90 protein-coding genes and 2 pseudogenes are annotated in these 107,718 nt (G+C 64.1%); 34 read left to right on the top strand and 58 right to left on the bottom strand.

The annotated features are described in order from the left end of the window. From NKI88_RS13725 to NKI88_RS13735, 3 genes are all read right to left on the bottom strand, one after another. The coding region (locus NKI88_RS13725) for an aminotransferase class III-fold pyridoxal phosphate-dependent enzyme (protein WP_352655626.1) at window positions 1-1,055 on the bottom strand (1,055 nt) is incomplete at its 3' end. 30 nt (window positions 1,056-1,085) lie between these two features. Then, entirely contained in the window at window positions 1,086-2,579 is a 1,494-nt protein-coding gene (locus tag NKI88_RS13730; protein ID WP_352655628.1) for an NAD-dependent succinate-semialdehyde dehydrogenase, read from the bottom strand. Window positions 2,580-2,708: 129 nt separating this feature from the next. After that, complete coding sequence (locus NKI88_RS13735) at window positions 2,709-3,200, bottom strand: Lrp/AsnC family transcriptional regulator (RefSeq protein ID WP_352655630.1); 492 nt, start codon at window positions 3,198-3,200, stop codon at window positions 2,709-2,711. 83 nt (window positions 3,201-3,283) lie between these two features. On the opposite strand from NKI88_RS13735, the gene ehuR reads away from it, so the two are divergent. The 10 genes from ehuR (at window position 3,284) to doeB (ending at window position 13,298) form a co-directional block, all read left to right on the top strand. Further along, on the top strand, window positions 3,284-4,669 hold the full coding sequence (gene ehuR, locus NKI88_RS13740; protein WP_023804419.1) for a MocR-like ectoine utilization transcription factor EhuR: 1,386 nt from the start codon (window positions 3,284-3,286) through the stop codon (window positions 4,667-4,669). Between the two features lie 123 nt (window positions 4,670-4,792). Beyond that, window positions 4,793-5,578, top strand: a complete 786-nt coding sequence (gene ehuA / locus NKI88_RS13745) for an ectoine/hydroxyectoine ABC transporter ATP-binding protein EhuA (RefSeq protein WP_023682675.1) — start codon at window positions 4,793-4,795, stop codon at window positions 5,576-5,578. A gap of 63 nt (window positions 5,579-5,641) precedes the next feature. Beyond that, window positions 5,642-6,493, top strand: a complete 852-nt coding sequence (gene ehuB, locus NKI88_RS13750; protein WP_352655632.1) for an ectoine/hydroxyectoine ABC transporter substrate-binding protein EhuB — start codon at window positions 5,642-5,644, stop codon at window positions 6,491-6,493. Between the two features lie 163 nt (window positions 6,494-6,656). Then, window positions 6,657-7,316, top strand: a complete 660-nt coding sequence (gene ehuC, locus NKI88_RS13755; RefSeq protein WP_352655634.1) for an ectoine/hydroxyectoine ABC transporter permease subunit EhuC — start codon at window positions 6,657-6,659, stop codon at window positions 7,314-7,316. Further along, complete coding sequence (gene ehuD, locus NKI88_RS13760; protein WP_023692236.1) at window positions 7,316-7,975, top strand: ectoine/hydroxyectoine ABC transporter permease subunit EhuD; 660 nt, start codon at window positions 7,316-7,318, stop codon at window positions 7,973-7,975. Before ehuC ends, ehuD begins: the two co-directional genes overlap by 1 nt. 8 nt (window positions 7,976-7,983) lie before the next feature. Further along, window positions 7,984-8,763, top strand: a complete 780-nt coding sequence (gene eutA, locus NKI88_RS13765) for an ectoine utilization protein EutA (protein WP_352655637.1) — start codon at window positions 7,984-7,986, stop codon at window positions 8,761-8,763. Between the two features lie 5 nt (window positions 8,764-8,768). Then, complete coding sequence (gene eutB / locus NKI88_RS13770) at window positions 8,769-9,755, top strand: hydroxyectoine utilization dehydratase EutB (RefSeq protein WP_352655639.1); 987 nt, start codon at window positions 8,769-8,771, stop codon at window positions 9,753-9,755. Window positions 9,756-9,987: 232 nt separating this feature from the next. Then, the gene (locus tag NKI88_RS13775; protein WP_352655641.1) at window positions 9,988-10,980 is read left to right on the top strand and encodes a cyclodeaminase; all 993 of its coding nucleotides are present in this window, start codon (window positions 9,988-9,990) and stop codon (window positions 10,978-10,980) included. Between the two features lie 129 nt (window positions 10,981-11,109). Next, the gene (doeA, locus tag NKI88_RS13780) at window positions 11,110-12,288 is read left to right on the top strand and encodes an ectoine hydrolase DoeA (protein WP_352655643.1); all 1,179 of its coding nucleotides are present in this window, start codon (window positions 11,110-11,112) and stop codon (window positions 12,286-12,288) included. A gap of 5 nt (window positions 12,289-12,293) precedes the next feature. Next, window positions 12,294-13,298, top strand: a complete 1,005-nt coding sequence (gene doeB / locus NKI88_RS13785; protein WP_352655645.1) for a N(2)-acetyl-L-2,4-diaminobutanoate deacetylase DoeB — start codon at window positions 12,294-12,296, stop codon at window positions 13,296-13,298. 24 nt (window positions 13,299-13,322) lie between these two features. Here the strand turns inward: doeB and NKI88_RS13790 are convergent, their stop codons facing one another. Together NKI88_RS13790 and NKI88_RS13795 are read right to left on the bottom strand one after the other, a co-directional pair. Then, window positions 13,323-14,819 carry an aldehyde dehydrogenase family protein gene (locus tag NKI88_RS13790; RefSeq protein ID WP_352655647.1) on the bottom strand — a complete coding sequence of 499 codons (1,497 nt, stop codon included), beginning with the start codon at window positions 14,817-14,819 and terminating at the stop codon, window positions 13,323-13,325. Window positions 14,820-15,372: 553 nt separating this feature from the next. Further along, window positions 15,373-16,890 carry a winged helix-turn-helix domain-containing tetratricopeptide repeat protein gene (locus tag NKI88_RS13795; RefSeq protein ID WP_031201119.1) on the bottom strand — a complete coding sequence of 506 codons (1,518 nt, stop codon included), beginning with the start codon at window positions 16,888-16,890 and terminating at the stop codon, window positions 15,373-15,375. Between the two features lie 255 nt (window positions 16,891-17,145). On the opposite strand from NKI88_RS13795, the gene NKI88_RS13800 reads away from it, so the two are divergent. Beyond that, window positions 17,146-17,373: a DUF1127 domain-containing protein gene (locus NKI88_RS13800; RefSeq protein ID WP_352655649.1), complete on the top strand. Its 228-nt coding sequence runs from the start codon at window positions 17,146-17,148 to the stop codon at window positions 17,371-17,373. 102 nt (window positions 17,374-17,475) lie between these two features. Then, the gene (locus NKI88_RS13805; RefSeq protein WP_352655651.1) at window positions 17,476-18,657 is read left to right on the top strand and encodes an MFS transporter; all 1,182 of its coding nucleotides are present in this window, start codon (window positions 17,476-17,478) and stop codon (window positions 18,655-18,657) included. On the opposite strand, the gene NKI88_RS13810 is transcribed toward NKI88_RS13805, so the two are convergent. The 4 genes from NKI88_RS13810 to NKI88_RS13825 form a co-directional block, all read right to left on the bottom strand. After that, the gene (locus NKI88_RS13810) at window positions 18,648-18,782 is read right to left on the bottom strand and encodes a hypothetical protein (RefSeq protein WP_023686979.1); all 135 of its coding nucleotides are present in this window, start codon (window positions 18,780-18,782) and stop codon (window positions 18,648-18,650) included. The genes NKI88_RS13805 and NKI88_RS13810 overlap by 10 nt on opposite strands. A 207-nt stretch (window positions 18,783-18,989) precedes the next feature. After that, window positions 18,990-19,154: a DUF3309 family protein gene (locus tag NKI88_RS13815; protein WP_023667887.1), complete on the bottom strand. Its 165-nt coding sequence runs from the start codon at window positions 19,152-19,154 to the stop codon at window positions 18,990-18,992. A 366-nt stretch (window positions 19,155-19,520) separates the two neighbouring features. Then, the gene (locus tag NKI88_RS13820; protein WP_352655653.1) at window positions 19,521-21,407 is read right to left on the bottom strand and encodes an ABC transporter ATP-binding protein; all 1,887 of its coding nucleotides are present in this window, start codon (window positions 21,405-21,407) and stop codon (window positions 19,521-19,523) included. Further along, window positions 21,407-23,263: an ABC transporter ATP-binding protein gene (locus NKI88_RS13825; protein WP_352655738.1), complete on the bottom strand. Its 1,857-nt coding sequence runs from the start codon at window positions 23,261-23,263 to the stop codon at window positions 21,407-21,409. The genes NKI88_RS13820 and NKI88_RS13825 overlap by 1 nt, the downstream gene beginning before the upstream one ends. A gap of 471 nt (window positions 23,264-23,734) precedes the next feature. On the opposite strand from NKI88_RS13825, the gene NKI88_RS13830 reads away from it, so the two are divergent. Both NKI88_RS13830 and NKI88_RS13835 read left to right on the top strand, forming a co-directional pair. Then, window positions 23,735-23,998 (top strand): toll/interleukin-1 receptor domain-containing protein, encoded by a 264-nt coding sequence (locus NKI88_RS13830; RefSeq protein WP_352655740.1) that lies wholly within the window; start codon window positions 23,735-23,737, stop codon window positions 23,996-23,998. Window positions 23,999-24,778: 780 nt separating this feature from the next. Continuing rightward, complete coding sequence (locus tag NKI88_RS13835) at window positions 24,779-26,380, top strand: trypsin-like peptidase domain-containing protein (RefSeq protein ID WP_352655655.1); 1,602 nt, start codon at window positions 24,779-24,781, stop codon at window positions 26,378-26,380. Window positions 26,381-26,548: 168 nt separating this feature from the next. Here NKI88_RS13835 and NKI88_RS13840 read toward each other — a convergent pair whose 3' ends face one another. Then, window positions 26,549-27,457 (bottom strand): dihydrodipicolinate synthase family protein, encoded by a 909-nt coding sequence (locus NKI88_RS13840; protein WP_352655657.1) that lies wholly within the window; start codon window positions 27,455-27,457, stop codon window positions 26,549-26,551. A 264-nt stretch (window positions 27,458-27,721) separates the two neighbouring features. On the opposite strand from NKI88_RS13840, the gene NKI88_RS13845 reads away from it, so the two are divergent. Continuing rightward, window positions 27,722-28,618 (top strand): LysR family transcriptional regulator, encoded by an 897-nt coding sequence (locus NKI88_RS13845; RefSeq protein WP_352655659.1) that lies wholly within the window; start codon window positions 27,722-27,724, stop codon window positions 28,616-28,618. Here NKI88_RS13845 and NKI88_RS13850 read toward each other — a convergent pair. From NKI88_RS13850 to NKI88_RS13860, 3 genes and pseudogenes are all read right to left on the bottom strand, one after another. Then, the gene (locus NKI88_RS13850; RefSeq protein ID WP_352655661.1) at window positions 28,603-29,328 is read right to left on the bottom strand and encodes an SDR family oxidoreductase; all 726 of its coding nucleotides are present in this window, start codon (window positions 29,326-29,328) and stop codon (window positions 28,603-28,605) included. The genes NKI88_RS13845 and NKI88_RS13850 overlap by 16 nt on opposite strands. Before the next feature lie 165 nt (window positions 29,329-29,493). Continuing rightward, window positions 29,494-29,921, bottom strand: a pseudogene (locus NKI88_RS13855) (NAD(P)-dependent oxidoreductase). Window positions 29,922-29,973: 52 nt separating this feature from the next. Continuing rightward, window positions 29,974-30,612 (bottom strand): DsbA family protein, encoded by a 639-nt coding sequence (locus NKI88_RS13860; protein ID WP_352655663.1) that lies wholly within the window; start codon window positions 30,610-30,612, stop codon window positions 29,974-29,976. Window positions 30,613-30,714: 102 nt separating this feature from the next. Here NKI88_RS13860 and NKI88_RS13865 point away from each other — a divergent pair, with 102 nt between their 5' ends. From NKI88_RS13865 to frp, 3 genes are all read left to right on the top strand, one after another. Then, window positions 30,715-31,626 (top strand): LysR substrate-binding domain-containing protein, encoded by a 912-nt coding sequence (locus tag NKI88_RS13865; protein WP_023699792.1) that lies wholly within the window; start codon window positions 30,715-30,717, stop codon window positions 31,624-31,626. A gap of 96 nt (window positions 31,627-31,722) precedes the next feature. Then, window positions 31,723-31,998: a hypothetical protein gene (locus NKI88_RS13870; protein WP_023729215.1), complete on the top strand. Its 276-nt coding sequence runs from the start codon at window positions 31,723-31,725 to the stop codon at window positions 31,996-31,998. Between the two features lie 166 nt (window positions 31,999-32,164). Further along, window positions 32,165-32,410: a fluorescence recovery protein gene (frp, locus tag NKI88_RS13875; RefSeq protein ID WP_352655665.1), complete on the top strand. Its 246-nt coding sequence runs from the start codon at window positions 32,165-32,167 to the stop codon at window positions 32,408-32,410. Window positions 32,411-32,487: 77 nt separating this feature from the next. On the opposite strand, the gene NKI88_RS13880 is transcribed toward frp, so the two are convergent. From NKI88_RS13880 to NKI88_RS13920, 9 genes are all read right to left on the bottom strand, one after another. Continuing rightward, window positions 32,488-33,516, bottom strand: a complete 1,029-nt coding sequence (locus NKI88_RS13880; protein ID WP_352655667.1) for an ROK family protein — start codon at window positions 33,514-33,516, stop codon at window positions 32,488-32,490. Beyond that, entirely contained in the window at window positions 33,516-34,241 is a 726-nt protein-coding gene (locus tag NKI88_RS13885) for a ribulose-phosphate 3-epimerase (protein WP_031196728.1), read from the bottom strand. Before NKI88_RS13885 ends, NKI88_RS13880 begins: the two co-directional genes overlap by 1 nt. A gap of 4 nt (window positions 34,242-34,245) precedes the next feature. Further along, a complete protein-coding gene (locus NKI88_RS13890; protein WP_352655669.1) occupies window positions 34,246-35,067 on the bottom strand; it encodes a sugar phosphate isomerase/epimerase family protein in 822 nt (273 codons plus the stop codon). A gap of 38 nt (window positions 35,068-35,105) precedes the next feature. Next, entirely contained in the window at window positions 35,106-35,948 is an 843-nt protein-coding gene (locus tag NKI88_RS13895) for a carbohydrate ABC transporter permease (protein ID WP_352655671.1), read from the bottom strand. A 4-nt stretch (window positions 35,949-35,952) separates the two neighbouring features. Beyond that, complete coding sequence (locus NKI88_RS13900) at window positions 35,953-36,849, bottom strand: carbohydrate ABC transporter permease (RefSeq protein WP_352655673.1); 897 nt, start codon at window positions 36,847-36,849, stop codon at window positions 35,953-35,955. A 139-nt stretch (window positions 36,850-36,988) separates the two neighbouring features. After that, window positions 36,989-38,236 carry an ABC transporter substrate-binding protein gene (locus tag NKI88_RS13905; protein ID WP_352655675.1) on the bottom strand — a complete coding sequence of 416 codons (1,248 nt, stop codon included), beginning with the start codon at window positions 38,234-38,236 and terminating at the stop codon, window positions 36,989-36,991. A gap of 115 nt (window positions 38,237-38,351) precedes the next feature. Beyond that, window positions 38,352-39,497 carry an ABC transporter ATP-binding protein gene (locus NKI88_RS13910; RefSeq protein WP_352655677.1) on the bottom strand — a complete coding sequence of 382 codons (1,146 nt, stop codon included), beginning with the start codon at window positions 39,495-39,497 and terminating at the stop codon, window positions 38,352-38,354. 89 nt (window positions 39,498-39,586) lie between these two features. Beyond that, on the bottom strand, window positions 39,587-40,537 hold the full coding sequence (locus tag NKI88_RS13915) for a PfkB family carbohydrate kinase (RefSeq protein ID WP_352655679.1): 951 nt from the start codon (window positions 40,535-40,537) through the stop codon (window positions 39,587-39,589). Between the two features lie 3 nt (window positions 40,538-40,540). Further along, window positions 40,541-41,341, bottom strand: coding sequence for a beta/alpha barrel domain-containing protein (locus NKI88_RS13920; protein WP_023667906.1), 801 nt, complete (start codon window positions 41,339-41,341; stop codon window positions 40,541-40,543). A 162-nt stretch (window positions 41,342-41,503) separates the two neighbouring features. Between NKI88_RS13920 and NKI88_RS13925 the strand changes: the two genes are divergently transcribed. From NKI88_RS13925 to NKI88_RS13935, 3 genes are all read left to right on the top strand, one after another. Then, complete coding sequence (locus NKI88_RS13925; protein ID WP_352655742.1) at window positions 41,504-42,265, top strand: DeoR/GlpR family DNA-binding transcription regulator; 762 nt, start codon at window positions 41,504-41,506, stop codon at window positions 42,263-42,265. A 256-nt stretch (window positions 42,266-42,521) separates the two neighbouring features. Further along, entirely contained in the window at window positions 42,522-43,670 is a 1,149-nt protein-coding gene (locus tag NKI88_RS13930) for a Gfo/Idh/MocA family protein (protein ID WP_352655682.1), read from the top strand. A gap of 64 nt (window positions 43,671-43,734) precedes the next feature. Continuing rightward, window positions 43,735-44,667 (top strand): alpha/beta hydrolase, encoded by a 933-nt coding sequence (locus tag NKI88_RS13935; protein WP_352655684.1) that lies wholly within the window; start codon window positions 43,735-43,737, stop codon window positions 44,665-44,667. On the opposite strand, the gene NKI88_RS13940 is transcribed toward NKI88_RS13935, so the two are convergent. Continuing rightward, window positions 44,655-45,719 (bottom strand): LacI family DNA-binding transcriptional regulator, encoded by a 1,065-nt coding sequence (locus NKI88_RS13940; RefSeq protein ID WP_352655686.1) that lies wholly within the window; start codon window positions 45,717-45,719, stop codon window positions 44,655-44,657. The two genes, NKI88_RS13935 and NKI88_RS13940, sit on opposite strands and share 13 nt — an antisense overlap. A gap of 226 nt (window positions 45,720-45,945) precedes the next feature. Here NKI88_RS13940 and NKI88_RS13945 point away from each other — a divergent pair. Further along, a pseudogene (locus tag NKI88_RS13945) lies at window positions 45,946-47,330 on the top strand (FAD-binding oxidoreductase). 13 nt (window positions 47,331-47,343) lie between these two features. Here NKI88_RS13945 and NKI88_RS13950 read toward each other — a convergent pair. Further along, window positions 47,344-47,988 (bottom strand): YjbE family putative metal transport protein, encoded by a 645-nt coding sequence (locus NKI88_RS13950; protein ID WP_352655688.1) that lies wholly within the window; start codon window positions 47,986-47,988, stop codon window positions 47,344-47,346. Between the two features lie 256 nt (window positions 47,989-48,244). Here NKI88_RS13950 and NKI88_RS13955 point away from each other — a divergent pair, with 256 nt between their 5' ends. The 3 genes from NKI88_RS13955 (at window position 48,245) to NKI88_RS13965 (ending at window position 51,433) form a co-directional block, all read left to right on the top strand. Further along, window positions 48,245-48,886 (top strand): ThuA domain-containing protein, encoded by a 642-nt coding sequence (locus NKI88_RS13955; protein WP_352655690.1) that lies wholly within the window; start codon window positions 48,245-48,247, stop codon window positions 48,884-48,886. 139 nt (window positions 48,887-49,025) lie between these two features. Next, window positions 49,026-50,132, top strand: a complete 1,107-nt coding sequence (locus tag NKI88_RS13960; protein WP_352655692.1) for an OmpA family protein — start codon at window positions 49,026-49,028, stop codon at window positions 50,130-50,132. Between the two features lie 56 nt (window positions 50,133-50,188). Next, window positions 50,189-51,433, top strand: coding sequence for a caspase family protein (locus NKI88_RS13965; RefSeq protein ID WP_352655694.1), 1,245 nt, complete (start codon window positions 50,189-50,191; stop codon window positions 51,431-51,433). A gap of 58 nt (window positions 51,434-51,491) precedes the next feature. Here NKI88_RS13965 and NKI88_RS13970 read toward each other — a convergent pair whose 3' ends face one another. Further along, entirely contained in the window at window positions 51,492-52,055 is a 564-nt protein-coding gene (locus NKI88_RS13970) for a DUF6931 family protein (protein WP_023687008.1), read from the bottom strand. Between the two features lie 229 nt (window positions 52,056-52,284). Between NKI88_RS13970 and NKI88_RS13975 the strand changes: the two genes are divergently transcribed. Beyond that, on the top strand, window positions 52,285-52,821 hold the full coding sequence (locus NKI88_RS13975; protein WP_023732205.1) for an OmpA family protein: 537 nt from the start codon (window positions 52,285-52,287) through the stop codon (window positions 52,819-52,821). An 86-nt stretch (window positions 52,822-52,907) separates the two neighbouring features. On the opposite strand, the gene NKI88_RS13980 is transcribed toward NKI88_RS13975, so the two are convergent. The 8 genes from NKI88_RS13980 to tagH (NKI88_RS14015) form a co-directional block, all read right to left on the bottom strand. Continuing rightward, entirely contained in the window at window positions 52,908-54,521 is a 1,614-nt protein-coding gene (locus NKI88_RS13980) for a caspase family protein (RefSeq protein ID WP_352655696.1), read from the bottom strand. Window positions 54,522-54,786: 265 nt separating this feature from the next. After that, on the bottom strand, window positions 54,787-57,183 hold the full coding sequence (locus tag NKI88_RS13985) for a M23 family metallopeptidase (protein WP_352655698.1): 2,397 nt from the start codon (window positions 57,181-57,183) through the stop codon (window positions 54,787-54,789). Next, window positions 57,180-57,641: a DUF1036 domain-containing protein gene (locus NKI88_RS13990; protein WP_023667922.1), complete on the bottom strand. Its 462-nt coding sequence runs from the start codon at window positions 57,639-57,641 to the stop codon at window positions 57,180-57,182. The genes NKI88_RS13985 and NKI88_RS13990 overlap by 4 nt, the downstream gene beginning before the upstream one ends. A gap of 11 nt (window positions 57,642-57,652) precedes the next feature. Continuing rightward, a complete protein-coding gene (locus tag NKI88_RS13995) occupies window positions 57,653-60,070 on the bottom strand; it encodes a serine/threonine-protein kinase (protein ID WP_352655699.1) in 2,418 nt (805 codons plus the stop codon). Beyond that, a complete protein-coding gene (locus NKI88_RS14000; protein ID WP_352655700.1) occupies window positions 60,067-60,825 on the bottom strand; it encodes a PP2C family protein-serine/threonine phosphatase in 759 nt (252 codons plus the stop codon). The genes NKI88_RS13995 and NKI88_RS14000 overlap by 4 nt, the downstream gene beginning before the upstream one ends. A gap of 157 nt (window positions 60,826-60,982) precedes the next feature. Then, a complete protein-coding gene (gene tssM, locus NKI88_RS14005) occupies window positions 60,983-64,504 on the bottom strand; it encodes a type VI secretion system membrane subunit TssM (protein ID WP_352655702.1) in 3,522 nt (1,173 codons plus the stop codon). After that, window positions 64,501-66,027, bottom strand: a complete 1,527-nt coding sequence (gene tssL / locus NKI88_RS14010) for a type VI secretion system protein TssL, long form (RefSeq protein WP_352655704.1) — start codon at window positions 66,025-66,027, stop codon at window positions 64,501-64,503. Before tssL ends, tssM (NKI88_RS14005) begins: the two co-directional genes overlap by 4 nt. A 250-nt stretch (window positions 66,028-66,277) precedes the next feature. Further along, window positions 66,278-67,300 (bottom strand): type VI secretion system-associated FHA domain protein TagH, encoded by a 1,023-nt coding sequence (tagH, locus tag NKI88_RS14015; protein WP_352655706.1) that lies wholly within the window; start codon window positions 67,298-67,300, stop codon window positions 66,278-66,280. Between the two features lie 271 nt (window positions 67,301-67,571). Here tagH (NKI88_RS14015) and NKI88_RS14020 point away from each other — a divergent pair, with 271 nt between their 5' ends. From NKI88_RS14020 to NKI88_RS14030, 3 genes are read left to right on the top strand one after another with little or no spacing between them, the layout of a single operon-like run. Continuing rightward, on the top strand, window positions 67,572-69,905 hold the full coding sequence (locus NKI88_RS14020) for a type VI secretion system Vgr family protein (RefSeq protein WP_352655708.1): 2,334 nt from the start codon (window positions 67,572-67,574) through the stop codon (window positions 69,903-69,905). Between the two features lie 7 nt (window positions 69,906-69,912). Continuing rightward, entirely contained in the window at window positions 69,913-70,338 is a 426-nt protein-coding gene (locus NKI88_RS14025) for a DUF6484 domain-containing protein (protein ID WP_023682625.1), read from the top strand. 10 nt (window positions 70,339-70,348) lie between these two features. Further along, window positions 70,349-71,512 carry a hypothetical protein gene (locus NKI88_RS14030; RefSeq protein WP_352655710.1) on the top strand — a complete coding sequence of 388 codons (1,164 nt, stop codon included), beginning with the start codon at window positions 70,349-70,351 and terminating at the stop codon, window positions 71,510-71,512. A 33-nt stretch (window positions 71,513-71,545) separates the two neighbouring features. Here NKI88_RS14030 and NKI88_RS14035 read toward each other — a convergent pair whose 3' ends face one another. The 18 genes from NKI88_RS14035 to tssA all read right to left on the bottom strand — a co-directional run bounded on the left by NKI88_RS14035 (window position 71,546) and on the right by tssA (window position 91,669). Then, window positions 71,546-72,592: a hypothetical protein gene (locus NKI88_RS14035; protein ID WP_023682623.1), complete on the bottom strand. Its 1,047-nt coding sequence runs from the start codon at window positions 72,590-72,592 to the stop codon at window positions 71,546-71,548. Further along, on the bottom strand, window positions 72,580-73,671 hold the full coding sequence (locus tag NKI88_RS14040) for a DUF2169 family type VI secretion system accessory protein (protein WP_023682622.1): 1,092 nt from the start codon (window positions 73,669-73,671) through the stop codon (window positions 72,580-72,582). The genes NKI88_RS14035 and NKI88_RS14040 overlap by 13 nt, the downstream gene beginning before the upstream one ends. 3 nt (window positions 73,672-73,674) lie before the next feature. Beyond that, entirely contained in the window at window positions 73,675-74,154 is a 480-nt protein-coding gene (locus tag NKI88_RS14045) for a hypothetical protein (protein ID WP_023682621.1), read from the bottom strand. Between the two features lie 18 nt (window positions 74,155-74,172). Further along, window positions 74,173-74,622, bottom strand: a complete 450-nt coding sequence (locus NKI88_RS14050; protein ID WP_023682620.1) for a hypothetical protein — start codon at window positions 74,620-74,622, stop codon at window positions 74,173-74,175. A gap of 3 nt (window positions 74,623-74,625) precedes the next feature. Next, window positions 74,626-75,465: a DUF4150 domain-containing protein gene (locus tag NKI88_RS14055; protein ID WP_023708137.1), complete on the bottom strand. Its 840-nt coding sequence runs from the start codon at window positions 75,463-75,465 to the stop codon at window positions 74,626-74,628. A 32-nt stretch (window positions 75,466-75,497) separates the two neighbouring features. Further along, window positions 75,498-76,034, bottom strand: coding sequence for a type VI secretion system-associated protein TagF (gene tagF, locus NKI88_RS14060; RefSeq protein ID WP_023682618.1), 537 nt, complete (start codon window positions 76,032-76,034; stop codon window positions 75,498-75,500). After that, window positions 76,016-79,555 carry a type VI secretion system membrane subunit TssM gene (tssM, locus tag NKI88_RS14065; protein ID WP_352655712.1) on the bottom strand — a complete coding sequence of 1,180 codons (3,540 nt, stop codon included), beginning with the start codon at window positions 79,553-79,555 and terminating at the stop codon, window positions 76,016-76,018. Before tssM (NKI88_RS14065) ends, tagF begins: the two co-directional genes overlap by 19 nt. A gap of 1 nt (window position 79,556) precedes the next feature. Beyond that, complete coding sequence (gene icmH, locus NKI88_RS14070; RefSeq protein WP_352655714.1) at window positions 79,557-80,882, bottom strand: type IVB secretion system protein IcmH/DotU; 1,326 nt, start codon at window positions 80,880-80,882, stop codon at window positions 79,557-79,559. Window positions 80,883-80,886: 4 nt separating this feature from the next. Beyond that, window positions 80,887-82,221, bottom strand: a complete 1,335-nt coding sequence (gene tssK / locus NKI88_RS14075) for a type VI secretion system baseplate subunit TssK (protein ID WP_023709959.1) — start codon at window positions 82,219-82,221, stop codon at window positions 80,887-80,889. Between the two features lie 160 nt (window positions 82,222-82,381). Then, the gene (tssJ, locus tag NKI88_RS14080; RefSeq protein ID WP_352655716.1) at window positions 82,382-82,834 is read right to left on the bottom strand and encodes a type VI secretion system lipoprotein TssJ; all 453 of its coding nucleotides are present in this window, start codon (window positions 82,832-82,834) and stop codon (window positions 82,382-82,384) included. A gap of 3 nt (window positions 82,835-82,837) precedes the next feature. Further along, window positions 82,838-84,313 carry a type VI secretion system-associated FHA domain protein TagH gene (gene tagH / locus NKI88_RS14085; RefSeq protein ID WP_352655718.1) on the bottom strand — a complete coding sequence of 492 codons (1,476 nt, stop codon included), beginning with the start codon at window positions 84,311-84,313 and terminating at the stop codon, window positions 82,838-82,840. Next, window positions 84,313-85,353, bottom strand: coding sequence for a type VI secretion system baseplate subunit TssG (gene tssG / locus NKI88_RS14090; RefSeq protein ID WP_023815188.1), 1,041 nt, complete (start codon window positions 85,351-85,353; stop codon window positions 84,313-84,315). Before tssG ends, tagH (NKI88_RS14085) begins: the two co-directional genes overlap by 1 nt. Next, a complete protein-coding gene (tssF, locus tag NKI88_RS14095; protein WP_352655720.1) occupies window positions 85,317-87,191 on the bottom strand; it encodes a type VI secretion system baseplate subunit TssF in 1,875 nt (624 codons plus the stop codon). The genes tssG and tssF overlap by 37 nt, the downstream gene beginning before the upstream one ends. A gap of 3 nt (window positions 87,192-87,194) precedes the next feature. After that, on the bottom strand, window positions 87,195-87,950 hold the full coding sequence (tssE, locus tag NKI88_RS14100; protein WP_023673715.1) for a type VI secretion system baseplate subunit TssE: 756 nt from the start codon (window positions 87,948-87,950) through the stop codon (window positions 87,195-87,197). Further along, the gene (locus NKI88_RS14105) at window positions 87,937-88,386 is read right to left on the bottom strand and encodes an Hcp family type VI secretion system effector (protein WP_023673716.1); all 450 of its coding nucleotides are present in this window, start codon (window positions 88,384-88,386) and stop codon (window positions 87,937-87,939) included. The genes tssE and NKI88_RS14105 overlap by 14 nt, the downstream gene beginning before the upstream one ends. 52 nt (window positions 88,387-88,438) lie before the next feature. After that, window positions 88,439-89,944: a type VI secretion system contractile sheath large subunit gene (tssC, locus tag NKI88_RS14110; protein WP_023682611.1), complete on the bottom strand. Its 1,506-nt coding sequence runs from the start codon at window positions 89,942-89,944 to the stop codon at window positions 88,439-88,441. Between the two features lie 3 nt (window positions 89,945-89,947). Beyond that, the gene (tssB, locus tag NKI88_RS14115; protein ID WP_023673718.1) at window positions 89,948-90,484 is read right to left on the bottom strand and encodes a type VI secretion system contractile sheath small subunit; all 537 of its coding nucleotides are present in this window, start codon (window positions 90,482-90,484) and stop codon (window positions 89,948-89,950) included. 6 nt (window positions 90,485-90,490) lie between these two features. Further along, the gene (gene tssA, locus NKI88_RS14120) at window positions 90,491-91,669 is read right to left on the bottom strand and encodes a type VI secretion system protein TssA (protein WP_023687034.1); all 1,179 of its coding nucleotides are present in this window, start codon (window positions 91,667-91,669) and stop codon (window positions 90,491-90,493) included. Window positions 91,670-91,992: 323 nt separating this feature from the next. On the opposite strand from tssA, the gene tssH reads away from it, so the two are divergent. Further along, a complete protein-coding gene (gene tssH, locus NKI88_RS14125) occupies window positions 91,993-94,767 on the top strand; it encodes a type VI secretion system ATPase TssH (protein WP_352655723.1) in 2,775 nt (924 codons plus the stop codon). On the opposite strand, the gene NKI88_RS14130 is transcribed toward tssH, so the two are convergent. From NKI88_RS14130 to NKI88_RS14155, 6 genes are all read right to left on the bottom strand, one after another. Continuing rightward, on the bottom strand, window positions 94,768-96,003 hold the full coding sequence (locus tag NKI88_RS14130) for a VWA domain-containing protein (RefSeq protein WP_352655725.1): 1,236 nt from the start codon (window positions 96,001-96,003) through the stop codon (window positions 94,768-94,770). A 2-nt stretch (window positions 96,004-96,005) separates the two neighbouring features. Continuing rightward, entirely contained in the window at window positions 96,006-98,258 is a 2,253-nt protein-coding gene (locus tag NKI88_RS14135) for a DUF5682 family protein (protein WP_352655727.1), read from the bottom strand. A 4-nt stretch (window positions 98,259-98,262) separates the two neighbouring features. Next, window positions 98,263-99,342: an ATP-binding protein gene (locus NKI88_RS14140; RefSeq protein WP_023687038.1), complete on the bottom strand. Its 1,080-nt coding sequence runs from the start codon at window positions 99,340-99,342 to the stop codon at window positions 98,263-98,265. A 19-nt stretch (window positions 99,343-99,361) separates the two neighbouring features. Continuing rightward, the gene (locus NKI88_RS14145; protein WP_502909465.1) at window positions 99,362-100,795 is read right to left on the bottom strand and encodes a DUF5691 domain-containing protein; all 1,434 of its coding nucleotides are present in this window, start codon (window positions 100,793-100,795) and stop codon (window positions 99,362-99,364) included. Further along, window positions 100,792-102,195, bottom strand: coding sequence for an SWIM zinc finger family protein (locus tag NKI88_RS14150; protein WP_352655731.1), 1,404 nt, complete (start codon window positions 102,193-102,195; stop codon window positions 100,792-100,794). Before NKI88_RS14150 ends, NKI88_RS14145 begins: the two co-directional genes overlap by 4 nt. A gap of 97 nt (window positions 102,196-102,292) precedes the next feature. Beyond that, the gene (locus tag NKI88_RS14155; protein WP_023687041.1) at window positions 102,293-102,832 is read right to left on the bottom strand and encodes an Lrp/AsnC family transcriptional regulator; all 540 of its coding nucleotides are present in this window, start codon (window positions 102,830-102,832) and stop codon (window positions 102,293-102,295) included. Window positions 102,833-102,880: 48 nt separating this feature from the next. Between NKI88_RS14155 and NKI88_RS14160 the strand changes: the two genes are divergently transcribed. Both NKI88_RS14160 and NKI88_RS14165 read left to right on the top strand, forming a co-directional pair. Continuing rightward, complete coding sequence (locus NKI88_RS14160; protein WP_352655733.1) at window positions 102,881-104,059, top strand: MFS transporter; 1,179 nt, start codon at window positions 102,881-102,883, stop codon at window positions 104,057-104,059. A gap of 60 nt (window positions 104,060-104,119) precedes the next feature. Further along, window positions 104,120-104,539: a GNAT family N-acetyltransferase gene (locus tag NKI88_RS14165; protein ID WP_023684459.1), complete on the top strand. Its 420-nt coding sequence runs from the start codon at window positions 104,120-104,122 to the stop codon at window positions 104,537-104,539. Here NKI88_RS14165 and NKI88_RS14170 read toward each other — a convergent pair. Continuing rightward, window positions 104,536-105,651 (bottom strand): anhydro-N-acetylmuramic acid kinase, encoded by a 1,116-nt coding sequence (locus NKI88_RS14170; protein ID WP_352655736.1) that lies wholly within the window; start codon window positions 105,649-105,651, stop codon window positions 104,536-104,538. The genes NKI88_RS14165 and NKI88_RS14170 overlap by 4 nt on opposite strands. A gap of 213 nt (window positions 105,652-105,864) precedes the next feature. On the opposite strand from NKI88_RS14170, the gene NKI88_RS14175 reads away from it, so the two are divergent. Both NKI88_RS14175 and NKI88_RS14180 read left to right on the top strand, forming a co-directional pair. Then, the gene (locus NKI88_RS14175) at window positions 105,865-106,548 is read left to right on the top strand and encodes an SDR family NAD(P)-dependent oxidoreductase (RefSeq protein ID WP_023668581.1); all 684 of its coding nucleotides are present in this window, start codon (window positions 105,865-105,867) and stop codon (window positions 106,546-106,548) included. Window positions 106,549-106,720: 172 nt separating this feature from the next. Beyond that, complete coding sequence (locus NKI88_RS14180; RefSeq protein WP_023668580.1) at window positions 106,721-107,575, top strand: MetQ/NlpA family lipoprotein; 855 nt, start codon at window positions 106,721-106,723, stop codon at window positions 107,573-107,575. Window positions 107,576-107,718: the final 143 nt, after the last annotated feature.

Raw genomic sequence — 107,718 nt, forward strand, 5'->3', positions numbered from 1 at the left:
TTTGTCACCAGGTCCATCTCGTCGATCAGTTCGAGATTGGCGACGCCGGCGGCAACGCAGATCGGGTGCGCCGCATAGGTCCAGCCATGGCCGAGCGAGCCAAGCTTGTCGGAGCCCTGCACCAGCACCTGCCACATCTTGTCGGCAACGATGACGCCCGACAGCGGTGCATAGGCCGAGGTCAGGCCCTTGGCGATGGTGATCAGGTCCGGCTTGATGCCGTAATGGTCGGAGCCGAACATGGTGCCCAGACGGCCAAAGCCCGTCACCACCTCGTCGGCGACCAGCAGCACGTCATATTTCTTCAGCACCGCCTGGATTTTCTCCCAGTAGCCGGCCGGCGGCGGCACGATGCCGCCAGTGCCGAGAATCGGCTCGCCGATGAAAGCGGCGACGGTTTCGGGACCTTCAGCCAGGATCATCTCCTCAAGCTTGTCGGCGCAATGCTGCGAGAACTGCTCCTCGCTCATCGAGCGGTCGGCGCGGCGGAAGTAATAGGGCGCCTCGGTGTGCAGGACCGGTGCGCGCGGCAGGTCGAAGGCATTGTGGAACAGGTCGAGCCCGGTCAGTGATCCCGTCATCACGCCCGAGCCGTGATAGCCGCGCCAGCGCGAGATGATCTTCTTCTTCTCCGGCCGGCCCAGCACATTGTTGTAGTACCAGATCAGCTTGATGTTGGTTTCGTTAGCGTCGGAACCGGAGAGGCCGAAATAGACCCTCGACATGCCCTTCGGCGCGCGGTCGATGATCATCTTGGCCAGCGTGATCGACGCCTCGGTGCCGTGGCCGACATAGGCGTGGTAGTAGGCGAGGTTCTTCGCCTGGGTGGCGATGGCGTCAGCGATCTTCTGGCGGCCATAGCCGACATTGACGCAATAGAGCCCGGCAAAGGCATCGATACTCTTCTTGCCATTGTTGTCCCAGACGGTGACGCCTTCACCGCCGGCCATGATGCGCGTGGGCGATTCTCCGCGTGCGTGTGTGCCCATATGGGTCGAGGGATGGAAGAAATGGTCGCGATCCCAAGCGTTGAGTTCGTTGGATTGGTCGAGCATTTTTGACTCCTTGAGAAATCCGGGTGAGGCCTAAGCCACATCTAAACAGAGATATTTGAGATCGGTGAAAGCTTCGAGCCCGTGGCGCGAGCCTTCGCGCCCGATGCCGGATTGCTTGACGCCGCCGAAGGGGATCGGCGCTCCGGTGATCTTGACGCGGTTGATGGCGACCATGCCGTAGTCGAGCGCGCGGCCCAGGCGCTGCTGGCGGGCGCCGTTCTCCGTAACGACATAGGCGACCAGGCCATATTCTGTGGCGTTGGCACGGGCGATCACTTCGTCCTCACTGTCGAACGGCGTGACGGCGGCGACCGGCCCAAAGGTCTCCTCGCGCATGATCAGCGCTTCGTCGGGCACGTCGGCCAGCAGCGTCGGCTGGTAGAACAGCGGCCCGGCCTGATGCCGCTTGCCGCCGGTGAGACAGCGCGCGCCACGAGCGATGGCATCGGCGACCTGCTCTTCGACCTTTGCGACGGCACGCTCATGCATCAGCGGCCCGATGTCGATCTTGTCGGTAAGGCCGTTGCCGGTGCGCAGCGCCTCGGTACGCCTGGCAAAAGCGGCGCAGAAGCGATCGTAGATGGGGCGCTGGACGTAGATGCGGTTGGCGGCGAGGCAGTCCTGGCCGGAGGTGGCGAATTTGGCATCGATGGCGATGCTCACCGCCTTGTCCAGATCGGTATCGGCAAAGACGATCAGCGGCGCATGGCCGCCAAGCTCCATCACCAGCCGCTTCATCGTCGGAGCACTCTGTGCCGCGATCAACCGGCCGATCTCCGTCGAGCCGGTAAAGCTCATGGCGCGGACGCGCGGGTCTTCGCACATGCGGCCGACGATGATTGCAGCCTTTCCGGTGATGACGTTGAAGACACCGGCGGGGATGCCGGCGCGCTCGCCGAGTTCGGCCAGTGCCAGCGCCGACAGCGGCGTCTCGGATGAAGGATGCGCGACGATGGTGCAGCCGGCGGCAAGGGCGGCCGCCGCCTTGCGGGTCAGCATGGCCGCCGGAAAATTCCAGGGCGTGACGACGCCGACGACACCGAGCGGCTCGCGCCGCACCATCATCTCGGCATTCGGCAGATGGCTGGTGACGCTCTCGGCGTTGAGGCGCTTTGCCTCTTCGGCATACCATTCGACGAAAGAGGCGGCATAGTCGATTTCGCCGAGCGATTCCTGCAGCGGCTTGCCCTGTTCCAAAGTCATCAGCAGAGCGAGATCGTCTTTCGCACCTATAATCAGCTCGAACCATTTTCGCAGAATTCTGGACCGCTCCTGCGGCAGCAGTGACCGCCAAGTCGGGAAGGCACGCGCGGCGGCACCGATTGCCCTTGTCGTTTGCTGCGCATCGAGCGCGGCGACAAACGCGACCGTCGCGCCTGTGGCCAGATCGGTGACTTCAAAGCTTTCGGCCGCTTCGCTCGCGGTCCAATGCCCATCGACATAGGCAAGCTCGCGCAGCAGCCGGCGGTCGGAGAGGCGGTCGAGCGCCTCATGGCGATGCGAGCGGGCAAAATGCGCGGACATGGTCGAGGCCTCCCGGTTCGGACGATGCGGGAAGACTATCGGTCACATGCAGACAGAGAGACTGTTTCGACGCCCTGAAGGAGAGAGAGTCTCTCTATTGTGCCGTCCCGACAGACATTCTCTCCGGGCTTATGCCGACGCCGGCAACAGGTCGGCTATCGGTAGCACGATTTCGTCCTTCACCGTCTTGGTGACGATGTAGGTGAAGTAGCGGTCGATGCCGATCTCGCGCTCCAGCAAGCCGTCGACCAGCCGCTGATAGGCGTCGATGTCGCGCGCCATCACCTTCACCACATAGTCGACGCCGCCGCCAACCGACCAGCAGGCGACGATCTCGGGGATGTCGCGGATGACGCGTTCGAAGCGGTCGAAATCGGCCTGGCGATGGCTGGCCAGCGTCACCTCCATCAGCACCGTTGCGACCGGCGCCACGACGCGCATGGCGATCCTTGCGTGATAGCCCGAGACGATGCCGGCCTTCTCCAGCTTGCGCAACCGCATCCAGCACGGCGTCGGCGACAGCCCGACCTGTTCGGCCAGCGCCAGCTTGGTGATGCGCCCGTCGCGCTGGATGACGTCGAGTATCCTGAGGTCGATCGCGTCGAGTTTCGCTGATGTCATCGGCGTCCGCTTTTTTATCGGCATCACCATGACGGCGCATTATTTCGATTGTCAATTGCACTGATTTCGATCTCTAATAAGTCATGACATTATGGCAACCCGACCCCGCGCTCCTCCGCCGGCCAGCCTATCAATCGCTGGCCGACCAGTTCGCGCGCGCCATTCATGACGGGCGGCTGGCCAATGGCGCGCGGCTGCCGACGCATCGCCGGCTGGCCGACGATCTGAAACTGTCGGTGCAGACCGTCAGCCGCGCCTATGAGGAACTGATCCGGCGCGGCCTCATCTCGGGCGAGATCGGCCGCGGCAGCTTTGTCCAGACGCAGCGCCGTGAACCGGAGCCGCCCTATCTGCCGGAGCGCCTCGGCGAGGTCATCGACCTATCGATCCTGAAGCCGGTCTGCGAGCCGATGCATCTGGAGCGGCTGAAGCAGGCGCTGGGCTGGCTGGCCGAAAACCTGCCATCGAGTTCGGCGCTGTCGTTTCGGCCCAACATGGTGTTTCCGCGCCACCGCGCGGTGGCGGTCGAATGGCTGAAACTGTGCGGGCTTAACGTCTCCGCGCAGAACATCAGCCTGACCAACGGCGCCACTGCTGGGATGACCGTAGCGCTGATGAGCGTGGCGCCGCCGGGCTCGACCGTCGCCACTGAGGCCATCGGCCACCACACGCTTGTGCCGCTGGCGCGCTATCTCGGCTTCAACCTGGAAGGCCTGCCGATCGACGGCAATGGCCTGATCCCGGAGGCGTTGGACGAGGTCTGCCGGCTCACCGACATTCGCGCGGTATTCGTGCAACCGTCGGTGATCAACCCGACGGCGACGCTGATGGACGCCAGACGGCGCGAAGAGATCGCCGCGGTCGCGCGCAAGCACGACATCGCCATCATCGAGAACGATGTGCTGGGTCCGCTGGTCGAGGACCGGCCGCCGCCGGTCGCCGCCTTTGCACCGGAGCGCACGCTCTACGTCACTTCCTTCACCAAGATCACCGTACCTGGCCTGCGCATCGGCTATCTCGCGGCGCCCGACCGCTACGTCGCGGCGGTGGCCAACCGGCATCTAGTGTCGAACTGGATGGCGACGCCGCTGGTGGCCGAGATCGCCACCAAATGGGTGACCGACGGCACGGCGATGGAACTCGTTCGCTGGCAGCGCGCGGCATTGCGCCGCCGCCAGGACATCGCAGCCGAGGTGCTGGGCGGGGTTGGTTATCGCGCCAGGCGCGACGGGCTGCATGTCTGGTTGCAACTGCCCGCGGACCGTGCCGAGGAAAGCTTCGTCGCCCAGGCCCGCCTGCAAGGCGTGGCGATCGCGCCCGGCACCTCCTTCCGCATCTCGGATGCGCCCTGGCATCCGGCGGTGCGCATCTCGCTAGGCTCGACCACCGAGGGGGAACTGCGCGCCGGCTTAGGCGTTGTCACCAAGCTGCTGCTTGGCGATCCGGAGCATCTGCTGCTCGCTATCTGAGCGGAAATTGCCCTGGAATCATGCACGCCGGAAATATTGTCATGATTTTATTTTCCCAATTGACATGATTTGGCGCGTTCCGCATCGTTAAGGGCACAGGCTTCTCCAGCAGGGGAAATTCATTTGTCCTCACCCATCATCAAGGTCGACGCCATTTCGAAGAGCTTCGGCTCGTTCAAGGTGCTGGACGGCCTGTCGATGCAGGTCATGCCCGGCGAGAAGCTGGCGCTGATCGGCCCGTCCGGCTCGGGCAAGACGACGATCCTGCGCATCCTGATGACGCTGGAGAAGATCGACGGCGGCCATATCCAGATCGATGGCGAGCAGCTCTACCACATGGAGCGCAACGGCCAGCTGCTGCCCGCCGACGAGCGGCACCTGACCAAGATGCGGCAGAAGATCGGCATGGTCTTCCAGCTGTTCAATCTGTTTCCGCACAAATGCGTCATGGATAACGTCACGCTGGCGCCGATGCTGACCAAGGGCACGCCTCGCGCCGCCGCTGAAAAGCGGGCCATGGAACTGCTCGACATGGTCGGCATGGCTGACAAGGCGAAGTCGATGCCGGCGCAGCTGTCCGGCGGCCAGAAGCAGCGCGTGGCGATTGCCCGTGCGCTGGCATTGTCGCCGAAGATCATGCTGTTCGACGAGGTGACGTCGGCCCTCGATCCGGAGCTGGTCGAGGAGGTGATGAATGTCATGCGCAAGCTCGCCGCAGAGACCGACATGACCATGCTGCTGGTCACCCACGAGATGGGCTTTGCCCACGACTTCGCCGACCGCGTGCTGTTCTTCGACCGCGGCAAGATCGTCGAAGAGGGCAAACCAGACGAGATTTTCCGCCATCCAAAGCAGGAGCGCACGCAAGGCTTCCTGAAGAAGATCATCGCGGCCGGACATCGTGTCTGACCGCTTTGCGGGGCGGAAGACCGCCCCAGACAAAACCAAGAAGACAACAAGGAGTTGGGAACAATGAAGAAACTTGGCATTCTGGCCGGCGTCGCCGGTCTCGCACTGACGGCGGTGCTCGCCGCGTCGAGCACCGGTGCGGCCGATGACAGCAAGCTCGAGCAATTGAAGGCGCAGGGCTTTGCCCGCGTCGCGATCGCCAACGAGCCGCCCTATACGGCGGTCGCCGCCGACGGCAAAGTTTCGGGTGCGGCGCCCGACGTGGCGCGCGAGGTCTTCAAGCGTCTCGGTGTTGCCGACATCGTCGCTTCGATCTCCGAATATGGCGCGATGATCCCCGGCCTGCAGGCCGGCCGCTTCGACGTCGTCACCGCCGGCCTGTTCATGAAGCCGGAGCGTTGCGCGGCGGTCGTCTATTCCGAGCCGGTGCTGTGCGACGCCGAGGCGATGTTGGTGAAGAAGGGCAATCCGAAGGGCTTCAAAAGCTACGAGGACGTCGCCAAGGACACGTCAGCCACCATCGGCGCGCCCGGTGGCGGCACCGAGGAGAAGCTGGCGCTCAACGCCGGCGTGCCGCGCGAGCGCGTCATCGTCGTGCCGGACGGCCAGAGCGGCCTGAAGATGCTGCAGGACGGCCGCATCGACGCCTATTCGCTGCCCGTCTTGTCGATCAACGACCTCGTCAAGAAAGCCAACGATCCGAACCTCGAAGTCATCGCCCCGGTGGTCGGCGCGCCAGTCTATTGTGACGGCGCCGCTTTCAAGAAGGGCGATGAGGCGCTGCGCGATGCCTTCGATGGCGAACTCGCCAAACTGAAGAAATCCGGCGAGTTCGCCAAGATCATCGAGCCCTACGGCTTCTCGGCGGCAGCAGCGATGTCGACCACGCGCGACAAACTCTGCGCGGCGAAATAGGGCCGTTTTGCCTTCTCCCCGTTCACGGGGAGAAGGTGGCCCGAAGGGCCGGATGATGGGCGGCGCCAGGTTCTGAGAATTTAGCGCTGCCCCTCATCTGTCTGCCGGCTCCTTCTCCCCGTGTACGGGGAGAAGGAGCTAGAACCCAACCGTTGGAACCCGAATGACCCAGTGGTCCGGCTACCTCGGCCTGATATTGCAGGGAGCGCTTGTCACCATCGAGCTGACGCTGATGGGGTCGGTGCTCGCCCTGATCATGGCCTTCCTCGCCGGCATGGGCCGCGTGTCGCGCTTCTTTGCGCTGCGCTGGCTGGCCACCGCCTATATAGAATTCTTCCGCGGCACCTCGATCTTCGTGCAGCTGTTCTTTGCCTATTTCGTGTTGCCGTTGATCGGCCTCGAACTGACCCCCCTGCAGGCGGGTGTGCTGGCGCTGGGCCTCAATGTCGGCGCCTATGCGGCCGAGGTGGTACGCGGCGCCATCCAGTCGGTCGGCCGCGAACAATATGAGGCCTGCATCGCGCTCAACCTCGGCCGCTGGCAAGGCATGCGCCATGTCATCCTGCCGCAGGCGCTGCTGGTCATGCTGCCGACCTTCGGCAACAATGCCATCGAACTGCTCAAGGCGACCTCCGTGGTGTCGCTGATCTCGCTCGCCGATCTCACCTTTCAGGCGCAGGTCGTGCGCTCGCAGACCGGTAACACGCTGGCGCCGTTCACCACCATCCTGATCATCTATTTCGCCCTGGCGCTGATCATCTCCTGGGGCGTGCGTTCTCTGGAACGCCGCATGGCGCGCGGCCTCGACCGGGTGCGCGTCTGATGGATTGGGACTGGAACTTCGTCTGGGAGATCCTGCCGACGCTGATCCAGGGCGTGAAGATCACCATCCTGGCAACGCTGCTCGGCTCCGTGCTGGCCGCTGTCGTGGGTCTGGGCATCGCGCTGGCGCGACGCTCGCCCAACAAGGTCCTGTCACGCAGCATCGGCTGGGCGGCCGAATTCATCCGCGGCACGCCACTTCTGGTGCAACTTTATTTCATCTTCTATGTCCTGCCGGATTTCGGCATCCTTTTGCCGCCCTTGGTCGCCGGCGTCATCGGGCTCGGCCTGCACTACGGCACCTACACGGCGGAAGTTTATCGCGCCGGCATCGACAACGTGCCGCGCGGCCAGTGGGAGGCGGCCAAGGCCTGCAATCTGAGCGCCACGCAGACCTGGACCAACATCATCATTCCGCAAGCGATCCCACCGATGATCCCGGCTTTGGCCAACTATTTCATCGCCATGTTCAAGGAGACGCCGCTGCTATCGGCGATCACCGTGCTGGAGCTGATGAACCAGGCCAAGAGCGTCGCCAACACCTACTACCGCTACATTGAGCCGATCACGCTGGTCGGCGCTTTCTTCCTCGTCATCAGCCTCTTCTCGGTCGTGCTGCTGCGCTGGCTTGAACATCGCTACGGCAAGATCGAAAGGTAATTCTCAAGATGAAACCGCTGCCCGAAATCAGGCTGATGCCGACAAGGCCGGCGCTCGATGCGCGCCCGCTGGAAAAGCGCGTCGGCCTGATCATCCTTGCCACCGACCACACCAGCGAACCGGATTTCCGCCGCATGGTGGCGAGCGAGCGGGTCGGCGTCTATGTCGCGCGCATTCCCTACAAGAATCCGACGACGCCGGAAAACCTTCGCAAGATGCAGCCCGAGCTGGCGGCGGGTGCGGCGTTGATCCTGCCCGACGAAAACCTCGACGCGATCTGCTACTCCTGCACCTCGGCCTCGGTAGTGATTGGCGACGCTGAAATCGAGGCCGCGATCCAGTCTGCCAAGCCGGGTGTTCCCGTCGTCACGCCGCCGATGGCCGGCGTGCGCGGGCTGCAGGCGCTGGGCGCGAAAAAGATCAGCATCCTCACCCCTTACACCGTCGAAACCTCCAGGCCGATGGCGACGTATTTCGGCGAGCGCGGCTTTGAGATCGTCAGCTTCACCTGCCTCGGCTTCGAGGACGATCGCGAGATGGCGCGCATTGCGCCGGCAGCGATCGTCGACCTAGCTCGTGAGGCGACGCATGCGCAGGCCGATGCACTGTTCGTGTCCTGCACCGCATTGCGCGGAGCGCTCGCGGTTCCCGGCATGGAACAGGCGATCGACCGCCCGGTCGTCACCAGCAATCAGGCCAGCGCCTGGAATTGTTTGCGGTTGTGTGGCGACGGGACGTCGCATCCCGAATTTGGCCGTCTGATGACGCTGCCTTTGCCGCGCGATTGACGATCATGACGACAGTCACCCTTAACGATATTCGTGCCGCCCGGGAGCGAATTGCCGGCAAAATCGAACGCACGCCGACAGGGTTATCTCACAGCCTTTCCGAACGACTGGGCATCCCCGTCCACCTCAAGCTTGAACACCGCCAGACCACCGGCAGCTTCAAGCTGCGCGGCGCCTCGAATGCCGTTGCTTCGCTGAGCGCCGAGGAGAAGGCGCGCGGCGTGGTCGCGGCGTCGACCGGCAATCATGGCCGTGCGCTGGCCCATGCTGCGAAGCTCGAAGGCATGCGTGCGGTGATCTGCATGTCGCGACTGGTGCCGGGCAACAAGCTCGACGAAATCCGTCGGCTTGGCGCGGATGTCCGCATCATCGGCAACAGTCAGGACGAGGCGCAGCAGGAGGTCGAACGGCTGGTGGCGCAGGAGGGACTGGTGATGCTGCCGCCCTTCGACCACCCGGCCATCATCGCCGGGCAAGGCACGCTCGGACTGGAGATGATCGAGCAGGTCCCGGATGCCGCTCTCGTCCTGGTGCAACTCTCCGGTGGTGGACTCGCCTCGGGCATCGCCGCCGCCGTCAAGGGCGTCAGCCCCGGGACAAAAATCATCGGCGTTTCGATGGCGCGTGGTGCTGCGATGAAGGCGAGCCTGGATGCCGGTCGCCCGGTCGAGGTGGAAGAACTGCCGACGCTGGCGGATTCGCTCGGCGGCGGCGTCGGTCTCGGCAACCGGCTGACCTTCGCCATGTGCCGCGATCTGCTCGACGACGTCATCCTGCTCAGCGAGGACGAGATCGCCGCCGGCATCCGCCATGCCTATGAACAGGAGCGCGAGATCGTCGAAGGCGCCGGAGCGGTCGGCATCGCTGCGCTACTCGTCGGCAAGGTCAGGGCGACCGGGCCGGTGGTCGTTCTTCTCTCGGGCCGCAATATCGACATGAACACGCATCGCAAGATCGTCTGCGGTGACGCAATCGCGGAGCGCGCGGCATGAAAACTCTCCCACGCCGAATTCCCGCCCACCCCCCTCTGTCCTGCCGGACATCTCCCCCGCAAGGGGGGAGATCGGCAGCTTCGATGCGGTCGCTATTCTTGCTGCGCTGGAGATTGGCGAAGGCAGGAGTGCAGTCCAATCTCCCCCCTTGCGGGGGAGATGGCCGGCAGGCCAGAGGGGGGTGTGACGGAACACTATCCTTCGTGGTGCGCGCTAGTACGGAGCGCGACACATGAGTCCGATGACCATCCTCACCGAGAAGGAACTGCGCACAATCGTGCCGCTCGATCTCGACGCGGTCGCCTGCGTCGAAAACGCTTTCCGCGCGCTCGCCACATTGCCGGTGGCGATGCCGCCGATTCTGCGGTTGGACATTCACGAGCAGCGCGGCGAGGTGGATGTGAAGTCCGCCTATGTGCCAGGAATAGAAGGTTTCGCCGTCAAAATTAGCTCGGGCTTCTTCGACAATCCGAAGCTCGGTCTGCCCAGCGGGGGCGGCATGATGGTGTTGCTCTCGGCAAGAACCGGTGTGGTCGAGGCGCTGCTGCTCGACAATGGCTATCTCACAGATGTCCGCACCGCTGCTGCCGGCGCCGTCGCGGCGAAGCATCTGTCGCGGCCGGATTCGTCCGTCGCCGCAATCTTCGGCGCCGGCGTGCAAGCCGGGCTGCAACTCGAAGCACTCATGTTGGTGCGGCCGATCGCCGAGGCACGTATCTGGGCGCGCGATGCGGTCAAGGCGGAGACGGCCGCAGGCGCGCTGCGCGAAAAACTAGGTATTCTCGTGCGCGCCGAGCCGGATTCAGCCAAAGCAACCATCGGCGCCGACATCATCGTCACCACCACGCCGTCGACCGAGCCGCTGATCAAGGCCGGCTTTGTCGTTGCCGGGCAGCACATCACCGCCATGGGCTCGGATGCCGAACACAAGAACGAGATCGCGCCGGCGATCCTGCGCATGGCCGATCTCTATGTCGCCGACAGCGCCAAGCAGACACGGCGTCTGGGAGAACTGCATCACGCCATCGCATCGGGCGTGATGGGAGCCGATGCCGCGGTCACCGAACTCGGCCAGATCATCGCCGGCGAACGGCACGGAAGGCGCTCACCCAGCGACATCACCATCGCCGACCTCACCGGCACCGGCGTGCAGGATACGGCGATCGCCACGCTCGCTCGCAACCGGGCGCGGGCGGCCAATGCCGGAACCATTTTTGAAAGCTGATGCTGGCCAAAGCGTGATCCGGAAGTGCAACCCGGTTTTTCCCAGAGATCACGTTCAAACAAGAACGACGAGCCTGTTTCCAACAAAGTTGAAACAGGCTCCAGGCCCAACAAACGAGGACCAAGAACAATGCAGCCGAACCTAAAATTCTCGCGTGGCGAATTTGCGGATCGCCTCGCCAAGACGCGAAAAGCCATGGAGGGGAAAGGCGTCGATCTGCTTGTTATCAGCGACCCATCCAACATGGCCTGGCTGACCGGCTATGATGGCTGGTCGTTCTATGTGCATCAGGCGGTGATCGTGCCACCATCGGGCGAGCCGGTCTGGTACGGTCGCGGCCAGGATGCCAATGGCGCCAAGCGCACCGCCTATCTCGCGCATGACAACATCGTCGGCTATGCCGACCACTACGTGCAGTCGACCGAGCGCCACCCGATGGATTTTTTGGCAAGCGTCCTCAGTGATCGCGGCTGGGGAAAGCTGACCATCGGCGTCGAGATGGACAATTACTGGTTCTCGGCGGCCGCCTTCGCCGCGTTGCAGAAGCACCTGCCCAACGCCCGCTTCGTCGACGCGACAGCGCTGGTCAACTGGCAGCGCGCCGTGAAGAGTTCAACCGAGATCGACTATATGCGCAAGGCGGCTCGGATCGTCGAAGCCATGCACCAGCGCATCGTCGACAAGATCCAGGTCGGCATGCGCAAATGCGATCTGGTCGCCGAGATCTACGATGCCGGCACGCGCGGTGTCGATGGCGTCGGCGGCGACTATCCGGCGATCGTGCCGCTGCTGCCGTCGGGCGCCGACGCCTCGGCGCCGCATCTCACCTGGGACGACCAGCCGATGAAGTCGGGCGAGGGCACCTTCTTCGAGATCGCGGGCTGCTACAACCGCTACCATTGCCCGCTGTCGCGCACCGTCTTTCTCGGCAAGCCGACACAGGAATTCCTCGATGCCGAGAAGGCGACACTGGAAGGCATGGAGGCGGGGCTGGCGGCGGCAAAGCCCGGCAATGCCTGTGAGGACATCGCCAACGCCTTTTTCGCCGTGTTGAAGAAATATGGCATCGTCAAGGACAACCGCACCGGCTATTCCATCGGTCTCTCCTATCCGCCGGATTGGGGCGAACGCACCATGAGCCTGCGCCCTGGAGACCGCACCGAACTCAAGCCTGGCATGACCTTCCATTTCATGACCGGTCTCTGGCTGGAGACCATGGGACTGGAAATCACCGAATCCATCCTGATCACCGAAACCGGTGTAGAGTGCCTCGCCAATGTACCGCGCAAACTGGTGGTGAAGAATTGAGCCCGATGCCTAGCCTCCGCCCATCCCCGATCGCCCCGACCGTCGATTTCGACAAGGACGGCGTGCAACATGGTTTCCTGCGCCTGCCCTACAGCCGCGACGACTCGGCGTGGGGCTCGGTGATGATCCCGATCTGCGTCATCCGCAACGGCAAGGGGCCGACTGCCCTGCTCACCGGCGGCAATCATGGCGACGAGTATGAGGGGCCGCTGGCGCTTTACGACCTCGCCCGCACGCTCGATCCGAAGCAAGTCGGCGGCACGGTGATCATCGTGCCGGCGATGAACTATCCGGCCTTCCGCGCCGGCACGCGGACGTCGCCGATCGACAAGGGCAATATGAACCGCAGCTTTCCCGGCCGTCCCGACGGCACGGTGACGGAAAAGATCGCCGACTATTTCCAGCGCGAATTGCTGCCCCGCGCCGACCTCGTCTTCGACTTCCACTCCGGTGGCAAGACACTGGATTTCGTGCCCTTCTGTGCCGCCCACACGGTGCCCGACAAGGCGCTGGAGCAGAAAGCCTTCGATGCGGTCGCGGCGTTCTCTGCCCCGTTCTCGATGCGCATGATCGAGATCGACTCCGTCGGCATGTACGACACGGCGGCGGAGGAAATGGGCAAGGTCTTCGTCAGCACCGAGCTTGGCGGCGGCGGCACTTCGCGCGCACAGACGGTGCGGATTGCGCGGCGCGGCATCAGCAATGTGCTGCGTCATGCCGGCATTGTCGCCGGTGCAGTAGAGAAGAGCCCGACGCAGTGGCTCGACATGCCGTCGGGCGATTGCTTCTCCTTCGCCGAGGACGACGGCATGATCGAAACCATGGTCGATCTCGGCGAGCCTGTGAAAGAAGGCTCGGTGCTGGGGCGCATCCATTCCACCGGCCGCACCGGCATCGCTCCGCAGGAAATCCGGGCAAAAATGTCCGGCATTCTGGCGGCGCGGCATTTCCCCGGCGTGGTCAAAGCCGGTGACTGCGCCGCCGTCCTGGCCGTTTTGGTTTCATCGTGATTCGCAGAGTACGCCGCGCGAATATCAGTCGGTCTGGATCCAGACCGACTTGGTCTCCAGATACTCGTGCAGATGCTCGATGCCGCCCTCGCGGCCATAACCCGACATCTTCATGCCGCCGAACGGCACCGCCGGGTCGATGGCATGGTACATGTTGACCCAGACCGAGCCGGCCTTGACACGGCGCGCAAGCTTGTGCGCGGTGCCCAGATGCGTGGTGAAGATGCCGGCGGCCAGGCCATAGGGCGTCGCATTGGCACGCGCCACCGCTTCGTCGAGCGTGTCGAAGGGCATCGCCGAAATGACCGGGCCGAAAATCTCCTCGCGCGCGATGGTCATCTGGTCCGACACGGCGCCGAAGACCGTCGGCGCAATGAAGTTGCCGCCATCGTAGAGCTCGCCGGTCAGCCGCGAGCCACCGGCGACCAGTTCGGCGCCTTCGTCGCTGCCGGCCCTGATATAGCCCTCCACCTTGCCTGCCTGCCTGGCATTGATGAGCGGTCCGATTTCCGTCTCTGCCTCGATGCCATGGCCGATCCGCAGTCTGCCCGCGAAATCGGCGAGCCGGCGGACGAACTCGTCATGGATTTCGCGCGCCACGAACAGCCGCGAGCCGGCAATGCAGATCTGGCCCGAATGCACGAACACCGCCATCGCCGCGATCGGAACAGCCTTGTCGATGTCGGCGTCGCGGCAGACGATGATCGGCGACTTGCCGCCGAGCTCCAGTGAAACGCGTTTGAGGTTGGCCACGGCTGCCCGCGCGATGGCCTGGCCGGTCAGCGTCGATCCGGTGAAAACGATCTTGTTGACGTCTGGATGTTCGGCGAGCCGCGCACCGGCGTCGGCCCCGGTGCCGGTGACGACGTTGACGACGCCGTCCGGCACGCCGGCTTCCTGCATCAGTTGCGCGATCAGCAGCGGCGTCAGCGACGCATCCTCGGACGGTTTCAGCACGATGGTGCAGCCTGTCGCCAGCGCCGGCGCGATCTTCCAGATCGAGGCGGCGGTCGGCGCGTTCCAGGGAATGATCGCACCAACGACGCCCACCGGCTCGCGCCGGGTGAAGGTGACGATCTCGCCGGGAATCGAATTGTCGATAGCCTCGCCATGCAGCGCCGTCGCCATGCCGGCATAGAAGCGCAGCATGCCGATGACGCGGCGCCGGTTGGCGAGCGTGCGCGTGATCGGCAGTCCCATATCGAGCGTGTCGGAAACGCTGAGCTCTTCCCAATGCGTCTCGAACAGATCGGCGATCCTGAGCAGCACGCACTGCCGCTCGTAGGGCGAGAATTTGGACCATGGGCCTTCGAAGGCCGCGCGCGCGGCGGCCACCGCCGAGTCGATATCGGCAGCCCCGCCGCGCGGCACTGTCGCCAGCACCTCGCCTGTTGCCGGATTGAGTGCCTGCATGCCCTGGCCGGACTGCGCCGCGACCCACTTGCCGCCAATGAACATCGGTCGGAATTCGCCATGGTACAACGCCGTGGCCTTCGCCTTCGGGTCGAAGTTCAGCGTCATCTTTTCCTCCTCGCAATTCCGTGGCGACTATTACTCCCGCCGCCGGCCTTAAACAAACAAGGAAAGCTAAAGGGCGCTCAGATAATCAGGTTGTGCGCGTGACTTCCGATCACGCGAGCAACAAGAAACAGACAGCCGCTAGAGCATGATCCCGAAAAGTGGGAACCGGCTTTCGGAAAAGATCGTGCTTCGACAAACGGCATCTAGAAAAATCATCCGGCATCTAGAAAAATCATCGCGAGTTGTCGGAGCGCGTCGCTGAAAGCTCGACGAGGCAAGCCGATCATTGCCCACGGCGACAGCGATGCCGGCATTGCAGACGAGAGCGCAACAGGTAGTCGCCCGCCGCCACCCAGCGCTCACCCGCGGCCGGATCGATCGTTGGCCGTTCCAGCCGGCTTCACCGTGACAGAGGTTTGGCGCGCCGCTTCGCTGCAATCGCTGTCGGATGACTGCTCGCGGAAGCAAGATCGGTCAGCGGCCTCGCGACTTGCAAACATTGGCAGTTGAGCCGCAACCGACGGTGCCTGCATCGATCGAGCACGCCGGTCCGTCACTCCGGAAGTCCGGCCTTTCGGAAGCCATCGACGAAATGGTCGAGCGTGGCAGTGTCGCGGAACGGCTCCGTCTCGACCCAGTGGCGGGTGGTGAAATGTGGGTTCGCGACAAGGAACAGGTCGACCTCGGCGCGCGCCTCGTCGATCCGGCCGAGTTGCGCAAGGCTTGCCGCAAGGAAACGGCGCGAGCTTGTCCGATACGTCTCGTCCCGGCGCGTCGTCTCGACGGCGGCTTCATAGTCGCGCGCCGCATATTGCGCCTGGCCGAGCGTCAGATAGTACCAGCTTGCCGGAAACGGGTTCAGCCGGAACGCCTTGCCGATATAGTCGAGGCCCTCCTCGACGCGCCCGGCCAGGACCGCGATGTCGGACAATGTCGCCCAGGCATCGGCCTCGTTCGGGTCGAGCTCGAACGCCTTGGCAAATCCCACATCCGCTTCGTCGAATCTGCGCTCATAGGCAAGCAGGTTAGCAAGCACCCAGTGGCAGCCGGCATCGTTGGGATCGATCGCCACAGCCTTGCGCGCCAGTTCCAGGGCAAGGCCGCGGGCAGGCTCAATGGGCTCTCCCCAATGCACCCATCCCATCCAGTGGTTCATGGCAAGCCAGCGATAGGCTTCGGCATAGTCCGGATCGAGCGCAAGCGCGCGCGTCAGCAACAGATGCGCTTCGCGCGCCGTCTCCGGCGAGACGTCGATCAGGTTGCGGGCTCGCACGCACAGATCGTAGGCCTCGAGATTTCGGGGCCGGTTGCGCGGCAGCGGCGCGCGCAGCCGGCCAAGCAGCGCCTCGACGATCTTGGCCGTCACCTCGTCCTGAACGGCAAAGATATCTTCCAGGCCGCGATCGAAGCGGTCTGCCCATAAATGCTCGCCGCTCAGCGCGTCGACCAGCTGGGCGTTGATGCGCACGCGCCCGGCGGCGCGTCTGGCGCTGCCCTCCAAGAGATAGCGCACGCCAAGTTCTCTGGCGACCTCGCGCACATCCACCGCCTTGCCCTTGTAGGCAAAGGTCGAGTTGCGCGCGATGACGAACAGGCCGCCGATCCTCGACAGGTCGGTGATCAGGTCTTCGGTCAACCCGTCGGCGAAGGCTTCCTGCTCGGGGTCGTTGCTGAAATTGGCAAAGGGCAGCACGGCTATCGACGGTTTGGCGGGCAGCGGCAAAGCCTGTCGCTTCTCGTCGCCGAGCTGTTCGATGGCGCCGGCGAAGCGATAGCCGACGCGCGGAACGGTCGATATCCATTCTCCGCCGTTCGTGGCCGGACCCAGCAGCTTGCGCAATTGCGCAATCTGGACGGTGAGGTTGCCTTCCTCAACGGCGGTGCCTGGCCATGCCGCATCCATCAACTCGGCCTTGGCCACGATCTCGCCGGGCCGGGCGACGAGCGCCGCCAGCAGCTGCAGTCCGCGGTGGCCGGCGGCGACGGGAACTTGGTCCCGAAGGAGCGTTCCCGCACCCGGATCAAGCACGAACGGACCAAAGGCAAAGCGCGATCCCTGCATAACGCGCATCTATAGAGCAATTCCAGGAAAGGTGTGAAGGCGGTTTTCCCACGGGAAAGCGCGGCGGAGCGCTTCACGGACGTATGGCGTCAAAACAAAGAGTTGAGCACCTCGCCGTTTCCATGAAACGGCGAGGTGCTCTAGCCGGTTTGGAACTTTTGAGAACTATTTGGCCGGGCTTAATTACGGCGCCGTCCGCATGCGGCAGAGTTCAACCTCTTGCAAGCCGAGGGCTGTCGCCCGTTAAACCGAATGGAGGTTGCCATGAACGATACCCTTGCTTCTGCTCGTGCAGCCTGGCCGGAAAAGGCGGTGTCGCCTCGCCCGCATCTGGCGAGCCCGCGGGGCATGATCGCGGCCTGGCGCGAGCGGATACGCTTTCGCTGGGACCTCAAGCAGATGGCGGAGGCCAATCCGCACCTGATCGACGATATCGGTCTGACCAGACGCCAGGTCGAGGCCGAAATCGTAAAACGCTTCTGGCAAGTGTGAGCTGATGTCGCGGATAAGACCCGACCGCCTGTTTGGGCGTGCCGCGGCACTTTGCCGGCATTTGCCCTTGCCGGAAGGTGCCGATCCTGCTTCGAAGCCGGCATGAGCGCCGAAGACGCGACGTCACCGCCGGAGAACCACATCGCATGGGCCGCGATGGCCGGCATCATCGCGACAGTTACGGTGTTCGCCATAGCACAGGGGCTGACGTATCCGCTGCTCAGCTTCATCCTGGAACGGCAAGGGACGACACCGGGCCTTATCGGCCTCTCGGCCGCGATGACGCCTCTGGGTTTCATTATATCGTCGCTCTTCACGCCGGCGCTGGTCCGGCGGGTGGGCGCGGCGCGCTTTGCGGTTGTGTGTTCGATCCTGGCAGCAACCGTCCTGATCGCGATTGCCTGGACGCAGGATGTATGGGCCTGGATGCCGTTGCGCTTCCTGCTCGGCTTCTTTGCCAATCCGCTTTACGTGATCAGTGAAACCTGGCTGGTCTCGATCACACCCGCCGCACGCCGAGGCCGCATCATGGGCCTATACTCCTCCATCGTTTCCGCCGGCTTTGGCCTCGGCCCGCTGTCGCTAGGCTTGGTCGGCACGCAAGGATGGCCACCCTTCATCATCGGCAGCGCGGCCTTCCTTGTCTGCGGCCTGATCGTGCTTGCCGTCGCGCCACGCCTGCCCGACATGCCGCGTGAGGGCGAAGCGGTGTCGGTCGGCGGCTTCTTCGCGCTGGCGCCGCTGCTCTTGTTCGCAGTCTTCACGGCTGCCGCCTTCGAGCAAGTCCTGCTTTCGCTGTTCGCGGTCTATGGTGCCGCGCTCGGCAGCACTGAGCAGCGCATCGCTTCGCTCATCACCTGTTTCATCGCCGGCAATGCCGTGCTGCAGGTCGTGCTTGGGCGCGCCGCCGAACGGTTTGGTTCGAAGCCGATGATGCTGTTCTGTGTCCTGGCTTGCCTGGCCGGTTGTTTGCTGTTGCCGTTGCTCTTCGCTACATGGCTTGTCTGGCCGCTCTTCTTCGTCTGGGGCGGGGTCTCGTTCGGGATCTACACGCTGTCGCTGATCCAGCTCGGCGAGCGTTTCACCGGTCAAGCCTTGATCGCCGGCAATGCCGCCTTCGCGTTCGTATGGGGGGTAGGCGGCATCGTCGGCTCACCCGTGGCCGGGCTGGCGATGCAACTGACCGGACATCAGGGACTGCCATTGTCGCTTGGCCTGCTGTGCTGCGTGCTGGTGGTGTTTCTGCTGGCGGAGTTACGGCGGGTTCACCGCGTTCAGGCGTAAGGCGTGCCTGCCATTGCGGCCTTCAGGCCGATGCTGCCCTTGTCGACAAGAGCGAGAAAGGCCGAACCCGCCTCGTCGCCGTCCTGGGTTTCTCGAAGCGTCCGATCCGCCTCGATGAACGCCACGGCCGCCAGGCGGGTGTCGGGGTCTGCAGCTTACGCCCGCCGCCTTAGGATAGTGCCACCATTAGGATATCCCAGCTCGTCGCGTTCGCTCGCGCCGACGCCGGCCCAGTGTTTCCGGACCAGCAATGTCTTCAGCTGCCATGTCTTCAACCTCGATGTCAGGCGAAAACGCGGCCGCCGTAGAACTCGGCGGCCGCCAATGGCGACCTATATTCGCCCGAGAACAACCAGAATGATCACGATGATCAGCACCAGCCCGAGGCCACCGCCGCCATAGTAACCAGTGCCGTAAAACGGGCCGCCGCCGAGGCCGCTGAAGCCGCCGAGCAACGCGATGATCAGGATGATAATAAGAATGGTACCCAGGCCCATATGCCGTCTCCTTCGCTGCCGCGCCGTTCACGGCGCGGCTCGAAGAACTAAACTCCCAGCAAGCCTTCCTGTTCCCCGGCGATTTTCATCCGACGGCTAAGGAACGAAAGCCATCATGACGGCGTTTGCTGAGGTTCAGGCGCAAGCTGCGCGTGCATCGCGCGCCGGGCGGCGCGTAGAATTCAGAATTTAGGGAGGATCGCCCTCAAGGCGGCCGGCGGCTCGTCCACCTGAACGCGCCGGCAGGCGTGACGCGGGGCTTGCGCTGGAAGGCGCGGCGAAAGGTGTCGACATCTGAAAAGCCGAATTGGTCGGCGGCGAGTTTTGGCCCCGCACCATTTCCAGTCGAGCTGAACCGGCAGCAGCTCACGTCGCCTTGCCGGCCAGCGCGCCTATGTCTTCCTCGGCAATATCGTCGAACGATGCGTAGTTCATGCTGTAGAGCCTGGCATAGAGGCCCTTGGCCGCCATCAGTTGCTCGTGATTTCCGCTCTCGACGATCTCGCCGTTCTGTAAGACGATGATGCGGTCGGCGCCGCGTATGGTCGCCAGTCGGTGCGCGATGACCAGCCCGGTGCGGCCTTCCAGCAGCGTGACCAGCGCTTTCTGGATCAGCATCTCGGTGTAGGAATCGATGCTCGCCGTGGCCTCGTCGAGCACCAGGATTTTTGCGTCGGCGACCAGCGCCCGGGCGAAACTGATCAGCTGGCGCTGGCCGAGGGACAGATTGCCGCCGCGCTGTTCGAGCTCGGTGTCGTAGCCATCGGGCAAATGCTCGATGAAGTCGTGCGCGCCGACGGCCTGCGCGGCGCGCACAACCTCTTCGCGGGTAGCCGATGTCTTGTGGTAGCGGATATTTTCCAGCACCGTGCCTGAAAACAGGAACGGCTCCTGCAGCACCATGGCGACCTGGTCGCCGAGCGAATCCTGCGTGACGGCACGGACATCGTGGCCGCCGACCCGCACCTCGCCCGACCAGACGTCGTAGAAGCGGTGCACCAGCGCCATGCAGCTCGACTTGCCCGAACCGGTCGGGCCGACAAGCGCAACCGTCTCGCCCGGATTGACGCGGAAGGAGATGTTTTTCAGCACCGGCTGGTTCTGCCGGTAGCCGAAGGTGACGTTCCTGAACTCGACCGAACCGTCCATGTCGCGCGTCAGCGCCACCGCGCCTTGTTTGTCGCTAACGTCGACCGGCACGTCCAGCACTTCGGAGATGCGTTGGCCCGACGCCATGGCGCGCTGCATGACACTGTACTGCATGGTGAGCGAGCGGATCGGGTCGAAGAAGCGCTGGATGTAGAACAGGAACGCCACCATGACGCCGATGTCGAGGCTGTGCGACAGCACCATCGAACCGCCGACGACGATGACCGTCGCCATCGCAATGCCGGTCAGCGTGTCGACGATCGGCACCATCACCTGCGCATATTTGGCCGAGGTCAGGTGAGCCCTGAGATTGGCCAGCACCTTCTCGTCATAGAGGTCGAAATTGACGTGCTGGCGTTCGAGACTCTGCACAGTGCGCACGCCATGGATGCCTTCCGCCAGCGCCCCATTGGCAATCGAATTGGTTTCGTGCGCGGCCATGAAGGCGACCTTGGCGCGCGGCAGCCAGAACAGGCGCACGATGAACAGCGCCGGCATGGTCGACAGCGTCAACAGGCCGAGACGAAAATCGAGCCACAAAAGCACGCTGACAATGCCGAAAAGAAGCACGATGTCGCCCACCGACATGACCGACGTCTCGAGGAATTCCTGCATCGAATTGACGTCGCCCTGCAGGCGCGACATCAGCCGGCCCACCTCGGTCTTGTCCATGAAGCTCAGCGAGACGCGCTGCAGATGGCTGAACATGGCGCGGCGCAAATCCGACAGCACATTCTCGGCCACCTTGCCGACGACGCTTTCCTGGATATAGCTGGCGGCATAGTTGATCAGGATGATCAGGGCGAAGGCACCGATCGCCCAGTTCATGACGGAGCTGTCGGCCTTGCCCGCCGCCATGCCGTGGTCGATGGCGTAACGGATGACCAGCGGGATCGCCAATTGCGTCAGAGTGAACACCAAAACGGCGGCGACCGAGATGAAGATCCGGCCCTGATACGGTCTCACGAAGCTCCAGATGCGGCGCACGATGCGCGGATCGTAGACCTTGCCGAAGACCTCTTCCTCGTCGCGGTGCGAACCGACGACGGCCCTTGTGGGCCGCCGGCTGGTGTCTTCCTTCTGGTCGTCGTTCTGTGTCGACATCATGCGGCTCCCACCGCCACCGGCAAATCGTCGTCCGGCCGCAGCTGCAGGTCGTAAAGCGCGCGGTAGCGTCCACCCAGCGCCAACAATTCCTGGTGCGTGCCGCGCTCGGAGATGCGGCCATTCTCGACGAACAGGATCTGGTCGGCATGCATCAGCGAGCTCAGCCGGTGCGAGATGATCAGCGTCACGCGGTCCTTGGCGAAACGCTTCATCGCGGTGCGGATTCGCTGCTCGGTGCCGGCGTCGACAGCCGCGGTGGAATCGTCGAAGACCAGAACCGAAGGCCGCAGGATCAGCGTGCGGGCGATGGTCAGGCGCTGCCGCTGGCCGCCGGAAAGCGATGAGCCGCGCTCGCCCACGACCGTGGTGTAGCCGGCCGGAAGCCCGATGATGTAATTGTGCAGCTGGGCGTATTCAGCCGCCTGCCCGATGCGGGTCTCGCGCGCCCAGGGATTGCCATAGGCGATGTTGTTTTCGATCGAGGTGGTGAACAGGAAGGCGTCCTGCTGCACGACGCCGACCGCCTTGCGCAGCGATTGCAGCGTCACCTCGCGGATATCCTGTCCGTCGATGGTGATCGCGCCCGACGTGACGTCGTAGAAGCGCGGGATCAGATGCGCGATGGTCGACTTGCCGCCGCCAGGCGGGCCGACAATGCCGACGGTCTCGCTGGACCTGGCCTCGAAGGAAATGCCCGACAGCGCCGGCCGGCCGCCGGCGCCCGCGTAGCGGAAGCCGACATTGTCGAAGCGCAGCACGCCTTCGGTGACCACGAGATCCTTGGCATCAGGCGCATCCTCGATGTCAAGTTCGGCGTCAAGCAGTTCGAACAGCCTTGTGCCGCAGGTCGAGGCGCGGGCGAACGAGTTGACCATCAGCCCGAGCTGGCGCACCGGCATCTGCAGGATGGTCATGAAGGTGAGGAACTGCGCCAGCGTGCCGACGCTGATCTGGCCCGCGATCACCTTCTGGCCACCGAACCACAGCACCATGCCCATGGCAGCCAGGAAGGAAAAATTCATGGCGCTGGTGTTGGAGACGCGGATGTCGACGCGCTGGTCGGCAAGCTCCAGCGCCGACTTCTTGGCGCGGTCGAATTTTTCCAGCTCATGCCCCTGCGCCGCAAAGGCGCGCACGACGCGGATGCCGCCGAGGTTCTCGTCCATCACCCGGCTCAGCACTGACAGCCGCTCCTGCAGCGTCAGCCAGGTGCTGCGCAGCCTGAGCTGTGTGACCGAGGAGCGCCAGGCGACGAACGGCACGAAACTCAGACTGAGCAGCCCGAGCTCGAGATCGGTGCTGATCAGGAGATAGGAGCCGACGCCGATCAGCACGCCGAGCAGCACCACGCGCAATATGCCGGTGGAAAAGAACATGCGTACGCCGTCGAGGTCGAGCAGGCCAAGCGTAATCAGGTCACCGGTATGCACCCGGTCATGGAAGGAGAAGCTCAGCCGCTGGATCTTCTCGTAGAAGGCCAGGCGCAGCTCATAGCCGGTGCGGTGGCCGACGGCCTCGCCATAATAATTCTGCGCCATCGTGAAGAGGCCGCGCAGGATGCTGACGACGAGCAAGGTGATCGCCGTCGTCCACAGCGCCTGCTCCGCCGCTGCGCCGCCACCGGCTTCCATCACCCCTTGCGCCTGGTCGATGGCGTGGCCCAGCAGGCGCGGGATGAACAGCTGCAGCGTCGCGGCGATGAAGGTCGAGGCGATGGTGACCGCGACCTGCCAGGGATGGCGCAACGTCATGCGCACGATGCGCAGCAGCGTGCTGAGGCCCTTGCCCCAGGACGCCTCCGCCACATGGGCAAACGATTTGCCGCGCTTCCCCGCGCCCCTGGTTGCGTCCATTGCCAAGGAAAATATCCAATCCGGTCCAGACATTAGCCCAGACGAATGAAGAAGACTCAGTTTCAGATGCCGCGATGGTACGCCTCCATTTTGACCGTTCAAGGGCCAATGGCGGTATCGCACTGTGCCTGGAAGCAAGTGAACATTCTGCTCGGGCCCAGCCGGATTGCCTGTGGGACGGCCATGCGGTCACCATCTGATCGCGCGTTGGCTCCTGCATGCTTTACGAGGCCAATCTCTGTCGGTTGCTGGCTACACGTCTACTTGTTTCTGTTTCTTTCCTATTTCTTCTCTATAAACTTTCCCCGCATGACGATGTGTGTCAGAATTTATTGTCGCTGAGGGGCGATAACGTGTCACGCATTTTTTCAGCCATTCGAGCCGCAACAATGCCGAGGCGCGTGCCATACGCGACTGGCTGATTTCAAATGGCTGGGACGGCTATTTTCTCGATCTGGACCCGAGCGCGGCATTGTCGCCGGCCAGCGCTGGCAGCGCGCACTGCACGAGGCGGCCAATCGCTGCCAGGCGGTGCTGTTCCTGGTCAGCGCGGCATGGTTGGAGTCTGAATGGTGCGAGAAGGAGTTGATGCTCGCCCACAAGCTCGACAAGCCGATGTTCGGCGTCATTATCGATGACAAGGTGTCGATCGCCTCGCTGCCGCCCAAGCTGAAGGATTTTTGGCAGGCAATGAGAATTGGTATAAAGTTGCCTCCGACCGATCTCGGTCGGTAGTAATCCGGCGTGCCAACGGAGGTGTTCGGGAGGTTGGAACGGGTTTTATAATGAAAGGCTCTGATGTCATTGAGGGCTATGGTTCGGGGATTGTTATTGTAACATGCGCTCACGTTGTTAAGGGAGTTGAATTAGTTGATGCATACTTTCCAAGCGCAGATGAAAGTAATGATGTAAAATCGGGAGTATAGTTTTTCAGTTTCCGGCAAGTGAGCTAGATATATCTATTTCACCTATAGAGCATGGTTTGCTGTTTGGAGCCGTAGCCATAGTTGATGTAACGCCAGACAGAGAAGCTTCAGTTTCATTCGCGCCGGCAATGGACACTGATGGAAATTCGTCAAAAACGTCTCTGGCCATGGTCGGATATTGTGGGTGTTGAGCCTTCCATCGGATTCCAGCTTTCCATTATGCAGCCGCTAAAAGTACTGCGATAGAAAGAAAATTGGAAGTCGACTTTAATTCACTATAGGTAGCCGACTTTGGTACACCTATGCTTCGGGCCCTGGCGCAAGTGGATCTCCCGTATGTAGCGACTACCCACCAGATGGAGGCAAGGATATGGTCCATGACATACCCCTCAACTTAACCCGGGACGATTTCTCCGGAAGCCGTGTTGCCGCGAACCAGCTGCGAGCAAGCGCAGTGCCGGCAGGAGACGTACTGCGCTGCTTCAGATCGAGGGATATCTCGCAGCCCCTATGATTTCATTGCGGCTGACCGGCCGGCGGCGGACCGAATCACACAGGCAAGAGAGCCGTAGGGACGGGGAACAAGACAATGGACGACTACAAGGAACTCATCGAACAGGCAATTTCGGCCAATCGCAGGTATGATCTGAGGGAACTGCGAGAACTCTGCGAGCGGCTGGGGATGGCCCTGCCGGAGCCTTCGGACAGCGCGGGGGCGCTTGGCGCGGCGCTGATGAAAGAACTTCGGCGCAACCGCAGGTACGACCAGATACAGATGCTGGGTGAGACGTTCATCAAGGCCGGTTACTGCACGCCGCGTATCTGGACCATCTATGCGCAAGCCCTGGTCGACCGCGGCAATCAGGTGGCCGCAATCGGCATTCTGGGAAATCTTGCTTTGGAGGCCTCGGCCGAGGAGTTCGCCAAGGAAGCGTCGGAGATTCACGGCATACGCGGGAGGGCATGGAAGGACATTGCCTATGAGGCGATAGGACAAAAGCGCCTCAATGTAGCAAAGAGAGCATTAAAGAGCTCCTACGAGTGCTACTCGAAAGGATTGGAAACCAATCCCGACGATGTCGGAATGCTGGCATGGCACGGGACGCAGATCGTTGCCGTGGCACATCTCGCTGAAAGCCACGAGCTGCGCCATGATTTCGGCTCGAAGACCGAGCTTGCCAAAGATATTCTGAAACGCATGGCAGCTGACTATCGCGGCGACGGCAACGATGACCCGTGGATCCCCACAGCGGCAGGCGAGATGTGCGTAGCGCTTCAGGACTATGCAGGGGCGCGTGATTGGTATCAAAAGGCGATCGGGTCCGAGCGCACCGACAATTTTACCCTTGCCAGCGCGCATCGGCAGCTTTCGCAAATATGGCGCATTGGCGAGATCGAGGAAGGCGCCATAATCGGAGGCCTCGTTCTGGACGCTCTCGTGGAGATGGGGGGAGGCTTCCATTTGACGAAAGGCAATGCCGACCAGCTTCAGGCCCTAATCGGCACAACGCCCCCGGTCTCACTCGTGGCGCTACGATTTGCGATGAAGTCGGCTGAATCGATCGCGATGATTCGTTCCGGCTTTGCCCCCCTTGGCACGGGCTTCCTCGTCTCCGCGGCCGACATTGGGCTCGACCCCGCAATCGGGCAGGTCGTGATAACCAACGCTCACGTGGTCAGCGATCCATCGCAGAGCGGGGCCGCATTGCCGGGAGATGTTCAGGTCACGTTCCAGCTTCAGCCCGGCAACAAGGTTTACACGGTGGCGAAGATTGTGAAGTGTCTTTCCGTAGGAACTCACGATTGCAGCGTGTTGAAGCTCAACAAAGATGTATCCGACATCGATCCTTTGGAAATGGTGGATTTGCCGTTGGTGATGCCGCCCGATCCAACCGCGGTCGTTATTGGCCATCCGTTGGGGCAGGAAATTTCTTTTTCGTTCCTCGACGGCCGGCTTGTGGCGTTCGAGCCTCTGGCGGAAGCAAAGCCGCAGCGCATGCACTATCGATCGCCGACCGACAATGGCAGCTCAGGCAGCCCGGTGTTCAATCGCAATTGGAAAGTCGTGGGCATCCATCACAAATATGTCGAGAACGCATCGCCGCTAGACGGCAAGGCGGGGGTTTATTCTGCCAATGAAGGCATCTCCATGGGATCGATCTGCCGGGCTTTCAAAGCTGGCCTGGGATAAGCGATCCGGTTGTCATGCCGTTGCGCGAATCCTGCCTCGGTTTGTGTAGAACAAAGCGGCTCCATTGTGAGGAGACAATCCGGCCTTCACACAGCACGTTACTTCACGAAATCGGGACGGACGTTGGCTGTCGTGGCGCTCGGTGGCGGTTCGACGCTGTGCTGAGCCTCAACCGCTGCCAATATGGTCAGCTGCGGGACCGAGCGCCGTGAGCAGCGCCTTGCCGCGTTCCAGCGTCGCATTCTCATGCGGGGCGCGCAGGTTCAGCCAGCGTTTGTCGCCGGAGCGCACCGCCAGCACTGCCTTCATCGCCGGGATCAGGCCGGCATCCTGGATCACCTTGCGGAACGCCCTGATCGCGGCGTCCGCTTCCGTGACGTCTTGGCCAGCGATCGTCGCGTCGTAGAGGGCGCGGATGGCCGCAGCGTTGAGATTGACGGTCGCGGAGATACAGCCCGCAGCACCACTGGCGAGCCCCTTGGTCAGTTGCGCCTCCGAGCTGGGGAACACCGCGACGTCGGGTGCGGCGGCAATCACCGCCGCCGTGTTGTTCCAGTCGCCGGCGCTATCCTTGTAGGCGACGACCGTCTCTGGAAACGCCGCGCTCAACCGGGCGGTCAGGGCAGGGCTTACCGGCACGCCGGAGTTCTGCGGGATGTGGTAGAGAATCATCTTCAGCGCCGGGTTGGCCACCCGTTCGATCAGCTCGCTGTAGTAGCGCGCCTGGCCTTCATCCCCGGCGGCCGTGTAGAAGAATGATGGCAGCACCATCACGCCGGCGCAGCCGAGGCCGACCGCGTGCTTCGAAAGTTCGACGGTTTCGGGCAGTGCGGTGACGCCGGTGCCGGGCATCATGCGCCCCGGCGAAATGCCTGATGCAACCAGCCATTCCAGCGCCTGCATGCGCTCGTCGAGCGAGAGCGACAGTGCCTCGCCCGTGGTGCCGAACGGCGACAGCAAATGGGCGCCCTGGCCCAGCACCCATTTGGCATGTGAGATCCACAGGTCACGGGCAATGCGGCCATCGTTCTCGAACGGCGTCAGGATCGGGGCGATGGTTCCTTGCGGGCGGGGCATGTCGGTCCTTCCATCGGTGCTGGAAATCAGCTTGGCATAGAGCATACGTGCGATGCGATCTGCCAGAGGCGATCTCTTGGGCCACCGCGCCGGCCGTGGGAAAACTTGCGGGTCATTGCCGCGAAATTCTGGCCCTTCGGTCTGCCGCAACCAGATGACGCCGGCGTCGATGGGTTGCAAATGGACCGGGGTTGCAAATGGACCAGGGTTGCAAATGGACCAGCCAAGCCCGAAATGTCGAACAGAGACAGATCCGGAAACGGCATGCACCCACGATTGCTCAAGACCTTCCTCGCCGTGGCGCGGCACCGCAACATCACCCGCGCAGCGCGGGAGGTTCATCTGGCGCAGTCGAGCGTCAGCGACCAGATCCAGTCGCTGGAAACCGAACTTGGTGTCGTCCTCTTCATCCGCTCGCGCCACGGCCTCGACCTGACGACGGCCGGCGACGCGCTGAAACCCTATGCGGAAGAGATTCTGCAACTGGCGGAGGAGGCGCGTATTGCCGTCGAGGCAACGACGGGAATGACCGCCGGAACGGTTACGGTCGGCGCGCTGGAGACGATTGCCTCCGTCAGACTTCCGCAATGGCTGGCGGCCTTTCGAGGCGACCACCCGGAGATCGGTCTGCGGCTGAAAATCGCCGGCAGCGATGCCCTGCTGCGGCAGCTCGAAGACAGCGAGATCGACGTCGCCTTCTGTTTCGACAAGGGCGGTCTGGACGAACGTCTGGCCCGGCGCACGATATTGGCCGAGCCGCTGGTCCTTGTCGCATCAGCTGAGCATGCGGCCGCATCGCGACAGAACGACCTGGCCGCGCTCGCCGCGATGCGTTTCGTGGTGACGGAAACCGGATGCGTCTACCGGCATCTGTTCGACACTGCCTTCGCCGAGATTGCAGCGCCAGAACTTGCCGCCGAAGTCGGCAGCATCGGCGCCATTGGGGGCCTGGTGGCGACTGGTGTCGGCGTGGGCCTGGTGCCGCGGCTGGCCGTTGCCGACGCGCTCGATCGCGGCGAGATCGTCGAATTGCCATGGCCGGGTCCGGCCCGCACGGCGTCGCTGGTCATGATCTGGCGCCGCCGGCGCGTCCAGCCGCCGGCGCTGAAACTGCTGCTGGGCCGCGGCCAGGAATTTCGCTGCGCTCAGATCAGCCGGTGACCGCCCTCGACATGCAGAACCGTCCCTGTCGTAAAACCATTGCCCATCAAAAAGGCGATGGCATCGGCGATGTCGTCCGGTTGCCCGACGCGGCCGACCGGCAGGCGCCTGGCCATTGCATCGAGCGTCTCGTCCTTCTTGTCGCCGGCCACAAAACTCCAAATCGGCGTGTCGACCCAGCCCGGCGAGACGGCGTTGACACGGACCGGCGCCAACTCGACCGCCAGCGCCCGCACCAACCCTTCCAGCGCAGCGTTGACAGCGGCGACGACCGAGCCGCGCGGCCGGCCGATAGGCGGCGATGCCCGAGGTGAAGGTGATGGAACCGTTGGCCGAAAGCTGCGGCGCGCCATGCTTGGCGAGCAGCAGCCCGTAGAATTTGCTTTCGACGACCGCTGCGCCGCCTTCAGGTCGACTGAAGGCAATAACTCATAGGCGCCTTCGATATCGGCGGCGGTGCTGACGATATGGTCGAGCCGGCCAATCCGCTTGAACAGGTCAGCGACCTGATCCTCCCTGGCGATATCGGCCGCGACGGCGCTCAAACCGGAAGGGTTCTGCAGCGCCTCGCCAGCACGCTTGAGCCTGGCTTCACTGCGGCCGACGATGATGACTTCGGCGCCTGAGACCAGGCACCGCCTTGCCAACGCCAGCCCCATTCCGGAGCTGCCGCCAACGATAATGATTTTCGATTTTGCGATGTCTGCCATGTTCCGTTCCTGTCCTGAACCGCTCCGGGCGAGAGTTCGCAGAGCGGCGGCAGGAGTGGAAACGGAAGAAAGCGATAGTGCCATCGGAGGCTCCGATGGCACTATCGTCTATAGGAACCGGCGCCGGCCACTCCGTCGAGCGGCCCGCCTGTCAATGAAGTGCGCTCAGTAGCCGACGGTAAAGCGCTGCTTGATATGCGCCGGCTTTTCGATCTCGTCGGCCATGACGATGGCATAGTCCTCGAAGGAAATGCTGCTGCCTTTGTCTGACGCTTGCCGGGCGCAACCTCAAGGCTGCCGGCGCCGCCGACGACGAGGTAGCGTTTGACGCCGGAAGCACGCACGGCTGCGATGAGCGTATCGGGATCGCTGTCGAGGAAATGCACCGAGGAGATCACCGCGTCATGACCCTTGATCAGGGCGGCAAGGCCATCCTTGTCGAAGACGTCGCCCTTCTTGGCAGTCACGCCCGGAAGTGCCGCGATCTTGTCTGGATGCCGGGCAATGGCGGTGATGCTGTGACCGCGATCGGAGAGTTCCTTAAGCAGGCGCGAGCCGACCTGGCCGGACGCGCCGATAAGTGCGATTTTCATGGGGATTTTCCTTTCGTCTGGGGAGAATTTCGTCTGGGGAGAATTTCTGGGACTACGCCGCCTCGATGTGAGCGACCAGATTGTCGTAGCTGCCGAACAGCGCGTTGGCGCCGATCAGGCGCGGCGCCGTTTGGCCGATCACCGCCAGCGCGGGAACGCCATTGGCATGCAGCCGTTGGAACAACATCCGCCCGCGGCTGACCAGGTCGTGATGCTTCGCCAGAAACGGCTGCGTCGGCGCTTTCAAGAGCTTTGCCGCGTCGCTCATGCCGGCGTCGGTCAGTACCGCGGCGACGCCGTCAACCGTCACAATATCGCGGCCGTCGACATAGCGCGCATGCTGGATCGCCTTCAGTGCCGCAAGTTCCTTGCGCCAGTCGTCCAGCCCGGCGGCGTTGATGCCCATGGTGGCAGCGGAAGAATCGAGCAAGGTGCCGCTGACATTGAGCACATTGTCGAGATAGGCCTGGCTGAAGCGCTGTCCGCTCAGCCGCGCGATGCGCTGGTCATTGTCCCAGGCGTGGGCGGCAAAACCAGCATCCAGCGGCCGCGCGCCGGCACCGGAGAAAAGCCCTACCGGCAGCAGTTGGAGCGCGGTCCCGCCGGCGGCCAGTCGATCCAGCATCGGCGTGGCGCCATAGCACCAACCGCAGAGCGGGTCGAAAAGATAGGTTAGGGTTGCATTGGTCATGGCGGCCTCACTCTGTTGCCCGATAGATGACAGCTGGACCGCTTGCGAAAAATAGCGATCAATCATACAAACTGTATGATAAAATCAGACAATGAGCGGCCTGTGACCGAACTCCTCAATCTCAACCGGCTCGTCTACTTCGCCACCGTGGTGGAGACCGGCTCGTTCACGGCCGCTGCCGACCGTCTCGATGTTGCCAAGGCTGTGGTCAGCCATCAGGTCGGCAAGCTCGAAGAAGAGCTTGGCGCTACGCTGTTGCGGCGCACGACCCGGCGCGTGACGGCGACCGAAGAGGGTCGTCTGTTCTATGACCGGACCGCGATCATCCTGCGCGAGGCGGAGGCAGCCTATGGCGACATTTCGCAGCGAGCGGCGCAGCCGACGGGGACGCTGCGGCTGACGGCGCCGCTCGATTATGGCGAGAAGGTCGTGGCGCCGACCATCGCCGCCTACATCAGAAAATACCCGAAAATGCGGGTCGAGACGATCTTCGACGATGCGGTCAGCAACCTGGTCGACGAGCAGATCGATCTTGGCATCCGCGTCGGCTGGCTTGCCGATTCCAGCAATCTGGCGCGGCGGCTGGGCAGCCTGCAGCAATTCGTCGTCGCCAGCCCGGAACTGGCCGCCAGGCTGCCTGGGGAAGCCAGCCCCAGGCAGGCGAAGTCGCTGCCCTGGGTCGGCAACGCCCAGTTGCGCGGGGTCGGCCAATGGCTGTTCTCGAGGGGCACGGAAACGGTGCTGGCCGAACTCAACCCCGTCGTCAGCTGCGACAAGACACCAGGCGTGCTGTCCTGCGTGCTGGCCGGCATCGGCCTCGGCATCTTTCCGGATTACAGTGTCGCCGACGACATTGCGCGCGGCCGGCTGGTGCGGGTGTTCGCGGACTGGACCTTGCCGTCCGGTGGCATCCATGCCGTCTTCCCGCCGGCGCGCTTCAGGCCGGCCAAGGTGCGCGCTTTCGTCGACCTCCTGGTTGCAGCCGAACGGCGGCGCGCGCGCAGTGCGGGCTGATTTCGGCACCGGCCGGCAATGCCGGCGAGGGAACCTTTGTTCGGCAGGCGCTTTTGGATATGCTGCGATTCCGAACCGTCAGAAGGGGTACTGCCGATGACCACCAAGATCTTTGCGACCTGCATGCTCGCTCTCGCTGTCGGCTGCAGCCTGTCCACAGCGGCTGTCGCCAAAGACAAGCATCGCCATCGTCAGCCAGAACCCGAACGCTACGTCCCCGCCCATCGCGACCTCATCTACGCCCTGTTCGGCGGCCCGCGCTACTATGACAAAATGCTGATCACCACGGCGGCCGGCCCGTGCTCTTACGACCGGGTCGGGCCGGACGCGAATGCGCTGAACAAGGTCAACGATCACCATTGCGGAAAGTAGATTGGTCCCAAAGGCGGGGTCCTGCGTCCCAGGGTTACCGGATGACGGCCGCCGCGAACACGATAGAGACAGTCGATGACCGCTGGTGAGAAATGGTCTCCGTCCGAAAAGAAAGTCGCCCGCACTGCCTATGACGCAGCGCTGAAGGTGGCGCTCGACAAAGACGTTGGCTGAACTCAAGAGCAGGGCCCACGTTGCGGCAACGCCTTCCGAAATATGGGATGTCGAAGACTTTCTGCGGCAGCAGCGACGGAAGATCAACCAGATGTTCGACTATCGCTATTCACAGCTAATACAGGTCTTCGCCAATCTCATCCGGCAAGGCTATCTCGAGGAGAATCTCCTTGTTGGCTTGTCGGAAGACAAGCGGCAAACGATCCGAAAATACGCCAGCTGGAATCGCGAAGGGTAGGGGTCCTCTTCGGGGACCTTGGCGCTGCATTCAAACTGGACCATTCACCATCTTCGCGCGCGCCGCGCAGCTCGAGTTCAGCCATGGCGTGCCTCCGTGGCATCGGCTGTCGCGCCTCTGTCCTTGTCGTCCTGCGCCATCGCCAGCGGCGCACCCGGTTCGCCTTCCCACAGGATCAGGCTGGCGGCGCCGATCAGCCCGGCCCGGTCGCCGAGTTCAGCCTGCACGATCGGCACGTCGCGATAGGCCGGCATCGCCCGCTGCTGGATGACCGCTCTGATCGACGGTGCCAGAAGGTCGAACCCGTTGGAAAGGCCGCCTCCCATGACAATCAGATCGGGCGAATAGAGATGAAGCAGGTTGGTGAAGCCGATGCCCAGCCATTGTGCTTCCGCCTCGATCAGGTCGAGAGCGTTGGCGTCGCCGGCCTTGGCAGCCTCTACGACATGCCTGGCCGAGACGTCGCCGTCATTTGACAGCCGTCGTAAGAGCGAGCCGTCGCCCGGCGCGGTCAGTCGCGTGGCGCCGCGGCCGAGCGCGGTTCCGGAGGCAACGGCCTCGAAGCAGCCGATGGCGCCGCAAAAGCAGCGGTCGCCTTCACCGGTGATGGTCATGTGGCCGATCTCGGCCGCCAGTCCGCGCCTGCCGTGATAGATGTGGCCATCGGCGACGACGCCGCCGCCAATGCCGGTCGATACGGTCACGAACACCAGCGATCCGCTGCCACGTCCGGCGCCAAAACGCCATTCGCCGAGCGCCGCCGCATTGGCGTCATTCTCCAGCCGCACCGGCAAGCCGAAATGCTGCCCCAGAATGTCGATCAGCGGCACGTCGTGCCAGCCGGCCAGCGTCGGCGGCGCAATCACGATCCCCGCCTTGGGGTCGAGCGGTCCCGGTGCTCCGACGCCGATGCCGGCGACCTTTGCCTGCGGGTGTTCCCTAAGCAGCGTGCCTGCCAGAGCGACGATCTGGCCGATCACCGCCTCCGATCCCGCACCGGCAAGCGTCGGCGCTGAAGCATGGGCGACGATATTGCCATCGCTTTCGACCAGCGCACCGCGCAGCGCCGTGCCGCCGAGATCGAAGGCGAGCGCAAGCTTGGTCATCAGGCGGCGACCTCCAGCCCGTGCAGCCAGGCCATGCGCCGGGCAAGGTCGGGATCGCCGAAGGCCAGCGAGCCCAGCACCACGGTCTGCGCACCTGCGGCGCGCAGTAAGGGCACGGTCTCGTGGCGGATGCCGCCATCGGCGGCGAGCACGATGTCGGCCTCGCGGCCGGCTTTGCGCATCAGCGCGCGCGCCTCGATCAGGCGCGGACACGCCTGCTCCGACAGGCTCTGGCCCTTGACGCCGATGGAAGTTCCGAGCAGCGTCACGAACGCCACTTCCGGCAGGAAGGGCGTGACGGCCGCGACCGGTGTTTCCAGCCGCAGCACCACGCCGGCCTCGGCCCCGAGTTCACGCGCCAGTTTCACGGCGCGCAGACCGGTCTCGCCGTTTTCGGCGTGCACGCTGATCAGGTCGGCGCCGGCCTCGACGAACTGGCGCGTCTGTTCCTCGACGATTTCGGCTTCGACCATCAAATGGACATGGATAGGCTTTCCGGTGAGCTTGGCGATGTGCGCCACCAGGTCCGGGAAGAACAGGAAGCCAGGGGTGAAGCGGGCATCGGCGACGTCGATATGATGGACATCGGCATGGGTCTCGATGCGCTTCAAATCGTGCTCCATATTGGCGAGGTCGGCCGACCACAGCGAAAACTCGCCGATAAGCCGGTTGCGCGGCAGAGCGGCAATTGCGGCGGGGCCGGACAGGGGCTTGTTCGTCGTCATCGTCTCAGGCTCCGTAGCCGCGCATTGTCTGGCGGTTGGTTTTGACGGCGCCGGCAGGGTCGGCGGCGGCCGTTTCGGACTCTTCCTCCAGCACCAGCCAGCCGTTGAAATTGGGTGCAGCACCAGCGATCTCGATCACTTTGGCCGTGTCGCAGACACCCTTGCCGAGCATCGCCCATGTGCCGCTGTTGTCGACATCCTTCAGATGCACATAGCGGATGCGATCGCGATAGGTGGTGAGCGTATCCGCCATGCCCTGGCCGCCGCGCAAGATGTGGCCGGTGTCCGGCACCCAGCCGACCAGCGAGGCGTCGACCAGCCCGAAGATGCGATCATAGTCGGCGCGGTCGAACAGCAGCGTGTTGTGATGCGAGCTTGGATGCACCGCGACCTGGACGCCGGCCTCGCGCCCGAGCTCGCCGGCTTTGTTGTAGACCTCGGCGGCGATGGCAAACTTGTCGTCGCGCGGCCCGTCGGAAACCATCGTGGCCGAGCCCATCGACACCAGCGCGCCGGGAAAGGCGGCGGCGAAGTCGATCCAGCGTTTGGCGGTCTCCAGGTCGGCGCCGATCTCATCCCTAAGCGTGAAACCGCTCTTGGAGCCGAAGGCGAAGGAGACGAGCGTCAGCCCGGATGACTTCAGCGCGGCGGCGAACTCCGTTGGCTTGCCGGCATAGCGGCCGATCATCGTGTCGGTGATCTCGATGCCGGCATAGCCGCCATCGGCGATCGCCTTGAGCAGATCGTCCGGGCTGCCGGCGAAGCGGTCGCCCAGCATTTCCCAGGTAAAGGTCTGGCAGCCGACTTTCAGGTCTTTCACGGTCATCCTTTCATTCCTTGATTCCACCTCGTTGGAGGGACATCCTACTTGACTGAGCCTGCGGCCATGCCGGCGAGGAAGAATCTCTGGGCAACCAGGTAGATGACCAGGAGCGGCAGCGAGCCGAGCACGCTCATCGCCATCATCTGGTTCCATTCGAAGGCGTGTTGCCCCATCAACAACTGGATGCCGATCGGGACGGTGCGCATGGACGTCGACTTCGTCAGTGTCAGCGCAAAGAGAAATTCGTTCCAGCACAACAGGAAGGTGTAGACCGACGTCGCCACGATACCAGGCAGTGAAATCGGGACGATCACCCGCCACAGTGCGGTCCAACTGGTGCCGCCGTCGACAGCCACCGCTTCATCGAGGTCGCGGGGCAAGGTGTTCAGATATCCCGTCATCAGCAGGATCGCATAGGGCAGCGTAAACACCAGATAGGTCAGGATCAGCGCGACATAGGTGTCGAAGATGCCATACGAGACGACAAGCCCGAAGAAGGGGATCAAAAGCGTGATCGGCGGGATCGTCTGCGTGCTGATGATGAGAGTGTTGAGGCTGCCCTTGCCGCGGAAATTGAAACGGCTGAACCCATAGGCCGCCAGCAAGGCGATCAGCACCGTCAGCACGGTCACTGCTCCGGCCACGAAGTAGCTGTTGAAGAAGAAGCGCAGCTTTACCGGGTCGCTCAGGATGGCCGCATACGCTTCCAGCGTGAAGGCCTTCGGCAGGACGGTTGGTGGCAGGGCAAAGATTTCGGTGTTCGACTTGAACGAGCTGCTCAGCATCCAGTAGATCGGGAAGGCCGCGAAAAAGAGCCCTGCGGCAAGCGCGACATGGAGCGCGGCGGTGATCAGCCTGTCTTTGGGCGTGTGCATTTTCCTCATGTGACTACCGAGCCTTTTGATAGCGGATGTAGAACAGCGTCAGGCCGAGAGAGATCAGCAGGATGACCACGGCGCTCGCCGAGGCCTGCGACAGGTTGTAGCTCGAAAACGCCAGCTTGTACGTGTAGGTGCTGAGGACCTCGGTCGAGTAGATCGGACCGCCACCCGTCGTTATCCAGATCAATGGAAAGACCTGCATGGTCCAGATGAAGTCGAGCAGCGAGATGCTGATGATGATCGGCATCAGCTGCGGAATGGTGATGAAGATCAGCTTCTGGTAGGCCATCGCGCCGTCGATATCGGCGGCCTCGTAGAAATCCTTGGGAATGCCCTGCAAGCCTGCGAGCAGGCTGACCATGAAAAGCGGGTAGCCCGCCCAGATATTGGCGAAGGTGACGGCGTGCAGCGCGGTCGCGGGCGAGGAAAACCACTCGACCTTGGAACCGATGATGCCCATCTGCATGAGAACACTGTTCACGACACCATTCGGCTCAAGCAGAAGGCGCCAGATCACCGCGATAATCACCGCGGTGAACAGCCAGGGCAGTATGTACAGCACGCGCAGGATGTTGCGCAGCGTCGGATTGATGCGGTCGCTGTTCAGCATGAGTGCGAAGAGCATGCCGATGGTCATATGGAAGACGACACTCATGCAGGTGAAGTAGAGCGTGTGCCACAGCGAGGCCCAGAACACCGGATCGGCAAAGATCGCCTGGTAGTGTTTCAGTCCGGCAAAGGACGGGTCGCGACGCAGCACCGCGCTGTTCTGGAACGAATAGCCAATCACCGTCACCATCGGCAGCAGCATCAGAAGGCCGATTATGAGGAGCGATGGTGACAGATAGAGATAGGGTGCGACCGCTCGTTTCAGTCGATGGTGGGAGCGCTTCTGCCCGGTCATGTGCGACCCCTGGGATGTGCCTTCAAGAGGAAGGTGCGCTTCAAAAACAGGTCCATCTCAAATTGCCGATCCGTTGTTGACTAGTGGCCTGGCCGAGGCCGGGCCACCCGGTGGAAGATAGCAAACGGGCAATGGCCGCTCAGAATTTCGCCGTCCAGCCCTTTTGAGCGTTGGTTGCGGCTTGTTCCGGAGACTGCTCGCCGGCAAGCATCTTCTGAGCCTCCACGTCGAACTGGGTCATCAGGTCTTCAGCCACCGGCAGGCCCGTGAACTCGTTGGCGAGATAGCCGGTCTTGAAGATTTCGAAAGCCTTGGCGAAAGCCTTGTCCGAGGTCACGAAATCGGGCTTGGCGTTGACGTTCCCCGGGAAGGCGTTTGCAAGCGACACGAGCTTGGCATTCACCTTTTCACTCATCAGATATTGGACGAGCTTCCAGGCTTCATCCTGATGTTTCGAGGCGGCAGAGATGCCGATGCCCCAGGAGGCATAGGGAAGGCCGCGCTTGCCGTTGTAGTCCGCCACGACCGGGACCGGGATGAGGTCGAAGTTCAGCTTGGGATTGCGTTTGCGGATGAGATTCACATGCGCGAGCGAGTCGATCATCATTCCGACCCGATCGTTGACGAATTCCTCGACCTTTTCCTGCTCGGTCTTGGTGGCAATGCCGGGCGAGATGACGCCGGCGTCGTTCAGCGATTTGACGAAAGTGAGCATATCGACGACCGGCTTGCCCTCGAGAGCCGGCTTGCCTTCAACCATCATCGATTGACCCGAGGCCCAGACCCACGACATCAGGTCGTTCTGGACACCGGACGGCGTTTGCAGCGACAGGGGCAGCACCCAGCCATACTGGTTCTTGTCGGCATGGGTCATCTTCTTGGCGGCTTCGAGAAACTCCGCGCGGGTCGACGGCAGCTTGGTGACGCCTGCCTGGGCGGCGAGGTCCAGATTGACGAAGACCGGATAGACGAACGAAGCCACGGGAAACATCACCGCCTTGCCGTCCACCTTGATGATATCCGCGACCTGGGTCTTGTCGAACCCGCTCGCATCCATCATCGGGTTCATGTCGGCCAGCGCACCCTGCGCGTTCAGATTGTTCACCCAGGCGCCGTCGAGACCGACGACGTCGCTGAGCGTTCCGGTTGCGGCGCCGACCGAGATCTGGTCTCGCGTGGTCGCATAGGGACCGCTGACCAGCGTCACCTTGATGCCGGGGTTTGCAGCCTCGAAGTCGTTCATGATTGCCCTGAGCGATCCCGCCGGCAATTCGGGCTCCCACCATTGGGTGAATTCCAGCGTCGTGTCCGCCATGGCGCCGGTTGCACCAAGCAACCATGCGACCGCGGCTATTTTCAGCATCGCGGGTCGTATCCGAAACATCATTTTCTCCTCCTTCTTCAAGGTCGGCCGCACAATGCGGACGATCGTCTGTTCATTCAGAAGCCTTCTTGTATCTTCCGCAGGCACCTCGCTCCCGCCCGCGGTCTTTCGCAGATCTTCAGATCGCCAGATGCGTTTCGGGATCGAAGAAATGGAACTTGGCATCATCCACGGCCAACTGGATTTCCGAGCCGGAGCGGACGGCGCTGATCGGCTCGAACCTCGCCACCGCGTTCGACGCCAGGCCGAAATCGTCCACCGCATCCGGATCGCCGGAGTCCACCCGGACCGCGTCGATGTTCATGTGGACGATCTGTTCGGAGCCGAGTTCCTCGATCGAGGTCACCCTGGCCGGTATCGTCTGATACTTGCGACCGGATTCAAGGCTGCTGTCATAAAGATCCTCCGGTCTGATCCCGAACACGACCTTGCGCCCCGCATACGACCTCAAGGCCGGCCTGCGCACGAAGGCTGCATCCTGCAGCCGGACGGCGAAGTCGCGAAAAGCGAGCTCGCCGCCCTTCAGGGTCGCCTCGAAAAGGTTCATCGAAGGAGAGCCGATGAAGCCGGCAACGAAGGCGTTAACCGGCGATTCATAGAGCCTCTTGGGTGTGTCGACCTGCTGCAGCACACCGCCTTTCAACACCGCGACTCTGTCGCCCATCGTCATCGCTTCGATCTGATCGTGGGTCACGTAAATGGTCGTGACGCCGAGCTGCTTTTGCAGGCTGGTGATTTCGGCGCGCATTTGCACACGCAGTTTCGCATCCAGATTGGAAAGCGGCTCGTCCATGAGAAAGGCGGCCGGCTCGCGCACCATGGCGCGGCCCATGGCAACCCGTTGACGCTGCCCGCCTGACAGGTTCGCGGGTTTGCTGTCCAGCAAAGACGTCAGCTGAAGAGTTTTGGCGATCTCGTCCACGCGCTTCTTGCGCTCGGCCTTCGGCTTGCCTGCCAGCCGCATCGAAAAGGCGATGTTTTCGGATACCGTCATATGCGGGTAGAGCGCGTAGCTCTGGAACACCATCGCGATGTCGCGGTCCTTGGGCGGCATGTCGACGACGTCGACCCCGCCGATCCGAAGGCTGCCGCTGGTGATGTCTTCCAACCCCGCGATCATTCGCAACGCCGTGGATTTGCCGCAGCCGGAAGGCCCGACGAGGATCAAGAACTCGCCGTCCTTGACCGACAGGTTCAACTGGTCGATTGCGCGAAAACTGTTCCCGTAGGTTTTGCAGATCTTCTCAAGAATGACTTCTGCCATATTCCTCCCTCCACAAGTATAAGCCCTGATTTTTATGATTCTCCTGGGCTTGTGTTCGCCTGCGAAATGTTTCGTCGGATCGTTTCAGGTCATGCTCCAGCATCCACATGCGTATTTTTCAGGTCGACTGCTGACGGCGCGTTCGCCGATGCCAGGAGTTGCGTGACCTGGTCCTCGGTCGGAAGCGCCTCGCGCCCGCCACGCCCCGTTATCGAAACGGCCGCCGCCGCGGCCGCGAATGCGATCCGGCCCGCGGTGTCGGCTCCGCGCGTCAACGCATGGGCATAGGCGCCATGAAAGCAGTCACCCGCGCCCGTGGAGTCGACGACCGCAACCCGGTGCGGGGGCAGGTGCCAGAGACCTGTCTCTTCACGGCCGCGATAGTACACACCCCTGCCTCCATCGGTCAGAACCACGGCGGATCGCGATGGCAACCACAAGGCATCGAGCATCTCGGCAGGCGATCGGCGCCCCGTGGCAGTCCGTGCAAAGCTAAGTGGAAGAATGAGATGGTCGCAGAGCGCGATCAGCCGTTCCGTGGCGGGACCGCTGCTCCATTCGATGTCGCCCAGGATCGCAAGGCCGAGATCGCGAGCCCGAGCCACGACATCCAGCGACCCGGTCGCATAGCTATCGACGATCAGGACGGTCGCGCGGCTGAGGATATCGTCCGGAAAGTCCGGAGCGGTGCCCAGCATCGCATCGTCGTCATACGCGATGAACCGTTCCCCATCCGAGCCGACGGTGATCCGCGAGTGCACCGGGCGCGCGTCGGGATGGCGCGGCGCGAATGCGGTTTCGATACCGCTCGCCACGAGATCGAGCAGAACGGCGTCGTCCGCGGCACTGGCCAGCCATCCGACGAACCCGGCGGTTCCGCCGAGCCGCGCGACGGCGGCAAGCGCCGTCGCGACATTTCCCCCGAAAGCGCGGGTACTTTGCAGAACCTTACCCTTGCCCGCCGACAATGGCTGATCGACGTAGACGATGTCGTCTATCGCAATAGCGCCGAAGCCGAGGGTGGCGGGGACGGTGGGCATCGTTCAGGCGCCCGCCTTCGCCAAGGCGTCTTGCGCCGAAAGGCCGTCATGGATGACGCCGCGAAAGGCAAGCGCTGCCTTCTCCGGATCGCCGTGCCCCCAGAGATTGCGGCCTACCACGGCGCCGCGCGCGCCGGCACGGATGGCGTCCGCCGTCTGCTGAAGCGCGCCGAGCAGCGTATCGGTCTTTGGCCCCCCCGCGATGACAACCGGCACCGGGCAGGTCCGGACGGTCTCTTTGAATGACTCGAAATCCCCGGTGTAGCCGATCTTGATCACGTCGACGCCGGACTCGTAGCCGATGCGCGCCGCGTAGGCGATCTCGTCGGGGGTGAAGACGATTTTTGCCCCATCGGTGAAGTCGCGAGGGTAGATATGCGCCACCACGGGCATGCCGTAGCGGGCTGCTGCATTCACCGAATCGGTCAGCCAGCGTATGTATTTGCCCTCCGTCGCGCCGCGCACCGGAATGGCCACGGCCAACGCATCGGCGCCCGCCCGCACCGCATCCTCGGGCGTCGCGATCAACTCGCTGATGCGATCGTCCGCAGTGAAGCAGCCCGCCTGAATCACCAGGGAAGCTTTGCCCGCATATTGCGGCCACAGATGGCGCGCGGTGCCAGGCTGGATGCTGACGTAGTCGGGTTTGCCCGCCATGACGCGTGCGAGCGCACCCGGCAGGTCGGCAAGGCCGCCTTTGCGCACGTCGCCATAGCCGACGAAGTGGTCGACCGCGCCGCCAAAAAGGTTCCCCGATGGATGCGAGAAGAGGCGCGCGAGGCGCACCTTGGTTCCTAGGCTCATGAGTCCAAAATTCCCTGATCGGTTGATTTAAAAATGCTCGATCCAGTGTTTCCGAAAGAAAAAAGAAAAACAATCTTTCGAAAGCTTTCGAATCTGCATATTTCCGGTAAGGTGAGCCGAGGCCGGCGCGATTGCTCGGCGCAGGCAGGCAAGGGCAGGGCAATGTTGTCGGAGCAGAGACGCCAATCGATCCTGGGCGAGGTGCAACGCAGCGGACAGGTTCGCATCAAGGACCTGTCGGACGTGTTTGGCGTGTCGGAGGTCACGGTGCGCTCCGACCTCGAAATACTGGACCGCAAGGGACTGCTGACCAAGACCCGTGGAGGGGCGGTGACCCGGACCACCGATTCGACGACGGCCGCGTTCGCGCGGCGGATGCAAACGAACCTCGACGCAAAGAAGCGCATCGCCCGGGCGGCGCTCGACCTTTTCGAGCACAACCAGTCGGTCATCTTCGACGGTGGCTCGACCTTGATGCAGCTTGCCATGCAGTTACCGCCGCTCAGCAATGTCGTGGTCGCGGCCACGGCCATGAATATCGTGCAGCATCTTATGCATCGTCCCGGGCTCGACGTTCATATGATCGGCGGCCGGGTCTATCCCGACACGGTGAGCACGCTGATCACCGATGCCGATACGGCTCTCGGCGGCCTGGTAGCGCATCAGGTCTTTGTTGGAGCGCATGCGATAGACTCGTCACTGGATGTGGTCGACGTGAACGAAGACATGGCGCGAACGAAGCGAAACCTCGTTCGCATGGCCCGGCGCGTTGTCCTGCTCGCCGATTCGAGCAAATGGGGCGTCAGCGGGACGTCCAAGGCATTTTCGCTGTCGGCCGTCGACGTGGTGATCACCGACGATGGCCTGCCCGGTCCAATACGCAGCGAGCTTGATAGGATCGGGGCCAAGGTGATCTATGCCTGAACCCATCCCGGTCTCTGATGCGCGACGGAAAGCACGCATGACCCACAGGCTTCGCAGCGGCCGTCGGCCGTTTTTCATGCCGGTCATGTTCTCCTCCTCACGCTGGCCGCCTCCCAGTGCGAGCCAGAATTCTCATAAGCTCTATAAAAATTTTACGCGCGTCAACATTTAAAATCCTGTATAGCGGATTGCGGGGGGATCGTGGGAACTGCAACGGTTCGCGAAGCATGCCCTTGGCTTCGGAGGAAAGCTGGAAATGCACGGAAAATCAGAGACAAAGCTCGGCATCGGTGTCGTCGGCTGCGGCAACATCTCGATGACCTATCTGCGCAATGCAGCGCTCTTCGGTGGTGTCGAGCTACGCGCCTGCGCCGACATTTCCGCTGACATGGCCGAGCTGCGCGCCAGGGAATACGGCATCCGCGCCCTCGGCGTTGACGCGCTGCTGGCCGACCCCGATATCGACCTCGTGCTGAACCTGACAGTCCCGGCGGCGCATTTCGATATTTCGTTATCGGCGCTCTCGGCGGGCAAGCACGTCTTCACCGAAAAGCCGCTGGCAACGTCGGCCGCGGACGGCCACCGCCTTGTCGCCGAGGCCGCGAAGCGCGGCCTGCTGATCGGCTCGGCGCCGGACACATTCCTGGGTGCAGCCGGCCGCCGCGCGCGCCGGCTGATGGATGACGGCGCCATCGGCAAGCCGGTGACCGGCACCGCTTTCATGATGGGGCGCGGCATGGAGCATTGGCATCCCAGTCCGCAATTCTATTATCAACCCGGCGGCGGTCCGGTCTTCGATATGGGTCCCTATTACCTGACCGTGCTGGTCAATCTGCTCGGGCCGGTCGAGCGCGTCATGGCGATGGCGACGCGCGGCCAGGAGGAGAGGCTGATCACGGCCGACGGGCCGTTCAAGAACACGACATTCAAGGTCGGCACGCCGACCAACATAATGTCGCTGCTCGAATTCCGTTCCGGCGCCACCGTCACCTTCGGCGCCTCCTGGGACGTGTTCAAACACTCCAACCATCCGATCGAACTGCACGGCACCGAAGGCTCGCTCAGGCTACCCGATCCCGACACGTTCGGCGGCACGGTCTCGCTGTCGGAACGTGGCGCCGATTGGGCCGATTTCGCCAGCGAGAACGAACTCTACGGCGCCCGCAACTGGCCCTATGTGGCGCCCGACCGTGCCAATTACCGCATGCTCGGCGTCGCCGATCTGGTGCGCGCGCTGGATGCGGGCAGAAAACCGCGCGCCTCCGGTGAGCTGGCGCTGCATGTGCTTGAGATCATGGAGGCGATCTTGGCTTCGGGCGAAAGCCGTGGCTCGGTTGCCGTCAATGGCACGGTCGACCAGCCGCCGCTGCTTGGCGAAGACGAAGCCGCAACCCTGCTTGCCTGACGGAGGTTCGCCCGTGACGCCATCGCCACCGTCCCCGTCGCCCCTAGATCCGGAGGCCCGGCATGTGCTCGAGGTCGGCAGCCAGGCCGGCGCGCCGCCGTTCGAAACGGGAACGCCTGAGCAGGCGCGCCGTGCCTACAATGAAGGCTTCCCGACCCTGCAAGGCGAGCGCGAGCTGGTCGCGTCGATCAGCGAGCGCATCATTGCAGGACCCGGCGGTCCGCTGAGGCTCAGGATCTATCGCGGGCAGGGCGCGCCTTCGGCAGGCGCTCCGGCGCTGCTTTATCTCCATGGCGGCGGCTGGGTAATCGGCAATCTCGACTCGCATGACGAGATCTGCCGCTGGTTCGCCAACGAGGCGGGCGCAGTCGTCGTTTCCGTCGACTACCGGCTGGCGCCGGAGCACAAATTCCCGGCGGCAATAGAGGATTGCCGCGCAACGCTCAACTTCATGCAAAGCGCGGCGGACGAACTCGGCATCGACGCTGCCCGCATCGCGGTTGCCGGCGACAGCGCGGGCGGCAATCTCGCCACGGTGCTCGGCCTGCTCACGCGGGGGGACAAAAATCCGCCGGCAGCGCAGCTGCTGTTTTATCCCAACACCGATGCCGGGCAGACGACGGACAGCTATCGCCGCTTCGCCATAGGCTTTGGCCTGACCGCCTCGACCATGGCCTGGTTCCGCGACCATTATGTCCGCAATGCCGCCGACATCGGCGACTGGCGTACCTCACCGCTGAAGGCGGAAAGCCTCGCCGGTGCGCCGCCGACCTTCATCGCCATCGCCGGTCACGACATCCTCGCCGACGAAGGCGAGGCCTATGCCAGGCGTCTGCAGCAGGCCGGCGTGCCGGTCGTGCTGGAACACTGGCCCGGTCAGATCCACGGCTTCGTCTCGATGGGCCGTCACGGCCCGGCAGCGAGACAGGCGGTTGCCGCCGCCATTGCCGCGTGGCGCAGCTTCGATCCTGCCTTTGGAAAGGCTCAAGCGGACTGACGCATCACCAGGGCGGCGTCGAGGCTGACCTTCGGCGCGACGTTTGCCGTATCCTCGTTGAGCAAAGCGAGCAGTGTCTCGACGCTGCGCCCCGCCATGGCGGCAAAATCCTGCGCGATGGTGGTCAGTGCGGGGCAGGTGTAGCGGCTCAGCGGATGGTCGTCATGGGCGGCGATACGCAGGTCGCAATCGGCCTTGCGGCCGATCTTCAGCCCTTTCGCGAAGGCTGCCGCCATCACGCCGAAAGCCAGGCGGTCATTCGCACACAGTATGGTCTTGCCGGGCAGACCTCCGGTCTTGCCGGGCAGACCTCTGGTCTTGCCCGGCAGGCCGCTGGCCCCGAGCATCTGTTCCATCTGCTCGTAGCCGATGCGCTCGAAATCCCATGTGTAGTCTCCGGTGTTGCCGATAACCACCGGCTCCTGGCCAAGCTGATGCATGGCGGCGACGTAACTGTTCAGGCGCTCCGGCGAATTGTGATTGACATGCGGGATATCGAAATAGACCGGGGCGTCGCCGGAGCGGCAGAGATAGTCGACGATGGTCGAGACGCTCTGGGCATTGTTGTTGCCGACAAAGGGCGTGCCGCCTTCAAGATAGGTGTCGAAATAGACGACCGGCATTGTCTGGGTCAGCTTCTCCAGCGTGCGCCGGTCCGAGCGCAAGCCGAGCGGCGCGATCAGCGCGCCCGAAACTTTCAGCGACAGGATGGTACGTGTCGCCTCCATTTCGAGCTCGGTCGAGCCATGCGAGGAGATGACGATCGGCCAGTAGCCCTCGTCGCGCAGCCGAAGTTCGATGCGGCTGACCATTTCGGAATAGAAGGGGTCGGTGACCGTCGGTACGACAATGCCGATGGCGCGGGTGCGCTTGCGGTTGAGGTTGCGGGCAAACAGATTGGGCTGGTAGTCGGACGACCGCAACGCCTCTTCGATGCGCTTGCGCGTTGCCGGCTTGACGCTGGTCGGATCGTCGAAATATTTCGACAGCGTCGGCCTGGAGACGCCGCAGGAGCGGGCGAAATCCTCCATCGTCTTGTGCGTCATTGGCATTCAATCCTCGTCTGGCACGCGCCAGAACCTCGGTCATCCCTTGACGCTGCCCACGGTCCTGCAGCCGGCGCGTCTGCCACGCAACGGCAGACGAAATTTACAGGAAACGTCAGTGGGTTCAACGCGCAATGACAGATTATACCGTGCGTAAATTTGTTCAATTGACGCGAAAATTGTCGCGCATCAAAGTCTCGGTCACAAAGAGCGCTGAAACAGTCCAGGCACCATGACACAACAGATCGATCGGCTTCTTTCCCAGCTTTATCGTCGGCTCGATGCCGCCGCGGTTGTGATCGGCGATGCTATCGATCCGCGCTACAGCGACGACCTCTCCGGCAAGGGCGGCGGCCAGCCCGAACTGGTCTTGCGTCCGCGCAACGCCGCCGACGTCGCCGAAATCCTGCGCCTATGCAGTGGTATCGGCCAGAAGCTGGTCGTCCATGGCGGCCGCACCGGGCTGGCCGGCGGCGCGCGCGTGCAGCCGGGCGAAGCGGTGCTGTCGCTGGAGCGCATGACCGCGGTCGAAGCGCCCGACCGCGCCGCGGCAACCATCATCGCGGAAGCCGGCGCGCCGCTGCAAATGGTGCAGGAAGCGGCCGATGCGTCCGGCATGATGTTCGGCGTCGATATCGGCGCGCGCGGCACGGCGACGGTCGGCGGCAACATCGCCACCAATGCTGGCGGCATTCGCGTGCTGCGCTACGGCATGTACCGCGCCCAGGTTCTGGGGCTGGAGGCCGTGCTTGCCGACGGCTCGATCCTGACTTCGTTGCGTGGCCTGGCCAAGGACAATTCGGGATACGATCTCAACCAGCTTTTCATTGGCAGCAAAGGCACGCTGGGCGTGGTTACTCGCGCCGCCTGCGGCTGCATCCAAAGCCCGCCACCGAGGTTGCCGCATTTTGCGCCCTTGGCTCGCTGGAGGCGGCGATTGCGTTGCTGGGGTTGCTCAAGCAGCGGCTCGGGCCCTTACTTTCGGCCTATGAGGTAAACTTCTCGCCGCTCTACGGCGCCATGATTGCCGGCATGGCCGCGCCGGCGCCGCTGCCTGCCGGCGCGCCGGTTTATGTTTTGGCCGAGATCCAGGGCAACCAGGCCGAGCTGGACGGCGAGCATTTCGCTTCGGTGCTGATGCAGGCGGTCGAAGACGGCATCGTCGCCGACGTGGTCGTCTCGCAGTCGCCGCGCGAATTCCGTGCGCTATGGGATGTGCGCGAAGAGGCCAACCGCTTCCTGTTTGCGATCGAGGGCATGATCGGCGTCGACATTAGCATCCCGTTGGCGACCATGGCGGATTTCCTGCGCAACGCCGAAGCCGCGATCCACGCCGTCGACAGCAGCGCCGAGATCTACGTCTTCGGCCATCTCGGCGACGGCAATCTGCACTATCAGGTCGACACCACGGAACCGGGGGCCGCCTATGAGATCATCTATCGCGGCGTGGCGGCATGCGGTGGCGCCGTCTCGGCCGAGCACGGCATCGGCCTGGACAAGAAGAAATGGCTGAACCTTGTGCGCAGCGACGCCGAACTATCAGCCATGCGCCGGCTGAAGGTGGCGTTCGATCCGCACAACATTCTCAACCCAGGGCGGATTTTCGATATCATTTGATCGCCAGGAGGATCTAGCTTGCAACTGGCGAGAGCAGCGCGTGGAAGTCGACCGTTCTCATCTGCTCGACGCCGTCCAGAGTCATATTTCCCGCGACATAGACGATGATTGCCAGACCGAGCCAGCCGAGCCAGCGATACCTGGCAAGCAGCGCCGCCACCAGCGTCGAGGCGACCGCCATCAGAACCACCGACAGGATGAGACCGAACACCAGCGCATTCATGTCGTGGGCGGCGGCGCCCGCCACGGCCAGCACATTGTCCAGCGACATCGAGACATCGGCGACGACGATCTGCAGGATCGCGGTGCGCAGCGCCTTGGCCGGCCGCGCCGTCGCAAGTGCTGCGGCTTCAGTGTCGACGTCCTCGCCGTCGCCGGCCGAGCGCAACTCCTGGAACATGTTCCAGCACACCCAGAACAAAAGCATGCCGCCGACCAGCATGATCCCCGGAATTTCCAGCAGTTGCACCGCGATCACCGCAAAGACGACGCGGATCACCGCCGCCGCGGCAATGCCGGCGATGATCGCCTTCTGCCGCAACGCCTTGGCGAGGCCTGCGGCCGCCATGCCGATCACCACGACATTGTCGCCAGACAGCACAAGGTTGATGGTGATGACTTCCAGATAAGCGGCGACAGTCGTCTGGTCGAAACTCATAGAGCGGTCTCCCCGGAAGGCTCCGGCTGGTTGCGGCGGATCGGACCGATGTCTGCGCAAACGCGAAGACAGCTGATTTGAGTGCAGCCCGGTATTGAAACAAGACGCCAGCGCGGCCAATCGGTCCTCATCCACGGAATTCATCGCCGGGTCGTGATTTCCGACCAGAAATGCCCGTCCCAGAATGCCCGTCATGGAAGGAAGACAAAAGCGTTCCGCTTGCCTATCAATATTGCCGACCAAAGGAGAGACGAGCATGAGCAAGACGGCACTGATTTTCTGGGGCGGATGGGAAGGCCACACGCCGGCTCGCAGCGCCGCTGTCGCCAGCGAGATATTGACCGGGCATGGCTTCGAGGTGCGGACAGAAGAGGGCACATCGGCGCTTGCCGATCCGCAGCTCCCGGCCATCGATCTGATCGTGCCGGTGATCACCATGTCGACGATCGATAAACCGGAGCTGCAAAACCTCACCGCCGCCGTCAGCGGCGGGACCGGCCTTGCCGGCTTCCACGGCACCATGGGCGACAGTTTTCGCAACGAGCCGAACTATCAGTTCATGACCGGCGGCCAATGGGTCGCGCACCCCGGCGACATCATCGACTACCGTGTCGACATCATCAGCGACGATCCGATCGTCAGGGGTATCGAGGGTTTCGCCTACCATTCCGAGCAGTATTACATGCATGTCGACCCGAGCAACGAGGTGCTGGCGACGACGACGTTCAGCGGTGAGCATCTCGATTTCATCGACGGCGTCGTCATGCCCGTGGTCTGGAAGCGCCGCTACGGCAAGGGCCGCGTCTTCTTCAGCGCGCTCGGCCACACCGCGGATGAGTTTTCCGTGCCGCAAATGCGCACCATCTTCGAGCGTGGGGTGCTGTGGGCCAGCCGGTAACCGGGGCCTGTCCAAGCAAGCAACGGCGATATCACGCGTCCGCTACTCGCTAAGCCGCGGCTAACGCACTATGGTGGCTGAGGTGACGACGTTCGACCGCCGTCATCGCAACTGAAATGTGTTGTCACGGGGGGCATGCATGTTCGGGGTCGTCGGATTAGCAAGGCATGGAAAGCCGTCGCAGCGCTGGCGTCCGCCGGCTCTGGTGGTCGTGGTGTTCGGCCTGTTGCTGCTTGCGCCGGAAGTTGCGAATGCGCAGCCGAACTGGACGCTCGATCCGGCGAATTCGACACTCACCTATCAATCGGTGAAGAAGAACACCATTGTCGAAACCAACAAGATCAGGAACCTCTCGGGCACGCTGACATCGGATGGCGCCGCCAAGGTCACGTTCGACCTCAACTCGGTCGACACCGGTATCGACCTTCGCAATGTCCGCATGCGCTTCCTGTTCTTCGAAACCTTCAAATTCCCGACGGCGGAAGTGACGGCGAAAGTCGATCCCGCCGCTTTTGCCGATCTCGCCACCAAACGGCGCATGAGCGCGCATATCCCGTTTCGCCTGAGCCTGCACGGCGTCGACAAGGACCTTGAGGCCTATGTCGTGGTCACCATGATCACCGACAGCATGGTGTCGATCGCCTCGGAGGCGCCGGTCGCCGTGCATGTCGAGGATTTCGGCCTGTTGCCCAACATCGAAAAACTCCAGCAGGCGGCCAATGTCAGCAGCATCGTCCCGACGGCTTCGGTGTCGTTCGACTTCGTCTTCACCGCTGATGGCGCCAAGCCTGCGGCCACGCCTGCCGTCGCGGCCGCAGCCCCAGCCGATGCCGGGCCGGTCGCCACAGATGCAGGCAAGACGTCCTTCAGCGACGATGAATGCCTGAACAGGTTCGAGGTGCTGTCGCGCACCGGCGCCGTCTATTTTCGCCCAGCCAGCGCTCGGCTCGATGAAAAGAGCCGCCCACTGCTGGCCGAGGTGGTCGGCGTCGTCGGCAAATGTCCGAAACTGAAGGTCGAGGTTTCGGGCCATACCGATTCCGACGGGTCGCCGACGGCCAACAAGAACCTGTCGGAACGGCGCGCCAAGGCGGTCGCCGACGCGATCATCGCTGCGGGCATTCCATCGGCGCAGATCACGGCTTCCGGCTATGGCGAGGAAAAGCCGGTGGCGCCGAACGATACGCCGAAGAACAAGGCGCTGAACCGGCGGATCGAGTTCTCCGCCACGCCGCTCTCCAACTGAGCCGGTCGTTAACTGAGAAGGCCCGTCAACCGAAAAGGAATCCGGTGCGTTTGGACATGATTGCAAGTTGCGGCAACTTCATGCGCGGCATCGGCCTCGCCGTGCTGGCGCTTGCGTTGACCATGACCATTACCATGACCGCGGCCAGTGCCGAACGCCGCATCGCCCTGGTGCTCGGCAATTCCCATTACCGGAACGCGCCGGTGCTGCCCAATCCGGTGAACGATGCGCAGGCAATGTCCGATCGCCTGAAGGGGCTGGGCTTCGAAATAGTCTCCGGCCTCGATCTCACCAAGGCGCAGACGCAGGAAAAGATCGCGCAATTCGCCAGGCAGGTGCGTGGCGCCGATATCGCGCTGTTCTTCTATGCCGGTCATGGCCTGCAGGTCTCGGGCAGGAATTACCTGCTGCCTGTCGATGCGGCGCTGGAGGACGAGACCTCGCTCGACTTCGAAGCCGTGCAGGTGGACTTCATCCTGCGGCAGATGTCGCGCGAGACCAGCATCAGGCTGGTGTTCCTCGACGCCTGCCGCGACAACCCGCTCGCCGATGTGCTTGCCAAGGAGACTGGCGGCGACAGCACGGCAAGCAGCGGCCTTGCCGAAATACCGATCGAGAATGGCGGCGCCGGCACGCTGGTCGCCTTCGCTGCCAGTCCCAACCAGCTCGCCTATGACGGACCGGGCGAGCACTCGCCATTTTCGGCGGCGCTGCTTGCCCATATCGGCGAGGTCAACGTCTCGATCACCGAAGCGATGAACCGGGTTACGTCGGATGTGTTCAAGGCCACAGCCGGACGCCAGCAGCCCTGGGTCAACGTTTCGCTGACCACCGATGTCGTGCTTCACAAGGTCGATCTCAAGGCGCCGCTGATCGTCGGCGATTCCGGCACGGCTGCGCCCGAAGGCGATACGCAGGCGCGCACCGGCGCGGCCGCCAATCCGCCGGGTATGGACGCCGGCGAGCAGGCGCTGGAACAGCTGCGTGAGGAAATTCCGAAGCTGGGCTCGGACGCGCCAGTCCTTTTCGACGTTCCGGTCAATTTCGGCGACCCGGCGATCGACGGCAAGAGCATCGCCCAACTCATCCAGGGCAAGCCGCACTTCAGTCCGGTCGAGGGCCTGGAAAAGTCCGTCTGGGACAACCAGTGCAGCAACTGTCATCAATGGACCGAGGAGCGGCTGTGCGACCAGGCCAAGACCTACGTCACCAATGATGTCTCGGTGTTGCGCCTGCAACACCCGCTGGGCACGCGCTTCAAGGTGGCACTCGGCAAATGGGCGCAAAACGGCTGCAAATGAGACCGCCAACAATGGGTTGGATCAGATTTCAATGAAATCTCATCACGATCCAGAGCAATCAGGCTCGGCGCAGCGCCTCGGTTTCGGCCAGATGGATGCCCATCTCGACAAAGGCGGTGAGCACGGAGAAACGGTCCGCCACCGCAACCCGCGCCAGTCCGGCCAGTATGCCGGCATTGACGGCATGCGCAGCCGGCAGCGGCCGCAGCCTCGACCCGTTGGTCTGCGGCGTCAGGCCATTGATGTGCCGTTGCGCCGCTAGCGCGATCCAGCCGGCAGGCGTGTGCTGCTGCGTCATCGCCGCCCCGGCGACAGCCTCCCGGCGGGTTGCATTGTTGGGGTCGCCGACCCACTCCTGGATCAGTGTCAGCGTTGCGAGGTCCTGCTCTTCGAGCAGCTCGGTCAGATGCCCCAGGCACTCATGGCCCCACCAGATTGCGGCCCGGTCAGGCAGGAGATAGGCGCAAAAGGTAATCGCTTCCTCGGGGATGCGCCCGGCCATCAGCCGGCGGCAGAACTCGAGCGAGGGTTGGTCGGTCGGAACGGCCGTCATGTCCCGGGCGACAGCCGTGTTCGCGGCGAAGAGATCGCGTGCGGTCTGGAATCGAAGCCCGTTGACCATCGCTGCTGTTATCCTCCCCCAGCCCTCACTCAACCCGCCTGCGAGGCGCGGGTCAAGTCTGTCGACCACCACATGTCCATGACGTTGTTCACAGACAAACGCCTCACGGTTTGGTATATTCCACAGCCGACCGTGATCTCGACAGATCATTGTCGAACAGGAAGAGTTGGCCCGGATCCATGGATCGGGCCTGAGTGAAAATCGGATGCTCGAAACGGGAGTAACCGTTATGCAGCGGCACATTTCAGTCTTGGCATTGGCGACCGTGCTTTTCTCGACTCACGTCTATGCCGACCCACTTCAGAAATCGGAAGACATTGTGAAGTTCTTTGCCGGCACGATCGATCACGGCGCGGCACGCGGGATTTGTGTCGGCACCGAGGACGAGTGCAAGAGCAAGACCGGCCAGAAAGAAAAGCCTCCGGAGAAGACCGGCCTCGATATGCTGATCAATTTCAGCCTGGATTCGTCCGAGCTCGACGCCAAGGCGCGCAGCGAACTCGACGAATTCGCCAAGGCGCTGAAGGACGATCGGCTGAGCAAGCTGTCCTTCGTCGTCGAAGGCTATACCGACGCATCCGGCTCGGCGACCTACAATGAAGGCCTGTCGCAGCGCAGGGCGCAATCGGTCACCGCCTTCCTCGAATCCAACGGCATCGAATCCACCCGCATCAAGGCGGTCGGTCTCGGCGAGGCCAATCCACGCAATCCCGATCCCTACGATCCCGTCAACCGGCGGGTCGAGATGCGGATCAAGGCGCAGTAGCTTCGCCGGCTGCGTCTTCCGGCCGTCGTCAAACACAACGCCGCGTCCAACGGACACGCGGCGTTTTGATTGTTTGACATGATCGATCAGTTCTTGAGCACGCCGCCGACCGCTACGCCGGTGCCGAAGATCAGCGCCTTGGTCAGGAAATCATTGTTGTCCCGCGGCGGCGGTTCATCCTCGCGCACGACCTCGCGGTTGCGCCTTTTCTGCACGAACTGCTGTTGCCGGCGCGGCTTCTGGGCGTACTGCTTCTTGCGTGGCTTTTCCGCCGCGGGCATCAGCGTGCGGGCCTTCTGCACCACCTGTTTTCTCGGCTTGTCCACGCCGGCCTGGTCGGCCTCATGCTTGGCACGCACGGCCTCCATCATCGGATCCGTCTGGATAACCAGGAACGCCAGTTGCTCGCGCGTCAGGAAAGTGGTCGGAGGCAGCCCGTTCCCCTCTTGCCAGTCGCCGATCGCTTGCCGGGTCTTGGCGCCGATATTGCCGTCAACGCGGCCAAGCTCGTTGCCCAGCGCCTCGACACGCAATTGCAGGTCGATGCGGCCCTGGCGATCGAGACCGATCGCGTTCTCCGTCGCCTCGGTGCCCAGCACCTTCTTCATGTCGTCCGAAATGCCTACCGAGGTGCGCGCGGCAGAACCCGAGTTCGCTTCTTCGGCAGCAAGCGCGGCGACGTCTCGTTCCTGCGCTTTCGGATCGTTCAGCGCATCGATGTTGAGCCGCGCCACCGTGGCGAAGCGGCCATTCGGGAACTGTTCGAGATAGGCTTCGTAGAATGGCGCGGTGTTGCGCTTCGAGGCCTCGTCCCAAAGCCGCTGCTCGACTTCCCACGAAGGCGGTTCGCTGGTGACGGGGGCAGGGGCGGGCGCTGTCGCGGCGTTCGCGTCGTCGGCGGCCGGTTTTGCCACCGGCACGGCTTCGGCGGCCGGTTTGCCAAGGAAAACCTCGCGGCCCAGCGATGCGTTGTGCCATGGCCGCTGGCGGCCTTGCGTGGTCTCGGCCACTTCGCCGCGCACCCGCGTCAGCGCACTCTGGATCTCGACGCCGGGTTCGGTCAGGTGCCTGGCGAGCGCGGTCGAGTAGGGGCTGTCGACGCCGTTGCCGTCAAAGGCGATGGCGCCCGGGTCGGTGGCATAGGCAATCAGGATGCCGCCGGTGCCGACGCCCTCTGATTTAGGGTCGATCGGCGCCAGGCCGGTGCCCAGCGCGGTGGAGCGGGTCTTCGGCATCGCGGCCGCCAGTGTGCGTGCCAGCGGATTGTCGCGGCAGGCATCGAGGATGATGACGCCGACCGCCGGGTCGGGTGGCAATGCGGCCATGAAGTCGTCGATCTGGACGGTGCGGGTCTTGAGATAGGCAGGTGACGTCAGTTCGGCGTCGACCGGGATCAAAAAGTTCTTGCCGTCGACCTGCATGCCGTGGCCGGCATAGAAGATGACGGCGAGGTCGGCATCGTAGGACTGCTCGGTGAATTTGCTGATCAGGCTGTGCATGCCGGCATTGTCCTGGTCGACGCCCTCGATCACCTCGAAGCCGGCATTGCGCAGCGTCGATGCGATGAGATGCGCGTCATTGGCCGGATTGGGCAATTCGACGGCATGGACGTATTTGCTGTTGCCGATGACCAGCGCGACGCGTTTGACGCCACCGGCATCCGGCGCCGCCGCCTGGACGGTGCCAAGCGCGGTCAGCATTAACAGAAAAAATCCGCTCAAAAGGACGGCAAACGCTTTCATGGGATCGGCCCTCCGCCCCAATGGGGCGCGTTATTGATGGCTGCGCATGCTAGATTTCACCAGCGACTGTATCGCTTCTGCCAAAATGGCTGTTGGGCGTATGTGATCCCAGCCACAGTTTTGGTTCACAAGGACCCAAAAACCTTCCCAAATATCCGCAAACATACCATTCGCCGGCCTCAGAACCAATCGGCTTGGCGAAAGCCGGGGCGAACTGCCAGCTCTAGCCCGGCTCAAGAGTATTTTGGATCGAACCGACCAGTGCCGTTATCGCCTGCTTGTATTTTTCGAACTCCGGCGATGTCTGGCGGACTTCCGTCGTCGTCTGCTGGCCCGCATCGGTGGTGGCGGGCGTCGGCAATTTGCGGCCCATCTTCCGTTCCGCCCAGTCGACGACGTAGCTGGCGGTCTTGCCGGCAAGAAACGGGTTGGCCTGGATAACGGACGAGCCGAGCACGGCGCTCAACTGCGCCGATCCCGGCGACGCCAGCACCTGATGGGCGCCTTCCATACCGAGGAAATGGCAGAGATAGAGCCGGCCGGCGGTGATCTGGTGGCCACGCGCCTTGAGATAGGCTTCGCCCTCGCGCGCCAGATTGCGCACCATCTCACGCGAGATGGTGGCGTCGTAGCGCAAAGCGAGCAGGTCTGCGGTCGACAGCGAGCGCGCCAGTTCGGGACGATAGGTGTTCATCATCCGGATCCAGGTCTTGGATATGAACTGGCCGGCGCCTGTCGCCGAAGACAGCGGGTTCTTGGCCCGCGCGCTACCGCCCGATTCGACGTGGACGATACGGTCGGTCAGCGTTTCGACGGCGGGATCGCTGGAAGTGACGGCGATTGCAGCGGTCACTGTTCCGAGCGGATCGATCGCCTGACCGCTCTGATAGAGTTCGAAATGCAAATGTGGCCCGGTCGACAGGCCGGTGGTGCCGATATAGCCGATAATGTCGCCGGCCTTCACCTTGGTGCCGACACCGCTGGCAATGGCGAATTTCGACATATGCGCGTAGCGCGTCTCGCGGCCGCCGCCATGGGCGATCTTGACCACATTGCCGTAGCCGCCGCCGTCGCCCTGGAAGATGATCTCGCCGTCGAAGGCTGCTGCGATCGGGGTCCCCACGGGTGCTGCCCAGTCGACGCCCTTGTGGATGCGAACAACGCCCAGGATCGGATGCTTGCGCGGCCCGAAGGTCGACGTCATGACACCGTTGACCGGCGTCACCATGCCGTTGGCCACCGTCAGCGAGCGCACCTGGTCATCGCCCGAGACGCAGGAAAACTGGCCGTCGCTCTGCTGGAAAACGAAACAATCCAAGCTCTTTTGCGTGCCTTGGATACCGACATAGAGCACCCGTCCGTCGGTCTCGTTCTTGCCGCGCGGCGTCTGCGAATAGATCAGCACAAGGCGCTGGTCCTCGCTGGCGAAAGCATCCAGATCCTGTCCGCGCGACAGATACATAATGGCTTCGCCGATGATGCCGCTCGGCACATTGTTGCGGGCCGCCGTCGAGTAGATCGCGTCGAGCAGGCGGTATTGCCGTTTCTGCGTGCCTTCGGTCTCGGCGCCCGAATAATTGAACAGGTCCTCGCGCACCCACGGGTCGACGCCCGACACGAAGGCGCCCGCCGCGTTGCGTGTCAGCGTGCCGACAAAGACGTTCCTGGCGTAGATCGAAACCTGCATCAGCGACATCGTCGTGGTCTCGCGCGTCGGCCTGAAGCCGCGCATCGCCACGACATAACCAGGCTGCAGGCCGTCCTTGTCGAACAGCGCCTTCAGCGCCTCGCCGGCAAGCTTTGCGTCGTCGGTGGAAAAATGCGCATCGAGCGCCACGCTGTCCAGGCTGCGGTCGTTGAGGATTTTCACGAAAATGTCCTCGGTCGCCTCGAAGCGCTGGTATTCCGAGCTGACGGTGGCAACGCTGGTGTTGTTTTCGACCGGTGTCTTCTGAAAGGCGGGGAGTGCTGCTTCGCCCTCATCGATGGTCTCGCCCCAGCCGGCCTCGGGGTCATCGGCCGCCGCCGTTGCACCCGGAGCGACCTGCGGGTCAGGAGCTGGGCCGGAGGCCGCCGGAGCCCCGTCCGCGCCGGGCGATGGCTTCAGATCGTTCTGCAGGTCATTCTGCGGATCGCTGGGTTCGGCGGGTGGCGCGACCGCGGTCTTCCGCTGCGCCTGAAAGAAAGCGAAATCCTCTTGCGTCGAGGGGATCGTCGTCATGAATTTTTCGCTGGCGCTCAGCATCACGTCGGAGAGAACCATGATCTGAGGGGAGATGCCGGCCTGGTCGAGCTCCGCCGGGCGCGGCATCCCGCGGCTCTTGGCAGCGCCCGCCTCCGGCGCCAGTGTGATCCACATCGGGTCGCCGGCAAGGTCGATGATGGCCGGCACGTAGACCGATGCGTCGGCCGGCACGTCGTCCGAGCCTTCGACGGCGTGCAGTTCCTCGTCTTCGTCGCCGAACGACCAGTAGTCGGCGGTAAGATAAAAGCCGGTGGCAATCGCGGCGAGGACGATTGTCGCCAGGCCAGCCGCCAGCCCGAGCCAGATCCTGCGCCTGCGCAGCGCGGCGCGCGCCTGCTTCTTTGCTTTGAAGCTGGTGTCGATGCTGTGCGTCACGGCGCGCTTCCGGTCAGGAAGAAGGTCCAGCGCACCTGTTCCTGGGTGTCGACTTCGAGAAACTTCGCGGCGATATGGCCGCGCTGCCAGCATTCATCGATGCCGCGGATCGAGAACCGCCGCCGCTCGATGCACATGTCGGTGGAGCCTGCCAGAATGGCGTGGCCGAAGACATCCGTCGCGTAGATGTAGATGTAGCGGTTGGTCAGCTCCTCGCGGATGACGTTGACGCATTGATTGGCGCCGATGGTCCACCAGCCATCGGTCTGGTCGGCATCGTCGACCTTCTGGCCGACGGCAAGATTGACGACGTCGAGCGTCTGGTTGCAGACGGTGAATTCGGCGCGCGCTTGCCCGGTGGAAAGAAGCGCCAGCAACAGCGTCGCGACCGCGCTCGCGGCGAGCTTCACCCGCACGTTCCGGGCAAGCAGGACGGGATCACGGCGACGGCGTTGCATCGGCGTCGGTGCTACCCGCCGAGGCGGAAATATTTGGCGGTCGCCGAAAATGCCGAACTCCTGGCGCCGATCTCGTCGAGTATCCTGGGCAACAGCACCGAGGCCGGCGTCGGCGTTGTGAAGTCCGCCGCCTTTATGTCCTGCGGCCCGGTGATCACCATGATGATCTGCGGCAACGCCTTGCCTGCCGCCTTGTCGGCGGCGCCGAGCCCGATCGGGATCGAGAAGGTTGCCTTGTCGGCTTGTACGACAACATGATCGTCGAGGTTGAAGGCGATGCCCCTGTGGTCGATCAGGAACACGCTCGACACCAGCCCGCCATGCGTCATCAGCGTGCCGTCGATCGGCGAGCCGTCCGGCACCGATGTCTGGTCGAGGACAAGCTGCGGCCTGTCGGCCGTGCTCGCGCCCATGAAACGCAGGAAGCCGGTGATCCCGCATTGCGGGGGCTGGATAAGGCGGACGCTGATATCCGGCTCGACATGGAACTTCGCCTGGAATTCCCCAAGCAACTGTTCGAAGGGTGGCACCGACGTGCCGAAGCCCTCGATCGCGACACCCTTGTCGGCGGCCGACGTCACCGTCGCAAAAAAACAATCACCACCATTGAAGGCGCGTACCCAGGTGACCCGCTCCGCGGCCGCATCGGCCGGTGGCGGCACCTCCGGCTTGGGCACGTTCATGGCAATGTCGGGCTCTGCCGGCTTGTCGGCCTGCTCACCGCTGGCAATATCGGGCTGGCTCGGCTTAGGCTCCGCGGTCGGTTCAGGCGCCTGCGTGTCCGGCTTGGGCGCCTGCGCGGTCGGTTCAGGCGCCTGCGCCTTGGGCTCGGGCGCTTGAGCGGTGGGTTGCGGCGTAGGTGCTGTGGGTTTGGGGGCCTCGGCCGTCGGTTCAGGTGTTTGCGTGGCTGGCTCTGGGGCTGTCGCCTTGGGCTCTACCGGCGTGCTGACAGGCTCCGGGTTCTTCGCGGCATCGGGCTTCGACGGGCCGGATGGCGGTTGCAGCGCAACGGTCTTGTCGGTCGGTTCGGCCGGCTGCGGGGCCGTAGCGCTCGACGCGACTGGTGGCGTCGGCTGCGGCTCGACCGGCGCTTTGGCCTGATCTTCAGCCGGAGTCTCCGCTGGTTGCGGCTTTGGCACCATCTTCTCGACCGGCGCAGTGTCCGGAACGGGCTTGTCAGCGACGGTCGGCTTTGTCAGTCCGGGTTGGAGCGGCTTGCCGGTGTCGGTGACGCGAGGCCGGTCTCCGAATCCCACGATACCCGATGCATAGAGCCCTCCAAGCGATACCATGGCCACCGCCGACAGCACCGCGATCGTCAGATTTCTGCCTGTAGTAGCACGCTTCGGTGGTGTGCTTGCTCGCTTGGGAGTTTCAGCAGCCGGTTTCGGCTGCGACAGGTGCGCCGGGCGCACGTGCGGCACGAAAGACGGCTCCGCCGTGCCGCTTGGCGGGGCCGAACCGAAGCCTTGGGCCGGCGAGTCCCCGACCTTCGAGACAGGCCCTGCGGTCTGCCCGGTTCGCGGCAGACCGGGCCGGGGCGCGAGCGATGCCGGCGGCAAGGTCGCGTCGCTGTCGTCGCGCGTCAACCGGGCGATTTCGGCCATGCTGGCCGGTCGATGATCCGGGTCAGGCTGCAGCATCGCTTCGACAGTGTCCCTGAAATCGGCATCGATGCCGGAGAGATCAGGGACGGTCCGCCGTTTTTCGACGATCTCGTATTGCGAGCCGCCCATATCGATCGGCTTGCCGCGCAGCGCCGCCGCGAGCACCAGCCCCAGGCTGTAGATGTCGGACTGTTCGCTGACCTCGCCGCCATAGAGCCCGAGCTGCTCGGGGGAGACGTAATTGTATTTTCCGGCAAACTTGCCGCCGATCAGCGTCTCGCCACCGACCGCGGCCGATCGCGCAATGCCGAAATCGATGATCTTTGCCCGCTCGACCCGGCCGCCCGGCAGGATGATGTTGTCGGGCGACAGATCGCGGTGGATGGCGCCGGCCTGGTGCACGGCGCTCAGGCCCGAGGCCAGCCGGTGGCACAGTTTGCGCACATCCGGAGTCGCCATCGCCCCGCCGCGCATGACGTCGTACAGCGACTGGCCGTCGACGAATTCCATCGCCAGATAGGGCCGCCCGATGCCGGGATCTATGGTGAAGACGTGGTAGCGCACGACCGCGTCATGCGACAGATGGTTGAGGATCGAGGCTTCCTTGCGAAACAGCGACAGAATCGTCTGGTCGCGGGCGAATTCCGGCAGCACGATCTTGATCGCGACGTGATCGCCGGTCTGGATGTTGTGGCCGCGATAGACTTCGCCCATGCCGCCCGACGCGATGCGTTCGTCGAGCTCGTAGATGCCGCTGAGCTGCGTGCCGACGCTGGTATCCGCCATGTTGGGCAATAGCCGGGTCTTGTCGTCGGAGCTCATCGGTCGTGGCCTCCTGCTCGGGACAGGCCATTGCCTTTGTCTCTGATCTTGACCAGAACGATGGTGACGTTGTCCGTGCCGCCGCGCTCGAGCACCATGGTAAGCAGCTTTTCGCAGGCAGCCTGCGGTGCTGCCGAGAGCACTGCTGCCGCAATTTCCGCGTCGCTGACATGCGCCGTCAGCCCGTCCGTGCTGAGGATGAAGATGTCGCCGGCAAGGGTCTCTCCCTGCTGGAAGTCGATGGCGATTTCGTCGTTGACGCCGATGGCGCGGGTGATGACGTTGCGGCGCGGCCAGTTCTCCGCTTCGGCCGCGCTGATCGCGCCGCTGTCGAGCAGTTCCTGGACCTCGGTGTGGTCGCGCGAAATCTGCGAGATCGCGGCGTTGCGCACGAGATAGACGCGGCTGTCGCCCGACCACAGGCAGGCGAACCTGCCGTCCATGGCCAGCAGTGCGGCAACGGTGGAGCCGATGGTCACGCCGCGTGAACGCGAAATCCGGCGAATCTCGGCATGGGCCCGGTTCAACCGGTCCTCGAAGCGCGCGCGCAGATCCGGCGCCGAACTGGCGATGCCGATCGTCGCCAGATGCTCGACAATGCTTGCCGAAGCGACTTCTCCGGCCTCGTGCCCGCCCATGCCGTCGGCCACCACCCAGAGGCCGATCCGCGGCTCGACCAGAAAGCTGTCCTCATTGTGGTCGCGCACGCAGCCCTTGTGGCTCACGCCGTAGCTCTCAAAGGCGGCATCGTTCACTTGCCTACGCTCCGCAACGCCTTGGCTGACGTGCCTGGCCAGTCTGCCACAGCCCCATTCATTAGAGTATCGAAATCTAAGCCGCTGATGACGGACGGTGTGGTGCCGCCGCTGTCTCTGCGTCCTGCAATCGCTGGTCCTGCCATGCAATTCCCCATCAGAAAGCCTTCGGACAGCTGAAGGCGGAAAGCGCCGGCAGCGTGAATGGGTTGCCGTCCTCCCCGGTCTTGATCGTGTAGGCGACATCCCGTCCGCCGATGACGAAATGCGCTTCGAGACTATCGCCATTGGCGGTGACCTGTCCCTTGTCCAGCAATCGTTTCAACGCCCAGGGGCCGTCGAACTTGATTGCGGACTCACGGCCGGGCAGCTCCGGCGTCAGGCTGAGACTGGCCGAACCGGTCTTGCCCGGCCACGGAATCAGGCCCGGCGTGTTGCCGGCCTGGGTGGCCTGCAACACCTGGCCGTCGATATTGAGCAGCGCCATGTCGGCATCGCCATGCAGCGAGAGCGGCGTGAAGGTGATGTTGATCGACGGCACCGGCCCGCCGAGCGGAAAGAAAGCCGCGCGGATTTGTGCCGCGAGCTGAAAGTTCTTCAGCGTCGATTTCGCCAGATTGCGGCCGAACCTGGTGTCCTGTTTCCAGTCCCAGTCCTGGCCGCTCATGTCGACCAGCGACGCCAGGTTCTGCGCGAAAAACCGGTCGAGAACCCCGCCCGGAGAAAACAATCTCGCAAAATCCGCCATGGCGACATCGTCGGTGCCGGCGGGGGCGAATGGAAAGCGCCCGGCAATCACCTCTTCGCACGGACGGCCAACGGTCTCTTCCAGCATCTCGTTGAGATGCGTGGTCGATGTTTCGGCGACGGTGCCCTCGAAATCGTCCGCCGCCGCGCTCACCATCCTGGCCAGCGCCTTCGGCAGCCGCGAGGCATTGGCGCGCAGCGTCGAGATCTGCAGCTGCAGATTGGCGTTGGCCTGGTCGGTCTGCGCGGGGACATCGGCCGCCAGCCGCACGCTCTGATAGATTTCGCGGAAATTCTGGGTCAGGGCGTCGAGCGGCCGCTGCCCCGGCGCCCCGGCCACCAAAGCCTGGAAAGACCGGAACTGGGCTTCGATGTTGGCGCCGGGATCCTGGTTCTGGGTGCTGACAAAGGCGGTCCCGGCCCTGCTCTGCGATTTGCGCGCCGCAATCTCGATGCCGATGCGGGCGAGGCCCTTGGCGCGCGCGGCGATTTCCTGGTCGCTGTCTTGAGACGGCGCAGCCGGATTGCGCTCTTGCGTCAAAGCTGTTTCGCGCGCGATCGCCTCGAACAGCTGCATCAGCGGCGAACTCGGTGATCCCGCTGCGGACAGCGCCAGATATTGCGGTTTGTCGGCGGCCATTGCCTTGAACTTCAACCTGTCGAGCACCTCGTTCCACGCCGCCGCAAAGCCCTTGCCATAACGATCGAGCAGCTCCGGGCCGAGCTTGAGCAATTCCTGGTCGAAACCGCCTTGCTCGCCGCTCGAGCCGATCACCCATTGATCGTCGACCAGCGCCTGCGCGCTCCTGGCAAGTTGCGCCAGATAGAAGTCGAAGCCGGCATGGGTGTAGAGACCGGGGACGCGAAGGCCGGCGAGATCGTTTCCGTCATTGCGCTCGAACAGCATCGGCGCTTCCGGGCCGGCTTGCGAGGCCACCGAAAAATCGTCCAGCGCCGCCGCATAGGTGGCCGACTGGATGAGAGCGGTGGCGCGATCGGCAAGGCTCATGCGGCCGAGCGAGCGCTGGGCGGATTCGACCAGCGTGCGGTTGAGTTCGAACGAGGGATCCTGGTCGTTGTCGAGCGCCAGCATGGCGCGCAAATGCTTCTCCAATTGCGCCCGGCCGTCGCGATTGTGGGCGCCGGGATAGCGGTTCTGTTCCCAGTCCCGTTTCAGCCAGGTGACGACCAGCTCGTCATCCACTTTCGGCGCCTTGCCGCCCAGCATCAGGTAAATCTTCAGCGGCTCGTACAGCGCCATCGGATCGGCCATCCTGGCCTCGATCGTGCGTTCGAGCTGGAACAGCAGGCGCGAGCGGAACATGCGCTCCAGCCCCTGCCGGTAGGCGGTCTCGGAGGCCGAAAGGATACGCTCACGCTGGCTGAGGCCGAACGTCGCCGTGGCCGGGGTGGGCTGGTCTCTCGTATCGTAGCCGGCCGGCAGGCCGCGCAGCGCATCGAGCGCGCCGATGACGGTTTCGAGGTCGGCATCCGACACCGTCGTGCTGGCCAGCAGCGGCGCGGCTGTCGCGCGGTATTGGCCTGCCGCCTGGCCGGTCGCGGCGACCAGCGATTTGTTGGTCGTAAAGCTCAGGCCGAGAACGCCAAGCGCGGCGATCGCTATGGCCGCGATCGCTGTCAGGCCGGCGTAGCGGGCGATCGCAACGCGCCTGTCGGCCGCCCTGTCATATGACACCCAGCCGGACTCGGCGAAAATGACGCGGCTAAACAGATCGTGCAGGAAGAAGCTTTTGCCGGTGCCGGAAAGATGCGCCTGGGCATTCCTGCCGAAACTGCGGCCTATGCTGCCCAGCAACTGGTCGATCGGCGTGCCTTCCTGCGTGCCGGAAGAAAAATACAGGCCGCGCAGGGGGGCGTTCAGCTGCTTGCGCGTCGGCTCGAAAACGCCATCGAGGAAATGCACGATCCGGCCTTTCAGCCCGCCGAGCTGCGCGGCGAAGCCGAAAATGGCGATGCGCGCGACCGGATCGGTCTCCGCCTGCAGCCGCTCGCTCATCTCTTCGGTCAGGCGCTTCACCAGCGCGTCGAATTCGGCTGGCGCTTCTGCGACCATGTTCAGGCCGCGCTCGGCGGTCTGGAAGGTCGCGCCCCACACCTTGCGCCGGCGTGCTTCGTCGAAACCGCCGAAATATTCCATGAATCCGGAGACCAGGTCGGCCTTGGTGAACAGCACGTAGACGGGAAAGCGGACCTTCAGGACCTCGTGGATTTCCTGCAGGCGGCTGCGGATCTCGGCGACACGGGCCGCCTGCTCTCCGTCCGCCATCAGATCGGCAAGGCTGATCGCCAGGATGACGCCATTGATCGGCTGACGCGTCCGGTGCCGCTTGAGCAGCGACAGGAACGCCAGCCAGCTTTTGCTGTCGGTCCGTGCATGGGAATCCTGCGTCGTGTAGCGCCCGGCCGTGTCGATCAGCACCGCCTCGTCGGTGAACCACCAGTCGCAATTGCGCGTACCGCCGACACCCGCCACCGGCTGCGCCTGGCCCGACCCGGCAAGCGGAAAGTTCAGGCCGGAATTGACCAGCGCGGTGGTCTTGCCGGCGCCCGGCGGGCCGATGACGATGTACCAGGGGACGTCGTAGAGGAAGTTGCGCTTGCCGCTCGACTGCCTGAGCGTCGCGACTGCTTCGTTCATGCGAGCTTCCAGCACCTTTGCATCGCTGCCGTCATCCTCGGCGCTGGCCATGGCGGCCTCCAGCGCCTTCTGCGCCTTGCGCCTGCGCCAGAACCGGATTGCATAGATGATCGCCACCGTTCCGACGACGATGCCGATGATCGCTGCCCGCAGCCAGATGGGATCCAACGGCCGGGCGCCGGCAAAGCGGATTAACGGGCCGGCGTACCAGACCGCGGCGGCAAAGCCGGCGAGCGCGAGCGCGCTGAAGATGCGCAGCAGCCAGCCGGTCACAGCATCTCCTCCCGCGGGATCATTACATCGACACGGCGGTTTTTGGCGCGGCCGTCCGGCGTTGCATTGTCGGCGATGGGCTCGTCCTCGCCCTTGCCCTCGACCTTTGTCCGCGACGGATCGCTGAAATGCGCTGCGATCATCTTTTCCACCGACTGGGCACGCGCGACGGAGAGGTCGAAATTCGATTTGAAGGCGCTGGTCTTCTTCGGTTTGACGTTGTCGGTGTGGCCGACGATCCGGATCGGCCCGCGCTCCGCGTCGAGAGCCGCCGCGATGCTGGCGGCCACCGGCTCGAACTCCGGCTTGACCTCGGCTCGTCCCGACTGGAACAGCAGGGCGTTGCTGATTTCCACGATGATGAAATCACCCTTGGTGCCGACGCTGACGCCGCCGCCTTCGATCTCCTTGGCCAAGGCAGTGCGGATGCGATCGACCTGCGCAATCGTCGTTGGCGCTGCGACGACTTTCACCTCCTCGGTCAGCGGCACGAAACCGGTGCGCTCGATGGTGACCGGCGTCGCCGGATTGAGCGCCAGCAACTCGCCGGCAACAGCCTCGCCATCATTGGTGATGAGCACGCGCAGCGTGAAAAAGGCTGCGGTCAAAACTGCCGCGGTTGCAGCGGCTATGGCCCAGAGCGGAACCCGCCTGGAGCCTTGCGCCGATGTCAGCGACAAGCCTTGCCAGCGCGGCGAGATGTCGTCGTCACCGGGGACTCGGAAATAGGCTGATGTCTCGTAGACGTCGCGGCGGACCCGTTCGAGGCTCTCGCGCGGCTGGCCGCGATACTGGCCTTCGAAGCCAAGCGACAGGCAGACATGCATCAGCTCGATGAGATTGCGATGAGGTTCCGGCGTCGCCAGCACCGTGTTCAGCGCCTGGAAAAAACCGGCGCCGGTGGGTTTGACCTGGAAGAAGCGCTGCAGCATGGCGTGCTGCGCCCACGCATCCCGGCTGGAACCGGGCAGATTGGCGACGATATCGTCGGCGGCTTCGCAAAGCACATAGCTGGCGATGCGCGCATCCTCTTCCGAGGTATCGGTCCTGGCGATCTTGCGGTCGAAATCCTCGATCAGGCCGGCGACATGCTGCGCCAGCGGCTCGGCCGGTCTTTCGACAGCCATCAGCCGCAGATGCCCAAGCAGTATCAGCAAGGGCGCCGCGGCAGCGACGATCGGGTTGGCCGCGCCATAATCGACGGCATCGCTGGCGCCGAGCAGCGCATCCCATGGCGTTTTCCCCGCCGTCCCGGCTGAGCCGTGAACGGGCGGATCGGCCGGCGCGTTGGCGAAGGGCGTTCCCTGATAGATCACCGTCCCCGTGACGTCGCACGGCGGCTGGCGGCCGGCGTTGGGATCGAAAACCGTGGGTTCCGGGACGCTGGCAGGGGCGATCACCGTACTGCCGGGGGCCGGCGCATCGCGGGCGAGAACCGTCTTTTGCTTGCGGCCGGGATTGGGGCGGCTGGGGCGGATGACGGTTTTGCCGGTCGGATCGAAAGGATCATCCTTCGAGCTCATCGCCGATCCCTGCCTCTACGCCCGCGCGCCGCGACGCACAGCGCCATGTCCGCGCAAACGCGGACCGCAGGACGCTATCTCGCCGTGACATGACATGTGCCGCAGACCCCCGAGGTCGACCAACCGTACCCGCGTGCTCAATCGTCGTATGTGATCGTAGTCTCAGAAGGTTGCGATGGAAACCCGGCGCAATTTTGGTGGCCGGCCCGTGCTCGGGTCGCCTTCACGGTGTCTTCAGCGGTGCGCGGGCTTAGCCCTTGCCGGCCTTCTGTTTGGCGGCCTTGGCATAGGCTTCACTGAAATAGGTGAGGAATATGTCCAGCATGCCATTCTCGTGCGCTTCCTCCTTGGCCCGCCAGGTCGCGACCAGCGCGTCCCAGGCGCGCGTTTTCTTCGAGGCAAAGGAGGATGGCGGCAGTTTTTTCGCAATCGCCTCGGGCGACAGATCGTCAAGCAACCGCGACAGCGCTGCCTGCATGGCGGCGAAGGTGGCGAATTCATGTGTTTTGAGGTCGTGGAAAGCGTCTTGGATGCTGTGCCTGGCATCGAGATAGCCGGCCCTGCGCCGCGCGAACATGATGTCGAGGATTTCGTCTGTCCCGGGCACGAACTTTAGCGGATTGTTGTCGGCGGAATTGATCATGGTCCGGTCGCTGGTCTTGGCCAGGACTTTTGCAGCGGCGCGCGCCTTCAACAGCAACACCAGCTCGTCGACGACGATGCGCAGCACCGCGCCGATCTCGCCGGCTACCTCCTGCGGTTGGCGCAGCAAAAGCACCTCTGGTGGAATGCCGGCGCCGGCGGCAATCGCGCGCAGGATCTCGTCGGCTTGCTGCGGCCGGCTGGAGACCGAAGCGGGTGGCGCGGTCGGTGACCGTGGCGATGCGACATGGTCTGGAAAGGATCCGGCAACGGGCATCTGCCGTTGCGTCGAACCATGGCCACCGAAGGCTGGGTTCCCGTCATCGATCGACACCGAGACGATATAGCGGCCGATCCGGAGCCGGTCCCCTTGCGCCAACCGATGCGGGCCGGTCAGGCGCTGGCTCGACCCATTGACGAATGTGCCGTTGCGCGAGACGTCGTGGAGAAAAAAGGCGCCGCGTTCGTAGCGGATTTCGCAATGTCGGCCGGAGATGAACTTGTCCGGATCGGGCAAGGTCCAGGCGCAGTTCTCCCGCCCGATCTCGAAGCCGCGGTCGCGCGATGCGTAGCCGGGCGGCAGCCCGGCAGGCAGGACATCGACATTGCTGATCTGCAGACTGATGAACATGCGCTATGGACCGTCGACCGCTGCCGTTTCCATTGATCCGATGTGCCACAGTCTAGCAGCTTGCGGGCACAGCGGGAGAGCGGCGTTTCACACTGGCGAAAGCGGCGCAAACAGCAACGGCCTGCCGCTTGTCCTCTTTGGTCTGCCATAGAACATGTGGTAGGCTCAACATGGCTTGGGTGGCAAGTTGCGAAATATCCCTGAACGTGAGGTCGTTAACACAAGAAGGGCTTCGAACCTGCCACACTAGCGCTCAGGAGGGGCACGACCCATGCCGAGTGAACAACGCGCCGCGCTTGTGCAGACGCCGGTCGGCGCCGAGCTGTTGACCTTTACGCATCTCGTCGGCCGCGACGAGATCAGCCGCTGCCTTGCCTACACCGTTGGATTTGTTTCGACCAATGCCGATATCGACCCGCTGAAGATGCTGGGCGGCGCCGTTTCGATCGAAGGCGAGGCCGACCCCAAGCGCTGGTTCAGCGGCCTCATCGCCGAGTTTCGCCTTACCCGCATCGAAGATCGGCTGGCTCACTATGAGGCGGTCGTCAGGCCGTGGCTGTGGTTCCTCGGCAATACCACCGACTGCCGCATTTTCCAGGACAAGACTGCCGTCGAGATCGTGGAGGAGATCTTCTCCAAATATGGCGGCATCGCCAAGTTCGAGAAGCGCTTGCAAGGCTCCTATCCGCCGCGCGAATATTGCGTGCAGTACGACGAGAGCGACCTCGATTTCGTGCAGCGGCTGCTCGAGCATGAAGGCATAATGTACTTCTTCGAGCATGCCGAGGGTGAGCACACACTGATCCTGGCCGACGCCATGAGCAAGCTCAAGCCGGCGCCGGGCTATGAGACCGTGCTCTATCAGTTCGAAGGACAGGGCTCGCGCCGCGACGTCGAATACATCACCGAGTGGATTCCAGGCAGTGCGGTGCGCCCGGGCGCCTATGCCCACACCGACTATGATTTCGAGAAGCCCGCCGCCGATTTGATGGCGAAGTCGGCACAGCCCTTCGGCCACAAGCAGGCTGCCGGCGAGAACTATCGCCACCCCGGCGCGCATCTGGAAGTCGGCCGCGGCGACAGCCTGGCGGCGATCAGGCGCGAAGAAATCCAGGCGCCGCATATGCGCATTGCCGCCGTCGGCACCGTGCGCGGCCTGTTCTCCGGCTGCACCTTCAAGCTCGACGGCTTTCCGCGCGACGACCAGAACAAGGAGTATCTGGTGATCAGCGCCGAGTACCGGCTGTTCGATCCGGGCTATCGCGCCGGCGTCGACACCGATGGCGAGAATTTCAAGGTGGTGCTCGGTGTGGCGCCGACCTCAGTTGCTTATCGGCCGCCGCGCATCACGCCAAGGCCGATCATGCGCGGGCCGCAGACGGCGACGGTCGTCGGTCCGTCCGGCGAGGAGATCTTCACCGACAAATATGCCAGGGTGAAGGTGCAGTTCCACTGGGACCGCCTCGGCAAGAAGGACCAGAAGAGCTCCTGCTTCGTGCGGGTGTCGCAGACCTGGGCCGGAAGCGGCTGGGGCTTCATCCAGATCCCGCGCATCGGCCAGGAAGTGATCGTCGATTTCATCGAAGGCAATCCGGACCTGCCGATCATCACCGGCCGGGTCTACAACGCCTCGCAGATGCCGCCCTACGGACTGCCTGGCAACGCCACGCAGTCCGGCTGGAAGTCCAACTCGTCGAAGGGCGGTGGCGGCTACAACGAACTGATGTTCGAGGACAAGGCCGGCTCGGAGCTGGTCAACTTCCAGGCGCAGAAGGACCACCACCTTCTGATCAAGAATGATCGCCAGAAGCTGGTCCAGCACGACCAGTCCGACCGCATCGACCACGACGCCAAGCACTCCGTCGGCCACAACCTCGACGAGGACGTCGGCAACAACAAGACGGTCAAGGTCGGCGTCGACCAGACGACCAATATCGGGTCGAACGACACCGAGACGGTGGGCAAGAACCGCTCACTGACGGTGGGGGTCGATGAGACGATCAACATCGGCTCGAACTCGACCGAGACGATCGGCGCCAACCACACCCAGACCGTCGCGATCGTGCAGACGGTGACTGTTGGCGCGGCGCGGGTCGATTCGGTCGGAGCATCCGAGACCCGAACTGTGGGCGGTCCGCAGACGAACACGATCGGTGCGACGCGGTCGGTCACCGTAGGTGCTGCGCAGAGCCACGATATCGGCGCGGCTGATAGCTGGAACATCGCGGCGGCGCAAAGCGTCAATGTTGGCGCCGATCAGAGTTTCACCATCGGCGGGGCACAGTCGTCGCAGATCGGCAAGGGCAGGTCGGCAAAAATCGCTGCGGACGACGCAACCGATGTCGGCGGCGGGCACGCGCTCAAGGTCGGCAAAGGCAGCGGAATCCAGATAGCCGAAGACAGTGTGATCAAGGTCGGCAAGAATCTGATGATCGAGGCGGCCGACTCGATCACGCTCAAATGCGGTTCGGCCTCGATCACGATGAAAAAGGATGGCACCATTGTCGCTGATGGGAAGGATATTACCCTCAAGGGCAGCGGCAAGATCACCGTCAAGGCCGACGGCGAGGTGATCGTCAAGGGCAGCACGATCAACAACAATTGAGGGCATCATCATGGAAGTGCTGGAGCGTATCGACGGCGTCGTGATCGGCCTGCTGATCGGCTTCCAAGGCGGGGCGCCGCTGGTTGTCTTCGTCGGCAATCCGCGCGAGACCGCGATAGCGGCGCGCAGCCTGACGGAGCTGGACGTTTCGGCCGTCGGATCCGAACTGGCTTTGCTCTTCGAGGGCGGCGACCCGGCGCGGCCGCTGGTGGTCGGGCGCATCGTCGATCCTGCGCCCCGCGGCAGGAGCCTCGAAGTCGTCCGCGACGGCGAACGTGTCGTCATCAACGGCGATGAGCGCATTGAACTGCGCTGCGGCCTGGCATCGATCATTCTGGAGAAGAATGGACGCGTGACCATTCGTGGCACCCAGTTGACCAGCCAGGCCAGTGGCACCAACCGCATCCGCGGCGGGGCCGTGCATCTTAACTGAGGCATTGCCGATGCACAGCATCGCGACCATTGCGGCGATCGTGGACCAACACGCCGAGGACGCGGCGTTCCTGTGGCTTCGACGTCGTCTGGAGATCGACGGTCCAATCCTCGACGAGACCGATATCGGCCGCATCGACCAGCGTCTCGAAGCCAATCTCGAAGGGCTCATGGCAGCCGGCAAGGCCGGTTGGGAAGCTGCTCAAGCGCGCTTCGCCGACTACGCCGAACCGGGCGAGATTTTCGTGCTTGGCACTCTGGCAATGCGTTGGAGCGATGCCAAATTGGTGACCTCTGCAATCGACGCGGGCGCAAGCCTAGGTGACGCCGGCATATCGAGCCTGTCTGCCGCGATCGCGCGCACGCCGGGCGAAAACCTGCGCCCGTTCGTGGCGCAGTGGCTGGACACGCGCGACGCGCGGCTGCGCTGTCTTGGGCTATCTGCGCTCTGGCATCATCGCGTCGATCCGGGACAGCGCCTGCATGATCTGGCCAGCCATTCCAATGCGAACGTGCGTTGGCGCGCCGTCCGGCTCGCCGGCGTGCTCAGGCGGCGCGACCTGCTTCCGGAAGTCCTGGCTGGGCTTGACGGCGAGACAACGAAAGAACGTCTTGCGGCCGCCTTCGCTGCTTGCCTGCTTGGCGAGGCTCGGTCCGCGCACTCGGTGATCGACAAGATCGTGCTGACGGAGACGGACCATGCGCAGGCGGCGATCGAGTTGCGCCTGCTGACGACGCCGCCGAAGGCCGGCAAGGCCTGGCTGCAACCACGTCTCGGACAGCCTGTCTTGCGCATCGCGGCCACGGCATCGATCGGGCTGCTCGGCGACCAAGCGGTGGTGCCGTGGCTGATCGAGAAGATGCGCGAGCCGGAACTGGCATCCGCAGCGGGTGCAGCACTTCGCGATCTGTTCGAGGTGGACTTCGGCGACACCGACCTTTTCGTTGCCGATCCAGCTGTTCTTGGCGAGGGCTTTGCCCAACTCGACGACAGCTCGCTGCCGGCCGCCGATCGCGTCGAAGCATGGTGGGACGAAGGGCGCGGCGGGCGCAACCATCGTCTGTTCCGTTCGATGCGCAGGCTCAGGGTGGATGCGTTGCGCGCGGCAATCGCCACGCCCGAGGCGCCGCTGGCAGACTGGCGCAGGACACGCAAGTTCCCGGCGTGGATGTGATCGCTTTCGCCGAGGGAAGGCTTGTCCCTCCGTTCAGCGTTGGCGGAGGTCGGTAAGCGCGATCGCCGACCGGTTGCCACCCTCGGATGCAAGCTCGCAGGCTGCGACGCGGCCCGGCGCGTAACCGCTTATAAAACTGTCGGCCGCCAGCATCAGAACAAGTGCCGCACTAGCGGCTCCAATGTCGCCGACCGTCATCGCAGGGTAGGCTGTCGGGAATATCTCGCGGTGCGTGCGGTAGAAGCGCGAGCGACCGACCAGTTGTTCGAGCCCGCTGTACCGTTCCCCGTTTCCATTGCTGACAAGGAACTCGATATCGGGTTCCTTGGGTCCGGACCCGCTGAAGGCAGCAAGCAGCGAAGCCACCATCGCACGGCCTTGACTCTGGCGTTCGGAAAGAACGCTGTCGATCTCTTGAGCCAGGCCCGCCCCGCAAATCATTGCAGCCGGCCCGCTCCCCGGCGCTCGCGTCAGGCGCACGAAGACAGCGCCCTCGCCAGGGACTGCCCCTTGAGCATTGTTTTCGGATTTCAGACGATTGGCTCGCATCAAGCGCGCAATGTCGGTCCCGTTGACGAGGCTGTCCACACCACCCAGCAGCACCTGCGCGACGGTCCCGGATTCTAGCATGTCGCCGGCATAGTCGAGCAGTCCGGCGCTGGCTGCGGCACCGCCGTCAAATACCCGCGAGCCGGCATTGAAGCGCAGGCCGCATCGCTCGAAAATGGCATTCAAAAGGCGCCCCCGCTCGACCTCTTCATACGCCGGATGGTCGCGGAAACTCTCCGGCAGCGCGAGCAGAACAGCGGTCTGGTCCGGCGTTGCCTTGTTGTCGAGCATCGCCTCCTTGAGAGCGCGGGCGCCCATGCTGGCGAGCCATACCCCGTCATTGCGTCGCAGGCCCGCCTTGGCTGGAATGCGTGCCACGATCTGTGTGGTGGGAAACGGCTCTGAAAGAGGCACCTCCTGAAATGCTGACAGGTTGGCGCGAATGGCTGAGATGGTCTGGCGCGCGTTCAATCCAGCAGGCGTGACGGCGCCACCAACCGAGATGTAGAGCGGCCGCTTCACGGCTGCCACGCCGAGCGATCGCGCAGGGCCCCGTCGCCGCCGAGAAGATTGAGATAGAGTTTTCGCTTGCGGCGCGCATTGATCCAAACAGGAGAAATGTGGCCGAAGGCGATTTCCCGCAGCGCCGGCACGTTGCGCCGGATTACCACTGCCAAACGAGCCTTAAGGGTCACGCGCTTCAAGTCAGGCTCGATGAGCACGGTGTCAGGCTTGAACGCGTTTTCTTCTACACGATCGTCATAAATGAGCCGAAGCGGGGCCGTGATGCGCGGCAGGCGGAAATCCCATCTGCCCGAAGCCGTCATGCCGATCACCGTGATATCCTCGCCGTTGCCGATGCCGGCCATCTGCTGATCGGCTGGGGCGCACATATAATGCCGCGTGTCGAAGTCTTTGGGAGCGAGCGGCCATTGGGATTCGAGCCAAGCCTTGTCGTAGGTTCCGGCGAAAGCCAGGCGCGGTTGCCAGCCCCGGCCAATCGTCCCGAATCCCGCCGGCCTCAGGGATTCCCCAGGTCGGGCTTGCGCTTCGCCCGGATACATGACGTTGGGCGCCTCGGTTCTGACCGCAGGATCTGCAGACCGGGCGTTATGGTACCCCACGCCGACTGGGTTGCGCTGGTCCGTGCGCAAGTCTTCCAAAGTGCCGCCATAGGTGCGTTCATAGACGATCGGCATGGTCCGGAAAGGCGCCGGTGCGCTGTAGCCGCCGGAGTCGTAGATCCGGTCCCCGACGACCTGCAATACCTTGCGGATCGAGTTACCGACACGCAGGCCAACCTGCATCTCGCGTACCGGCCTTCCATCCGGCGCGTGCGCGACGCCATTCACGATCACCTCGGCGCCAGGCTTGACGGGCGCGATGTCCGCTTCGTAGCGGGTCGATGAAAGGGCCGGATCGCCAAAAGGCTCATCGCCAAAGATCACCGGCACCTGTTCGGCCGCTGGCTGGAATTCCTTTCCTTCATCCGTCGCCGTGAAACTTGCCGATAGCATGACAATCAGAGTTTCTTGGCCGTCAGCATTCAATTGGACGTGCGTCGCGGCGGCGAAGGGTGTCCTGTTTTCCAGCCAGACATCGAAGGCCATCGTTCAGCACCACCGGCCGTTTTCATCAAGCCCGATCGGCCAATAGGGCATGGCCGTCAGCAGTTCTACATATTCCTTGTTGCCTTCATCGACGACCCATTGCAGCAGGAACACCTCAGGCGCGAGGCGGTCGGCCGCGGGCAGCGTTTCCCCCACCGCAACGCATCGCAGCCAGTATTCCCGCACGAGCCACACCACCGCCGGATGATTCGCCGGGCCGGCCGCTGCATCATCCAGCTGGGCCGTGATCGCTTGATTGACGGTCAGGCCGCCATCGACCAGTTCGTCGAGGCCAGCTTCCCAGATCTCGGAAGCCACCTCGAACGTCTCCTGCAAGTCAGCGAGGTAGGCCTTGAACAGGGACCTATAGGCAGCAGAGGCCTCGCGGCGCGAAAGGCGAATTCCATGATCGGGACCGACAACGTCCTGGGGTGCGTTGAGAAGCCGGTTCAGGCCGAGTTCGACACTATGATCAATCCGCATTGCCATCTTCTTCTAGCCTCAGCACATTTCGAGAGATGGATCCTCGCCGATCGGGACATAGACGAAGTACTTGAAGTACTTGAATAGTTCCGTGTCGTATTCGGACATCATTTCGACCAGCAGCAGATTGGGCGGCACGGGACCGCTGGCGTCCGCTTCGTCGCCATCCTCACCCCAGTTCGATTCATCGTCCTCGTCGTCATCATCGGTCTGTCGGGCGTACCGTTCAAGGTTCAGGCCATGAACCTTGAAGTAGTGCTTGCGGTAGATCGCCAGAATCCGTGGATGGGCCACCAGCCCGGCGGGCCAATGCAGATTGGCTATGTTCTCACCGGAGGCGTTCAGGCGCTGCTGCAGTGCGCCCCACCATTCCTCGATCGCCGGCATGACGGCGTGGAGCTCTGCGGTCCACGCATCGATTATCGCCGTATAGTCAGCGTCGAGATCGGCAAAACCCGTTGCACTCATCGCCTAGATCCCCCGAGCGTTCATGAACTTCCTAATCGCCTTGTTGTCCACCTTCGACTGCCGGCCCGGCTGGCTGTTGCTGTGGCTGGAGCAATGCGGCCTGACGTAAAGCGCTTTCATCGCATCCTTGAAGCCTTGTGGGACGATCTCTATATTGCATCCACCCGCGTACCACGCTGCCTTCTGCGTCGGCTGGTGATCGGCGATCAGCGGGGCTTCCTTCCCCGAAATTTGCCGGTTGACCTTGGCCTCCAGTCGCTTGATCGCGGTCTTGTTCTTGCCGGTCGTGCGTTTCTTCAACCTGTCAAGGTTACGTTTGCATTCCCAGCATGGCCGGTTCTGAACCTTGGCTTTCTGCGGGCCTGTTGGCTGGGTGTAATGATCGTCGTAGCAATAATCGGTCGTGCATTTCTTCTTCTCTTTCACCAGAAGAGCATTGCGGAAGTTGACCAAGGCGGCGGTATCGATGGTGTTCGGGAGTGGACTTGCCGTGTTCTGCTCCATGGTGTCGCCATGGCGGCAGACACCCTTACCCTCCACCTTGACGACGAACGACCAGAGCTTGAACACTCCCTTGCCCTTGATCTTGTGCGTTATGACCCCCGCGCCGAGGCCTTGGGTGGCCGGCTCGTTGCCGGTGCTGGTCGCAACCTCCGACGAGCTTTCGAGCGCGGTCGGATTGCCTTCGATCTTGACGCTCTTACTGCCTTTGGTGAGATCGCTGGAAGACAGCATGTTGACGTATGGAACCGGAACCGGGCCTGCCGGCGGGGAAGGCGGGCTCAAGCACACATCTCCCGGCGCCACGCCCTTGCCGCCGCTTCCTTTGTGGAAGAAGCCCATGCCTTCAGCAAAGACTGTGCTGCCCATCAGAGCTATTCCGTCTCAGGGCGCGGGGCGCGCATTTTCGGCAGGGCGTTGGCCGCCAGGTCGTGAATATCCGAGAACGCGAACTCATGCACCGACCAGTCGTCGAGCCAGAAGCCAATCCGGTTCGGATCGCCATGGCTGTTGCTGGGCGCGGCAAGGTTGGCCAAGCCTTCGGCTATCCAGGACTGCGTCCTCTGCAATTCGACCGCTTCATCAACGATTGACGCAACGCCGTCGAACCATGCATCGTCAGGTGCCGGTGTAGCCCCAATCCCGATGATCGCGAACGGATAGCGGCGTCCCACGCGGTCCTCGCTCATGCGCCATGCGCCGGCACAGGGCCGGTCGCCGAAAATGCCGCTCTTGACGATGAAGCGCCAAACACGCGAATCCAATTCCCCCTCGTCTGGCCTCTCGCGCAACTCCATCGACATCCAGCGGTCCCAGCGGTCGATGAAGGTCCGCGGCAGGTTTACGGCAACGAAATCTCCGGTCGCCGGAATCTTGCCGAAGAAGCCGATGTTCAGATCTGCGGCGGACATGAGAATTTCTTGAACATCTGGAGGTTGTAGGGATTTTCCACGCTCGCCGCCTTGAGCTTGAAATCGGCGTACATGCCTTTCGTCCCCAGCCGCAGGCTGTAGACATCGGACAGCGACGTCCCGGTGAAGCGGCCGCCGCGCAGCATCCTCAGCCACGCCCAGCTTCCCGTCTCGTTGAGCATGATTTCGGGCGAGCCGTCGATCGGCTGGAAGGCGAGCGAGATGACGCCGGTGCCGTCCTTGCCGGGCCAGGTCATCGGTTGCGGTCGCGTCGCATTGTTGAAATAGACCAGGTTCTGGCCATCGAGGTTGAGCGTGACGCGGGTCACGTTGGGCGACAGGTCGGTCGGCTCGAGCGTGAAGGCCATCACCGGGCCCTGACCGCCGGGAAAGAGATCGTCGCGGATGCGCCGCGCCTGCTCGAAGGCGGCGAGCGCCGATGGGTCGAGGCCGAAATCGGCACGCCATTTCCAAGGCTGCGCCGAGGTGTCGACATAGCCGATCAGATGGTCGTTGATGAAGCCGTCGATCATCCCTGCCGGTCCGAACAGGCGGGCGAAGTCGCGCACGTTGACGTCGACGGCACTGTCGGGGCTGAACGGATAGCGGTCGTTGAGCGCGGCCTGGCAGAAGGGCAGGATGTCGGCGCGCCAGATGGCGTTGAGCTCGGAGGCCACGGCCTTCTGCGTCAACCCGCTGGTGTCGCCGGCAATGCCGCTCAGCCAGGTGTTGACCGGGTCGGGCAGGATTTGCGCCTGGCGGGCGACGGCGCCGGTCAGTTCGGCAAGCCCGCCCTGTTTCTTGATCGCGTCCTGCGGGTCGGGATTGGCGGTCACCGTCTGCAGCACGTTGGACAGCGCCGTCAGCGCGACGACCGCGGCATCGAGCGCCGGCGGCTGGCCGTCGACCTCGGCAATCGTGCTCTTGAGCGGCTTGAAGTGTTCGGCCACCAACGTGCCGGTCAGGTCGACTTCGCTGGCCGATCCTGCGCGCGGCAACAGCTTGGCGCCGGTCTTGACGATCTTGCCCAGTTTGCCGAGCTTGCCCAGCAGTTTCGAGCCGCCCTTCGCCGCCGCCTTGTCGTCACCGGCCGGCGCGTCGTCCGAGCGGGTGAGGTCGACCTCCTGGACCACCGCCGTCAACAGCCGCTTCAACGCGGAATCGGCACTGGAAAGGTCTTTCAGATTCTCGCTGGCAATGTTGAGGTCGCTGAGCGGCGCCAGCCGCATGTCGCGCAAAAAACTGTCCCACTGCGCGATATAGTCGTCATAGTAGAGCTTCAGGATATCTTCCGACAGCGCCGACACCGACGTCTCGGAATTTTCCGAGCAGCCGCCGGCAAACACGGCGCGGTCGAGTGCCGCCTGGGCGGCGACATCCTCGACCCGGTCGAGGATCGCATCGTGGAAGCCGTCATAGGTGAAGGCGCCTGATATGCCGACGCGCAGCGTCTTGTCGGAGCGTCGCGAAAACACCTTGGCGCCGTTCGGCCCGGCGAAATTGGCGGGGATCCATTCCTTCAATCCGGCCACCGCCGGATCGGCCAGCAATTGCTTGTAGGCCCGCGCCGGCAGCGAGATCGTGCAGACCGTTTTCAGCGCTTCGGCGACCAGCGCCTGGTCGGGCGCGATGTAGCTGTCGTCGACCGCCATGCGCCGGATCGCGGCCAACTGGTGTTCTTCCGCATCGGCGGTCGGGAAGGGCGCGGCCGGCGCGAATTCGGGCAGGTCGTTCACCCACCAATTCTCGACGAAATCCGAATCCATCTGAGACAGGCCGGTCATCATGCGGTAGGTCTTGAGTGCGCCCAGCATGAAGTCCGGATCGCGGATCTGCCGCCACATGGTCGCTTCGAGCAGCGCCACCATCCGCGGCTCCAGCACGTTGCGCAGAGCGTGGTCATAGGTGTCGGTCTGCGCCCGCATCATCTCGGCCGAAGCCGATGGTCCGAGCAGGTCCTGTGCCTTGTTCGGAGGCGCAGTCCTGGCATTGACGACTTCGTCCATGGCGGTCAGGGCAACGTCCATCGCCGGCTGCAGCACCGAGGCGGGCGTCGCCGCGGTCGACGTCAGCGGCGCCTGCAGCGCTTCGAACTGGCCGGCTTGCGCGGCGATGGCGTTGCGATTGTCGTAGTAGGACCAGGTGAACAGGCCACCGGCGAGTATGGCCGCAGCCGCGCTGGCAGCGGCGGCACCGCGCCAGATCCAGCTGCGGCGGCGCTGCGCCAGCGGATCGAAGGTGCCGAGCCCGGCCTCCTTGAAGATCACCTCGGTCAAAAGGTTCTTGAGGAAGAAGCTGCGCTTCTCGAAGCGCTGCGCCGGCATCGTGCGTCGTGCCGGCAGCCCGAAGGAGGAGGCGAGCGCCGCGGTCAGCCGGTCGATTGGCGCGCCTTCCTGGGTGGCCGAGGTCAGATAGAGGCCGCGCAGCCAGGCTGCCTCCTCGTAGCGGCTCTCGCCGAACATCGCCTCGACCAGCACCTGGATCGGCTCGGACAGGCTTTGCAGCTGTGCGGGAAAGCGGAAGATCTCGGCCCGTTCGGCCAGCTTGTCCTCGTCTTCCAGCCGCGGCACCAGCCGCTTTTCCAGCTCCCTCGACAGCATCGTGATTTCGCCCGCGATCGTCTTGGCGTCGACGCGCGCGTCGAGTGGGAAGGTCGTCCCCCACACCTGTTCGCGCGCCTGTGTCGACAGGCCGCCGAAGAAGGCCTCGAAGCCTCTGATCAGATCGGCCTTGGTCAGCATGAGATAGACCGGCAAGCGGATTTCCAGCCGCTCCTCGAGCTCGGCCAGGCGCCTGCGGATCTTGCGGCCATGCGCCTTGACGGCTTCGTCGCCCTCGGACAGCGCGTCGATCCCAAGCGCAACGATGACGCCGTTGAGTGCACGACGGCCGCGGTGCTTCTTCAACAGGTCGAGGAAGCCCAGCCATTCCACGGCGTCGACATCGGGCTGGCTCTCCTGCTGGACATAGCGGCCGGCGGTGTCGATCATCACTGCGTTTTCGGAGAAGAACCAGTCGCAGTTGCGCGTACCGCCGATGCCCTGCAGATCGTCGGTGAGGTCGATCGGAAAGTTGAGGCCGGACTGGCGCAAGGCCGTCGTCTTGCCGGTCGCCGGCGGGCCGACGATCACATACCACGGCATCTCGCGCAGGAATTTGCGGCCGCCGAGCTTGCGGCGCTTCAGCTCGACCATGACGTCCTGGAACTTGGCGCCAACCGCGGCGACGTTTTCCTCGCCGGGGCTGAGCCGCTTTTCCTCGACCGGGGCGGAAATCTCGGCGACGAACATGCGGTTGGCGCGGATCGCGCGGCGCTGCGCGACGATCAGCCAGATCAGCCAGAAGATCACCAAAAGCGCGATGATGACGATGCGCACCGTCTCCGACGCCATCGGCACATAGTCGCCGACCCGTACGATCGGGCCGAACACCCAGATGATCAGGGACAGCAGCGCCAGGCCGATCAGCGTCCACAGGAAACGCGAAGTCAGGACCGCCCAGAGGAAGCGCAGGATGAACATGTCACAGCCTCTTTTCGACCAGCACTTCGACGCGGCGGTTCAAGGCCCGCCCCTCGCGTGTGCCGTCGTCGGCGACCGGATCGGTTGCGGCCCGGCCTTCGGAGCGCACGCGCTCCTTAGGCACGCCGTTCTGAACCAGGATATCGGCAATTTCCGCGGCGCGGGCTTCAGACAGCCGCTGGTTGGTGGACAGTGGGTTGGTCTTTTGCAAGGGAACGCCGTCGGTGTGGCCGACCACCGTGATATCGCCGATCAACTCCTGATTCTCGAGGATCACCTTGGCGACCGAGGCGATGAGCGGATCGAAGCCGTCTGTCAGCTGTGCTCGCGACGACTGGAAGAGTTCGGGATTGGAGGCCTGGATGACCAGCCGCGCCAGCGACACGCTCTCCGTGCCGCTCAGCGCTCTCTTGAGCTCGTCGGGTGCTGCCGCCTGGAATTCCGGCAGCAGCGCGAAATCCACCGCCACCGGCGGCGGCGCGTCGACCTTCGGCGAAGCGCGGGTGACATCCGTACGCGTCGGCGGCGGCAAGGCGCGAACCAGCGCCGAAAGCTCGACCGCCTGGCTGCTCAGGCTCATCGACAGCCCGATATGAATGGCGGTGGCGATCACCGCCGCTGCCGCAACCATCACCCAGATCGGCACGATGAAGCGCTGCGGCTCGTCGGAGGCGATCACGCCCTTCCAGTTGGGCGAAAGCTGTGCGCCTTCGGCGTCGCTGTCGCGCAGGAAGCGCGCCGCGGCCACACGCACGGCATTGAGCGAACGGTCGCCGGAGCGGCCCGGCACGCGATATTTGCCGCGGAAGCCGAGCGCCATGCAATGATATTGCAACTCCAGCATTTCGCGGTCGCGATTGGGATGGCGCTCCAGCTCTTCAAGACGGGCGAAGAACTGCGCGCCGGCATCGACGTCGCCGCGCAGCATCACCACCAGCGGCTGGCGTGGCCATGCGCTGGCGCCGCCCCACGGCGTGTTCAGCGCCAGATCATCGAGCAACGCGGCCACCAGCCACGCGGCCTGGTCGGCGCGCTCAAGTGACGATCCCTGTGCCATGGTGGCGTCGCGGCAGCGCACGAGTTCGTCGAGCAGCCTGGTGCGCAGGGCTTCCGGGTTCTCAGGCGGCTGCGCGTTTTCGAGTTCGGGTGCAAATTCCAGCAGCGGCGAGAACGCGTTGACGAGCACGTTCGGATGCGCGCGCGCGGAGCGTTTCGCGGTCACCCCTGACGCCGGCAGCGGCATGGCGCGCGGCGTTGGCGCTCCGCTCAGCCGAATGCGCGTCCGCTCCCGATCCTCGGACAGTCCGAATGGATCGTCCCTGCTCATCATCTCACCTGTTGACCGAGTAGCAGTCGACCTGCGGTTCGCTGGGCAGCACGCCCGAAACGCCGATCACAAACCCGGGCGCTTCGAGCAGCGAGGCCCAGTGCTCGCTTTTCTGGTCCAGTTCGAGGCACAGCCGGTCGCCGTCATAGGGAATTTCGCGCGGCTGCGAATGCAGGGGCTTCAGCGGAATGCCGGGCAGGCGTGATTTCCACAGCCCTTCGAATTCGCTGGCCGAGCCGACGGTCGCCTGGTTGACGAAAATCTTGCGCAAGGCATCCTCCGAGAGTTCGGAGCCGATCCGCACCACGATGCGGCTCGCCACCAGAAGTTTCGGGTTGTCGATGCGGATCTTCCACACATTGGTCGCATGGCGCATGACCGGCAGGGCGCGGGATTTCGGCTCGATGTAGCGCAGGCTGAGGATGAGGGAGCGTAGCGCGTCGGCCAGCGCCGAATAGGCCGGGCCTGGCGCCATGTGGTCGTAGACAGGCAGTTCGCCGAGCCGCCTTGCACTCGAGCCATAGGTCGCCATCGAGCCGGCGAGACCGGCCAGCTCCATATAGACCTCGGCCGGATGGAACACGTCCTGCGCCAGCATGTGCGCCAGCCGCGGCCGCGCGGCGTTGACCAAATTGAGGATCAGAAGATCCTCGACGCTGCGGCCGGGGCCGCCCAGCACCATCTTGCCATGCGCCTCGGCGATCTGGTCGAGGCCGGTGACCACTTCCTGCAGCAGGCGGCTGTACCAGGACGCCGCGCCGATGACCAAGGTCGGCGGCAGGAAGGTGTCGTCCAAGGCCACGCCGCCATCGGCGCGCACGCCCTTGAGTTCGGCCACCGGCAGCGCGGTGTAGCCGCCGACCGCCGTGCCCGGCGCCAGCAACAGCGCCTGCGGCCGTGCGATCTCGATTTCCTCGGGATCGGAGCCGCCATGCACGGCGTCGCGCACCGACACGATCCGGCCGCGATAGCGCGCGCCGGACGGCTCGGCGTGAGCAGGGTCGAAGCCGACGCCGCCTGGCGGCTCGAGCGGCAGCGCTATCAGCACCGGTCCAGCGCCCATCTCCGGCGTCACCGCCAGCGGCCGCGGCGCATCCATCGTCTCGGGGATCGCGAACGGCGTCCCGTCTGGAAAGATGCCGCGTGCCGAGAGCACCGAAATCTGGCCGGCATCGAGCTGTGCCTGATCGAGCGTCAGCGTTCGAAAGCCGAACGTATGCAGATGCCCGGCCTGCAAGGCGCCGCGCACCGTCGCTTCGAAGAAGCGGTCCTGTTGCTGGAAATGCTGGGTGCGGAGGAACAGCCCCTCCGACCACAGCACCCTGTTTGCATCGCTCATGCCGACACTCTCTGCTTCCTGCTCATCGCCTCGCGCGGCTTTGCGGATTTCGCCGCCCAATGCATGTCGCTCAAAAGTGGTCACGGTTTTGAGAGAACGACATGCATAAAAACAAAGACCTAAAGCGCGTCGCCTGGATCGCGTTCAAACGCGACGCGCTTTAGGCGGAAATGCCGCCGCTGCCGAGCTTCACATTGACGGTGAACTTCGATCCCGGCGAAACCGATTTGGTCGTACGCCAGTTGCGCCCGCCGGGTTCCCTGATCAGCGCGACGAAGCCGAGTGCTGCCACTTCCGGCTCGACCGTGATGGTCTTCGATGCGGTCTTGCCGGGTCCGACGGAAATCGTGTCGGAGCCGATGAGATCGCCGCCAAGTGCGGAGCCGGCACCGCCCTGCAGGGCGAAATAGTCGGCCGAATTGAAGGCGCCGGTGCTTTTCAGCCGCAAGATCATCACCGTCACCGGCCTGTCGCCGCCGCCCGGTCCCGGGTTCATTCCGGCGCCGCCGGCAAGATTCACTGTGATGACGGATGGTTTGGGCGGGCCGCTCTGACACGCCGTCAGCAGTCCCGTCGCCCCGATGGCAAGGATAAATTCGCGTCTGTCGATCATGTCTCAGTCCTCCTCATATGCATCACGAAAATCAGCGCCGATTTCGCCCAGAAAACGCGTCTCGGCGCTGTGAGCGATTTCACGGTGGCGTTTCTGGTACAATTCCCAGAGCTTGGCGCCGCGCCCGCCGGTCAGCAGATTGCCGATCGCCGAGCCCGACTTCAGTTCCTGCTCGATCGCCGCCGGATCGAAGCGGTCGATCATGCGCTTGAGCGCGCCTTGCACGCCGCGCCAGGCACGAACGTGGTGCTGCGCCAGATCGCGCACCGCGTCCTTGATCGCCGCTTCGGCGCCGAGGAAACCGGGGCTGCGCTCGGCCAGCATGGTCACCAGAGCATCGTCGACCGAAGGCAGGAATTTGAGCGGGTTGACCTCGGATGCGCCAACCACGGTCTGGGCGACGCGGGCGTTGCCCTTCTCTTCGGCGCGCTTGCGCAAAAGCTGCATCAACCCTTCCATCATCAGCCGGTATTCGCGGCCGAACTTCTCCATGTCGGCCACCGGATCGCTGCCGGGAAAATCGGCCTCGTCCATGCCCATGCCGCGCAGGAAAGCGGCGCGCAATTCCGCGTCCGCCTGTCCGGCCGACGGCCGCGCTGCAGCTTGCCGGACAGGCGCGCGTGGTGGCGGTGGAGGCGGGGCTGGCGGTGGCCGCTGTGGCGATGGCTCGGCCGCGCGGACCGGCAGATCCCAGGGCGCCGGGGCAGGCGAGGGCGCATCCACTGCGCCGCCATCCGTCACGCCGGCGTCGAGGCTGGTGGACTCGGCAGGGCCGAAACCAAACCCGTCATCGAAGGCCGGCGGCTGCTCGGAACTGGATCTGCTCGGCTCTCTCGACAGCGGTGCGGAATCGAGGCCGAAGGGATCGTCGAACAGCGGCTTGCCAACACCCTTGTCGGGGGCGGTCTCGGCCACCGGCGTTGCCACAGGGTCGAGGCTGAACGGATCGTCGAACGCCTGCGAGCTGCGTTCATCCGCACGCGCGAACGCCCCGGGCACCGGCTTTTCGAACGGATCGGGCAGGTCGGCAGGGCGTGGCCGTCCCGGCTCTTCTTGGGTCGTGGACAAAAAGAAATCGTCGCCACCGAGACTGACCGGCGCCCGCGACGCCACCGGCTTGCTGGCGGGCATCGAAGGCCTCAAGGCCGGCGCCTCGGTCTTCGCCGTCTGCAAATCGACGCACACCACATAGTCGCCCAGCCGCAGCCGCATGCCGCTTTGCAGCCGCTCGGTATTTCCCGCGCCGAGTGGGCTGCTGGCATCGTCGATGAACAGCCCGCTGCTGGAAGTATCGGTGACGAAATAGCCGCCCTGCTTGCTGGTGATCTTGCAGTGGGCGCGCGAGACGAACATGTCGGGATCGATGATCTGCCAGTCGGCGTCGGCGCTGCGGCCGATCACCAGCTCACCCTCGTCCAGCCGCGCCTGCCGCGTGACTTGCGCGCGGGGTCCCTGTTCGAGCGTCAGCAGCAGGCTCATCAGGCAACCTCTTCCCGCCAGCCGACGATGGTGCGCAGCCGCAAGTCTTCGGCATCGCCTCGCGCAGGGTTGCGCGCCAGCCAGGTGGTGCGGGCAAGCTGGACGGTGCCGAGCTTTGCCGGCGGCACTGCCTTTGCCGCAAGCACGATCCTGAGATCGACATCGATGGTCTCGCCGATTAGGTCGCGCACCGCCTGCTTCAACAGCTTCAGCCGCTCGCCGCCGGGCAGGAACGCCTTGTAGTCGATATAGCTGAGCGCACCGATGCGCAGTTCGATTCGGCTTTGCCGGCTGAACGAGCGCGGGCCGATGGTGGCGCTGCGGCCGAGTGTGGCATAGCTGCCGGCCAGCCGGCTCTGCAGCGCCTTGGGAATGGTCATCCAGCCGCCGACGAATTCCTTCAGCACCACCGGAACCTTGAAGGCTTCGGCCAGGAACAGCGTCAGTCGCTCGGGGCCGTCGACTTGGGCAGCGAGCGAGGCGGCCTGGCGAAGTTTTACTGTATCGAGTTCGGCATCCTGCGTGCCCGGCAGCCCGATGCCGGCCATCGCTTCCAGCATGGAACGGACGCGGCCGCCGACACCGCGTTCGACCTGCACAGCCGGATGCGCATCCGCCCAGGCCCGATAATAGAGCGCGATCATCCTGTGCTGCAGGATATTGACAAAATCGACGAAGGTCGTGTCGCTCGTCTGCCGCGCCTCGGCGCCGGCATACCAGCGTTGCGACAGGCGATCGAGCACCCAGCGCGTCAGATGCAGTGGCATCGGCCCTTCGGGTCCGAGCAGGCCGAGATTGTTGACCGTGACGCGTGCCGGCGACTTGTCCGTCGGCTCGCGGAAATCCACCACGTCCTGCACCGCGAAGGACAGCCGCACATTCTGGCCGAGCCTTGCCGGCTCGCGGTCCGGCCGGCCGGAATGGCCGAACAGGCCGCCTTGCCGTTCGAGCCGGCGCAGCAGTTCGAAGAAGTCGAAACTCTCGGACAGGGTTGCGGCTCGCTCTAGATCAGGTAGCGATTGCCGGGCGTCATCGGCCATGGCACATCCTCCTGTTTCTGGAGCAATCGCGTGCGCGTGCGCACGAACCCGTTTATTCCGGCATGACGGGCAAACAGCCGCGACAGCAGCCCCGACATCAGCAAGGTGCTCTGCCCAGCCAGCACCGACTGGTCGACATGCAGCGTCACCTCCGTGCCGCGGCCGAAGCACATCGGCCCTTCGATCGCCAGCCTTTCGATCACCGCGCGCGAGTCGATGCGCACGATCGAGCGCACATTGCGGGCGAGCCCGGGGTCGCCGCGCTCGGCATAGAGATCGAGCAGCGCGTGCAGCGGATCGACGCCGCGGCCTTCCTTGGCCAGGCTGAGGAAGTTCAGCGCCAGCTGCGACACCAGCCGCCAGGCCAGATCGTCGGCGCGCGACTCGCTGTCGGCGCCGGTCGGCAGCGCTGCCGGGATGGCCGGCTGCGGCGAACGCAGCGCGCCGAGCAGCCTGACCGATTCCACCGGGTCGCCCGCTTCCAGCGTCAGCGTTGGCGTGTCGTCGAGGATGGCAAGATCGCGGTTTGTGCACAGTGCCACGACGTCGACGCGCTTGAGCGGCCGGTTGGCCTGACTGTTGACTGGGCGCGACACCGCCAGGAAGACGTCGTCGCCGGCATAGGAGGTCCGCGTCACGCCCTGGCGCCGCTCGTCCTCGGTCGGCCGGCGCGGCCGCCGCTCCGTCGAATAGACCCAGCCGCTGCCGCGATTTTGCCCAAGGCTGAAGAGTTCCGGTATCTCCGCGTCGGGTCCCTCGGCATCGGCGTCTTCGACGCGGATGACGCGGTAGATTTCAAAGTCGCGCGCCCGCGTGCGGTCGGCATGCAGCACCTGGCGTGTCTTGCGCTGGTCGAGCTCGACGATGTTGCACTCGCGCTCGAAGAGATTGATGATCGGGGTGGCGAAGAGATCGAAATCCGCCGGCGTCAGATCGGCGAGTTCGGGCACCGGACGCCGGAACAGGAAGATGATTTCGAGCCCGGCCTGGCATTTGCGCACGACCGGCAGCAAGCCGGTGACGCGCCCATAATGGAAGCGCTCGGGCATCATGAAATATTCGCGCAGCAGGCGGTAGCCTTCGAAGGTCGGCCGCGTGCGCGGCATCAGCGCCTCGGCATCGGCAATGCCGACCATCTCCGGCGGCGGTAGCGGCGACAATGGATTGGTCTTGCCTTCCGGTCGAGCGCCGACACCAGAGCAGACTCCGAAGATGGCGTCGAAGATTAGCGGCGCCTTGGTGCGGTTGGCGAAATAGAAGTCGAGCCGGTCGAGCGCCAGTTCGTCGAGCTTGCCTTTGCCGGTCCGCGCCAGCGTGATGCGAAGTGCCGCTTCGCCGGCCTTGCCGGCGATCGGGCCGATGCCGGCGGCGGCAAGCGCGCTGCGGTCCTGGAAATAGCCGACCGAACTGATCGCGATCGGAAACAGCGTCATGTCCTGCGCGGTGGTGAAGGTGCAGCGTGTCGACAGGCCGGCCTGCAGGCTGGAGACCAGCCGCGTGCCGCGCTTGACGACGTGGCCGGCAAGCATTGTCTGCACCTGCTGGCCGGGCTTCAGCACCACCATGGCGGTTGCCGGCACCGGCGTAACGAGATCGGGATAAAGCACGTCGAGGATGCTGCGCGAAAACCGCGAGCGCTCGGCATCCACCTTCAGGCGCGTGCGCGCGGCGAGGAAGGCGACGCCGTCGAGCAGCCGCTCGACATAGGGGTCGGGACACGGCACCGTATCCAGCGACAAATTGCGGGCAACCGCCGGATGCATGTCGGCGAACTCCGCCGCCAGCCCGCGTATGTGGGACAGTTCCTCCTCGTAATATTCTACGAAGACCCGGTCCATCTCTCAGGCTTCCCTGAACTCGGTGCGCGCCAGTCCGTTGTCGAGATTGATCGTCGTGCGCAGGCGCATGCGCTCGGGCGTCGGCGTCATGATCAGCACGGCGTCGATCTCGATCTTCAGGCCGGTCTTGTCGCCGAGGTTGACCGTGACTTTCGTCGCGCTCTCCTTCAGCCGCGGCTCGAATGCGGCGAGCACGGCGCGGATCTCGCGTGCCAGAACATCGCGATCGAAGTCGCGCGACGACCGGCCGGAGAAGGACGGCACGCCATAATTGACAACGCTGCGGCGCACCTCCGGAAAGTCGGCCAGCGATGTCGGACTGTCGGTCATCTGCTCGGCCTCGAGATCGGATAGCAGCGGCGCGGATTCGAAACGCTCGGTGTTGAACAGCGCCTCGATGTCGCGCCGCACGGCCTCGCGCAGCACATCGGGCGACACCACGATGCCTCGGCTTTCAAGCTCGCCACGGTGCCGGTTCTGAAACGCCAGCCGGTGCAGCCGGCGCTTCTGATCGGGGTTCAATGCGTCATCGGCGTCGATGCGCCTCGGTCCGTCTGCCAGCAGCTCGTCCAGGCGCTCTGCGCCAAGCTCCTCCTGCAGAGCCTGCCTGAGCCCGTCTATCTCCGAGCTCAGGCCCGGCAGATCGTTGACGAGGCGGTCCCACAGCGAAGGCTGTACCGCCTCGCGCTTGGCCCGTGAACCGCCCGCCTGTACCTTGTCGGCGGCAGGGCGCTTTGCTCGCCCCTCACTTGCCGACATAGACATCCATTTCGGCTTCGTCATTGTCGTCATAGACGAACTTGATCTTCTTGTAGGCGAAGGAGACTTCCTCCTGGATCAGGTCGGCTTCATCATCGGCCTGCGACATGTCGTATTCCATGATCGAGGCGTCGGTCAGGGTAACGACCAGATAGTCCTTGCTCTCGCCGTCGATGGTCCGCCGCGCGGAGAATTTGACCTCGTCCAGCGCCTTGTTTTCGAACAGGGCCTTGGCCAGATAGGGTGAGGCCTTGTCATAGTGCTTGGTGAACTTGATCATGCCCATCGACACGCGGCCTCGGCGCGAGAGGGAATTGGGGTCGTAGGGCGCGACCATCTTGTAATCGACGCCATGGATTTCGATCTCGTCGTCATGGCCGTCGCGTGTGCTAGGCCCCTTGATATCCGGAACTTTCAGAAAACCGTCGATCTTCATTGTGGGCATTTTCGTTCTCCACCGCTTTCAAACAAAGGTTTGGTTGCTGCAATCAGGTCTTCACGGACGGCAATTCCGACACCAGCCTGAGCGAGGCGTTGATGCCCTCCAGCTGGTAGTGCGGGCGCAGATAGAAGCGGGCGTTGTAGTAGCCCGGCCGGCCCTCCACGCTGTCGACCTGCACCTCAGCGGCGGCAAGCGGACGCTTGGCGCGCGCCTTGTCGTCGGCGAAGGCCGGGTTGGCCAGCACGTACCGGTTGATCCATTCGGTCAACCAGATCTGCATGTCGGTGCGTTCCTTGAACGATCCGACCTTGTCGCGCGCAATCGCCTTGAGGTAGTGGGCGAAGCGCGAGACCGGGAACAGATAGGGCAGGTTGGCGGAGAGCCGCTCGTTGGACTGGGCGTCGGGGTCGACCAGGCGGCCCGCCCGCGTCTCATCGTCCTGCAGCGAATGGGCGCCGATAAAGGCCGCGAGATCGGTGTTCTTGCGGTGCAGGATCGGCATCAGCCCGAGCTTGGCCAGTTCCGCCTCGCGCCGGTCGTCGATGGCGACTTCCGTCGGGCATTTCATCGCGATCGAGCCGTCATCGGTCGGGAAGGAGTGCACCGGCAGGTTAAGCACAGTGCCGCCATTTTCGACGCCGCGGATCTGGGTGCCCCAGCCATAGAGCTTGTGGCTGCGGTTGATGTTGACGCCCATCGGGAAGGCAGCGTTCATCCAGACATATTTGTTGTGATCGCCCTGCACTTCCTCCTCGAAGGAGAAGCCCTTGACCGGGACTGTCTCCGAGCCGTAGGGCAGCCGCGCCAGCACGCGCGGCATGGTCAGCCCGATATAGCGCGCATCCTCGCTCTCGCGCAGCGATTGCCACGAGGCGTAGGCCGGGTTGGAGACGATCTGCTGCAGGTCCTGCGGGTTGGGCAGTTCCTGCCAGCTGTCCATGCGGAACAGCCGTGGCGAGGCGGCGGCGATGAACGGCGTGTGCGCCGAGGCGCAGATGCCGGAGATGTTGCGCAACAGGCCGACGTCGCGCGGGTGGTTGGAGAACTCGTAGGCGCCGATGACGCAGCCGATCGGTTCGCCGCCGAGCATCGAATACTCGTCGGTGTAGACTTTCTTGAAGATCGGGCTCTGGTCCCACATCTGGCCTTCATAGTCTTCGAGCGTATCGGCCAGCTGCTCCTTGGAAATGTTCATCACCCGGATCTTCAGCTTCTGATCCGTCTCGGTGTTGTTGATGAGGTACCAGAGGCCGCGCCAGGTGCCTTCCATCTGCCGCACTTCCGGCGCGTGCAGGATTTCGTTGACCTGGGTCGTCAGCATCTTGTCAATGCCGGCGATCAACGACTTGATCGACTTGATCGAGTTGGACGAGATCGTCGTCGTTTCGGAGCGCGACTGCGCCGCCAGCGCCAGGTTGCGCACCAGCTGCTGCAGCTTCTCGCTGTCGTCCTTCTTGACCTTGAAGTCCTTCTCCAGCAGCTGGCTGAATTCACCGAGATCGACGGCCTCGGCCTCGGCGACGGATGCTGCGGTCTTTTGCTGTTCGGCCATGATCTATTCCTCACCCTTGTCGTCGGACAGCGCCTGGGCGGCGATCTGGCCAAGCAACGGCTGGTTGTTCAGCAATTGGGCTATGCGCTTTTCGGCATCGACGCGGCCGTCCATGAAGCCGAGCAGCTCCTCGAGCTGGCGCCGCATCTTGAGGATTTCGGCCAGTTGCGGGACCTGTTCGGCGATCTTGTCGGGGGCGAAATCGCCCATCTTGGTGAAGGTCAGGTCGAGCGCCAGTTCTTCGTCGCGCTCCTGTCCCTCGGCCTGCGGCAGCGTGTTCTTCACCCGCGCCTTGACCCTGGGTCCCAGCGCTTCCATGAATTTGGGGAAGCGGTTGGCATCGGTCTCGACAAAGGAACGGTCGAGCACCGTCTTGGACGCTTCCCTGGTCTGCGATGCGCCCGACAGGTCGGCCATCACGCCCATGACGAACGGCAGTTCGATCGTAGTCGGGCTGCCGTAGGTTTCGACATCGTAGGCGATCTGCACGCGCGGGGCGCGATTTCGCTCGATGACCTTCGCTTTGCTTTCGGCTGGCATGTGTTGCTACCTTTCATCCTTCTGGGCAGTCTTCTTGGCGTCGGGAACGCCGGCGAGCAGCCGGAATTCCTTGAGCCCCGACGGGGCGAGGTCTTCCATCAGTTCAACGAAATCCATGTGCACCATCCTGCGCACCCGGCGGGCGAGATGCGGGATCGGACTCGACGGCTCGGTGCGGTCGTAGAACGCGACCACAAGGTCGAGGCACTTCACCACATCGTCGCGCGAGGAAATCCTGTCCGGGAGCCCCGCACCGGTCTCCGCGTAGCTTGCCATCGTCTCGGCTCCATGACCGTTTCTGACCGGCGCGGCCGGGCTTGCCGGGGGAGCAGCCGGGCTGGCCGCCCCCTTCGTCGCTGCCTCTTCCGTGGTCTCGACCGCCGTATTGCGTTCCAGCGTCGTCAGCACGCGCTGCAAAAACCGCTTCAGGTCCGGGACGGCAGCCCCGTTGCTGTCGAGGCGGGCATTCAGCGCCGCATCGACTGCGTCGAGCGCCTCGATCGCTGCGTGCGCCCCGGCGATGAGCGCCGTCATCTGTTCACCGGCCTGGTCCTGATGGGCGGCACAACCGCTGCCCACCCGGTTCAGGAGCTGTCCGTGCGCGCTGACCAGCGCTGCCTTCTCCGTGGCATTCAATCCCGACGCCGCTTCCTGAAGCATGACGCGATCGTCGAGCGCACCCTGTTCGAGATCGCGTCCGCTGATCGGCCCGATGGGACGCGGCGCGAAGAAGACCATCTGCCTGAGGTTCGCCAGCAGGCCTTCCTGGCCGTTCTGCAGGTCGGCCAGCGCGTTGAGGCGGCGCAGGGCGGCCTCGCGCGGTTGGGGGCTGGCCCGCAGCGCCGGGTGCATCGTCTCCCAATGCGTCTCGAAGGTCCTTGCAATCAGGGTCAGGCCCTGTGCCAGTCCGGCCAATCCCTCTTCATTGGCCAGCGCCCGGGCGACAATGACAAGCAGGCGCAGGTCGCGGCCATGCGAACGCAACTCCTCGGCCTTGCCGAGCACGGCAGGCCAGTCGACCGGAATGGTCGATTGCGCGGCTGGCTTGTTGCGCCCGTCATGGACGACCTTGACCTGCGGCTCCGTGAGCCGCTCCAGCTCATGAAAAGCCGGATCGTTGCGCAAGTCTTCGCCTGACGGATTTTCACCGTCCAGCGGAGCAAGCCAGAGTGCGAGATCGATCACAGATACCCCCGGCGACCGGCTCTAAAACCGTACGTGACCCAACGTTAGCACACGGTTGCATATTCCCACAATTCGCCATCCGCTCAAAAGTTAACGAGCGCTAATGAATGTCGGTGCAACTGCGTCTCGGATGGCGCAATTCATGGCGTGCCTGGCCAACCTCGTATGTGAAGCGCATCGCATAGGATTAGAAAAAATCGTGGTTGTCTGCATTTGGCGGCGCGGGACTCTCCACAAAGAGAAAGGCCGGCTGCATCAAGCGCTTTGTCAAGCGGCTGCTTATGTGGCAGGCTGTCGACGGGCAGATTGCAGGAGCACGTTCGATGGAACAGCGCCGGTCGTCGCAGGGGTTCAAACGCAAGGAACTGGTTGGCAAGCTCAATCCGGTCTGCCTGCGCGCCTTCAAGGCCGCCGCCGACAGCGCCAAGCTGCGCGGCAATCCTTACGTCGAACTCGTCCATTTCATAGAACAACTGGTGCTGTCCGAGCGTTCGGATGTGCAGATGATCATTGCCGACGCCGGCGTCGATGCCAGCCGGCTTACCAGCGACATGACCCGCGCCGTCGACAAGCTGCCCTACGGCGCCACCTCGATCGAGGAATTTTCCGACCACATCTTCCACGCCATCCAGGAGGCCTGGAACCTGGCGACGCTGGAATTCGGCATGGAGGAGGTCCGCAGCGCCCATATCGTGCTCGCCTGCCTGAAGACGCCGGTGCTGGGAGGCCTGGTGGCGAAGATCAGCGGCGAATTCGACAAGATCGACGCCGACGGGGTCATCGCCCGTTTTGCCGAGGTGGTGGACGGTTCGCTCGAAGCCGGCGCCACGGCAGCACTGGCTCCCACCGCGGAGGCGCCGCGGCGAGCTCCGGGCGGGGACTCCGCGCTGGCCAAATACGCCACCGACCTCACCCAGCGCGCCCACGACGGCAAGATCGACCCGGTCGTCGGCCGCGACCCGGAGATCCGGCAGATCATCGATATCCTGATGCGCCGCCGGCAGAACAACCCGATCCTGACCGGCGAGGCCGGTGTCGGCAAGACCGCGGTGGTCGAGGGGTTTGCCCTGCGCATCGCCCAGGGCGACGTGCCGCCGCCCCTGCAGGGCATCAGCGTGCGCATGCTCGACGTCGGCCTGATGCAGGCCGGCGCCAGCGTCAAGGGCGAGTTCGAGAAGCGCCTGAAGGCGGTGATCGACGAGGTGCAATCCTCCGAAACGCCGGTCATCCTATTCATCGACGAGGCGCACACGCTGATCGGCGCCGGCGGTGCGGCGGGAACCGGCGATGCCGCCAATCTCTTGAAGCCGGCGCTGGCGCGCGGCGAACTGCGCACCATCGCGGCAACGACCTGGGCCGAGTACAAGCAGCACATCGAAAAGGACCCGGCGCTGACCCGCCGTTTCCAGGTGGTCAAGATCGACGAGCCGTCGGAAGCGGTCGCCGTGCTCATGCTGCGGGGTGTCGCCGACGTGCTCGAACAGCATCACGAGGTGCAGATCCTGGACGAGGCGATCGAGGCGGCGGTCGGCCTGTCGCATCGCTACATCCCGGCGCGGCAATTGCCCGACAAGGCGGTCAGCCTGCTCGACACGGCTTGCGCCAGGGTCGCGATCTCGCAGCATGCGACGCCGGCCGAAGTAGAGGACATTTTGCGGCGCCGCCAGGCGCTCCAGGTCGAAAGCGGCATCATCGGCCGCGAGGCAGCCATCGGCATCGAAGTAACTGACCGGCAGGCGCGGGTCGAGGCCGGGCTCACTGAGACGGGGACCATGCTCGCCGCCGCCGAGGAGCGCTGGGAGCGCGAAAAGGCGCTGGTTGCCGAGATCCTCGAACTGCGCGCGCGGCTGCGCGGCGACGGCGTCCCGCTCGATGCGGTGGCGACAGCTGAGGCCGATGCCGAACCGGCAGCGCCGGACGAAGAAAAGACCAAGGTGCCCAAGGCCGAGACGCCCAAGGCCGAAACGTCCGAGACCGAAGCGCCGGCGGCCGAAGCTGCGCCGTCAGATCCTGTCGCCGATCTGGCGCGGCTGCGTGAACTCATGGCCGAGCTTGCCACCGCGCAAGGCGAGACGCCGCTGATCCTGCCGTCGGTCGACCGCAATGCGGTCGCTGCCGTGGTCCAGGACTGGACCGGCATCCCGACGGGACGGATGCTGTCCAGCCAGACCGAAAAGGCGCTCAAGCTGGCCACCACGCTGTCCGAACGTGTCGTCGGCCAGGATCACGCCATGGAGATGATTGCCAAGCGCGTGCAGACCAGCCGCGCCGGGCTCGGAGCGCCGGAAAAGCCGGTCGGCGTGTTCCTGCTCTGCGGCCCCTCGGGAGTCGGCAAGACCGAGACGGCCCTGGCGCTGGCCGAGACGCTCTATGGCGGCGAGCAGAACCTGATCTCGATCAACATGTCCGAATTCCAGGAGGCGCACACCGTCTCGACGCTCAAGGGCGCACCGCCCGGCTATGTCGGCTACGGCAAGGGCGGCATTCTCACCGAGGCCGTGCGCCGAAAACCCTATTCGGTGATCCTGCTCGACGAGGTCGAGAAGGCGCATCCCGACGTCCACGAGATCTTTTTCCAGGTCTTCGACAAGGGCATGATGGATGACAGCGAGGGAAGGCGCATCGACTTCAAGAACACGCTGATCCTGCTGACGTCCAATGTCGGCTCCGAAGTCATCATGGAGCGGACCGGCAACGGCACGGTGAGGGCAGGGCTCGACGGCCTCGATGCTGCCCTGCGCGCTCCACTGCTGAAGGTGTTTCCAGCGGCCTTCCTCGGCCGCGTCGTGACCATCCCTTACTATCCGCTCTCGGATTCGATGATCGAGGCCATCACCCGCCATCAGTTCGGCAAGATCGCGCGGCGGCTGCGCGCCAGCCACGACGCCGAACTGGTGATCGGCGACGGCGTCATGGCGCTGGTCAAGGCGCGCTGCACCGAAATCGAGTCCGGTGGCCGCATGATCGACGCCATCCTCACCAACACGCTGTTGCCGGAACTCAGCCGCGGCGTGCTGAACCGGTCGCTCGACGGCGAGAAGATGACCAAGGTGACCGTCAGCGCTTCCACCGACGGGTTTGCCTATTCGTTCGAATAGTCAGGCCTGACTGCTCGGCTCCGTCTCGGCGCGGATCAGCTTGATGTCGGCGCCGGCTGCCCAGGCGCCGATATCCTCGCGCCGCAACGCCGCCGCCATCATGTCGGGAAACAGGTCCGGCGTGCAGGCGAAGACCGGTATGCCAAGTGCCGCGACCGAAGCCGACATCGCCGGATCATAGCCCGGCCGGCCCTGATCGGTCAGCGCCAGCAGCACGATGACATTGACGCCGGACCGGACCAGCGCCGCAAGCCGCCGCAGCAAGTCCTGGCCGTTGCCGCCCTCATAGAGGTCGGTGATCAGCACGAAGTGGGATTTGGTCGGCCGCTCGATGCGGTCGGCGCAATAGGCGACCGCCTGGTTGATGTCGGTGCCGCCGCCGAGCTGCACGCCAAACAGCACCTCGACCGGGTCGCTGAGCTCTTCGGTCAGGTCGACGATGGCCGTGTCGAAACAGACCAGCTTGGTGCGCACGACCGGCAGCGACGCCATCACCGCGGCGAAAATCGAGGCGTAGATCACCGAGCTCGCCATCGAGCCGGACTGGTCGACGCACAGCACCACTTCGTCGAGATCGACCAGCCGGCGTTGCTTGCGCATGAAGCCGACCAGTTTTTCCGGCACGACGGTTTTGTGCTCAGGCTGGTAGTGGCGAAGATTGCCCGAGATGGTGCGCGGCCAGTCGATGTCGCGTTGGCGCGGCCGGTTGGTGCGTCGCGACTTGTCGAGCGCGCCACGGATCGCCTCGGCGGTCTTCTGCTCCAGCCGCTGCATCAGCTTGGCAACGATGTCGGCGATGATGGTGCGGGCGATGTCCTTGGTCTTGGCCGGCATCACCGAACGCAGCGAGATCAGGTCGGCGACGAGGTTGACGTCGGCCTCGATCGCCTTGAGGAATTCCGGCTCCATCAGCATCTGCTTCAGGTTCAGCCGCTCAAAGGCATCCTTCTGGACGATCTGGACCACCTGGGCGGGAAAGAAGGAGCGGATATCGCCCATCCATTGCGCCACGCGTGGCGCCGAGCGGCCGAGCCCGCCGCGCCGCTTGCGCGGGTCGGCATCGGCATTGGCGCCGTCGCCGTAAAGCGCATCGAGCGCCGAAGACAGTTTTTTGTCATCACTGGAAAGGGCGGAGGAAGCCTCGTCATCGGCGCCGATCGCCAGCCGCCAGCGGCGCTCGCGCCCGCTATCGGAGGATGCTGGGCCGGGTTCGGGCACTTCGGCTTCGTCATCCATTGTCACACTCCGCCCGCCAGCAATGGCCCAAGCCGCTCCAGGTGACGGCGCCAGCCCTCGCCGCCATCCGGCGCCGGCGTCAGGCCGGCCGGCAACCTTGCGGTGCGGCCGAGCACGGCCTCGATCAACCGCCGCCGCTCCATCGAGTCCAGATTGGAGAAGACGCGGCGCAGCAATGGCAGATGCGCGATGAAAGCGTCCTCGTCGAGCGATTTCAGCCACCCATCGACGGCGCCGCGCAGGCCCTCGTCATAGATCAGCCGCTGGCCGGCAGTGCTGAAGAAACCTTCGAAGAACCCCGCTGCCTGGGCGACCGGCGTCCCCGGCGACAGCCTGCGTCCGAGCAGCCCGGCGGCGTCCTCTGCCGACAGTTGGCCGGCTTCATAGAGCAGATGCGCGGCGCAGCCGGCGAGCAGCGCCGTCGAGCGCGGACCTTCCAGCACGCCGGTCAGGCCGTTGCGCCATGTATCGAGCACGTCTTCGCCGGGCTCGACCAGCCGGATCGCCGTGTCGGCCTTGCGCACAGCACCGACCAGCGTGGTGGCGGCCTGCTCGTCCAGGTCGCGCACCGCATAGGGCAGCGCGATCGCGCCTTCGACGATCAACCGTTCCAACAAACCGGACAGCCGGTTGGTTTCGGTCTTGCGCGCCTCGCCGTAACGGATGATGTCGGCAAGCGGCGGCACCGAGGCCAGCATCTCCAGGCATTCGCTGCTGTGCGCTGCGCGCGCCTCCAACGCTACAAGGCCGGCGCTCGCGGCCTCCGACAGATCCGCCGTAATGGCGCTCTGGACAAGGGCGGCAAGCGTGTCGAGGCTCGCGGCCGCACCGAGCATCTGGATCAGGCGGCCATTGGCGGCCTTTTCGATAGTCGGGCCGTAGATCAGGTTCTCGACCAGGCGCACGGCATATTCCGGCTCCCAGGCCAGCGTCCATTTTTCGCGAAAGGTGCCGCGGCTGCGGCCGGCGTCGGCCAGCCTGCCCCATTGCACGCCAAGCACGTTCAGCCGGTGCAGCAATGTCGAACGAAACAGTCCGCTTTCGCTGCGCAGATCGACCGACAGCTCGCGTTCCAGCGCCTCCGGCTTCAGCCGCGCCGCCTTCTGGTTGCGCTGCAGGTCCTCGATCAGCGGCGCCAGCGGCGTGTCGGGCGGAATCTCGCCGACATCCGCGCCCAAAAGCAGCTCGGCCTCGACCAGCGCCCACAGCACCGCTTCGCCGTTGAACAGCGCCGCGATCGCGGCATCGCGCAATTCCTCGAAGCCGGGCTTCGGCCGCTCGCGAATGGCAGCCAGTGTGCGCGCAAGCCGCTCGGCCTCGATCAGCGACGCGGTCGACACCAGATGGCCCTTCGCCCGCAGCACCGCCGCGATCGTCGCCAGCCACAGCGTCGCGGCGTCGCGCCGCCCTCGTGTGCGCCACAGATGCTTGCACCAGCCGGGCGCGACGACGCCGGCGCCATAACCATAGCCCAGCGCAAGACGCGGCCCGGTCCATGGCGCCCATGTCATGATGCTTTTGCGCCGGGCAATTCCCTTGATCAGCGCCTGGTCGTTCTTCTGCGTGTGCGCGGCCTGCAGGGCCGGCAAATGCCATGCGCCGCAGACGACGGCGATCGGTCCGGCGAATTCCTTGCGCGCGGCGGCGATTTCCAATCGCATATGCGCTTCACGCTTGGCCTCGAACGGCGCGATCGCACCTTCGCCGTCGCGCAGCGTCGTCATCGCATCGGTGATGGCAGCGAAGATTGGACCCGGCTGCGGATTCTGCTCGATAATGTCGGCCCACCAGCTTTCGCCATCTTCATAGCCGGCGGCCGCAGCCAGCGTGCCGATCGGGTCGCGATGCGATGCGGGCTCGCCATCCTCACCGGTTTCGTCCTTGGGTTCGGGCTTGTCGGCGTCAGCCGTTTTGTCGGTGTCGTCGGTTGCCGGTGCCGCGAACCGTGCCGATGACGGCAGGTCGATGAACCGCAATGCCGCCTTGTTCTCCACCGCCCACACTGCCGCCTGGTATTCCGGCGAGAACTCGGCGAACGGCCAGAAACTTGTCGCGGCCGGGTCGTCCTCGGGGTAGCAGAGCAGCGCCACCGGCGGCTGCATCTGCGGGCGCGCCAGCAATGGCAGCAGGGCGGACGCGTCGCTCGGCCCTTCGATCAGCACCGCGACCGGCTGCAAGTCCCGCAGCGCCTGCACCAGGCTGTCGGCGGAGCCCGGCCCGTGATGACGGATGCCGAAATAGGCGACGTCGCTCATGACCTCAGATCGCTGCGTTCAGTGCCGCGTAATAGCCGGCATAGTCCGGCCGCTTCTTGAGCACCGTTTCGAGATATTCCTCCAGCACCACCTTGTCCTGCACCGGGTCCTTGACGATCGCTCCGACAAGGCTGGCGGCGAGGCCTTCGGCGCCGAGTTTGCCGCTGTCGAACCACGCCGCCTGGCTGAGGCCGCCGACCATGGTGGCGATCGCCTCGGCGGTCGACAATGAACCCGAAGGCGTCTTCAGCGTCACCTTGCCGTCAGCGGTTGCGCCCGAGCGCAGCTCGCGGAAAATGGTCAGCACGCGCGCAATCTCCTCGCCGACATTTTTCGGCACCGGCAGGTCGAGGCCGCCGGCCATCTCGTCGACCCGCTTGGAGACGATCGCCACCTCTTCGGCCATGTCTTCGGGCAGCGGCAGAACCACCACATTGAAGCGGCGCTTGAGCGCCGAGGACAGCTCGTTGACGCCCTTGTCGCGATTGTTGGCGGTGGCGATGATGTTGAAGCCGCGCTGGGCATAGAGCGAGGTGTTGAGCTCCGGGATCGGCATCATCTTTTCCGACAGCACGGTGATCAGCGTGTCCTGCACGTCCGAGCCCATGCGCGTCAGTTCCTCTAGCCGGCATAGCTTGCCGCTCTCCATGGCGCGGTAGAGCGGCGTCGGCACCAGCGCCTCCTGGCTCGGCCCTTTGGCCAAAAGCTGCGCATAGTTCCAGCCATAGCGGACCTGGTTCTCGTCGGTGCCGGCCGTGCACTGCACGATCAGCGTCGAGTTGCCCATGATGGCGGCGGCGAGATGTTCCGACACCCAGGACTTGGCGGTGCCGGGAACGCCGAGCAACAGCAGCGCGCGGTCGGTAGCGAGTGTCGCCACCGCGGTTTCCATCAGCCGGCGGCGACCAACATATTTCGGCGATATCACGGTGCCGTCGCTTGCCTTGCCGCCGAGCAGATAGGTCAGCACGGCCTTCGGCGACAAGCTCCATCCGGCCGGCTTCTGGCGTTCGTCATTGCGCGCCAGCGCCTGCAGTTCAGCGGCATAGGCCTGCTCGACAGGGAGGCGGATGGCTGCGTTCATGGTGCTGTTCTCCGGATTGTCATGTTTTGGTTCCCGTCATTGCCGCGTTGAGGCGCAGGAAAACGAGCGAGGCTGCCGCCGGCAGCATGCCGGCCGCAACAATGTCGCCGATCAACCGTTCAGCGGTCTCCGCTGTGGCAAGAAAGCCTATCGTTTCCAGGGCGTGGTCCGCGCTTCGCTTCGCGGGCTCGTCGTTTCCCGCAACCATGGTGCGTAGTGCCGACAGCGCCTTGTCATTTGTCAAATCGTCCCATTCAAGCCAACTCGCTTCGGCGCCTTCGACCAGGTTGAGCGCTTCAAGATTTTGAGCGTCCTTCAGGATCCGCCTGATCAGGTTCCGCTTCCTGCCGCTGTCCAAACGCAACATGAGGTGGAAGACAAACAATGCCGACTTGCCACCTTCGGCGACAAGCGTATCCGCCAACAGCGCCACCGTGGCATCGCTGCCGGACACGGCGACCATCCGAACGAGAGACAGATCCGCTCTATCATCGGCACCGAATTGCCATGCCCCGATGAAATCGGACTCTGTTTTGCCGAAATGCGCCGCAAGATCGACCAGGTAACAGCTTGCGAACAGGTCGACGCGACGACTTTCTTGCGCAGCCGATTTGAGTTTTGCCGGCGTGTATGTGGTGCGGCGGCGGATGAAGCCGGATTTGCCTTCTGTGATGAAGGCGGCGAGTTCGGCAACGGGGTCGTCGGCTCCGTCGTTGCCCGGCCGGCCATGCTCGCCCAACCTTGCCAGCAGCCGGCCCGCCAGCTCCTGCACCTTGCCGGAGCGGTCGGTGGCCAGGCTTTTCAGGAATGGCGCGTCCGTGGGCGTCAGGTTGAAATGCATGAGTTCGATGAGCGCCAGCCGGACTTCAGCCGGCTCGCCCGTCGCCTTGGCTTCCATCAGGCTGCGGGCCGTGGCCGGATCGCGACGGCGCATCTCGGCCAACGCGATACGGCGCGCGGCGGGGTAAAAGTCATCCCAGTTCTGCGCCGTCAGCTGCTCCTGCGGGGCAATCTTCAGCCCCTCGACGCTGGCCTGCCAGTCGATCCACGGCGCATAGATGTCAGGGCTGTTCTGGTCTGATGCCGACGGCATCCAGTCCATCGGATGCAGCACGTAGCCGCGGCTGGCGACGAGCGTCGCGACGCGCGACTTGCGCCGCGCATCGGCGGCGTTCTTCAGGGCCGCCCGCAACAGCGGCCGCAACCGCTCCGGCAGCAGCGGCAGGCCAAGCCTCGGCAGCGGCAGGCGCCGCTTCAGCGTCTTCGGCGCTGACGGCCGCAGGCCGACATCGAGCGCCTGCGCCGCGATCGCCAGCAGACGTCGCTCCCGTTCGTCCGGGCTTGCGCCACGCGCGATCTCCTTCCATGCGGTTGGCGCCAGATCGAACGCGGTTCCGCCGGTGATCCAGCAGTCGCGCATCGTCGCCAGGCCGGTTAGTTCGAGCTCGTTCATGACAGATCGAGCCTCCCGAAGCCGCTTTGCGCGGCCAGCAGATCGAGCCGCGCGCCGTTCCAGAGTGCCGCCGTGGCCCCGAGGTCGAGGCCAAGCACGGTCTGATCGACGGTCCCGCTAACAGGCAGGGCGATCCCTTGCGGGTCGTGCGCCGCTTGCCACCAGGCGGTGCCGCGCTCATCGAGCAGGATCGCGCCGGCAGGCAGCATCAGCGGGCTATCGGTCGACCAGGGCGCTGCGTCCTGGTGCGCCGCATGCGCCGCGAGCGGGTCCTTGACAGCGTCGAGGCCGAAATCCGGCCAGGCGCCCGACACGACGTCGCCCTTGCGCTCCGCCACCAAGGCCCGCAGTGGCTGGCGCGACGGGTAGAATACCAGGCGGGCGTGGAACCGGTCACCGGGCGTGAACGCCGCCGAGCGGCGGCCGGCCGAAGCCGGAAAGAAATCGAGCAGCAGCGCAAACTGCGGCGTCGGGCTTTTCAGATCGAGCAGCCAGGTCGAATGGCTGACGAGACCGTCGCGGCGGGTCTCGATCTTCTCGCCGACGACCTCCCAATGGCTGTCGACCTGCTTCGCGTCGGGACTGGACAGAACCTGGTCGCGGGTTTCGGACGCCGACACCAGTCGCTTCAGCTCGGGATCGTCGGGCGCCGAGCGCCAGGCTTTGGCCAGCAGCACCAGCTTGCCGAGTTCGCGGATCGCCGCGTCCGGCCGTTCCTCGCTGCGCAGCGCCATTAGCCGGGCCGGGATTTCGTCGATGCGTCCCGCAAGCGCCGTTGCTTTCATGTCGACCAGCCTGGCGGCAAGGCGGCGGCAGCGCTCGCTGCTGGCGTCGGCAAAGGCGGAAAGGCCGAGCCGCAGCTGGTCGGCAATCCACTGGTCGAGTTCGTCCAGCGCGCCTGCCACCGCGGTGCGCGTATCTTCCGCCCGCTTGCGCTGCGCCGTCTCGCGGCGCTCCGTCGCGGCGGCGTCATCGACGGTGCTTTCCTCTGCCTGCGAGGCCTCGCCAATGCTCTTGCCAGACGCGCCCCTGCCAGACTTTGCGTCGACCGGCGGGGGCGCACTCTTCCTGCGCCGGCCAAGCCAGTCATTGACCCATTCCGGCGTTGTTTCGGCTGATGTGAAGCTGGCCGGCGCCGTGGCGGCGATCCACATCAGCGCCAGCGTGTGCTTGCAGGGAAATTTTCGCGACGGGCAGGTGCATTTGTAGCCGTGGTCGCCGGTGTCGACGACGGTGCGATAGGGGTTGGATCCCGAGCCCTGGCATTCGCCCCAGATCAGCGCCTGCTGCTCGTTCTTCTCCAGCCGCGGCCAGTTCGAGCGCTTGGTGAGCTTCGAGGCGGCGCTTAGCGACGCCTGATCGGGGGCCAGCGCCTCGATGGTTTTCAGTTCGAATTCCAAGCCGCGCCTCTCGTCACCCCAAATCAATGCCTGCATCAATATAGGGTGCCGTTTGTGAAGGATTGTTGTGGCCCCGGCAAGACGAAGATAGCGCAGATCAGTACAACGGCGTGGCCATATGCCGGGGCGTCGGCCATTGCGCCGTGATCTCGGGCTGCACCGGGCGCTCGAGATAGGTCGACAGCACGACATAGCTTCGCGTCGAGGTGACGCCGGGCGTTTCGTAGAGACGCGCCAGCAGGCCTTCGAGCGCCCTGGTGTCCTCGGTGCGGACCTTGAGAAGCATGCAGGTGTCGCCGGCCACCGAATGGATTTCCTCGACCTCAGGATATTGGGAGACGGCCATCAGCTCCGGTGTCTTGCCCCAGCCCTTGGTATCGATATGCACGAAGGTGAGCAGCGGCTTCTTCACCGCCTTCGGGTCGATGATCACAGCCGTGCCGCGGATGGCGCCGCTGCGCCGCAGGCGCTTGACCCGCTCATGCGCCGCCGGCGGCGAAAGGCAGACGCGTTCGCCAAGTTCGGCGTAGCTGATCGTCGCATCCTCGACCAGCACGCCTAATATTTTTCGGTCGATTGCGTCGAGCTCGCGGGGAGCTACCTTGTTCTGCAGAACCCCATCTGTTTCTTCGTCCATATCGAAATTCCTTGTTGTCGCGGAATCCAGTTCGGCCATTATGACCCGATGACGAACGCGCATCAAGCTGCAACGCTCCATCAGCCGATCCCGGCGCTGGCCTACCTCCTGACCGGCTGCATCGCCGTCATCGGCTCGAACTCGCTGGTCCTGGGTCCAATTGCTCCGGCAGTCGCCGCATCCTTCGGCACCAGCGTGCCGGCGGTGATGGCCGCGTCGGCTGCCTTCGGTCTCGGCACTTCCGCCAGCGCTTTGTTCCTCGCCCGCTATATCGACGGCGTCGGCGCCCGCCGCATGCTGCAGGGCGCTCTGCTGTTGCTGGCGGTCGGGCTTCTCGTCAGCGCGCTGGCGCCGACGGTGATCATGCTGGTCGCGGCCCAGGCCGTCGCCGGCATCGCCGCCGGCGTCGCCATGCCGGCCATCTATGCCAGTGCAGCGGCAATTGCGCCGCCCGGCCGCGAAAGCGGCACGATCGGCGTCGTGCTGACCGGCTGGACGGTCTCCATGGTGGCCGGCGTGTCGCTGTCGGCCGTGCTTGCCGATCTCGTGCACTGGCGCGCCGTCTTCGCCGCCGTCGCGGTGCTTTCCGCCATTGCGCTTGCTGCCTTGTCGATGACCTCGCTCAGCGACGTCAGGAAGAGCGGCCCGGCGCCGTCGCCGTTCGTTGCGCTGGCCATTCCGGGCATCGTGCCGCTGCTCATCGCCTGCACCGCCTTCATGACCGCTTTTTACGGCGTCTACGGCTATCTCGGCGATCATCTGCACCAGGATCTGGGCGAGCCCGTCAGCGCCAATGCGCTGGCCGCACTCGCCTACGGCGCCGGCTTCGGCGCCGCGGCCTTCCTCGACGGCGTCATCGACCGCATCGGCGCACGGCGCGTCATGCCTTTCGCCTATCTGCTGGTCGCCGTCGTCTATGTCGCGATCGCGCTCGCAAGCAGCAATTTCGTGCTGATCCTGGCTATGATCGCCATCTGGGGCCTTGCCAATCATTTCGGCCTGAACGTGCTGGTGATGCGCCTTACCGCGCTCGATCCGTCGCGCCGTGGCACCATCATGGGCCTGAACAGCTCGGTCACCTACCTCGCCGTCTTCATCGGCACCACCAGCTTCGGGCCGCTTTATTCATCGTTCGGCTTTGCCATCTGCGCCATCGTCGCCGCCGTGCTGATGCTGGTTGCGGCAGCAGCGGGGTCATGGCGATCGCCGCTGCCCATCAAGCCGTAAAGCTTGCGTTCTCATCCCGTCCTTCGCTAGAGCTTGGCTTGCCATGCGAGCCCCGCCCGGATGAAGACGACGCTTGAAACCACTGCCGACCCCTCGTCAGACGACCTCGCCTTCCTGGCCGAGCGGCTGACGGCGTTCAATGACGGCGATGTCGGCCCCTCCGGCCGCAAGCCGATCGCCGTCTTCGTTCGTGATGAGCACGGCGCTGTCGTCGCCGGCATTTCGGGATACACCGCCTGGGGCTGGCTCTATGTGCAGTGGCTGTGGGTCGACGAACGCCTGCGCGGCCGGCATATGGCCGGCGACATGCTGGGCGCTGCCGAGGAGGAAGCGGTCAAGCGCGGCTGCCAAAACGCCTGGATTGATACGTTCAATCCGACAGCGGCCAAAGTCTATGAGCGGCAAGGCTACCGGCGCTTCGGCGAACTGCCTGACTTTCCCGTCGGCCGCAGCCGCATCTTCCTGCAGAAGAAGCTCTAACCTGCCAGCCGCCCGCCTTGCATCGGCCGCGGCACGCCGGTGGTGCTGGGAAAGCTGATCGGCAGGCCGCGCAGCACGCGCACGGCAAGGAAGGCAAAGCATTCGGCCTCCACCGCATCGCCTTTCCAGCCCAGTGTCTCGGCCTGCACAACCTCGACGTTGGCGCGCCTCGCCAGCATCGCCATCATCGTCGGGTTGCGGCGGCCGCCGCCACTGACCGCCAGCCGCTTCGGCCGGCGCGGCAACAAATCGAGCGCCTTGCCGACGGCCGAGACGGTGAAGGCCGTCAGCGTCGCCGCCCCATCCTCTGCGCCGAGGCCGTCGGCGATGGCGGCGCCGAAGTCGAAACGGTCGAGCGATTTCGGATAGGGCTTGGTCAGATACGGATGCTGGAGCAATTTGGCCAGCCGCACTTCATCGACGGTGCCGGCCGCGCCCAGTGCGCCGTCGCGGTCCATCTCGCCGAGGCCGTTTGCCTTGATGAAATCGTTGAGCGGCGCGTTGGCCGGGCCAGTGTCGAAGGCGACGATGTTGTCCTTGCCGTCCCACCAAGTGACGTTGCCGACACCTCCGAGATTGAGCACAGCGGTGTCCCCGCTGGCGTCGGCTTCCCTCAAAAGCGCCGCGTGGTAGGCAGCCGCCAGTGGTGCGCCCTGGCCGCCAGCGCGCACATCGTCCGAGCGGAAATCATAGGCGACCTTGGCGCCCAAAATGGAATGCATCAGCGCGCCATCGCCCAACTGGCGCGTATCGCCGCGCCGCCCGGGTTGCGGGGCACGATGCAGCACGGTTTGGCCGTGAAAACCGACCACGCCGATATCGCCCATGGTCAGGCCGTAGCTTTCGACAAGGTCCTTCACCGCCGCCGACTGCGCCCGCGTCAGCGCCTCCTCGGCTTCGGCAAAGATCGCCGGCTCCGGCCCGTCGAAATTCCACACCCGGGCCTGACGCAGCGTCTCCTCCAGCAAGGCACGGATCGCTGCGGGGTAGGGGGCCAGCGTATAGGTGCCGAAATCGGCGATCCGCTCGCCATCGGTCTTGATCAGCGCCACGTCGATATTGCCGTCAAGCACGGTGCCGGTCATCAGGCCGACGGCCCAGATTGGTTCCACGGTCGACTCCCTTGCGACACCGTTTGCGATTCCAACGCAATCACCTGTCGGACGGATTGTCTCGCCAGGCAAGACCCTGGCCGCGGTCGATTGCTCCGAACCTGCCGGCAGGGTTTTTCACCGAACAGCGAAAATCGAGCAACGCCGTTCTTGCGTCTCGCCGCTCAAGACGCCAGCTATGAGACGAACACGTCATCGCCAAGGAGAAACGACATGGCATCCGAAGTCGCAGTGATCGCCGGCGCGGGTGCGGGCCTGAGCGCCTCTTTGGCACGCCTTCTCACCACGGAAGGCTATCGTGTGGTGCTGGCCGCCCGCAACACGGCCAAACTCGCGGCGCTGGTCGGGGAAACCGGCGCGCTGGCCGTCGAAACCGACGTCGCCGATCCGGCCTCCGTCGCCGGCCTGTTTGACGCCGCCGACAAGCAAGGCCCGCTGGCCCTTGCCGTCTTCAATGCCAGCGGCCGCACGCGCGGCCCGATCGCCGAGGTCGATCCCGATGCGGTCAAACAAGCCTTGCTTGTCGGCGCCTATGGCGGCTTCCTGGTCGGCCAGCAAGCGGCGCGGCGGCTGCTTGCGCGCGGCTCCGGTTCGATTCTTTTCACCGGCGCCTCCGCCAGCATCAAGGGCTTTCCCAACTCCGCCGGCTTTGCCATGCCGAAATTCGGCCTGCGCGGTCTGGCTCAGTCGATGGCGCGCGAACTCTTCCCGAAGAACATCCATGTCGCCCATTTCATTATCGACGGCCAGATCGAGCCGGTCGGGACGAAGCCCGAGCGACCGGACAGCCAGCTGTCGCCCGATGCGATCGCGCAGACCTATCTCGCGACCCATCGCCAGCATCGCAGCGCCTGGAGCTTCGAGGTCGAGCTGCGGCCCTTTGTCGAGACATTCTGACCGGTCCGGCGTGACCGTTCTCGCAATTGCGAAATCTTTGAGAGAATATTCCCGGCTTCGTGTTTGAGAAGAAATGCGGTTCTTTGATCCGGCAAGCAGCATTGCCGATGATGTCGTCAAGGCTTGGTATTCCACCTCGCCGCAATGACTTCAGGATTACGAGGTATCGACAATGTCCGAACGCGGAAACGCTTCCAGCTCTCTTCTTTTTTCAGCCATCAGCCGGCGAGCTGCCCTTGCGGCACTTTTTGCCTCGGCCGTCACGCTTGCCGGTCTGGCTCAGCCGACGCCGTCCTTCGCCGAGGACAAGAAGTCTATCAAGGTCGGCATCATCAGCGGCGAGGATGAGGATGTCTGGCGCGTCGTCGTCGCCCAGGCCGCCGAAAAAGGCCTGACCGTCGAGACCGTGGTGTTCAACGACTACACCCAGCCCAACGAGGCGCTCGAGCGCGGCGAGATCGACGCCAACGCCTTCCAGCACCAGCCCTATCTCGACAACCAGATCAAGACCCAAGGGTACCACATCGTGCGCGTCGGCTACACCGGCGTCTGGCCGATCGGCCTCTACTCCAAGAAATACACCAAGGTTGCCGACCTGCCCGAAGGCGCCGTCATCGGCTTGCCCAACGACCCCTCGAATGAGGGCCGCGCGTTGCGCGTTCTGCAGAACGAAGGCGTGATCAAGCTGAAGGACGGCACCGGCATCCTGGCGACCACCGCCGACATTGCCGAGAACCCGAAGAAGGTCGTCATCAAGGAACTGGATGCCGGCATTGTCGGACGCTCGGTCGAGGATCTCGACGCGGCTGTCGTCAACACCGACTGGGCGCTGAAGAGCGGTCTCGGCCCGGACAACCGCATCGCCCAGGAGCCAGTGGCCGACAACCCCTACCGCAACTTCATCGCCGTGAAATCCGGCAACGAGAACGAGGCGTGGGTGAAGACGCTGGTCGCGTCCTACCAGAACGAGGCGGTCAAGGCCGAGTTCGACAAGGTCTACAAGGGCACCGGGATCAGCGCCTATTGATTGGCGCCTGGTTGTCAGGAGCAGGGGGGGCGGGGGGGGTGGGGGGGCGGGGGGGATGTTGGAGGGGGGGGCCCGCCCCGGCCTGTGTGCCGCGCCTCCCCGGCGCGACAACGGCGGGGGGGGCGATAGACGGCAGGGCGGGC

This window comes from Mesorhizobium sp. M0317 (genome assembly GCF_040321555.1).
Taxonomy (GTDB): Bacteria; Pseudomonadota; Alphaproteobacteria; order Rhizobiales; family Rhizobiaceae; genus Mesorhizobium.

Excerpts from the sequence above, each read along its gene's own strand:
- NKI88_RS13870 (WP_023729215.1), top strand. The coding sequence starts at position 31,723 with ATGACCACCAAGATCTTTGCGACCTGCATGCTCGCTCTCGCTGTCGGC.
- NKI88_RS13995 (WP_352655699.1), bottom strand. The coding sequence starts at position 60,070 with ATGAGCTCCGACGACAAGACCCGGCTATTGCCCAACATGGCGGATACC.
- NKI88_RS14135 (WP_352655727.1), bottom strand. The coding sequence starts at position 98,258 with ATGAGCGACGTCGCCTATTTCGGCATCCGTCATCACGGGCCGGGCTCC.
- NKI88_RS13795 (WP_031201119.1), bottom strand. The coding sequence starts at position 16,890 with ATGCGCGTTATGCAGGGATCGCGCTTTGCCTTTGGTCCGTTCGTGCTT.
- NKI88_RS13905 (WP_352655675.1), bottom strand. The coding sequence starts at position 38,236 with ATGATGTTTCGGATACGACCCGCGATGCTGAAAATAGCCGCGGTCGCA.
- eutB (WP_352655639.1), top strand. The coding sequence starts at position 8,769 with ATGACGACAGTCACCCTTAACGATATTCGTGCCGCCCGGGAGCGAATT.
- NKI88_RS13820 (WP_352655653.1), bottom strand. The coding sequence starts at position 21,407 with ATGTCGACACAGAACGACGACCAGAAGGAAGACACCAGCCGGCGGCCC.
- NKI88_RS13840 (WP_352655657.1), bottom strand. The coding sequence starts at position 27,457 with ATGCCCCGCCCGCAAGGAACCATCGCCCCGATCCTGACGCCGTTCGAG.
- NKI88_RS14175 (WP_023668581.1), top strand. The coding sequence starts at position 105,865 with ATGGCATCCGAAGTCGCAGTGATCGCCGGCGCGGGTGCGGGCCTGAGC.
- tssJ (WP_352655716.1), bottom strand. The coding sequence starts at position 82,834 with ATGATCGACAGACGCGAATTTATCCTTGCCATCGGGGCGACGGGACTG.
- NKI88_RS14020 (WP_352655708.1), top strand. The coding sequence starts at position 67,572 with ATGCCGAGTGAACAACGCGCCGCGCTTGTGCAGACGCCGGTCGGCGCC.
- NKI88_RS13970 (WP_023687008.1), bottom strand. The coding sequence starts at position 52,055 with ATGGTCAACGGGCTTCGATTCCAGACCGCACGCGATCTCTTCGCCGCG.
- tssF (WP_352655720.1), bottom strand. The coding sequence starts at position 87,191 with ATGGACCGGGTCTTCGTAGAATATTACGAGGAGGAACTGTCCCACATA.
- NKI88_RS14055 (WP_023708137.1), bottom strand. The coding sequence starts at position 75,465 with ATGGGCTTCTTCCACAAAGGAAGCGGCGGCAAGGGCGTGGCGCCGGGA.
- NKI88_RS13860 (WP_352655663.1), bottom strand. The coding sequence starts at position 30,612 with ATGACCAATGCAACCCTAACCTATCTTTTCGACCCGCTCTGCGGTTGG.
- NKI88_RS13790 (WP_352655647.1), bottom strand. The coding sequence starts at position 14,819 with ATGACGCTGAACTTCGACCCGAAGGCGAAGGCCACGGCGTTGTACCAT.
- tssL (WP_352655704.1), bottom strand. The coding sequence starts at position 66,027 with ATGAGCTCGAAGGATGATCCTTTCGATCCGACCGGCAAAACCGTCATC.
- tagH (WP_352655718.1), bottom strand. The coding sequence starts at position 84,313 with ATGAGCCTGCTGCTGACGCTCGAACAGGGACCCCGCGCGCAAGTCACG.
- NKI88_RS14040 (WP_023682622.1), bottom strand. The coding sequence starts at position 73,671 with ATGGCCTTCGATGTCTGGCTGGAAAACAGGACACCCTTCGCCGCCGCG.
- NKI88_RS13965 (WP_352655694.1), top strand. The coding sequence starts at position 50,189 with ATGATTGCAAGTTGCGGCAACTTCATGCGCGGCATCGGCCTCGCCGTG.
- NKI88_RS13835 (WP_352655655.1), top strand. The coding sequence starts at position 24,779 with ATGGACGACTACAAGGAACTCATCGAACAGGCAATTTCGGCCAATCGC.
- NKI88_RS13915 (WP_352655679.1), bottom strand. The coding sequence starts at position 40,537 with ATGCCCACCGTCCCCGCCACCCTCGGCTTCGGCGCTATTGCGATAGAC.
- tssE (WP_023673715.1), bottom strand. The coding sequence starts at position 87,950 with ATGTCGGCAAGTGAGGGGCGAGCAAAGCGCCCTGCCGCCGACAAGGTA.
- tssH (WP_352655723.1), top strand. The coding sequence starts at position 91,993 with ATGGAACAGCGCCGGTCGTCGCAGGGGTTCAAACGCAAGGAACTGGTT.
- NKI88_RS13885 (WP_031196728.1), bottom strand. The coding sequence starts at position 34,241 with ATGACGACGAACAAGCCCCTGTCCGGCCCCGCCGCAATTGCCGCTCTG.
- NKI88_RS14155 (WP_023687041.1), bottom strand. The coding sequence starts at position 102,832 with ATGGACGAAGAAACAGATGGGGTTCTGCAGAACAAGGTAGCTCCCCGC.
- NKI88_RS14030 (WP_352655710.1), top strand. The coding sequence starts at position 70,349 with ATGCACAGCATCGCGACCATTGCGGCGATCGTGGACCAACACGCCGAG.
- NKI88_RS13775 (WP_352655641.1), top strand. The coding sequence starts at position 9,988 with ATGAGTCCGATGACCATCCTCACCGAGAAGGAACTGCGCACAATCGTG.
- NKI88_RS14160 (WP_352655733.1), top strand. The coding sequence starts at position 102,881 with ATGACGAACGCGCATCAAGCTGCAACGCTCCATCAGCCGATCCCGGCG.
- NKI88_RS13825 (WP_352655738.1), bottom strand. The coding sequence starts at position 23,263 with ATGGACGCAACCAGGGGCGCGGGGAAGCGCGGCAAATCGTTTGCCCAT.
- NKI88_RS13895 (WP_352655671.1), bottom strand. The coding sequence starts at position 35,948 with ATGAGGAAAATGCACACGCCCAAAGACAGGCTGATCACCGCCGCGCTC.
- NKI88_RS14165 (WP_023684459.1), top strand. The coding sequence starts at position 104,120 with ATGAAGACGACGCTTGAAACCACTGCCGACCCCTCGTCAGACGACCTC.
- ehuC (WP_352655634.1), top strand. The coding sequence starts at position 6,657 with ATGACCCAGTGGTCCGGCTACCTCGGCCTGATATTGCAGGGAGCGCTT.
- NKI88_RS13930 (WP_352655682.1), top strand. The coding sequence starts at position 42,522 with ATGCACGGAAAATCAGAGACAAAGCTCGGCATCGGTGTCGTCGGCTGC.
- ehuB (WP_352655632.1), top strand. The coding sequence starts at position 5,642 with ATGAAGAAACTTGGCATTCTGGCCGGCGTCGCCGGTCTCGCACTGACG.
- eutA (WP_352655637.1), top strand. The coding sequence starts at position 7,984 with ATGAAACCGCTGCCCGAAATCAGGCTGATGCCGACAAGGCCGGCGCTC.
- tssC (WP_023682611.1), bottom strand. The coding sequence starts at position 89,944 with ATGGCCGAACAGCAAAAGACCGCAGCATCCGTCGCCGAGGCCGAGGCC.
- NKI88_RS13975 (WP_023732205.1), top strand. The coding sequence starts at position 52,285 with ATGCAGCGGCACATTTCAGTCTTGGCATTGGCGACCGTGCTTTTCTCG.
- NKI88_RS13880 (WP_352655667.1), bottom strand. The coding sequence starts at position 33,516 with ATGACCAAGCTTGCGCTCGCCTTCGATCTCGGCGGCACGGCGCTGCGC.
- NKI88_RS13960 (WP_352655692.1), top strand. The coding sequence starts at position 49,026 with ATGTTCGGGGTCGTCGGATTAGCAAGGCATGGAAAGCCGTCGCAGCGC.
- tagF (WP_023682618.1), bottom strand. The coding sequence starts at position 76,034 with ATGTCCGCCGCAGATCTGAACATCGGCTTCTTCGGCAAGATTCCGGCG.
- NKI88_RS14140 (WP_023687038.1), bottom strand. The coding sequence starts at position 99,342 with ATGAACGCAGCCATCCGCCTCCCTGTCGAGCAGGCCTATGCCGCTGAA.
- NKI88_RS13980 (WP_352655696.1), bottom strand. The coding sequence starts at position 54,521 with ATGCTGACCGCGCTTGGCACCGTCCAGGCGGCGGCGCCGGATGCCGGT.
- NKI88_RS13950 (WP_352655688.1), bottom strand. The coding sequence starts at position 47,988 with ATGAGTTTCGACCAGACGACTGTCGCCGCTTATCTGGAAGTCATCACC.
- tssK (WP_023709959.1), bottom strand. The coding sequence starts at position 82,221 with ATGAGCGATGCAAACAGGGTGCTGTGGTCGGAGGGGCTGTTCCTCCGC.
- NKI88_RS14045 (WP_023682621.1), bottom strand. The coding sequence starts at position 74,154 with ATGCGGATTGATCATAGTGTCGAACTCGGCCTGAACCGGCTTCTCAAC.
- NKI88_RS13730 (WP_352655628.1), bottom strand. The coding sequence starts at position 2,579 with ATGTCCGCGCATTTTGCCCGCTCGCATCGCCATGAGGCGCTCGACCGC.
- NKI88_RS13890 (WP_352655669.1), bottom strand. The coding sequence starts at position 35,067 with ATGACCGTGAAAGACCTGAAAGTCGGCTGCCAGACCTTTACCTGGGAA.
- doeA (WP_352655643.1), top strand. The coding sequence starts at position 11,110 with ATGCAGCCGAACCTAAAATTCTCGCGTGGCGAATTTGCGGATCGCCTC.
- NKI88_RS13850 (WP_352655661.1), bottom strand. The coding sequence starts at position 29,328 with ATGGCAGACATCGCAAAATCGAAAATCATTATCGTTGGCGGCAGCTCC.
- NKI88_RS13940 (WP_352655686.1), bottom strand. The coding sequence starts at position 45,719 with ATGCCAATGACGCACAAGACGATGGAGGATTTCGCCCGCTCCTGCGGC.
- tagH (WP_352655706.1), bottom strand. The coding sequence starts at position 67,300 with ATGTTCATCAGTCTGCAGATCAGCAATGTCGATGTCCTGCCTGCCGGG.
- NKI88_RS13920 (WP_023667906.1), bottom strand. The coding sequence starts at position 41,341 with ATGAGCCTAGGAACCAAGGTGCGCCTCGCGCGCCTCTTCTCGCATCCA.
- ehuR (WP_023804419.1), top strand. The coding sequence starts at position 3,284 with ATGACATTATGGCAACCCGACCCCGCGCTCCTCCGCCGGCCAGCCTAT.
- NKI88_RS14180 (WP_023668580.1), top strand. The coding sequence starts at position 106,721 with ATGTCCGAACGCGGAAACGCTTCCAGCTCTCTTCTTTTTTCAGCCATC.
- NKI88_RS13910 (WP_352655677.1), bottom strand. The coding sequence starts at position 39,497 with ATGGCAGAAGTCATTCTTGAGAAGATCTGCAAAACCTACGGGAACAGT.
- ehuD (WP_023692236.1), top strand. The coding sequence starts at position 7,316 with ATGGATTGGGACTGGAACTTCGTCTGGGAGATCCTGCCGACGCTGATC.
- NKI88_RS13805 (WP_352655651.1), top strand. The coding sequence starts at position 17,476 with ATGAGCGCCGAAGACGCGACGTCACCGCCGGAGAACCACATCGCATGG.
- NKI88_RS13955 (WP_352655690.1), top strand. The coding sequence starts at position 48,245 with ATGAGCAAGACGGCACTGATTTTCTGGGGCGGATGGGAAGGCCACACG.
- NKI88_RS14145 (WP_502909465.1), bottom strand. The coding sequence starts at position 100,795 with ATGAACGAGCTCGAACTAACCGGCCTGGCGACGATGCGCGACTGCTGG.
- NKI88_RS13735 (WP_352655630.1), bottom strand. The coding sequence starts at position 3,200 with ATGACATCAGCGAAACTCGACGCGATCGACCTCAGGATACTCGACGTC.
- NKI88_RS13800 (WP_352655649.1), top strand. The coding sequence starts at position 17,146 with ATGAACGATACCCTTGCTTCTGCTCGTGCAGCCTGGCCGGAAAAGGCG.
- NKI88_RS13925 (WP_352655742.1), top strand. The coding sequence starts at position 41,504 with ATGTTGTCGGAGCAGAGACGCCAATCGATCCTGGGCGAGGTGCAACGC.
- NKI88_RS14130 (WP_352655725.1), bottom strand. The coding sequence starts at position 96,003 with ATGGATGACGAAGCCGAAGTGCCCGAACCCGGCCCAGCATCCTCCGAT.
- tssG (WP_023815188.1), bottom strand. The coding sequence starts at position 85,353 with ATGGCCGATGACGCCCGGCAATCGCTACCTGATCTAGAGCGAGCCGCA.
- NKI88_RS14050 (WP_023682620.1), bottom strand. The coding sequence starts at position 74,622 with ATGAGTGCAACGGGTTTTGCCGATCTCGACGCTGACTATACGGCGATA.
- NKI88_RS13815 (WP_023667887.1), bottom strand. The coding sequence starts at position 19,154 with ATGGGCCTGGGTACCATTCTTATTATCATCCTGATCATCGCGTTGCTC.
- doeB (WP_352655645.1), top strand. The coding sequence starts at position 12,294 with ATGCCTAGCCTCCGCCCATCCCCGATCGCCCCGACCGTCGATTTCGAC.
- NKI88_RS13990 (WP_023667922.1), bottom strand. The coding sequence starts at position 57,641 with ATGCAACGCCGTCGCCGTGATCCCGTCCTGCTTGCCCGGAACGTGCGG.
- icmH (WP_352655714.1), bottom strand. The coding sequence starts at position 80,882 with ATGAGCAGGGACGATCCATTCGGACTGTCCGAGGATCGGGAGCGGACG.
- NKI88_RS13845 (WP_352655659.1), top strand. The coding sequence starts at position 27,722 with ATGCACCCACGATTGCTCAAGACCTTCCTCGCCGTGGCGCGGCACCGC.
- NKI88_RS13900 (WP_352655673.1), bottom strand. The coding sequence starts at position 36,849 with ATGACCGGGCAGAAGCGCTCCCACCATCGACTGAAACGAGCGGTCGCA.
- NKI88_RS14105 (WP_023673716.1), bottom strand. The coding sequence starts at position 88,386 with ATGAAGATCGACGGTTTTCTGAAAGTTCCGGATATCAAGGGGCCTAGC.
- tssB (WP_023673718.1), bottom strand. The coding sequence starts at position 90,484 with ATGCCAGCCGAAAGCAAAGCGAAGGTCATCGAGCGAAATCGCGCCCCG.
- tssM (WP_352655712.1), bottom strand. The coding sequence starts at position 79,555 with ATGTTCATCCTGCGCTTCCTCTGGGCGGTCCTGACTTCGCGTTTCCTG.